We start from the raw sequence: 115,343 nt of genomic DNA, 5'->3' as shown, positions 1-115,343 counted from the left end.
CTACCGACGGGTTCAAGTCGAGATCAGCGAAGTCAGCGAGGACGGCGTAAAGGATGCCGGCCCGGTCCATCCGCTCCAGGCGAGCGTCGAATTCGTATGCCTCGATGATCCGGTAGGCCGATGGGGAAAGCTTGGTAATGACGTCGCGCAGGTTGGCAGCGACGTTCTTGTCATCGCTGAGCATCGTCGAAAATGTGAACGCCGAGGTGTTGTAGAACGACTGTCCTGCAGCCCGCTTTAGCAATGCGTCGGCACCTTCACCGATCTGACCGAATGCCGCGGCCTTTACCCGCACCGCTTCCCGCGTGGGCGCAAGTACAGCATCCATCCGGCGTAACACGAGCAATGGCAATATCACCGAGCCGTACTCGTGCTGTTTGAAGGTGCCTCGCAGTTTGTCTGCCACCTTCCAGACAAACGCGACCTTGTTCTCGAAACCAGTCGGTGACATGCATTCCCTTCGTCGACTACCACCAAACTTAGATCATGATCGGAGCGCGTTCGCGCGACGAGACCCCCAATTGGTTCTACTCACTCGACCCGAGCGGCTAAACCCACCTCGCCTTGAGGTACTCAATCAGCATCCGGACACCTCTGTTTGAGATTGCAGACATCGCCGCGCACCCCGCCACTACAAATCGAACCAAAGCCGTCGCGGTCTTCGGATATCGCCTTTCGAGCTTGGCGTTGGGACCAACACCAGGGAACACGGCCACACCGGCCGAAGTTCGGACGCTCCGACAGGTTCTTCGCCGGTCCTCTCGCTCGATGTCTCCTGGTTGCGTCGAGACGCCGTCGAGTAGCTCTTGCAGTGACGTCGGCCCTTCGAGAGCTGCCAGTACGCAGCACTTGACCTCTTCGACACGTCATCGTCCGCGTCGATGGCGTCGATCACCACGTCGACGAGCGGCCTGTCGACAGCATTGTCGGCAACGGTCACCGGCACTCCCCTGTTCGTTCTGATGGCTAATCAGACCCCACAGTTCCATATGGGACCGACAGTTCGCAGGGACATCCAAAACGCAACGGAGTGTGTCGGTACCCGATGCTTCGATGGCGGCATGTCACAACGCGACGAGGGGTTCCCGCCGCCCACAGCCTGTGTGCAGTGGTGTCAGCACCGCAGCTACGACCTACATGTCCTCGACGACGGCGTTGAGGTGGACCTGGATTGGTGGAACGGCCACCTCGACAGGGCAGGTCATGATCTGCGACTGCGCGGCCGCAACCTCGACGGAGAAATCGTCGAGTACGGCGGTCCCACGGTGCAGCGCAACGATCTTCGGATCGGCACCGATCTGGCTGAGGGCGAACATGATTCGCTCGGACTGCTGTTTCTCTGCGCAGCGTGGCAGGGCAGCCACCGGCACCGAAGAGCGATGCGGCGATTCCCGGACGTCATGAACCCGCACCTCAGCCGTCCCGGCGAGAACCCTGTCGCCAAGACTCTTGCCGTGCTCGACAGCTGCGTACGCAACCGCGCAGTGCCCAACCATCCGAACTCGACCTGGTCGGGATGGCCTGATGCACCCGGCGTCGGAATGTCCCTGATGGCCACGTTCCTGTGGGCAGTGAAAGCGTCGGTCTACGGTGGCCCGGCGCAGCTGATCGACCAATACGGGGTTTCGACGCTTATTCACGAAGGGTGGCTTGAAGACCCGTCGGTCACCGGATTCACTCGTCGCCGCTACGACCGCTACGTCGAACTCATCACCCACTGGGCTACCGACATCGGCACCAGCCCCGAACTCATCGAAATGTGGCTAGTGCAGCGCTGGAGCGCTCGACTCAACGAAGCACGACACGGTCGATACACCGCACCCACGTTGTTCTGAACGGCCGCAACGGGTTCAGGCGAAATCGACTAGTTCGACCAGCTCCAGACCCTCGCATTCCCCAGCAACGAACGAGGTGACGAGGCATATTTCCAGTGGTAGCCGTCAGGGTCCACCCTGCAATGTGTATCGGTAGAACTGGCCGTCTCGCCACTCGAGCAGCACGCCGGTGGAGGTCTCGAAGCCCCGCGGCCAATAGACCTCGTATCCAAGCGGCCACATGTGGTGCTTGGGGTACCACTCCGGCACAGCAGGCGCATCCGGGGCCGGAACGCTACTGCTTAGCGGCAGATTGCTCAGTCGATATTCGCGTCCTTCCACGTGCAGTTGTGGGGAACTCGACTGAACCAGGCTGTGGTCCCGTACTCGACCGCGAAGTAGCCGAACGCTCCAGCGAGAAGAACCGCGATCGCACCTAGCGCGCCGGCCAAGCGGATCGCGGTCTTGTGAGCCACGGCGTCGCATACCTCGTTCGATCTCGTTGTGACATCGGCTATGACGAACGTTGTCGCAGCCGATGGCGCTGCAACGGCCACAGTCTCGATCGCACAAGCAGTTCGCGGGCAGTGGTCCGAGCGAGGGCTGCGGGTTGCCCCGCCACGAATCCTCTTCTATGGTTATCCGTAATTACGGAATAACGGATGGGAAAACTCGATGCGACGCTCGACCTGGATCTCGACAGCTTGTGTAGCTGCGCTGTTGGTGGGCGGATGCGCCACCGACACCGACGCACCTGCAGCGACCACCACCACTACCCCGACGCCAGAGGACTGCGCCGCCGTCACCTCGACCGACCTCGCCACCGAGGACGGGTGGATCGGACTGATCGATCAGGCTCCCGACACCGTCAGCCTCGTCATCGACGACGGTCGCGGCCGAACCGTCGAACATCGGGCCGACGAAGAGCAGGTACTCGCATCCGCGATCAAGGTGGTGCATCTCGCCGCCTACGCGCAGGCCGTCGCGAACGGAACCATCGACCCCAACGAGCAAGTGGCCCTCTCGGATTGGGAGCGGTGGTATGTGCCCGGCACCGACGCCAATGCACATCCGAAGGCCCTGACCCGGTTGGGCATTGCGAACGCCGGCACCAACGCAACCGACCCCAACGCCACGGTTCGTATCGACGACATGGTGTCGGCCATGATCCAGGAGAGCGACAACTCGGTGCCCGACTACCTCCGATACCGACTCGGCGATCAGGCCCTCGTCGACGCCGCAGCCGCAGGAGGTTGGGAGAATTTCGAGGCACCGAGCATGGTGGCCGACATGCTCTCGGTCTTCGATCCCGGACTCGCCGATGCAGATACCTGGGAGATCGCTCAGAAGTGGGCATTCGACCCGCAGTTCCGGGCCCAGGCCGAGGCGTCCGTGCAAGTGCCGACCTACGAGGACCAGGTATCAAGGGTCGAGAGCAGTTTCCGCGCCGGTTCGGCCGAAGAATTGAACGGAATGTATCGCGCCTTCACGGACGGCACTTATGGCAACGCATCCGACACCATTCTGCGCCAACTGGAATGGCAACCCGCAGGTGACAGCGTCCGCGGCGTCGGCTTCAAAGGTGGCAGCCTCCCCGGTGTGCTGACCCAGGGTTTTGAGCTGCGCCGCAATGACGGAACTGTCGCGACCGCAGTGTGGCTCACCGATGGTCTTTCTGCAGACAGATTCGAGCAAGCGTACACAGGAGCCGGCGCGCAACAGCAACTCATCGTCGAGGCGATGCTCTCGCCCGAGGTTCTCGACCGGATAGCCTGCGTGGTGTGAGCGCAGAGTTCGAGTCGAGACTGGCAGAGCTGGAAGCCCGCGTCGCCGAGCTGGAACGACGTGACGCTCCCGAGCAGCTCGATGCCGCCCCGTCGACGGGCGGCATGATCGCCTACCAAGGCGACGTCCATCTGCACGGCACGGTCCGGTGGGACATCGGCTACTCCCCCGACGCCATCGTAGAGCTACCCGTTCCGTCGGCATCAGAAGTGCTTGCTGCTCTGGGACATCCGGTGCGGTTGCAGATCGTGCGGACACTGCTGCGAGGCCCAGCGAACGCGGCGGATCTGCACGCGGCGGTGGGAGTCGGCTCCTCCGGTCAGATCTACCACCACCTCAAGACGCTGAGTTCGGCGAACATCGTCGAGCAGCAGGGTCGCGGCGACTATCGAATCGCCGCGAAACGCGTCGTGCCCGTGCTTGTTTCGATGCTCGCTGCTGCCGATATCGCCGGCGACCTGGGTACCTGACGCCAAACCGGGTCAGGGAACAACCACCACGCCGGCACCGGGGAGAAGGGTGTCGAGATACGGGGAGCCCCACTGACCGCCGTTCGAGTAGTCCCGGGTATGCGTCACCGTCACCACGACGGGACCCGAGCCGGTGTTCGCTACCACCTCGAGTGGCAGGTCTTCCCGTCCGTAGGGTCCCTCGGGCGACGGTGTCGGATCGTCTTGCCAGTGCCGAAGGTCGGCGGCACCCGTTGCGCCTGTCGCCAAATTCCGCCAGGTCAGGTTCAGATACCGGTAGGGATACTGATCGGCGAACGGGGCAATGTTCGCGGCTGAGAACCTAGCGACACCGGGCTCGTCGCCCACGGTGGCTTTCATCGGAATGGTCTGAAAGAAGCCACCAGGGACGGCTCCGGGAGCGATCTGGAACCCCGTCACGATCGGCACTTGCAGATTCGTCACCTGCGGGGCCGCAGCAGCCGTGCCCGCTCCGATACCGAAGACCAAGGGAACAGTGAGTGCTGTCGCTACTGCCGCTCGCCGCAATGACTTTCGCATAGTGCATGCCTTTCGTCGATGTCACACAACGTGATTCCGGATCGGATCACGTTCTACACCAGGCGTCTCAGGTTGAAGCTGAAACATCAACTGGTTCTTGACTGTTTCGTCGATTTCACCCTCGCAGGCGAAATGTCCGATAGTCCAGCCGTATACCGATTCGTGACGCGGTCGTGACACGAAAGACGTTAACAGACCACTTGACCCGTTCGATTAACGTTCCAAGAGGTGATGCACTTCGCAGCCACCGGTGAGGACGAACGAATGAGGCAAGTCCGCAACATCGTGGCCATGTGTGCGCTGGTCGCCGCTACCACCCTGACCGTCGCGGCCTGTGGGTCCGAGGCACCGGCCAGCACCGACGCAGCGCCGGTCACCAGCGCGGCTCCTGCTCCGTCAGCCGCCGACTCCCCCGACATGGGCGGTGGCACCGGAACGGACGGACCAGCGGTCGAGGCACCGGAGGTGGTGACCCCGGCACCGGAGCAGCCCGCCGATGCAGGGCCTGCAGCAGTGCCGCCCGCTCCCAACCGTGACGACGTCAACGTCGATGCGCGCGACTACGAGCAGGCCGGCGGCCAGTACTTCTTCCAGTCCCCCAGTGGGAATGTGTTGTGCGCATTCAATTCGTCCAACGCTCCTGGAACGATCGTGGGCTGCCAGGTGCGCTACTCGGTACCGGGCAACACCGGGCGCGAGTGCGCGAACACGGCAAACAACACCTACGGGGTGAAGATCAACCAAGACGGCACTGTCGAACAAATCTGCACCAACCAGGGAATCTTCGTCGGCGATCCGAACAACGGCGACACTCAGGTGCTTCAGTACGGCCAGGTCATCGGAGTGACCGGCAACTTCTGCCGCTCCACCGAAGCCGGCATCACCTGCTACGACGGCGACAGAGGCTTCATGATCTCTCGCGACGTCAACATCGCATTCTGATGAAGGGGCTTCGAATGTTCCGTAGAACCGCCCTTCTCGCGGCCAGTGCTTCCGTCGCTTTCGCTATGACAGCATGCGGCAACGAGGACGCCCCCGCGGCCGCACCGACCCCAGCTCCCAGCGCCGCGTCGCAGATTGCCGCGCCGCCCCAGGTGACCATTGCAAACCCCCCGGTCGACACCACGGACACCGCGTCCGCACCGGAAGCCACCGATCCAGCGCAGACCGGCGCGAACCCGGTGAACAACACCGACCCCATCACACCCGTCGACCCGGCCCGCTACACCGCGTACGGCAACGAGGTCGGTTGGAAGTCGCCGTCCGGCAAGATCTATTGCAAGATCGGCTCCACCGAATTCGGGTCCGGTTGCCAATCAGGAGATGCTCCGGTCCCGGACGGCGCGAACTGCGTCACTCCGTCCTTCACCATCGACCAACTGAGCAAAGGCTTCTACATGACGCCGGGGAAGGTGACGCCGACCTGCTTCAACCAAGGCGAATTCGGAGTCGAGAACGCGCAGACGTTGGAATACAACACCTCCATCACGTTCAATGGGATGACCTGCTTCTCCCGCGTCGAAGCGATGATCTGCGACGCGGGCGGCGGGCACGGATTCGTGTTGTCGATGCAGCAGGCGACGTCCAACTGATGAGGGGCAACAGGATTCGCACCGTTTCCTTCTTGGCAGCCGCTGTCACGTGTGCCGGGTTGGTCCTGACCGGATGTAGCAATTCGACCGAACCGACGGATGGGATGCCGTCGGTCATCCCCACGGTAGTGGTAGGTGCGCCGACCGAATCGACCGATGCAGCAGCACCCCCGATTGCCCAACCGTCGAGTGACAACGAGCCCGGATCCGGTTCTCCCGCAACACCAACGACCGGCTCCGCATCGATCACTCCCGTCGACGCGGCCCGCTACTCCGCAATCAACAACGAAGTCGGATGGAAATCACCGTCGGGCAACGTCTATTGCAAGCTCGGTTCCACTGCGTTCTCTTCGGGCTGTCAAGCCACGAACGCACCGGTGCCCGACGGTGCCGACTGCGACAAGCCGCCGTTTTCGGCCGACGAAATGAGCAAAGGCTTCTTCCTAGATCCCGGGCAGGTGACACCGATGTGCTTCAACCAAGGCGCTTTCGGGGTCGAGAATGCTCAGCCGCTGGAGTACAACACATCGATTTCGTTCAACGGCTACACCTGCTATTCGCGGGTCGAGGCGATGGTCTGCGACGCCGGCGTCGGCCACGGGTTCGTATTGTCTATGCAGCAGGCGACGTGGAACTGATCAGCGAGCCTCATCCAAACGAGGCTCTATGACGAAGTCGTCGAGATCGGCCCGCCGCGTCATTTCCCAGTAGTCGACGATGCGCCAGGGCAGCGTCGAGACCACGCGTCCGGCGTCGTTGCGGTACCAGTTGTCCATGCCGCCGTGCGACCAGATCATCTTCGCGTGCGCCTCGTCGTGTTTGCGGACATACTCCGTCTCCACGTCGGCCTTGCACTCGATGGCTCCGATCCGCTTGTCCACCATGTCGATCAACACATCGACGATGTAGCGCACCTGGCATTCGGCGATGGTGATGTAACTGCCCCCGTGGCCCAGCACCGTTCCGGGGCCGCAGGTGATGAAGAAGTTCGGGAAGTCCGGGACGGTGATGCCGAGGTACGCGTGCGCATCTTCCGGGCCCCAGATATCGCGGATGGACTCCCCCGACCGTCCGCGCACGTCGATCGGCGTCAGCAGCTTGTGGGTCTCGAATCCCGTCGCGAGGATCACCACATCGACCTCGGTCTCCGAACCATCCCGTGCCACAACCGAGTTGGCAGTGATCGAGGAGACAGCGTCGGCGATGAGCGTGACGTTGTCGCGCTTGAGCGCGGCGTACCAGCCGTTGTCGAGCAACATCCGCTTGCCGAAGGGCGGGTAATCGGGAAGTGACTTCTCGATGAGGTCCGGTCGGCCTTCGAGCTCGGCTTCGATGTAGCGGGTGAAGACCCGTCGATGCGCGTCGTTCGCCGGGTTGATCGAGCGCTGCGGATGCTCCCATTCGGGATCGACCTGCAGCGAACTGTGCACCCGATCGTTGAAGTTCCAGGCGAGTCTGGTCCGGTACCAAAGCCGATACAGCGGAACGACATCCATGAGGTAGTTGGCGTCGTCGCCCATCTCGGTGAAGTACACATCGCTCGACGACACCCACTGCGGCGAGCGCTGAAAGACCGTCGCATGCCCCACCGTCGACGCGATGGCCGGCAGCACCTGCATGGCGCTGGCCCCGGTTCCGACGATGGCGACGCGCTTACCGGTCAGATCCAGATCGGCCGGCCAGTTCGCGGTGTGGAAGATCGGTCCATCGAACGACTCGAGCCCGGGAATGTGGGGCACCTTCGGCCGATTGAGCTGACCGGTCGCGGTGATCACCACGTCGGCGGTCAGCGTGTCGCCGTCGACAGTCGTGACGGTCCAGCCCTGTCGCTGGGCGTCGTACTCGGCGGTCGCAACCTCGGTGTCGAATCGAATACGTTGCCGCAGATCGTGTTCGGACGCGACATCGCTGAGGTACCGCCACACCTCGTCGCGTTTGCCGAAGTGGGTGCTCCAGGCCCGCGGCGCGAAGGAGTAGGAGTACAGGTGGCTGGGGGTGTCGACACCGGCACCGGGGTAGGTGTTCTCGAACCAGCCGCCGCCCACGTCGGAGTTCTTCTCCAGCACTGTGTGACTGATGCCCGCCTCGTGCAGCTTGATGGCCGCGAGCATCCCGGAGACACCGGCACCGATCACGATGACCGACAGATCGTTCGGCGCGGCCACGGGAGTGTCCGCGGCGGTGAACCCCATGTCCTCGGCAACCATGACGCCGAACTCAGGAGGAACCTGCTCACCGACGGCCACGCTGATCATCTCGACGAGGTGCTCTGAGTCGGGCGAGGGCACCGCCATGGGCGCACCCTCGTGGAACGCGCAGATCGCGTCGAGCGCCGCAGATCGGATGCGGTCGGCAACTGCGTCGTCGAATCCGCCCGTGTCGTTGTTGTCCATGCCCCGACTACGCGTGGGGCGATACGGATCGGCGAGCCACATGGGATCTCCGGTCAACTGATAGAGCACCGCCACCAGCGTGGGCAGATTGGCCGCGGTAAGAGCACGTGAGAGCCGGTCCCGATCTACCCGGTCCCGATCAACCCCACCCACGGTCTCCGCTGCCGTTCCTGCGTCTGTGGACACCGGTACCTCCTGCTGCGCGCTGCTCCATCCGACTCCGACAGCTCAACTAACCACGGTTAGGCAATTTCACGCAAGGGATTCGCGATCTCGAAATTCACAGCGATTCGAGTCTTGACAATGTGGCCCACGCCACACGATGCTTCATGGCACTACCTAACAGCGGACAGGCGAAGGGAAACACCCATGGAACTCACCGAGGCGATGCGTACCACCGGCACCTGCAGGCGGTACCTCAGCGATCCCGTTCCCGACGAGGTGTTCAAGGCCGCGTTCGACGTCGCCCGCTTCGGCCCCCAGGGCGGAAACCGTCAGCCCGTGCGATGGATCGTTGTGCGCGACGCCGCCCGTAAGCAGGCCCTCGCCGATCTCTACCTCCCGATGTGGGACGCCTACTTCGCCGGCATCACCGGCGGAACCGTCGCCGTCGGCGCATTGCCCAAGACCGTCCAGGACGCCGACTACTTCGCCCGCCACCTCGCCGAGGTGCCCGCCATCGTTGTGGTCTGCGCCGCGCTGGACGGACTGCACCCCACCGACCACGAACTCGGACGACTCTCCGTCGTCGGCGGCGCATCCATCTACCCCACCGTCCAGAACCTGTGCCTGAGCCTGCGCGATCAGGGCGTCGCGACCGCGGTGACGACGTTGCTGTGCCACGAGGAACCGGCCATTCGCGAACTGCTCGGCATCCCGGACGACTACATCACCGCCGCGCACATCGCCGTCGGCTATCCGGAGAAGTCCTTCCCGCGCAAGCTCACCCGTGATCCGGTGGAGCAGATCGTTGCGGCAGAGACGTTCTCGCAGCCGATGTTCGACTCCGCTGCACTCTCGCCTGCTCTCTGAAACCCCTCCACCTGAAGGAGTCCGCCGTGCCCGGTACTGCCATCCACCACCGCTCCCCCATCGGCCGCGCCACCATCGGCGATCAGCTGCGTCGCCATGCGCGGACTCAGCCGAACAAGGTCGCGTTCATCAGCTACGCGGCGGACGGCACCCGCGAGGTCACCACGTACGGCGAACTCGATTCTCGGGCAAATCAGTTCGCCAACCTTCTGGTCGATCTCGGAGTGACGTCGGGTGACCGCGTCGCATCGATGGCTCGCAACAGCATCGACGTGGTGGTGGCGTACTACGGCACGCTCAAAGCCGGTGCGGCCTTCACGGGCATCAACGTGATGTATCGCGCGGCCGAGGTGAAGCACCAACTCGAACACGCGGAACCGACTGTGGTGGTGGCCGATCCGGCCTATGCCGAGATCATCTCCCCGGTGAAGCCGGACGCCACCACCCTGGTGACGTTCGGACCCGAGTACGCCGCGCTGACGGCGAACACCCCGTCCACCGAGCCGGACGTCGAGATGGACGAGAACGACGTCGCGATGGTCATCTACACCTCCGGAACCGAAGCGGCACCCAAGGGTGTCATGATCCCGCACCGCAACTTCCTCATCTCCACGGCACCCGCGTGGAGCTGGGGCCTGCGCACGGGTCCCGAGGACACCTGGCTGTTCGTCATGCCCTTCCACACCATCGCCGGACTCGGCTCGATGACGACCCTGACGCTGATGGGTGCCACCCTCGTCCTGCCCGCGACGGTCGACCCGGCGCAATCACTACGCATCATCGCTGCCGAGAAGATCTCCGTCATCGCACAGACTCCGACGTTCTACCTGGCCTTGGCCCGTGACGAGCAGTTCGGCCCCGAGGCCGTGATCCAGGTTCGACGCTGCCTCACCTACGGTGGCCAGGTGTCACCGCACACGATCAGCGCCTGGGCCGCCGCGGCCCCCGAGGCCATCTGGGGCACCTACTGGGGCCAGTCGGAACTCTCGCAGCTGGGCTCAGTCGGCTGGTTCTCGACACTCGACGACATTCCGGGCGGCGACGCGTCGTGGATCGGCAAGCCCGTCACCCACCTCGAGATCAAGGTGGTCGACCCCGCGGGCAACGAGAGCGAGATCGGTGAGTTGCTCTGTCGCACTCCATCGGTGATGCTCGGCTACTTCAAGGACCCCGAACGCACCGCCGAGGTGTTCCGAGACGGATGGGTGCACACCGGCGACATGGTGCGCATCGACGCCGACGGCAACCTGTTCTTCTACGATCGGATGAAGGACATGATCAAGTCGGGAGGGATGAACGTGTCGTCGCAGGAAGTGGAACGCACCATCCACACGTATCCGGACGTGCTGCGTGCCGCCGTCGTCGGAGTGCCCGACCCGTACTGGTCCGAGGCCGTGACCGCCTTCGTCATCGCGCGCGACGGAGTGACCGCCGACCCGGCCGCGATCATCGAGTACTGCCGCACCGAGTTGGCGTCGTACAAGGCCCCGAAGTCGGTACACATCGTGGCCGAGCTTCCCGTCGACCCGCAGGGCAAGATCCTCAAGCGTGAACTGCGACTGCTGGCGGCGGTGGAGGAGACCGTATGACGCAGCCCGATTCGACGCACCCGGCGGAGGTCACCGCGCTGCCCCGACAGCAACGCACTCGCCAGCGGCGAGAAGACATCGTCGCCAACGCCGCGAACATCTTTGCGCGTGAGGGCTACTCGAACGTGGGCATGCGCGATATCGCCGACGCGGTCGGCATCAAGGGTGCCAGCCTTTACCACCACTTCCCGTCCAAGGAAGACATCCTCTTCGCGATCTGTCTGACGGTCACGCAGGAGCCGGCGAAGGAGAACCTGCCGCTGCTCGATGCGGCCGGAACCCCCACCGAACGCCTGTCGTCTCTGGTGCGTGCGCACCTGGTGCATCTGAACCGACGACGGGTGGAGTACATCGTCGGCCTGCACGAGCTCGCCTCACTCACCCCCGAGCACCGCACTGTCATCGAGGATTACCGCCGTCAGTACCAACGACGCGTCCGCGACGTGATCACCGCCGGAATGCGCAGTGGTGAATTCACCGTCCCGGATGCGCGTCTGGCATCGTTCGCTCTGACCGACATGCTCAACGGCATCAGCAACTGGTTCCACGACGGCGGCGAACTCAGCATCGAGGACGTCGCCGACAGCTACGTCGACTTGGCCGTTCACCGCATTCTGTGGGCATCACATGGCAATTGACGGTCACTGCGAGCCCGAATTCGCGGCGGTGCGTGACGCGCTTGCCACCAACGTCGAGAGCGGAGCCGAACTCGGCGCGTCTGTGGTGGTCGATATCGACGGCCACACTGCGGTCGACCTCTGGGGTGGCTATCGCGACACAGAGCGCCGTCTGAAGTGGGAGTCGGACACGATCACCAACGTGTGGTCGACGACGAAAATGGTGACGTGCCTGGCGGCGTTGATGCTCATCGACCATGGAGTGCTCGACCCCGATGCGCCGGTGGCAACGTACTGGCCCGAGTTCGCGGCCGCAGGCAAGCAGGACATCGCGGTCCGGAACCTGCTGTCGCACACCTCCGGAGTCTCGGGATGGGACAGGCCGTTCAGCGAAGAGGACCTCTACGACTGGGAACTCTCGACCTCGCGTCTGGCAGCGCAGGCTTCGTGGTGGGATTCGCGCACCACGTCGGGGTATCACGCGGCCGGTCAGGGTCACCTGATCGGTGAACTCGTCCGCCGCGTCACGGGAAAGTCGTTGCGGCAGTTCGTCGCCGACGAGATTGCTGGTCCCCTCGGAGCCGACTTCCAGATCGGTGCCGCCGAACGCGACTGGGTCCGGATCGCCGATGTGGTTCCGCCGCCCCCTCCGTCCGATGTTGCCGTGCCCGACCCGACGATGGTGCGTCGTAAGACCTTTCTCGGACCGTTGGTGCAGGCATCGTCGGCAAACACCCCAGCGTGGCGTGCCGCGGACATGGGTGCACTGAACGGGCACGGCAATGCCCGATCGGTCGCGAGAATCCTGTCGGTCATCTCTCGAGGCGGATCCGTCGACGGCGTAAGGCTGCTGAGCCCGGAGACGATCGACACGATCTTCGAGGAGCAACCCAACGGAGTCGATCTGGCCCTGGGCATTCCGTTGCGCTTCGGCCTGGGTTTTGCTCTGCCACAGCACGAATCAATGCCCTACATCCCCGACGGGAAGATCTGCTTCTGGGGCGGTTGGGGCGGATCGCTGACCGTTCTGCACCCGGAATCGAAGCTGACCATCTCGTACGTCATGAACCGCATGGGGCCGGGAATCATCGGCTCCGACCGCGCCGAGCAGTACGTGCGCGCCGTCTACGAAGCCGTGTCATCCACTACCTCGTGATCAGGTCGCGACTGAACGAGACCCGTCAGGCAGGCATGAAGTCTCGGAGCACGGGAAGTCTCGTCGCCGAACGGTTCGCAAGAGTGGGGACGCAACCCAACAGACCCTTGGTGTACGGATGCATCGCGGTTGCGACGATTTCCGCGGACGCCTTCTGCTCCACCAACTCGCCCCGGTACATCACCAGCATGGTGTCGGAGAACTCGAGGCACAGCTTGATGTCGTGACTGACGATGAGCAGCGCAGTCCCCTGCTCCTGGGTCAGGTTCTGCAGCAGCTCCATCGTTCCGCGAGCAAGAGATGCATCGAGCGCGCTGGTCGGCTCGTCGGCAATCAGCAGTCGCGGAGACCCGCACAACGCCAACGCAGTCATCACCCGTTGACGCATTCCGCCGGACAACTCGTACGGCCGGCTCCGCATCACCCGCTTCGTGTCGGAGAGCCCGACCTTGTTCAGCCAGTACGCGGTCGCATCCGCACGCTCACGCCTCCCCTTGATTCCTGCTCCCGCGAGCACATGCTTGAACTGGCCCCCGATGGTCCACACCGGATCGAGTGCCGTCATGGCGTCCTGAAACACCATCGCAATTCCGTCGGTGCGCCGTGGCACGCTGCGACCGGTCTCCGGCCGGGCCGGGCTACCCTCGAATTCGAGACGCGTCGATTCGACCGTTGCGCCCGCCGATACGTCGAGCAATCCCGCGATCGTCATGGCCAAGGTCGACTTCCCCGAACCCGATTCACCCACCAGAGCAACTCGCTCGCCGGGTGCAATCTCGAACGATGCCTTCCTCACCGCGACCACCGCAGAGTCACCGGTTCCGTATGTCACAGTGAGATCCTCGACACCGAGAACCGGCCGGTCGGTTACCAGCGAGTAGTCATCGGTGTCATGATCGCGACTGGAAAGCGAAAGCGATTCTCGCTCTGCGGTTGTCGTCATAGGAAACTCCTGCCGATACGCCGTCGATTTAAGTACGGTGTCCATGGTCGCGGCACGGTGTTTCCCAGAGCCGCGTCGGCGGTAAACAGCGCATTACGCAGCACATGCGCCGCGCCCATACGTCCCTGAGCAGGTATTTGTTCTTAATTTTCTTCGTTAAGGCCGCAGCGCTGACAACGGGTCGAACGCCGATGTCCGATATGCTCGTAGTCATCATCGGTGATCTCGACGCTGCGGCCACCTCGGATCTCCCATGCGCATCCCCGAAAGGCGATGACAGATGACTCGCCCCTTCTTCGACGACCAATCCGGCTCCGTTGCCGCCCATCTACGCAGACAGGCCGACGAGCAACGCGCCAGATACATTCGCGCGCAATCGAACCGCGGCGAGAAGTCCGTAACCTCCCCCCGCCGTGTGTACGAACTGATCCGCTCGGGAATCCGCCGCGGCACGATGCCGCACGACGAGGTTCTCTCGGAGCAGCATCTCATCGAGACGTTGGGAGCGACGAGAAATGCTGTGCGCAAGGCGCTTCAGATGCTCGCCGACGATGGCGTCGTGCTGCGGGCGCGTCGAGCAGGGACATCGATCGCTCACGACATCGTGGCCGTACGCGAAGGCGAAGTGGGCCCGAGAGCGTGGGCGGGCATGCCGGACGCGGGCCGACTGACGGTGGAGACACTGGAATGCCGGCGCATCACTGCACCTGCGGTCATCCAGGAGTTCATCGGTAGCGACGTGGAGTCGGTGATTCTGCTCGAACAGATCGGCCGGATGAACGCAAAGCCGCTCTACCTTCGCGTCGGCTACTGCATCACGGACTTCGACATCGACGAGTTCACCGAACGCATCGAGAGCAACCACTCGGAGTTCCCACCGATCGCCGTCGCGCATCATCGAATCTTCGGCACCACCTACGGCGGAAGCAGCTCCGTGGTAGAGGCGATCTCCTGCCAGGAACGGGCGGCCGAGCTACTCGAGATGCAGGTAGGATCACCGGTATTGTTGCGCGAGTTGATCACTCGAGATACCGATGGCCGTCCGTCCGAGCTCAGCTTCACACACTTCCGAGCCGATCGAGTCGCCATCATCGGATCCACTGTCACGGCCGGCACCACCACCCTGAACTGACACCAGGGGGTCGTGCGAATACCGACCCCCTGGTGTCGATCAGTCAGAAGTCCAGCAGATTGTCGCGGAACTGTGTGTGCGCATATGCGTCTCGCACCAATCCGCGGCGACGCAGCGCGGGCACCAGACCGTCGGTCACCTCGGTGTAGTACCGACGCCCGAGCCGACCGGTCATGAGGAAGCCGTCGCCGCCGACTGCATCGATGACGTCCTCCATCTGCTCTGCCACGGTATCGGGAGTACCCACCAGCGGCACCGAGGTGATTGACCACGTGGCAGCCAACTGGCGCAACGTCTTCGGAGTTCCATCCTCGTTGAACTTGCTGCTGCCCGAACCCGCGAGAAAGTCGGCGAGCGTCGTGCGGTGTCCGTTGGTCGTCAGATCCGGAGGCGGGGCATCGATGTCCATCGTCGATAGATCGTTGCCAGTCACCGCGGAAATGTGCGCCAACGCAGCGTGCACCCGTCCATCGGTTGCCTCACGAGACCGCGCATCCAGTTCGCGAGCCTCGCTGTCGGTCTCACCCAGCACCGGGGACACGATGTAGAGAATTTTGATCGAATCCGGATCGCGGCCTGCGTCCGAGGCCATCGCCCGAACGTCGTCGCGATAGGCCTTCATCGCCTCGATGCCCTGAGCCTGGCAGATGATCGTGTCGGCATTGCGAGCGGCGAATGCGCGTCCGCGCGGAGATCCCCCGGCCTGGCAGATCACCGGCCTGCCCTGGGGCATCGGCAGCGTGTTGAGCGGACCGCGCGTGCGGTGGAACTTGCCGACGTAATTCGCGTCGTGCACCTTGGTGTGATCGACGTAGGTGTTCGACGCCTTGTCCATCACCAGCGCGTCGGGTTCCCACGACTTCCAGAGCGCATCGACAGCCTCGACGAACTCCTCGGCGCGCTCGTACCGTTCGTCGTGTGGCGGCAGTGCGCCCATGCCGAAGTTCTGTGCGGCGCGGTCCTCGCTCGACGTCACCACGTTCCACCCGACCCGTCCGTGGGACATGTGATCGAGAGTCGACACCACCCGTGCCAGCAGGTACGGCGGGTAGAAACTGGTGGACATCGTGGTTACGATCCCGAGCCTCGATGTTGCCGCGGCCAACATCGGCACCAGTGCGACCGGATCGTGCTTGGGCGCGTACTGCGCCTTCGCCAGATCGAACTCCGTGGTGCCGCCGTAGATGTCGGACACCATGGACGAGTCCTCGAGCATCAGATAGTCGAATCCTGCACGCTCGAGCGCCTGAGCCATCTCGACGTGAAAACGCCCGTCCGCCCAGGAGTCGGAATCGGATCCGGTCCAGTGCGAGCTCCACACCGGTGGACGAAAGCTGGTGAACCAGCCCAGATGCATGCGCGGTGTACTCATCGCACACCTGCCAGGTGCTCACGAAGATTGCCACCGCGGTACCCGGTGCCTGCGACGCCCCGTCGTGCGAGTTCGGGCATCAGCCCGTCGCACACGTCATCGACGTACCGACGGTTGAGCACCCCGCCGCCACCCCCGAAGAACAGGAAGCCGTCCCCGCCTACCTCGTCGATGACGCTTTCCATTTCGTCCGCCACACTGGCCGGCGTGCCGACCAGTCGCAAGGATTCCGTCCGTTCGGTGGCCACGGTCTCGCGAATCGATCTGCCGTTCGCCCATTTCCGCAGGTTGTCCAGAATGCTGGTGCTCCCCTCGGTCTTCAGATCGTCCGGAATCGGCTTGTCCACGTCGAGCACAGAGAAGTCGATGTCTCCGGACAGCATGATCAGCCGGCGTGCGATGGCCGCATCGGTCGCCTCGTAGTAGCGCTCGGCCTTGCGATTCGCATCTTCCTCGGTCTCCCCCAGAATCGGCGTCACCATGTAGAGAACCTTGATGTCGTCGGGGTCGCGTCCGAATTCCGCGGCACGGGCCCGCACCGTGTTTCGGTACTCGCGCATCGCGTCTCGCCCCTTCGGCGCAGCGACAACGAGATCGGCGACTCGTGCCGCGAGATCGATACCGGACTTCGACGCTCCCGCCTGGCACAGCACCGGCTTGCCCTGCGGACTCGGCAAGGTGTTGAGCGGGCCCCGGACCGAGAAGTGCGCTCCGACATGATCGATGGTCCTGACCTTGGTGTGGTCCACGTAGGACTCGAGGCCGGGAGCGATCGGGGATGCGGCATCGGCGTCCCAGGACGCCCAGAGCTGGTTCGCGACGTCGACGAACTCCTCGGCGATCTCGTACCTGGCATCGTGGGTCGGCAGCGTGTCCTTGCCGAAGTTCTGTGCCGCTCGGTCCCCGGTCGAAGTGACGATGTTCCACCCCATCCGTCCGCGACTGAGATGGTCGAGGGTCGAGAGCAGCCGAGTGAGCAGGAACGGTGGGTAGAAACTCGTGGACGCGGTGACGACGATGCCGATTCTGTCGGTCTCGTACGCCAGTCGTGAGGCCAGCGCCATCGGGTCGTGCTTCGGCGCTCGCGGTGTCCACTTGAGTTCGGACTCGAACGTGCCGCCGTAGATATCGGTCAGCGCCGTCGAATCCTCCAGCATCACGAAGTCGATTCCCGCTCGCTCGAGCGCGCGCACGACGTCGACAGCGAAAGTGCCGTCGGCCCAGTCTGTTCCACCGGTTCCGGCGAAGGGTCCGGTCCAGTCGGGTACGAGGTAGTTGGTGAACCAACCGAGAGTGAACGGTTGTGACATCGGTCCTCTTTTCCAAAGTGGTGGTCGTGAATGGTCGGGGTAGGGACGGCGGACTCCTCGGTGACGACCACCTTCGATTCGGGGGTCGACACAGCGACGGTCCGCCACGGTCGAAGTGCGAGCAGGACTGCCAGCGCTGCAACGGGGATGCTGGCGGTGAACGCGAGAGAATAGGACGTCTGAGCGACGACGGCACCGGCGACGAGCGGGCCGAGCATGGTGCCGACATCGAACGTGACCTGGTACACGGCAATGGGACTGCCGCCGCGCCCCGCCAGCACGTCGCCGACGGTCGCGGCGCTCGCCACCATGGCGCACGTGCCGCCCACTCCCCACAGCACCATCGTCAGCACCAGGATCGGCAGAGTCGGAACGAGGGCGAGAACGACGAGCCCGAGCAGGATCAGACCGGATCCGAAGGCCAGCATGGGCCGTCGACCCCAGCTGTCGACGAGTTTGCCCGCAGGTTTGACGACGACGATCTGCACAACGGCACCGACGACGAGAACCAACCCCGAGACGAAGGGGCTGCCGCCGATCACCGTCGCCACGAACAGCGGGATGAGGGTGAACCGCACCCCGTTGCCGACCCAGCCGTTGGCGAAGTTCGACGCGATCGACGCACGGAACCCCCGGTGGCCGAACGCACTTCGCAGCGTCATCATCTCCGGTCGTGTTGTCGTATCGTGCACGACACCGTTCGCGGCGTCCTTCTTGTCACTGGATCGGAATGCGAACCAGACGACGGCGACTCCGACGATCAGCGTCAGTGCGTGGGTGAGGAACGGGGCCCGAAGCGAGACGAGAGCGACGGCACCGCCGATGACCGGGCCCAGTACCCCGCCGATGAGAAAGCCGGACTGGAAGACGGACGCAGTTCTGCCTCCGGTTTCCGGGGTGCTGTAGCGGAAGAGCAACTGCTGACCGGCCACGGTGAACATCGCCGTTCCGACGCCGCCGACGGCTCGAAGCAACAACAGTGACAGAAAGGTCGGAGCGAATGCTGCTGCGAGCGAGGATGTTGCGGCCAGCAGCAGTCCCGCCGTGAGGATCGTGCGTTCGTCGAACCTCATCAGCAGACGGGATGCACCGAACGAGGCCAGCACTCGGGTGAACGCGTAGATGCTCACCACCGACGAGGCCGCGAGATCAGAGACCCCGAAATCTCGGGCGAAGACCGGAATGACCGGAGCCACAACGCCGTAGCCGAGACCGATGCAGACGTTGACGAAGGCCAACGCGTACACCGGGCCCGGTACCACCGAGTCTCTGCGTAGCAACCGCATCAGAAGGACATGAGATTCTCACGAAACATGTCGTGCTCGTATTCGGTACGGACGAGGCCGCGTCGTTGCAGCGCGGGGACGAGGCCCTCGGTGATCTCGCCGACGTAGCGGCGGCCGATGCTCCCGGTGATCAAGAACCCGTCACCACCGACGAAGTCCATCGTCTCGCCCATCTGCTCGGCAACAGAGTCAGGGGTGCCGACGTAGTGCACGTTCTTCATGGACCAGCCGAGTGCCGCCTTGCGTGGCGTATTGCCGTAGGAGAGGAAGTCGCCGAGCGTCGTCCGGTGTCCGTTGGTGGAGAGTTCGGGGAACTCCTCGTCCAACTCGTAGGTCGACAGATCGATTTCGGTCAGTGCCGAAATGTGGCCCAGCGCAGACTCGATGCGTGAATCGACATCGGCGGTCATGCGCTCCACCTTGGCGCGCGCGTCGGATTCGGTATCCGCCAGCACGGGCTGGGTGATGAACATGATCTTGCAGCTGTCCGGATCGCGGCCTTCCTTCTCCATCCGCATTCTGATGTCGTCGCGGAACGCCTTCATCGCGGCCGGATCCTTGGCCGCGCTGAGGATGGTTTCCGCGTTGCGGGCGGCGAATTCGCGACCCCGCGGTGATCCGCCGGCCTGACAGATCACCGGTTCGCCCTGCGGTGACCGCGGTAGATTCAGCGGTCCGCGCGATGCGTGGTACTTGCCGCGAAAGTTCGTGACATGGACCTTCGTGTGATCGACATACGTGCCGGTGTCCCGGTCGAGGACCATCGCGTCCTCCTCCCACGAAGCCCACAGCTGCTTGACGAGATCGACGAACTCGTCGGCGCGCTCGTACCGTTGGTCGTGTTCGGCCAGCTTGTCCATGCCGTAGTTCTGCGCAGCGCGGTCCTCGCTGGAGGTCACGACGTTCCAGCCGACACGCCCGCCGCTGAGGTGATCGAGAGTGGAGAACCGTCGCGCAAGTAGCCACGGCGGGTAGAAGGACGTCGAACACGTTGCGATGATGCCGATGTGCTTCGTCGACGCAGTCAGCATCGGAACCAACGTCACGGGATCGTGTTTGGGCGCATACAGTCCGTACTTCAGGTCCACCCTCGACGTCTGCTCGAAGGCATCCGAGACCATCGACGAATCCTCGAGCATGATGTAGTCGAAGCAGGCTCGCTCGAGTGACCGCGCGAAGTCGACATGCAATTCGCCGTTGGCCCACGTCCTGCCTTCGTCGCCGGCCCAGGTGGTGTTCCACGGCGGGTTGGAGAAGTTGGTGAACCACCCCAGATGAAATTTGGTCATGCCGTGCTCCTTGCTCTCGATGTGGGTAGATCACTTCTGTGCAGCCGAGACAGCTCGGCAGGTTCCTTCGGATGGATTCCGCGCAGGCCCGACGCCACGCTCGCCAGTAGCGCTGCGAATGCCATGGCGGCCACGGCGATGACGAATCCCATTGTCAACGAATCGGATCCGCCGTCCGGCAACATCTCGGTGTCGCCGGAGTACACCAATTCACGCAGCGTCGGCGGCAGTGCAGACACCACGAGGACCAGGGCGAGCGCTGTGCTGAGGGTGACTGCAGTGTTGTCGAGGGACACACGAAGTCCGTTCGCCATCCCCGAACGGTTCGGTGCCACTCCCACGTTGATCGCCGCCGCATTGGCCGTCTTGAAGATCCCGCCACTGAGACCGAGGGCGAACAGCAGGGCGACGATGGGGACGTCCTGGGCCGGCCCCGCGATGTGCAGGGCAAGTACCGACAGCACCGTTGCGGTGCCGAGCGTGGACAGCGTCGTCAACGTCCGCGTCGAGACTCGGGTGGCCAGTGTGCCCGCGATCGGCGACATCACGGTGGTGCCGACGGCGAGTGCGGTGATCTGCAATCCGGCGTCGATGGGACTCGAGCCCACGACACTCTGGAGGTAGAGCGACATGGTCACGGCCACCGCGCCTTCCGCCATCGTCACCAGGAACGATGCGGTGTAGGCACTGCCGCGGAATCTGTCCGCGAGCAGTTTCGGATCCACGATCGGGTCTGTGGCTCGCTTCTCCCACCACCAGAACAGCGGGGCGGCGACCACGACACCGGCGAGCGGTACCACCGAGTGCCACGACCCGAAACCGTCACTGCCACCGCGATTCACCCCGTAGACCAGGCCACCGAGGATGACCATCGAGCCCAGCGCACCGGCGTAGTCCAGGGGTGCCCCTGCCTTCGGCCGCGGTGTCCGGCGCAGGGTGATCCATGCCCAGACCGTCCCGACAACGCCGAGCGGAACGACGATTCCGAACACCCCACGCCACCCGACGGTTTCGGTCAGAACGCCACCGAGCAACGGTCCGACAGAGATGGCGAGCGACATGATCGTGATGTTCCAGCCGATACCGATCGAGAGCTTCTGCGGCTCGAATGCCTCCACGAGCAGCGCAGTGGTGTTGGTGATCACTGCCGCCGCGCCGATGCCCTGCACGACGCGTAAGCCGATCACGATGTCGGGGTCCGTCGCCGACGCGATCACCGCGGCACTGACGGTCAGACAGGCCAAGCCTGCGAGATACACCGGTCGGCGTCCGACGAGATCGGCGAGTTTGCCGAGCACCATGATGAACACTGCGGTGGTGAGCAGGTACGCGAGCATGAACCAATCGGTTTGTGCTGCAGAGGCTCCGAGTCCCGCGCTCATGTCCGGTAGTGCGACGGGGAGCATCGACACCGATACGAACGTGATGCTCATCCCGAGTCCGGTGACCGACAGCACGCGCCAGGGATACGAGTCGGGTCGCACCTGCGTCGACGGGCCGACCCCTGCAGCGACGATCAGAAGTCCATCAGGTTGTCGCGGAACAGTTCGTGCGGATATCCATCACGAATCAGTCCACGCTTACGCAGTTCGGGTGCCAGACCATCGGTGATCTCGCTGATGTACCGCCGGTTCACGCTTCCTGCGATGAGGAACCCGTCACCGCCGACCTCGGCCGCGATATCACCCATCTGCTCCGCCACCGCGTCGGCTGTGCCGATCAGTTGCACGGACTTCCTGATGTCCGAGCTCGCCGCCTCGCGCAGTGTCATCCCGGTGGTGTTGGCACCGATCAGGGCCATCGTTCCCCGGCCCGCATTGGTCTCGACGGTGGGAATCGGCGCGTCCAGATCGAATTTCGAGAAGTCGATACCGCTCGCATAGGACATCGAGGCCAGATTGACGTCGATGTTGTTGCGGAAGCCGTCGAGGATCCGCTCGTTCTTGTCCTGTGCTTCTTGCTGAGTCTCGCCGAGTACCGGGCTGACGATGAACATGATCTTGCAACTGTCCGGGTCCCGCCCCTCCACGATCATGCGGGCACGGACGTCGTCGCGGTACGTCTTCATGGCCTCGACGCTCTCTACCTGAGCCAGAATGGTTTCGGCGTGTTTGGCTGCGAAGCCGCGGCCTGCGGGCGAACCGCCGGCCTGGCAGATCACCGGTCGGCCCTGCGGCGTCGGAGTGGTGTTGAGCGGTCCGCGGGAGGAGTGGTATTTGCCCTTGAAGTCGATGTTGTGGACCTTCGCGAAGTCTGCGAAGACGCCCGCTTCTCGGTCGAGGCGCACCGCATCGGGCTCCCACGAGGACCACAGTTGCTTGACGAGGTCGATCCACTCGTCGGCCATCTCGTACCGATGATCGTGCTCGAACATCTCCTCGTAGCCGAAGTTCTGTGCCGTCCGAACATTGTGCGAGGTCACGAGGTTGACCCCGGCGCGCCCGTTACTGAGGTGGTCGAGCGTGGCTGCGGTGCGGGCAGCCATGTAGGGCGGGTGGAACGACGTGGTCATCGTTGCAATGAGGCCGAGACGCTCGGTGTGCTGACTCAGGATGGGCAGCAACGAGTTCGGGTCCTGCTTGGGCACCGACCGCGCATTGGCCAGCCACCACTCGGACGAACCACCGAACGAGTCCGGGACGAACGAACCGTCCTCGAACATGATGTAGTCGAATCCGGCCCGTTCGAGCGATCGAGTCATGTCGATGTACAGCTCGGGGTGGTTCCATTCGGTGCCGCCCTCCCCCGACCACATCTGGTTCCACGACTGCACCTGCCAGCTCAAGAACCAACCAAGGTGGAACATGTCGGCTTTCTCCTTCCAGATCTACGGTGAGAGGTTCAGAATGCGCGAAGGTTCTCGCGGAAGTGACTGTGCTCGTACGACGTTCGCGTCAATCCTCGACGCTTGAGCGCAGGCACCAACCCGTCGGTGATCTCGGCGACGTAGCGCCGGTTCATCAGAGCTCCCGCAATGAGGAAGCCGTCGCCGCCCACCTCCTGCATGACGCCGTCCATCATGTCGGCAACGTCGTCGGGAGTGCCGACGAATTCCAGGGTGTCGATGGCGCTGTGGCCGGTGATGCGCTCGCGCAGGGTCTGTGTGCCGTCACCCTTGAACTCGGCGAAACTGCTTCGGTGACCGTTGCTTTCGAGATCCGCCGGCAACGGCTCGTCGAGGTCGAACTGGCTCAGATCGATACCGGACAGGTGCGAACGCCCGGCGAGGAGCCCGTCGATGTTGCTCGACGCGGCATCTGCCCGACGCTTCTGCTTGGCCTTGGCCTCGGCCGTCGTCTCACCGAGGATCGGGGAGATCAGGTACATCACCTTGACGTCGTCAGGGTTGCGGCCGGCCTCGACGGCACCCTGGCGGATGTCCTCGCGGTAGCGTCGCATCTTCTCGGTCCCATGGGGATTGGAGATGATGGCGTCGGCATGCTTGGCGGCGAACTCCTTGCCTTTGTCCGAGCCACCTGCCTGCAGAAACACCGGCCGACGCTGCGGGCTGGGGATGGTGTTCAGCGGTCCCCTCGACTTGAAGAACTTACCCTCGAAATCGATTCGGTTGACCTTCTCGTGGTCGGCGTAGATGCCGCCCGCCGAGGTGTCCGCATGCACCGCACCGTCTTCCCAGGAGTCCCACAGCTTGCAGGCGAGCTCGACGAACTCGTCGGCGATGTCGTAGCGGAGATCGTGTTCGGGCATGTCGAATCCGTAGTTCTGCGCGGCGCGAGTGTTGCTGCCGGTGACGATGTTCCAGCCGATTCGTCCCTCGGCGATATGGTCGAGCGTCGACATCAGACGCGCCACGGTATACGGGTGGTAGAAGGTTGTGGTCAGGGTCGGAACGATGCCGAGGTGCTTGGTCGTGTACGACAGGATTCCGGCGAGGACGGCAGGATCGTGTTTCGGTGCCGCGGATGCCGTGGCCAGGTAGTACTCCATCGAACCCTTGTAGGTGTCCGAGACCTGCACCGAGTCCTCCATGATGAGGAAGTCGAAACACGCCCGCTCGAGCGAGTGCGCCAGGTCCACGTACTGATCGGGCATCATCCAGTCGGTCGCACCGGTACCCGACCACGGCTGGTTCCAGGACTGGACGCCGAAGCCGGCTCCGAGGAACCATCCGAGGTGAAATTTGTTGGCAGTCATAGTTTTCTCCAGATACGAAACGAGTGAGAGGTCAGAATTCGAGCAGGTTGTCGCGCAGATGATCGCTGCTGTACTCGGTCCGCATCAGACCTCGGCTCTGTAGAGCGGGCACGAGTCCGTCTGCGATCTCACCGATGTAGCGCCGGTTGTGCGGCTGGCTCCAGATCAAGAACCCGTCCCCGCCGACCTCTGCCATGGCGTCGCCCATCTGCGCGGCAACAGCATCCGGTGTACCGACCAGCTCCATCGATTCGGTTCGGTAGGCCACGCAGGCCTCGCGGAGCGTTCGGCCGTCGGCCCAGTTGCGGAAGTTCTCCAACGTGGACTGGTGTCCGTTGGTGTGCACGTCCTCGGGCATCGGCTTGTCGAGATCGAACGTGGAGAAGTCGATCTCCATGCTTGCCGACCAGCCGATGAGCACCCCCGCAGGATTGGCGCGAACCGCCGCCGCCTTGCGATCCTTTCGCGCGAGCGCATCCTCGTGGGTCTCACCGAGGATGGGAGAGACCACGTACATCACCTTCGCCGAATCGGGATCGCGGCCGTGCAGCGCCATCCGACGCCTGATGTCGGACCGGTACTCCTTCATCGCTGCAACACCTTTGGGGAGCGCCATGATCATGTCCGCATGCTTGGCCGCGAAGTCGCGGCCGGCCGGCGAGCCGCCCGCCTGCGTGATGACCGGTCTTCCCTGCGGTGAGGGCAAAGTGTTGAGCGGCCCGCGGGAGGAGTAGTACTTGCCCTGGAAGTCGATGGTGTGGACCTTGGTGTGGTCGACGTAGGTGGACGTTGCGCGGTCCATCACCACAGCATCGGCATCCCACGAGTCCCAGAGCTTCTCGACCAGTTCCACGTACTCGTCGGCGCGTACGTAGCGCTCGTCGTGCGGAGGTAGCGCGTCCATACCGAAGTTCTGGGCTGCGCGATCTTCGCTGGAGGTCACCACGTTCCACCCGATACGACCCGAGGACAGGTGATCGAGTGAGGAGATCGAGCGTGCGAGAAGATAGGGCGGATAGAAGGACGTCGATGCGGTCAGGGCGATACCGAGATGACTGGTGGCCCGGGTGAGCAAGGGAGCCAACGCCATCGGATCACCTTTCGGTGCCCACCCGCCGGTCTTCAGGGTCGCTTCCGAGCTGCCACCGTAGGTATCGGACACCATCGACGAATCCTCGAGGAGCAGGAAGTCGAAGCATGCGCGCTCGAGGGTCTTGGCGAAGTCGACGTAGAAGTCTCCGTTCAACCAGTCCCCACTGTCGGAACCCTCGAACGCGGTGTTCCAGGACGTCGGTACGAAGCTGCCGAACCAACCGAGATGAAATCTGTTGTCTGTCATGGTCACATTCGTTCCTCGCTGGTCGTTCTTCCTCGGTGTAGGTCAACTACACCGCGCGGATGTTTCGCCCGGCCACGTTCTCGGTAGCCGTCGGATTTCGCCGCGAATCACGGGCGTTTCCGCACGCAGTTCGGTCGGGAAGCCCGATATGACCACCGACCGAACTGCCTGCGGGCGTGCGCTCTACGAACCGAGCGTCAGATTGGAGTAGTCGATCCGGAAGTCGGTGCGCTGTACGAACCCGCCGATGCCGGCCTCGAGAGCCACCGAGGGCCGCACCCTGGCGATGAAAATGTAGGGTGCCTGCTCGGTCATGCGGAGCTCTGCCTGATTCCAGAACACTCCGGCCTCGGGGCTCAGTGCATCACCGGCATCGAGCCCTTGGTCCACCATCGCGAGGAACTCCGGGTCGTTCCACAGCGCGATATTGGAGCCGCCACCCGGCTGCGTGAGCAACTGCAGCGAGTACGGCGGGGTCATCGTGACCGACGCACCGATGCTGAGGCTGGCCTGCACCTTTCCGGCCAAGGTGTCGGCATTGAGCTGCGCTGCAGGCACTTCCGCGATCGTGACGTCGATGCCCGCTTCGGCCGCATAGGACTGGATCTGAATCGCCGTGTCCTGCGCCGCCGGGAGCTGATTGTTGACACTGAGGGTGAACGCAAGACCATCGGTCAAACCGGCGTCCGCCAACAGCGATTTGGCTCGCTCGGGGTCGCTGTCGTACTGGGGAAGATCGCTCCCGTCCCAGTTCGGCGCTTTGTCGTCGAGTACGTGGTTGTACTTGTAGGCCCTGCCGAAGAAGACGTCGGACATGATCTGGTCGTACGGGATCGCGTATGCCATCGCCTGGCGAACGCGCACATCGTCGAACGGCGCCGTCGTGGTGTTCATCGAGAACAACAGGTACTGATTCGACGTTGTCGTCGGGACGGTCACCGCGTCGTTGCTCTCCAGCGTCGCCTGGTCCGACGAGCGCAACGCCAGCGCGACATCTGCGTCGCCGCGCGTGACCATGTTCGCTCTCGTCGCGGGGTCGGCCACGACGCGTCGGACCATGCGCTTCACCTCGGGCTCACCGAGAACGAAGTTGGGGTTCGCCGTCATGACGATCTCCTGGCCGGGAGTGACGGACTCCAACATGTATGCGCCGTAACCGAAGTTGCCGCGCATCATGTCCTCGGCACCCCAGGCCACCGCATACGGGTCCTCGGGAGTGGCGTTCTCGATGAGGTAGTTGCTGTCGTAGATCGACCCGATGTTCTCGGCGAGGTTCGCCAGCAGGGTCAATCCGTAGCCGGCCTTCTGCACCGTGAAACTGACGGTGTAGTTGTCGACCTTCGTGATCTGGGTCGCCGGGTCGGTCAACATCGGCTTGTAGTAGCCGGCCATACCGCCACCCGGGGTGGCGAACTTGCGCTCGAAGGACCACAGCACGTCATCGGCGTCGAGCTCGTTGCCGTGCGCACTCATCACACCCTGACGGAGCGTGAACGTGTAGACGAGCTGATCCGGGCTCACCTCGTAGCTGTCGGCCAGGTACGGCTCGAAATTGTAGTAGTCCTGCACCAGTGCATCCGAGCCGTCCTCCTCGACGTACGGCTTACGAATCAGCTGGGCATGCATGTTGTTGGTGACGTCCTGATTGTCGGTGCCGGCGGTGTAGCCGTAGTCACGCACCACATTCGACGCCTGATCCGGTGTCACCACGACGATTTCGCCGGTGGTCGACGCCGAGGACTCGGTTTCGCTGTCCGAACAGGCACTCAACGCGAGGGCACCGACGAGCAACGGGACCGTCCACCTGAGTCCGATGGAAAGACGATGTGAGGATTTCACGATGGGTTGGTCTCCTTCTTGGGTGCACGAGCGCAGGGGGTATCACCGGTCGAGCCAACGGCTTCGATCGCGGGATGAGGTATGAGAGAGGTTTTCGCGGACCGCACTGTCCGGTGTGAAGATGGCCCGCTGTCAGTGGGAGCGGCGGGTGCCCTTGGTCAGCCTGCGACCGACGATGGCCACGGAGGCGACGGTCAGACACAGCGCGAACGCGGGAGCGCCTGCCGACCAGAGCTTTCCGATGGCGGCGTCGCCTGCACCGCGGGTGATCATCGAACCCCACTCGGGGGTGGGCGGCGGCAGCCCGACACCCAGGAAGCCGAGCGCGGCGGTGAGGATGATCGTCATACCGAACACGACCGACGCGTTCTGCAGCGCCGGAACCGACGAGTTCGGCAGCACGTGTCGGAACACCAGTTGCGTCTCGGACAGTCCTGCCTGACGGGCCGCGTCGAGATACGCGTCGCCGCGCACCCGCAGTACTTCGGTACGGACGAGCCTGGCCTGAATCGGCGCGAGAATGATCGAGAGCGTGAAAATCATGGTGATCGAGGACGTTCCGAAGAACGACACGACAACCAGCGCGACAATCACTGTGGGAACGGCTTCGAGCAGATCGAGGAAACGCGCCGCGCCTCGGGCCAGGAAGCCGCCGAGTCCGCGTCCGGCCTCGTTCATTCCGATGGTGAGTCCAATCAGAATCCCCGCCACGGTTGCGGCAACCGTGACGGCGAGGGCGATCGTCACATCGATGCGGGCACCGGCGATGGTGCGGGAGAACACGTCGAGTCCGTTGGAGTCGGTGCCGAGAAGAAACTCGGAATCCGGTGACAGAGAGGGTGCGCCGACGACCTTGGTCGGATCGAACGGGACGATCCACGGCCCGATCAGGGTGATCAGCAGAATCACGGCCAGCGGAACGAAGAGCACGACGGTGCCGACCGAGACCGACCTTCGAGTCGGCCGCCTCGTACTGCGAGTGCCGGACTCGATCTTTTTCGGTACCAGAGCAACCATCAGGAACCACCTCCTGCTCGGCCCGGCTTGCGGCGAGGGTCGAGCAACATGTTGACGAGATCGACACACAGGAACACGATCAGCGAGATTGCGGCGACGACGAGCAGGAATCCCTGCAGCGCAATCAGATCCGTCGCCGCAACCGCCTCGACGGCGTATCGGCCCATGCCGCCGAGGCCGAACAGGGTCTCGAGGATGACCGCACCGCCGAGAAGAGAACCGAAGACCATCCCGAACAACGCGACGGTCGGCGGCAATGCTCGCCGGTACGCACTTGCATAGATGTATTTGCGGGCCGAGCCGGTGGCGATCTTGAACATCGTCGGTTGCGCGGTGAGGCTCGAATCGAGAGCTGTCAGAAGCTGTTTGAGCAGAATCGGGGTGACCGAGAGCACCAGCACAGCGATCGGGAGCAGCAGGTGCGAGATCATCGAGGACACCACAACAGTGTCTCCACGGAGAATCGCGTCGAGCAGCGGGAACGAGGTGAGCGGCTCGGGTTCGGTCAATCCGGCCCGCACTCGGCCGGTAGGGGCGGGAACCACCTGCAGCGTGGCGTAGAACAGGAAGATTCCGACCACTCCGACGACGAATTCCGGAACGGCTCCCGCTGCTTGGGCGTAGCCGCGAACAGCCCGCGTAGCAATGGATCTGGGCCGGGAGACGACTACTGCCGACAGCAGCAAGGTGATCGCCAGGAGAAAGAAGAACGCAATTCCTGCGAGTTCGAGCGTGCCCGGTAGCCGGTCTGCGATATCGGTTGTCACCGGCCTACCGGTCATGATCGCGTTGCCGAGGTCGAAGTGCAGTAGGTCGCTCAGATACGACATCAACTGAGACCACAGACTGCCGTCGAGACCGAGCTCGGCCTTCGTCGCCAGATAATCGGCTTCGGTGGCTTCGGGACCGACCACTTCGCGGGCCGGGTCACCCGGGATAGCGCGTACCAGGAAGAACGCGGCGACCGCGAAGACCAACAGATGCAGCGGTAGGACGGCCACTCGGCCGAGCCACCACCGTTGACGCCCGAGAAATGTCCTCATCGCGCAGCCGCCACGGCGAGTTGCTCGACTGCTTCGTCACCGCGGTACGCGTCGAGCAACTCCGCCGTGTACGGGTCCTGTGGTCGCTCGACGACATCGTCGGTGCTGCCCTGCTCGACGATGACTCCGTTCCGCATGACCACGAGGTCGCGGGCGATGAACGCCGTAGCGGGAAGTCCGTGCGAGACGAAGACCAGCCCGCACTCCGATTCGATGCAGTACCGACGAAGCATGTTCAGGATCGCGCCTTGCACCGAGACGTCCAACGCGGACACCACCTCGTCGCACAGCAATATCCGGGGCCGAACGACCAACGCCCGGGCTATCGAAAAACGCTGTCGCTGACCTCCTGAGACCTCCGAGGGATATCGGTCCGCCATCGAGGGGTGGATTTCGAGGGACTCCAAAGTCTCGTCCACTCGTGCGTCTGCGGCCTTGGTGTGCAAACCGAGAAGCCGGACGGCAGGTAGTCGTACCGCATCACGCAGTGTTCGGCGTGGATCGAAGGACGATGTCGTGTCCTGCGCGACATACTGCACCTTCGACCGGAATTCACGCCTGCCTGCCTTCGAGGACAGCACCCCGTTCAGTTCGGCTCCGTTGTATCGCACCGAACCCGTCGTGGGCGAGAGCAATCCACACATCATCCGAACCAATGTCGATTTACCGGAGCCGGACTCGCCGACGATTCCGATGGCCGAACTCGACGTCACTTTCATGCTGATGTCGTCCACGGCCGGTGATCCCGAGCCGCGACGATCGAAGCTCTTGCACACATGTTCGGCGTCGATCTCGGCATACGCTGCGCGCAGGTTGCCACTCATCACGATCCTCCAAGCCGATTGTCTTCAGCAGAGCTATTGCTCGATGGGCACAGCATTCTCGGCACGCGTTACTGAAGACGACCTCCGGCGTAACTGAAGTATTACGCCGATCGAATCCGCTGGTCAGAACCCCCGGAACTTTATTAACGCCGCAGTGACGTAGGTCTCGACCAGCCTTCGTGCCGACATCGAGCGGCGTTATCGGAACCGACAAACCGCCCGAGCAGGCGATGTTTGCGGCGTAATAACTCATTTACGCCTGCGCCACGTTCGGTAATGCGATTGCAGCAGGCTTCCTTCATCGGCAACCGCCGCCTTGCCCACCATCACGAGAGGGATTGGTATGAACAACCACGCTCCCGCCGACAGCGTCGGATCGACGTTGCCCACCGATCGATTCGAGACAGGCGTTGTTGCATGATGCATCTCGGATGGTTCTTCACCACCGGATTCGGAGTCTACGGCTGGAACCAACCGTGGTCGGGAAACGTGGCGTCGGACATCGGTCGCCCCGATCTGTTCGTCGATGCGGCAAAGAGCCTGGAGCGCGCCGGATTCGACTACATCATGCTCGAGGATTCCTCGGTGTTGTCCGACGTGTACCGCGGAACATTCGAGAGCTCGGTTCGACGCGGGACCACCGTGCGTTTCGACCCGATGCCACTCGTCCCACTGATGGCCGACGCCACCGAACGAATCGGCATCATCGCCACCGTCGCAACGACGTTCTACCCACCGTTTCTCGCCGCACGATTGATGTCGACCCTCGATCATGTGACCAAGGGCCGCGTCGGGATCAACCTCGTCACCGCGAGCGCCGACGGAGCCGCGCAGAACTACGGATTGCCCAAACAGATCGAGCACGATCTCAGATACGAGATGGCCGACGAATGGGTCGACGTCGTCTCGCAGTTGTGGGATTCGTGGGACGAGGATGCTCTTGTCCTCGACCCGGAGTCCGGAGTGTTCGCCGATCACCAGAAGATCCATCGGATCGACTTCGAGGGTGAGTACTACTCGTCGAGAGGCCCGCTGAACGTTCCGCGCAGTCCCCAGGGGCGCCCGGTGATCTGCCAGGCTGGAGGCTCCCCTGCCGGCCGTGCATTCGGTGCCAAGCATGCGGACACCATCATCGCCAACGTTCGCGGACTCGACGCGATGAAGGAGTACCGAGAGGACATCAGCCGACGGTTGGTCGAGTACGGTCGCAAGCCGGACGACGTGAAAGTGCTGTTCCTGGTGAGTCCCATCATGGCCGACACCGACGACGAGGCCGCCGTGAAGCGCGACCGGATGCGCGAAGTCCAGAAGAACAACATCGACGGCATTCTCTCCGCGATGTCCTACTTCAGCAGCACCGACTTCTCGCAATTCGACATCGACGCACCGGTACCGGATCTGACCCAGTACAACGGGCACCAGAGCACGTTGGCGGACATGGCGAAAACCGGCAAGACCTTGCGCGAGATCGTTGCCAACTATCCGACGACCGAATCCATGGAACTCGTCGGAACGGCCGAAACCGTGGCCGAAAAGATGGTGGAAGCAATGGATTTCATCGGTGGCGACGGCTTCCTCATCGCATCACCGGTTACTCGCAAGGTCATCTCGGAGATCAGTGACGGTCTCGCTCCCGCACTGCGTCGACGCGGAGCAATACGCGACGGCTACTCCCGAACCACGTTCCGCGAGAACCTCGCCGCCTTCTGACGTGGTGGCGTTGTGATCGTCAGGGTGCCTTATCACCGCAGTACAAACCGCTGAAACAGCCGCTGGGAGCGGCGCAATGGTTCCGCAACGATGGAGTCTCCGGACCGTCACGCACATCGTGTTGGCTGGTGTCGTCGCCTCGAAGAAAAGGTTCTCGAATGAAAATCACTGTAGTAGCGGGCAATCCGAAACCCGAGTCGCGCACCCTCGATGCAGCGCGTGTTCTCGCCACCGCGCTGACGGGTGAGCCCGGCAATACCGTCGACGTGATCACCCTCGGGGCCGGGCTGCTCGGCTGGGGCGATGCTGCAGTGGCGGCCGCCGTCGAATCCGTCGCCTCGTCGGATCTCGTCGTCTTCGCCAGTCCGACCTTCAAGGCGGCGTACACCGGAGTACTCAAGCTGTTCCTCGACCAGTTCGCCGGAGGCACCGGCCTGCAGAATGTCGTTGCCGTTCCGCTCATGTTGGGTGCCGGGCCCGCTCATGCGATGGCACCGGACCTGTTTCTCAAGCACGTTCTGGTCGAACTGGGTGCGATCACCCCCGCCCCCGGTCTCTACCTGATCGATTCCACCTACACCACCGATTCTCTTATCGCCGACTACGTCTCACGCTGGGGCGACACCATCGTCGCCGCAGCCCGAACCCGAACGGATGCATCATGACCCTGACCACCACAAGCCTCGACCAGTCCGTACTACGAAACGCGTTCGGGCAGTTTCCCAGTGGTGTCGTCGCCGTCTGCGCAGAAATCGACGGGGTACAGGTCGGTATGGCAGCGAGCAGCTTCGTCGCGGTCTCCATCGATCCGCCTCTCGTCGCCTTCTGCGTACAGGACACCTCGACGACGTGGCCCAAGTTCACAGCAGCACCGCGTATCGGTATCAGCGTGCTGGGTGAGCTCCACGACGTCGCCGCGCGAACCCTCGCGCAGAAGACGGGCAACCGCTTCGAGGGATTGACCACGACGACAACCGACGACGGTGCAGTCTTCATCGACGGCGCGAGCATGTGGCTCGACGCCACCGTGACCGAGCAGATCACTGCCGGTGACCACGACATCGTGCTGATGCGCATCAACGAACTCGAGATCAAGGACGGTATTGCACCGATAGTGTTCCACGGCAGCAAGTTCCGACGTCTCGCTGTGGATCTGTGATGAGTGCCGTCGAGCATGCCCTCGATGCACTTCGAGCCGGAAAGCCGGTGTTCGTCACCGACTCGGCCGATCGCGAGAACGAGGGCGACGTGATCCTCGCGGCCGACCGGGTCACTCCTGCGTGGACGGCGTGGACTGTCCGCAACACCTCGGGCCTGCTGTGCGCTCCGATGAGTGACGCCCGCGCGGACGCCCTGGAGTTACCGCCGATGGTGTCGAACAATCAGGACCCGAAGAAGACCGCCTACACCGTCACTGTCGATGCGGCCGTGGGCATCACCACCGGAATCAGCGCAGCGGATCGAGCCAGGACCCTGCAGGTCTTGGCCGATCCCGGTTCCGTCGCCACCGACATCATCCGTCCCGGCCACGTCCTACCGCTCCGGGCACGCCCCGGTGGCGTCCTCGAGCGGCCGGGTCATACCGAAGCCGCCGTCGACCTGTGTGCGCTCGCCGGGCTTCCCGCGGTAGGTGTGATTGCCGAACTCGTCGCCGACGACGGTTCGATGATGCAATTCCATGAGATCGAACGCCTCGGCTCTCGCATGCATCTGCCGGTACTGACCATCGAGGAACTCATCGCTTATCGCCGGCTGGTCGATCCCGCGCCGGTGGCCGTCCCCGCTCGTGTGGAACGAATCGTGGAGACCGTTCTCACGACACCGCACGGCGAGTTCCGGATGTTCGGCTACCTCGACCTCGAAACCGGCGCCGAGCACGTGGCGCTCGTCTCGGGAGATGTCCGCAACGACGCCATGGTTCGCGTTCACTCGGAGTGTCTGACCGGCGAATCGTTCCTGTCGCAGCGCTGCGAATGCGGCCCACAACTCACCACCGCTCTCGAGCGGATCGCCACCGAAGGAGGCGTACTCGTCTACCTCCGCGGTCACGAAGGTCGCGGAATCGGGTTGCTGAAGAAGCTTGCCGCATACCGACTTCAGGACGAGGGATTCGACACCGTGCAAGCCAACCTCGAACTCGACGAGCCTGCCGATGGTCGCGAATACGGCGGCGCGGCAGCCATTCTGCACGATCTCGGGCTGACGACCGTTCGATTGCTGACGAACAACCCGGACAAGATTCGCGGCCTCGAAGCGCACGGAGTCGATGTCAGTACCCGCTTACCGATCATCGTGGGTGCGGCGCAGGCGAACATTCACTACCTCGAAACCAAGCGCGCTCACATGGGCCACCTGCTCCCCCGCAGTGTTGCCCAGGGTTGGTAGCCCACCCACTCGAACCGAGAACTACACCCGGCGGGCCGGAACGGTGATTCCTCGCGCGTCGAGGATGGGACGCACTCCCTCGGCGAAGTGATACGCCTCCTCCAGATGCGGGTAGCCCGAGAGGATGAACTCGTCGAACCCGGCATCGTGATACTCCCCGATCAGGTTCGCGACCTCCTCGTGTGAACCGACGAGAGCCGTACCCGCGCCGCCACGAACCAGGCCGACACCTGCCCACAGGTTCGGGTAGATCTCGAGCGAGTCCTTGCTGCCGCCGTGCAATGCGGCCATCCGGCGCTGCCCCTCGGACTGCGAGGACGAGTGCAGCGCGTGTGCCTGAGACACTTGCTCTTCGGGAAGCTCGTCGAGGAGCTTTTGCGCGACGGCCCAGGCCTCTTCGGACGTGTCGCGGCTGATGGTGTGCAGGCGAATGCCGTAGGTGAGCTTGCGGCCCTCGGCGTCCGCGAGCGCCTGCACTTTCTCGATCTTGGCGCGAGCATCGGCCGGTGGCTCGCCCCACGTCAGGTACGTCTGCACTCGCTTGGCTGCCACGGCCAGAGCCGGCTCGGAGGAACCGCCAAACCAGAACTCCGGCAATGGGTCCGGCGCTTCGGACACTCGCGCATCGGCGACCTTGAAGAACTCACCCTCGTGGTCCACCGACGGCTCGGTCCAAATGCGTTGCACCAGTTCGAGGAACTCGTCGGTGCGGGCGTAGCGCCGATCGTGGTCGATCCAATCCCCGAAACGACGCTGTTCGACGTCGTCGCCACCGGTGACGATGTTGAACAACACACGCCCTTCCGAGAACCGCTGCAACGTCGCGGCCTGCTGCGCCGCCAACGTGGGCGGTGTGAGGCCGGGGCGGAAGGCGACGAGGAACTTCAGCCGTCGGGTGCTCTGCAACAAGGCGGCCGTCGTCAGCCATGCGTCCTCGCACCATGTTCCCGTCGGGGTCAACACACCCTCGAAGTCGAGTCGGTCCGCGGCCTGAGCGACCTCGGTGAGGTAGCGCAGCGACGGGCGTCGAAACCCGGCGGGTTCGCGGAGGTTGCCGGATGCGTGAGACGCGCCGACGATGGAGCGGCCGTCGCCAGCGGTGGGAAGGAACCAGAAGATACGTGCAGTCACGTGTGAACTCCTACGACGTGGTGGGTGATCAGTTGGTGGAGGCGGTCGCGCCGGCGATGGCGTCGCTGTAACGCGTGTCGACGAAGTCCTCGAACTTGTTGCCGCCGGGGATACTTCCGCTCTCGACGAACGCGTCGAAGAGCGCCTGCTCGGAGTCGATCACACTGCTGTCCAACGCAATTGCGGGTCGCTGGCTTCGTCCCTGCGCCAATTCACCCGCAGCCGGGTCGATGCCGACGGCCGTGGAGTACGCCGCCGCCCACTCGGTCGGATTGGCGTCCGCCCATGCGGACGCCTTGGCCAGACGAACCACGAAGTCCTGCAGCGCAGTGTTTTTCGCGGGATCGTCCAGCGCCTGCTGCGACGCGATACCGAAGCCGTAGCCGTTGGCCACGCCCTCGGCGGTGGTCAGCGTCTTCGAACCGTTCTGCACCTGCGCGATCGCGGTGAACGGATCCCAGATCGCCCAGGCATCGACCTCACCCGAGGTGAATGCCGTCAGCGCATCGGCAGGCTGAAGGAACACCAACTGAACGTCGTCGGTGGTCAAGCCGGCCTTCTGCAACTGCAGCAGCACATGACCGTGCGCGGAACTTCCCTTGCCCACAGCGATCTTCTTACCCCGAAGGTCTGCGAACGACGCCAGAGTCGAATTTGCCGGCACAAGAATCTGATCCCCACTCGCATCGTTGCTGTAGGCGGAGACGACCTTGATTCGCGCGTTGGCTGCCACACCGAACACCGGAGGCGTATTGCCCGTAACCGCGAAGTCGATCTGGCCGGCCGTTGCGGCCTCCACCTGAGGCGGGCCGGAGGTAAAGGTGGAGAACGCGACATCGTAGGGAGCCGAGTCGAGCTCACCCGACGCGCGAAGCAGAGCTTCGGTGCCACCCTTCTGGTCGCCGACGTCCAGTGTCACGGTGGCGAGCTGGTCGTTGGAGACGAGTGCGGGGGCTTCGGTGGTCGCGGTGTCGCTGCCACGGGAGACGCAACCGGTGAGCCCGACGACCGTCAAGGAGAGGGCAGCGAGTATTCCGACGGCGCGCAGCGATCGAGAACGAGCGTGTGACGACATGCGTGAAAGATCCTTCTTATCAGTGAAATTGATGGGCTCGGCGAACTGGAAGATCAGTGGACGCCGAGAGCGCCGAGCAAGTGAGTGCGAATGCGAGAGAATCCGGCTGTTCCCCGGTCACGGGGACGCGGCAGGTCGACGGGGACGGTCTCGGAAACGGCACCCCCGTCGAGCACCACCACCCTGTCCCCCAACGCAATCGCTTCGTCGACGTCGTGGGTGACGAGCAGAATGCCGAAGCCGTGCCGTCCCCACAGATCGAGCAAGAGCGACTGCATCGTGAGCCGCGTGAGTGCGTCGAGCGCGCCGAACGGTTCGTCGAGGAGGAGCAGTTCGGGCTCCCCCACCAATGCCCGCGCCAGCGCGGCGCGCTGAGCTTGCCCACCGGACAGTGTGAGTGGCCATGCGTCTCGCTTGTCGGCGAGACCTACCTCGTCGAGAGTCGCGTCCGCAGCAGTCAGCGCGTCATTGCCCGTGACGCCTGCGGTGTTCAGACCGTAGGACACATTTTGGCGAACCGACCGCCATGGAAACAGACGTGGTTCCTGGAACGCCACCGCGGGATGCCCGGCCACATGCCGCTCACCTGCGTGATCCGTCGACAGTCCTGCCAGGACACGCAGAATGGTCGACTTGCCGGAGCCGGATCGTCCGACCAGCGAGACGATTTCGCCACGTTCGATGGACAGGTCGACGCTTTGCAGCACATGGCTGGAGCCGTAGAACTTGTCGATTCCGCGCAGAGAGGCGACGGACGTCGTCGTCGAAGTCATGAATCAAGCATCCAATCGGTAACGGAGGGCGCGCTTTTCGAGGACTCGCACCATTCCGTCGGTGGCGATACCCATCAGCGCGTAGATGACGAGCCCGAAGATGATGGTGTCCAGCCGCAGGAAGTCCCGGGCATTGTTGATGATGTAGCCAAGCCCGGATTCGGCGTTGATCTGCTCGGCAACGATCAACGACAACCACGCGATGGCCAACGACTGCCGAAGTCCCACCAGCAGTTGGGGGGCGATGCTGGGCAGGATGATCGTGGTGAACCGCTGACGCCACGAGAAACCGAGTACGACGGCCGTGTCGAGGAAATCGCGATCGATCTGGCGGATCGCCGAGAACGTGTTGAGGTACAGCGGAAACGCGACGCCTAACGCAACCAACAGGATCTTCGGAGTCTCGCCGATCCCGAACCACAGGATGAACAGCGGGATGAGGCCGAGGTGCGGAATGGCGCGCAGCATCTGCAGCGGTGGGTCGACGGTTGCCTCGGCGAGCTTGGACAGCCCGACGAGTGCTCCGAGCGCCACCCCGATCACCCCGCCCAGCACGAGCCCCTGAACAACGCGTGTTCCCGAAATGGCCAGGGCATCGGCCAATTCACCGTTGCGCAGCAATTCCAGGCCCGCGTCGAAGATCAGGGACGGTGCGGGCAGCACTCGCTCGGAGAGAACTCCGGCAGCACTGGCGATCTGCCACAGGACGAGGAGGAAGACTGGCGACAGGGCGCGCAGGACGGTCCATCGGTACCGCTGCCACACCGACTGATTCGGTGAAACGGGTGCCGGGCCGACCCCCTTCACGTCGCTGACACGCGTGGCCACGGGTCCCGCGGGTGGGGCGTACGACGTCACGACCATGTTCACGTGCCTTCCACTTGATGACGAGCAGGTTCGACTCACCACCATCTGTCACGATGCCGGTCCGAGACCAGGGTTCGAATCAGCGTGAATACAAGTCGGGCAGAATCGGACACATGACTGTCGAGCCCATCCACACCGAGCGCCTGACCCTTCGTCTGTACGAACCCGACGACGCAGAAAGGATTCTCGCGTACTACAGCGACCCGGAGGTCTGCCGCTACCTGCTCCACGAAGCGTGGACTCACGCCGATGCGGTTGCTGCGGTGGGCAAACGGATGAAGCGAACCGGATTGCACACCCAGGCACTCGCGATGGTCGTCGAACACGAGGGAACTGTGGTGGGCAACGTCGAGGCGTGGTTGATCGACGGGTCACCGGCTCTCGTCGAACTCGGGTGGACGTTCTCCCCCACTGTGGCCGGCCGCGGATACGCCACCGAGGCGGTACGGGCTTTGATCGAGCACGCATTCTCGCTACCCCAGATCCACCGTGTCAGCGCACAGCTGGATGGACGCAACGACGCGTCGGCCCGGTTGGCCGCCCGTGTCGGAATGCGTCAGGAAGCGCACTTCCGCCAGAACTGGTGGTGCAAGGGTGAATGGACCGACACCCTCGTCTACGCGATGTTGCGCGAAGATCGCTGAGTCGATGGTGCGGAGGCATCGTGAGCAGAACCCGTGAGTGACGTCTCGACGCCGGGCCGTCGTTCGTCGTTTCGCCGGTTTCTGACGGCTGCAGTGATCAGCTCGGCCGGCTCGTCGGTGACAGCGGTTGCGATGCCCATCTTGGTGGTGCAGCTTCTGGACGCGACACCCTTCGAGGTCGGCGTGGTGAACGCTGCACAGTTCATCCCTTATGCGGTACTCGGGTTGGTCGCCGGGGTGTACGTCGATCGGTGGCGTCGCAAGCCGATTCTGGTGTGGGCCAGCGTCGGCCGCGCGTTGACGCTCGGCGCTGTGCCGCTGCTGTGGCTCGCAGGCCTACTTCACATCTGGGTACTGATCGTCGTGTTGCTCTTGTACGGATCCTTCTCGGTGTTCGGATTCGCTGCGATGCAGTCGTTGCTGCCTCGGTTGGTGCCACGCAGTCAACTGGTGCAGGCGAACGCTCGACTCGACCAGGCCGACGCGGCAGCAACGACATTGGGACCGACAGTCGGAGGCGGACTCGTAGGCCTGATCGGCGCTCCCCTGGTGATTGCCGTCGATACCATCAGCTATCTCGTCGATGCAGCACTCAATTCGAGTCTCGATGTGGACGAGCCTCGACCTACCGCTCACGCCCGCAACCTGACCCGCGAAGTACGTGACGGTCTGAAATTCACGTACCGCCACCGCACGCTCAACCCGCTCGCTGTCTCGACACACGTGTGGTTCCTCGCCAACGGAGCCGCTTTGACCGTGCTGTCGCTCTTCGCGCTCCGCTCGCTCGGGTTCAGCGCCTACACCTACGGATTGCTGCTGACGACGTTCGGTGCCGCCAGCCTGCTCGGAGCGTCCATTGCCCACACGCTCGGCAAGCGAATCGGCTCGGGTCCAGCAGTCATCCTCGCCCGCACGCTGTATCCCCTCGCCTGGATGCTCGTGGCCTTCGCAACCGATACAACGGTCGGCCATGTTCTGCTTTTCGCAGCCCTCGGCCTGCAAGGCCTCGCGGCGGGCGCGGAGAACGCGAACGAGATGGGGTACTGGCAAGCGCTCACTCCGGATGAGCTACTCGGGCGTGTGAATGCAGCCAGGCGCTCCGTCAACCGCACCATGGCCGCCCTCGGTGCCGTGATCGCGGGCCTGTTGGTCAGCGTGATCGGTGAACGACCGACCCTGATCGGCGTCATCGTCGTATTCACCATCGCCGCAGCCATTGTGGCATTCTCGCCACTGCGACACCCTGAAGCCAAGTTCTGACCAAGCATCCCAGTGCTGTGTCCGCGACGTAGCGCGTTCACTTCGCGACCATCTTTCGTTCGGTTCCTCGACATCGGCCGGTGACCGGAGTGCGACAGTCTCCGGGGAACTTCACTCGAACTCATAGGAGTTTCACGGATGACCTCGCGTCGTATAGCAGCCCTGCTGGGCACACTCGCACTCATTTCTTTCGCATCCGCGTCGATGGGCACCGTTGCCACTGCCGCCCCGGCCCGGACGGCGTCGCCGCTGTGTCAGGTCGCAGCCCTCATCCCGACCGGATCGTCTTCGGGCCTCGGTTACCAATGTGCCGAAGCCGGTGAGCTTCTCGATCTGCCGATCGGCGAAGTGCGTGCGACGCAACCCTCGCTCGGGTACGACGAGGTGTATTACAAGCTCGGTCGATACACACTCGGCAAGGACGAGATCAACAAGAAGTTCGACGACTGGTGCGAGGCCAACGGCCAGGAAGAGGCCGCCTCCGCGTTACCCGATGCACGACTGGACAATCCGTCGTCGTTCACCTGCACCGTCCCCGTCGGCCAGGAAACGCCCGACACCATCGCGCCGATGAAGACTGTCGTCATCGGGCCGGGCGGTGTGCCTTACCTGACCGACGGACACCACACACTGACCTCGTTCTATGAAACAGCCGACGGCGGACCGAATCTGCACCTCCGCCTGCGGGTGGTCGCGAACCTCAGTGACCTGAGCACCGCCGATTTCTGGGCGCGAATGGAAGCCGAGAAGTGGGTGTGGAACTACGACGTCGACGGTAACGAGGTTCCAGTGGAACAACTGCCGTCGGGAGTCGGCCTCGCCAAGTTCCAGAACGACAAGTACCGCAGCCTGATGTACTTCGCCCGCGACATCGGCTTCACACCCGGAACCATCCCGTTCCAGGAATTCTATTGGGGTGCATGGGTTCGCGACTCGGCGGAAGTCGACATCAGCGGCTGGGACAGCAACAACCTGGCGAGCTACCTGAGCACCGTCGAGTCGGTCTCGCGCGCTCAAGTGGCGGCCCCGAAAGACAGTGTGATCGACAGTGGCCGGACCGCAGCGGAACTCGGCGCTCTGGACGCCTGGAACGACGGGAAGGCAGCCGGCAAGGGCGAGTTCGGGAAGCTCTCGGCACCGTACTCGGACGACAAGCCCGGCAAACTGGCCTACGCCTTGCAATACAAGATGGGGCTGCCCCGCTAGTTCCACGTCGCGTCAGTTCCACGTCGCGGTAGATCCAAGTCATGTCGCCGGGCCCGCCTTGTCACAGACCGGCCCGGCGGCGCGACCGCAACCGCAAGGCCACGAAGACGACGACAGCAAACACGACAGTCATGACGACGATCTTCTGCAGGATTTCGGCATACGCGTCGACCACGTGCCAGTTCTCGCCGAGCTGATATCCCGCGGTGACGAAAATGGTGTTCCAGATCAGGCTGCCGATCGTGGTGAGTACGAGGAACTTCACCATTCCCATCCGCTCGATTCCGGCGGGCAGGGAGATGAAGCTGCGAAACAGCGGGACCATGCGGCCCAGCAACACCGCCTTCGAGCCGTGCTTGGCGAACCACGCTTCCGTTCGGTCGAAGTCGCTGGCCTTGATCAGTGGGATCCGTGCCACCAGTGCTCGCGTGCGCTCGCGTCCGATGAGCGCACCGACCGCATAGACGATGACCGCGCCCAAGACCGAGCCGAGCGTGGTCCAGAAGAGAGCGGCACCGAAGGAGAACACTCCCTGACTGGCCGAGAACCCGGCAAGTGGGAGAACGAGTTCGCTCGGGATCGGCGGGAACAGATTGTCGGCACCGACGACAACGGCGGCACCGGGGCCGCCGAGCGCATCCATGACGCCGACCGCCCATCCGGCCGGCCCGTCGAGTTGCTCGGTTTCAGCAGTTGCGGCAATCAGCAAGTCGGACATATTCATTCCCCTGTTCGTTGGTGACGTCTCCGGTCGAGACGGCCACTGAGAACGCTAGAAATCTTTCGACTGGGGGACATCGAGGAAAACCGTCGACCATTCATGGGGACTCCCCGTCGAAACCCTGCGGTTTACCGCAGTATCAGCGGCCACATACCCCGCTACGCTGCTCGAGTGCCCGGAAACGACGTCGTACATTCACCTGACCTGGCGGATCGCATTGCCGTCAGCTCACTTCTTCGGCAATGGTTCGGTGCGCTGGTCGGTGTTCTGCTCGGTAGCCTCACGGCGATCGCGGCCCTGCTGTTCTCGGTTGCGGCAGTACTCGCCCTCACTCTGGCGCGCATCCTCGGCCGCTGGGGAACGCCACTTCGGAGGGCAGTCGATGAGAGCACACTGGCGTTGTCCGAGTTGGAGATTCGTCGAATCACTCGCTTTCATGGCACGGTGCACACGGATGCGGCGACCCCTCGACGTTGCCGCTGGTATCTCGGGATGCGCTGGTCTCTCGGACTACTCGGAATCGGCGTGGTCCTTCTTCTGATGCTCTGTCTCGTCGTGGCCGGCTCGATGATCTCGGCGTGGATCCTGAATGGCAGCTGGGGCCTGATCGAGAACTCCGACCGCGTCGACGGTGGACTCGTAGCGGTCGCGGCCGTACCTGGGATCCTCTTGATCTTCGTCGCGGCCGTCGGCGTGGCCGGGGTGGGATCGCTGGACCGCTGGTTCGTCATCCAGGTACTGGGCCGGCAGTCGGATCGGTTGCTGCATCAGCGGGTTGCCGAACTGACGAGCAGCCGCGATCACGTTGTCGATGCCATCGACGACGAACGCCGCCGCATCGAGCGCGATCTGCACGACGGTGTACAGCAGCAATTGATTGCTCTGGGGATGCTCATCGGCCGGGCCCGCCGGGCCGACGAACCCGACAAGGTGCACGAGCTGCTCGCTCAAGCCCAGGCAACATCGCAGGGGGCGATCAGCGAGCTACGCGAGGTCGCCAACCGGGTGTACCCGATCGCGCTCGACAAGGACGGCCTACGCGCAGCTGTCGAGACGATGGCCGAGCGCGCCAGTGTTCCCGTCCGACTCACCTACGAACTGACGGAGAGACTACGGCCCGCTGTGGAGGCGGTCCTCTATTTCGTCATCTCGGAGGCTGTGACCAACGCAGCCAAACACGCCTTCCCGAAACTGTTGGAGGTCAACGTCACTCACCAGAAGTTCGACCGCGCTCTCGCGACCATCACCGACGACGGTCCCGGCGGGGCCGATCCGTCCGGCACCGGCTTGTCCGGGCTGGCCCGCCGTGTCGCGGCCGTGGACGGCACCCTGACCGTGCACAGCCCGGACGGCGGCCCGACCGTCGTGATGGCGAGCGTCCCATGCGGGTGATCGTTGCCGAGGACTCGACGCTGCTGCGTGAGGGGCTGGTTCGTCTGCTCGCCGAGGAAGGCCACGACGTGATCTCGTCCGTAGGCGACGCCGACGCGCTCCTGGCTGCCGTAGAACGGGACCGTCCGGACATCGTGGTCACCGACGTCCGGATGCCTCCAGATCACAGCGACGAGGGACTGCGAGCAGCACTGACCATTCGCGATCGATGGCCGGACGTGGCGGTTCTCGTACTCTCCCAGTACGTCGAAAACCGTTACGCGGCAAAGCTGATCAGCGGATCCGAAGGCAAGGTCGGATACCTGCTGAAAGATCGCGTCGCGCAGGTCGACGAGTTCTTGGACGCTCTCGACAGGGTGGCCGGCGGCGGGACTGCGTTCGACCCGGAGGTGGTGCGTCAGCTGCTGTCCCGCACCACACGATCGAATCCCCTCGAACGACTCACGCCCCGCGAGCGCGATGTTCTCGAGCTGATGGCGCAAGGTCTCACCAACGCGCGAATAGCAGCCGATCTGTACATCTCGGTGAGCTCGGTCGAGAAACACATCAACGCCGTGTTCGACAAACTGGGATTGGCGAACTCCACCGGCATGAGCCGCCGCGTCATGGCTGTGGTGGCCTACCTGCGCACATGATGTCAGTGCGGGGCATGCGTTACCGAGCAAGTCCTGGTACGTGCGTCCGGTACCCTCTCGCGTCATGAACCTGAAACTGTGTGTGCTGCTGTGGGCGACGGCCGGACAGGAAGACGCACTCACCCGCTACGAGGACACGGTACTGGACCTGATTCCGAAGTACGGCGGCGAAGTGGTGAGCCGGGTCCGCCGCGTCGACCCGGGCGACGGACCACTCGAGGTGCAGGTCATCCATCTACCGGACGATTCGGCCTTGGAAGCCTACTTGGAGGACCCCGAGCGGCTTGCGCTCGCCGACGTCCATTGGCGTGCAGTGGCGAGAACCGAAATCATCCACGTGGAGACGCTCGTCTAGCCGAACCATCGATGCGAAGGGACTACCGATTCGGAGTACTCCGCGTGGATCCACGTCGAATCATGTGTTCTCCCAGTCCGTCCACAGCGTGCGGTACGGGCCGTCACGGGCGATGAGCTGATCATGAGTGCCGTCCTGCACGATCGCACCAGCAGACATGACCAAGACCCGATCGGCGTCCTGCGCAATACGCAGCCGGTGCGCAATGGTGATGATGGTACTTCCGAAGAGAAGCTGCCGGACCGCTGTTTCGAGATGGCGAGCGGTGAGCGGATCGAACTGCGCCGTTGCCTCGTCCAAAACGACCACCTGCGGTTTCGCCAACACCATGCGCGCCAACGAAAGCTGCTGTTCCTCGACAGGAGTCAGCGGCCGTGGTCCTTCCGCAATCGGCCGGTCCAACATGAATGTGTTCATCAGGCTCGCCGCGCCGACTGCTGCCAGAACCTCAGCGAGGTTCTCGTCGCTTGCCGTCGGCGCGGCAATGCGCAGGTTGTCGGCAACACTGCCACTGAATACGAAAGAGTGTTGCGAGAGCATTCCCACCGTTCGACGCACTACCTCGGAGGGCAATTCCGCCAGCGGAACGCCGCCGTACCGAATACCCCCGGATCGAGGGGCATCCAGTCCCGAGATCACCCGTCCCAAGGTAGTTTTCCCAGCGCCTGACGGCCCGACGATGGCAATTCGCTGACCGGCGGGGACCGTCAGCGTGATGCCTTCCAGTACGTCACGGACCGACCCTCGGGATGGATCGCAGGGATACGAAAAGAACACTTCCGACACGATGAGATCGGCAGTGCGGTCGACGGAAGTGCGACCGTCGATATTGTGGCTTTCCAGTACCTTTCCGGAGGCACTGCTGTGAACAAATCCCTGCAAGCCCAAGATGCGAGCGAACGCCGCCCCACCTACCTGTAGTTGATTCTGATGGGCGAGCACGGTATCGATGTGAACAGCCAAATTCTGCGCGTACAAAGCTCCGGACGTCACTGCAGCAAGTGGCGTTGCATCGTGGAGGTAAGCAATCCCGCCGAGTAGCAGCACCGTGGCAATCGGAACATTGCGACCGAAATCGGCGATCACCCAGAAGGTCGACTGCAATCGCAAAACGCCCCGCTCAGCACCGCGGACGTCGCTGCAGGCGTTGACGATCCGCCTGTCCCACCAAGACCCCCAGCCGTGCCGAGCCAAGGTGGGGGCTCCGGCACCGGACTCGGCCAATACCTGCGTCGCGACAGCCTTTGCAGCTTGGTTCGCCAGGAAGGCGGGGCGGGATCTACGCAGGAACCAACGGGTCACGGGAATCAAGATCGGCAGGCACAGCAGAAACGCGAAGAGATATTCCCACCCGAGTAGGACCATCGCACCGAGCGTCATCACCATCATCAGAGAGGTGACGATCACCGCGGGCAACGAATTACGAGTGCCCCGCACCAATGCATCGATATCCCTGGTCACCCGGCTGAGTAGTTCGCCGACGGGAATCGCTTCCACCGTCGCCAACGGTGCCGCGAGGACCGACCTGATGGCGTCCTCCCGGAGTTCTGCCGCGATCGTCTCGGCCAGCGCGCCGGACAGGTACGTGGCCAACCACAGCGTGACAGCCTCGATCGCCAACGCGGCCAGCATCCAGCCTGCGATCGCCCACACTCGATCGGTCCCGTTCCGAACCTGATCCACCACCAGGCCGAGGAGGTAGGGAGACAGCAGTCCAGCCGCCACCGACGCGGCGTACGCCAACAGCGACGCCAGCGCCATGCTCCGATGACGACGCAGAATGAGGGCAGCTGAGCGGCGGACCTCGGTCCGATCCGCAACAGGAATCACCGATGCGGGCACTACGCTTCACCTCGCAGCCGACGGACCAGCCCTCGATATTCCGGCAATTGCAGAAGGTCTCGGTGCGTGCCCACAGCGGCGACGCCGTCTCCTGCACCCCCGAGCACGATGACTCGGTCGGCGTGCACCAGACTCGGGACACTGTGTGTCAGAACTACTGTCGTCCGGCCGGCACGCAGTTCACGGATACCCGACACGACGGCGGACTCGGTAGAGACATCCAACGCAGCCGTGGGATCCACCAGAACAAGCACCTCGGGTGCAGTACTCAGCGCCCTGGCAAGTCGCAAGCGTTGCCGCTCGCCGCCCGAAAACTCCATCGCACCAGCAGTCATGTCACTATCGACGCCATCCGGAAGGGCCACGAGTATGTCGGACGCCATCGCGGCCACCACCGCCGAACGTTGCCGCTCGACGTCCTCGAACCCCTTATCGCCCAGACCGTCACATGGTGGAGTAAGTACTTCACGCAACGTTCCGGAGAACAAATAGTCGTCGGTGCCCACGATCTGAACCGTCTGGTGCCGACCAAGGGTGGCATTGGCGAGTTCGAGGCTGGTGGCGTGCCAGTCGCGCACATCCAACGACGTCACGCCCGTGTATGCGCCTGGGGTGATCGACGCGCCGATTACCGACTCGAGCCGCCTCAACGCTGCAGAGAAGTCCTGCTGACGAACTGCGGGTGTATGACTGATGGGATTGTCGGCCAACCATTCTTCGATTCGCTGTTGCGAAATGACGCCGGCTGCCCTGAGCTGACGAGCCCGCATGATGTAGTTCAGCGGATTGCTCAGAAATACGGTGTACCCGTATGCGGTGACGACGTCGCCCACCGTGATCGTGCCCGACAACGCCAGCCTCGCACCGACGGCGACGGTGACGATCTTATAGATTCCCGACACCACCCCTCGGAATGCCGACGCTTGCGCATCGGCCTTCGAAAGATCGGTTCCGGATCGCTGAAGCGTCTGAGACGACGCAGCATAACGCTGTAGAAAGGTCTGCGCAGCGCCCAAACCTCTGATTACCCTGGCACCACCACCGATGTCTCGGGCAACCTGCGTCAGGTCGTCACTTCGTTTGCGTTGCGTCACCTGACGACGCCGATAGTTCAGCAGCACAACATCGTTCGATATCAGTGCGATGACCGCGCCGACCAGGATCACCAGGCCGAGCTGCCACGACGTGGCCAGCATGGCACCCCCGACCAACAGCACCGCGATCAGCCCGCCGATGCCGCGAGCGAGTGCGGAAACCCCGTTGGCGACGCTGCTGATATCCACCATGCCGAGGTTGACGGCGCTGTATGCCGATGGTGCAACTCCCAGGTTGGACGTCCGCCTCGACAGCACACGCATGAGCGAGACTTCGCACTCGACACGGAGGAGCATGCTGGTGCGTTCTTCGGCAAGTATCGCCACCGCTCCACCAGCGGCGATCGCCAAGAGCACGGCACAACGGTGCACGATGTCCGTGACGGTCGTACTCGACGCAACAATTGCGTCGATCGTGTTGCCGATCCACCATGGAGTTAGCGCGAAGAACAGCATCCAGCAGCAGGCGAAAGAAGTCGCCAGTGTCAGTCGCCGCAGAATATGGACACCATCGAATACGGCAAAAGACGATCCGGGTATCAGGCCCCCGAGATACCGCTTCAGGTGGTGCATGGCTGCGCTGTCGTCGGTTTCCGGTTTTGCCTCGTAGTCTGAACTGCCCGTGACGCACCCGCCGATCTGCTCGAACGGACCAAATACTTCCCAGCATTCAACATACGCCACCAACTCTGCTCAGCCTGCTACAGCTGATCGCGTCGACTCGCAGCCAAGCGTCACGAAATCGACACGTAGAAGGCCTAATTGGTGACAAAACACCCAATTGTCGATAACCGCCCAGTGAGCGCAAACCTCATATTTCACGCCGGTGCGATCGGTCGTGTTTGTCGTTGTTCGCCGAATACACAGCTGCGCCGAGCCGATTCGACTACCAGCGATCGACGTGCAGCACCGTCTCGATCGGATCCCGCGGAGCGACCTTGAACGTCTCACCCGTGTAATACGCCGTTGGAATGAGCGCACCCTGGTGGAATCCCTCGGGGATGCCGAGTAGCTCGGAGATCTCGGCTTCCTTCGCGAGATGGATTGTCGTCCAGGCTGTTCCGAGGCCACGAGCGCGTGCGGCCAAGGCGTAGTTCCACACTGCAGGTAGCAGTGAACCCCACAGTCCCGCTTGGTTTCCTGCCGGAAGCGTCTTACCGGCCTGGATGCACGGAATCAGCAGCACCGGCACCTCACCCATGTGCTCACCGAGCCACCCGGCACTGTCGCCGACGCGCTTCTGCACCGATGCGCGTTCCGGATCGTCGGCGAACAAGGCCGATGCGGAATGCTTCGACGCTTGATATGCGGCGAACAGTTCGCCATAGATCGCACCGATGCGGGCACGAAGATCAGGATCGGTGACGACGATCCACTGCCACCCCTGCTTGTTCGACCCGGACGGTGCCTGCAGAGCGATCTCCAGACATTCCTTGATCAGTTCCATCGGAACCGGCCGCGTCAGATCGAGACGCTTGCGGACGGTACGCGTCGTGGTCAGCAGTTCGTCGGGAGTCAGGTCGACAATCGGGAAGGAAGTCACCTCTCGATCATGCACCATGCGGTCACCTCTGGGCCCGATCGACCAGTTCCTCGTTCGCAGCGTCCCACTGCGCGGCCATGGACCTGCCCCCGTGCCCGTCACCCTCGTCGACGACGAGTGTCGATCCGGGCCACTTCCGGTGCAGACGCCACGCAGTGAGGGCGGGTCCGGATACGTCGAGTCGGCCGTGGATCAGGACGCCCGGGACATCGCGTAGACCGCCGGCACGATCGAGCAGAGGAGGATCGCAGAACCCGTCGTGCGACCAGTAATGCGTGGCCAGCCGCACGAAGGCCAGGCGGAACCGGTCATCCTCCCACCTGGGATCGCGTCGGATACCGCCGGTGCCGATCGAAATGTGGACGTCTTCCCACAATGCCCATTCTCGGGATGCGCTGTCGCGCAGTGCAAGGTCGGATAAATTCAACAGACGGTCGTAGGCGTCGACGATTCGACCGTGCCCGCGGCGATAGCCGACGCCGGCCTGCTCGGCGAACGTGGCGAAACGATCCCACGCCTCGGGGAAGATCGCGCCGACGCCCTCGGTGATCCAGTCGACCTCTTCACGACCGGTCGTAGTGACGGCGCACAAGACAATGCCGAGGACACGCGTCGGATGTGCGAGGGCGTAGGCGACGGCGAGGGTGGATCCCCAGGACGCGCCGTTGACGATCCACGACTCGACGCCCAGATGATCACGCAGGGCTTCGATATCGGCAATCAGGTGCGCAGTGGTGTTGGTAGCCAACGACGTCGAGGGATCCGACGCATGCGGAGTGGACCGTCCGCACCCGCGCTGCTCGAATCCGACTGCACGAACACGGGACAGGTCGAAGTGTCGACGAAACTGACTGGCGTTCAGAGTTCCGCCTGGTCCGCCGTGCAGGTATACCGCCGGGACTCCGTCCGAAGGACCCCATTGCTCCCAATAGATTCGCTGCCCATCCCCTACATCCAACATCCCGTGCAGTGTCGGACGGTCGTGGTCGAGTGTCATGCCGCCATCACATCACTGGATGACCGGCAGCATCGGCCGAATCGCCGCCCATGCGGTTGCGTCGATCCACGAGGGGTTGGATTGCTGCGGCGATCGGAACACCTCGATCATCGACAGTTCCTCGACGCACTGAATGTCCGACGCGAGAATCGGCTCATCGAACAGAGTGATGTTGGTCGAGACCTTCCACTGCGGGCCGGGGACCGGGGTGCCGGTCAACCGACCCGCACCCCAGATCCCGCGTCGCGGATGGCTACTGACCCAGAACAGCACGGGTTGTCCGGGTGCCATCAGGCGCGTTCGATAGTTGTCGGCCACACACCAATGCTCGTGCGCACGTCCGGCTTCGACCATCGGTGCCAGATCGGTCTTGTGCGGATTGCACTTGATTACCCACGCACCGAGCGTCTGGTTCGTTATCGCGCGTGCCGTCACGCTCGCCATCGTAGTGACGAACTAGGCCACCGCGTCGTTGCCCTGCGCAGCCGAGACCACCAGATTGTTCGCGGTGAGCCCGCTTCCGTTCTTCACCGCGTCGATCCACTGATCCGTCGTTGCCACTGATGCGAAGTTCGACTGATAGAGCACCATCAAAGTCTTGTGTAGCTGCTCGGCCGAGACAGTGCCCGCCTCGTTCGAGAGGTTGATCGCGCCGGTAGCGTCCGACAGAATTTCGACGGTCAGATCCAGCGCCTCGGCGTCCGCGCTGGAGGCGAGGTCGCAGTTATTGGTCATGTAGCCGACGATCGTGACGGTGTCGATATCGTTGCTCTGCAACCACTTCGCGACGTCGGTGCCGGCAAAGACGCTGCTGTACTGCTTCTCGACTCGCTCGAAGGACGGCTGCACGACGGCCTGGATGTCGGGATGCAGCTCGTACGTCGCGGTTCCCTTGACGAAAGCGGGCGAACCTTCTGGCATCTCGTGCTGCACGATGGCGACCGGAACGTCCTGCGCTACAGCAGCTTCGATGGAACGAACAATGTTGGCCAACGACTCGTCGCGAGGCGGGTACTGGATCTTCAGCACTCCCTCGAAGTATTCCTGCTGGACATCGATGACGATGAGGGCTCTACACGGTGCAGTCATGGGCGTTCTCCTTCAAGTGGCGTTCTCGGTCGAGACTCATACTTCGGCACCGACCTTGCATTCACGAGTGGCACGGATGCATACTTTCGATTGATTTGCGCCAACATTGGAGATCGGAGCCGGCCATGCGAATAGCGCTCTATGTGTTCGACGGCATCACGATGTTTCACCTCGCCGCGCCGTTGATGGTGTTCGGCGAGGTGACCCGACTCGGACTGGCCGCGGACTGGGAGACGCGAGTGTGGTCCGACGAACCAGGCGCAATCCGCACCGAGGAGGGGTTTCCGATCGGTGAGATCGCGGGTCCTGACACTGTCGACTGGGCCGATATCGTCATCGTGACGTCGTGGCCGGAGTCGTTGCCCCACATAGGCACTGACTTCTCGAAAGCACTCCGCGGAGCACATACCCGAGGCGCAGAGATCGCGGGTCTGTGTCTCGGTTCGTTCGCCGTCGCAGATACCGGATTGCTGGCCGGCCGCCCCGCCGTCACGCACTGGACCAAGATGACGGAACTGCGGGAGCGAAACGCACACGCCGGCGTCGACGAGTCGGTTCTCTACATCGACCACGGAGACGTGATGACCTCCGCGGGAACCGCGTCGTCGATCGATTCCTGCCTCCACATCGTGCGCAAGCACCTCGGTTCGGCTGCGGCGACGCGGGTGGCGCGCAGCCTGGTGGTCGCACCCCATCGCGACGGTGGTCAGGCGCAGTACATAGAACGTCCGGTCATCGAGGCATCGGGAGATACTGCGATCGCCGACGTGCTGAGCTGGGCACTCGAGCGACTCGACGAGCCCTTGCCCATCGAGCGACTGGCCGAACACGCGCGCATGAGCCGACGCAGCTTCATCCGTCAGTTCCAGCTCGAGACGGGGTCCACGCCGGCCCGCTGGGTGTTGGACAAACGACTCGAGGAAGCGCGAAGCCTGCTCGAAACGACCGATCGCAGTATCGAGAACATCGCTGCCCTGTGCGGATTCGGCAGCGCTGTCACCCTCCGTCAGAACTTCCGCTCGGCATTCGCGGTGACACCGACGGCCTATCGACGGCAATTTGCCGTCGGTTGTGCGCCCACAGATGCGGTCGACAGGCAAGGATGAGCGACGTGATCCTGTGGATAGTTGCCGGAGTAGAGCTCGCCGCCATCATTGCACTCGGCGTGGTCTTGATCGTCTCGCGTCGCAAGCTCAAGCACACGCGTCGAGCACTCGACCGCGCGCTCGAATCTCAGCAACGTCGTAAGCGACGCGGCCTGGTGCCCTTCGCGATCAGAACTGCCTTCCACACCACGGACCTACTTATCAACAAGGGCTTCGGCGCAACGGTCCGCAACTCAGTCGAGGATCTCGCCGGCTGGGCGAAGGTGGAACGACCCGATCTGGCACGCATGACCGCCGACGGCGACATCGTGGTGATGTTCTCCGATATCGAGGGGTCGACCGCACGCAACGAGGAACTGGGCGACCGCGGCTGGGTGAAGCTGCTCGAAAAGCACAACAAACTGATCTGCAAGCACGTCGCAGATCATGGAGGACATGTGGTGAAGAGTCAGGGCGACGGCTACATGATCGCCTTCTCCGACCCGGCCGAGGCCGTGCGCTGCGGGGTGGAAGTCCAAGAGGCCCTGCTGAAGAACCCAGATAGGTGGGACCGCATCCGCGTGCGCATGGGCGTGCACGTCGGCAGCTCGGTGCGGCGAGGCGACGACCTGTTCGGACTCAACGTGGCCATGGCGGCACGGGTTGCGGGACAGGCCGAGGGCGGTGAGATTCTGATCAGCGAACCGGTGCGCAACGCCATCAGCACGGCCGCCGATCTGCCCCTAGGGCTGCCCCGTGAAGTCGAATTGAAAGGAATGAGCGGAAGCTTTCAACTGTTTCCGGTCGAGCTCCCGGTGCTACCCAATGCGGAGGTCGCCCTGAACGAATGAATGGTCCATTCACAACGTCTGAGCGCATGAAAGTCACATTGATCCCAAACCGGGGTGGGCGGTCAACCCGAGTGTTGTTGCACCCCAATACGAATGAATGGTCCATTCACAACGTCTGAGCGCGTGAATGGACCATTCATTCCAAGAAGGGGTGAGCCAGAAAGAACTACTGCTTCGCCGACTCCAGAGCCTCGTTGAACGTCTTCGACGGACGCATCACGGCAGCCGTGGCTTCGGGGTCCGGGTAGTAGTAGCCGCCGATGTCGACTGCCTTGCCCTGGACCTCGTTGAGCTCGGCGACGATTTTCTCTTCGTTGTCTGCCAACGTCTTCGCCAGTGCGCCGAAGTGCTTGGCCAGTTCGGCGTCCTCGGTCTGCTCGGCGAGTTCCTGCGCCCAGTACAGCGCGAGGTAGAACTGGCTGCCACGGTTGTCGAGTTCACCGGTCGAACGCGACGGGCCCTTGCTGTTCTCGAGCAGCTTGCCGGTGGCGGAGTCCAGTGCCTTGGCGAGGATGGTCGCCTTGACGTCGCCGGTCTTGGTGCCCAGGTCTTCGAGGCTCACTGCCAGAGCAAGGAATTCGCCGAGTGAATCCCAGCGCAGGTGGTTCTCCTCGATGAGCTGCTTGACGTGCTTGGGAGCCGAGCCACCCGCACCCGTCTCGTACAGTCCGCCGCCGGCCATCAGGGGAACGATTGAGAGCATCTTGGCGCTGGTGCCGAGTTCGAGGATCGGGAACAGGTCGGTGAGGTAGTCACGCAGGATGTTGCCGGTCGCGGAGATGGTGTCGAGTCCGCGGACCAGACGCTCCATCGTGTACCGGATCGCGCGAACCTGCGACATGATCTGGATGTCGAGGCCCTCGGTGTCGTGATCCTTCAGGTACTTGCGCACCTTGCCGATGAGCTCGTTCTCGTGCGGGCGGTACGGGTCGAGCCAGAAGACGACCGGCATTCCGGATTCACGCGCACGCGTCACGGCGAGCTTGACCCAGTCCTGGATCGGGGCGTCCTTGACGATGCACAGACGCCAGATGTCGCCCTCTTCGACGGTCTGCGTCAGCAGCACCTCGCCGGTGGCCTTGTCGGTGATGTTCGCGACGCCCGCCTTCGGTACCTCGAAGGTCTTGTCGTGCGAGCCGTATTCCTCGGCCTTCTGTGCCATCAGGCCGACGTTGGGAACGGTGCCCATCGTCGTCGGATCGAACTGGCCGTTGGTCTTGCAGAAGTTCACCATCTCCTGGTAGATCCGGGAGAACGTCGACTCGGGGTTGACTGCCTTGGTGTCCTTCGGACGTCCGTCCGCTCCCCACATCTTGCCGCCGGCGCGAATCATCGCGGGCATCGACGCATCGACGATCACGTCGCTGGGCGAGTGGAAGTTCGAGATGCCGCGGGCGGAGTCGACCATCGCGAGCTCCGGACGAGTCTCGTGACACTTGTGCAGATCTTCGATGATCTCGTCGCGCTTCGACGCCGGGAGGGTCTCGATCTTGGTGTACAGGTCCGACAAGCCGTTGTTGACGTTGACGCCCAGCTCTTCGAAGAGCTCGTTGTGCTTGGCGAACGCGTCCTTGTAGAACACGCGCACAGCGTGGCCGAACACGATGGGGTGCGAAACCCGCATCATCGTCGCCTTGACGTGCAAGGAGAACATGACGCCGGTGTCGTAGGCGTCCTGCATCTCGTGCTCGTAGAAATCGAGGAGCGCCTTCTTGCTCATGAACATCGAATCGATGACGTCACCGTCGGTGAGCGAGACCGACTCCTTGAGCACGATCGGCTCGCCGTCGGCGGGCAGCAGCTCCATCTTGATCTCGCGGTCGCCGTCGACCACGGTCGACTTCTCACCGTGGTAGAAATCGCCCTCGCGCATGTGCGCGACGTGGGTGCGCGACGCCATCGACCACTCGGTCATGCTGTGCGGGTGCTTGCGCGCGAATTCCTTGACGGCCTTCGGCGCGCGGCGATCCGAGTTTCCTTCACGCAGAACAGGATTGACCGCGCTACCGAGGCACTTGGTGTACCGGTCGCGGATCTCGCGCTCTTCGTCGGTCTTCGGGTTGCCGGGGAAGTCGGGGATCGCGTAGCCCTTGTCCTGCAGCTCCTTGACGGCAGCGAGCAACTGCGGCACCGAAGCGCTGATGTTCGGCAGCTTGATGATGTTGGTCTCGGGCAGCTGCGTCAGCTTGCCCAGCTCGGCGAGGTTGTCGGTCACTCGCTGGTCTTCGTTCAGGTAATCGGGGAACTCGGCGAGGATGCGGTTGGCAACGGAGATGTCACTCGACTCGACGTTGATCTCGGCCGCGCTGGCGAAAGAACGTATAACCGGCAGAAACGCGTGAGTCGCCAACATGGGCGCCTCGTCGGTCAGGGTGTAAATGATGGTCGGCTTCTTCGCTGTCATGTTTCGCCTTTGCCTCAGTTTCAACGTCGTCTTTTGGATGCGTCCAACCTCGACTTTAATCTTCGAATCTGCTGCTGTGCGGGGCAGTGGGGTATCACTCCATCCACGCGCCGAAGTTACTGACCAGTAGCAGTTCCGCAGGTCGGCAGACCCACCTCTCCAGGACCGGATCGACTGGCATGGCGCACCGGTACAAAAAGATGGCCGATTTTTACAATCGAGACACCGCACTGCGGGGGCAACATGGAGCGCACACCCCCACGACCGCCCCCGCAAGCCGAGCGCACGCAAATCCACGAGAAAGAATTCCTCCGACAACAGGCCCGGCAAAAGTACCGCTGCACCGGCCGAAACCAACTTTCCGTAACCCGATTATCCGGGATGCACATTCCCGATAGAACGCCGCACATCTGCCGAAAACACGAGCAGGGTGCGGCTTTTGCATGCCCTTTCCAAGAAAGACAATCCCAACGCTGGACTACCAATCATGTTGCACCACATGATGATCGGTGATCCGTTTTCCCTCACTACCCACTGGAAGTACCGGTGAGGTGATGGAAACGCAACCGATTCCGCGTTTAATGGATGCGACACAAGCGCTGTTTACATTTCTCTCCATGACACGCAATCGAATGATCTTCAACGCATTCCAGATGAATACCGTCTCGCACACCTATCACGGTCTGTGGCGCAATCCGAAAACCACCCAGGTGCACTTCGACACCCTCGATACGTGGGTCGACCTCGCCAAGACGCTCGAACGCGGCAAGTACGACGCCCTGTTCCTGGCGGACGTCGTCGGGATCGATCCCGCGTACGAGGGCAAGTGGAACGCGTACATCGAGGAGGGACTACACATGCCCTGCCACGACCCGGCTGCTCTCTGCGCTGCTCTCATCGGGGCGACCGACAACCTCGGACTGACGTTCACCAGCTCGATCCTCACCGAGCACCCCTTCAGCTTCGCTCGCAAGATGTCGACGATGGATCACCTGAGCAAGGGGCGAATCGGGTGGAACATCGTCACCAGCGCCACCCACTCGGCCGCGCAGAACTTCGGTTTCGACAAGATCGTCGAGCACGACGAGCGATACCGCTGGGCCGACGAGTACATGAAGGTCGTCTACAAGCTGTGGGAAGGATCGTGGGACGACGGCGCGGTGCTCGCCGATCGTGAAGCCGGGGTATACGCCGATGCCGACAAGATCCACCGGATCTACCACCAGGGCGAGCGTTACAAGGTCCTCGGCCCACACATGGCGTCCCCGTCCCCGCAGCGCACACCGGTCATGTATCAAGCCGGATCGTCGAAAGTGGGACGTGAGTTCGCATCTCGTCATGCCGAGGCCACGTTCGTCGTGTATCCGACGATCGAGGGAGCTCGCAAGGGAATCGCCGAGCAGCGCAAGGAAACAGTGGCCGCCGGCCGCAACGCCGGTGACCTCAAGTTCATCCAGGGCTTCTCGTTCGTCGTCGGGTCCACCGAAGAAGAGGCCTGGCGCAAGTCCGCCGAGATCGACGAGGACATCAGCTATCGAGGCCTGGCCGCACATATCGGCCGCGATATGGGCATCGACGTGTCCGGCCTGGACCCGGACATGCCGATCGAGCAGACCTCGATGTCGGGAGTGCAGGGGTACGCCCGCATGTTCGAGGACTCCAACAACGGACAGAAGGCCAAGGTCTCCGATCTCGTCGGGGCCCTGTCCTACGCCAGCCGCATGGTGGGCACCCCCGAGCAGATCGCGGATCAGCTCGAGCAGTGGCAGGACGCGGGCGTGGACGGCGTCAACCAGATCATCCAGTACTTCCCACAGTCGGCGGAGGACTTCGTCGACCACGTCATCCCGGTGCTGCAGGAACGTGGACTCGCGCAGAAGGAATACGGATCCGGCACGTTGCGCGAACGCATGTTCCCGGAGATCGGCCCTCAGCTCCCCGATCGGCACGCCGCGGCCAAGTACCGAGGTGCCTTCGTGCGCGACGCCGAGGTCAGTGGCACGGGCGGAACACACGTCGACTGGGTCACCGCGGGCGTCTGACACGTCGCCGCAGCTCTCACACATCGCTCTCCGCAGGACGGGGGATGGCCGCACTCGGCGGCCATCCCCCGCTCGACCACCCCCAGCACTGAAGAACGGCGGTCACACATGACCCGGATGGCAACACCACCCTCACTCACGCTCGTCGACGTCTCCGACGACACGAGCCTGCTTCGCAAGACATTCGCACTGTTCCCGTCGGGCATCGTCATGTTGTCGGCCGTCATCGACGACGTGCCGGTCGGTCTCGTGGCGTCCTCCTTTCAGGTAGGGATCTCCGCCGACCCGCCCCTCGTGCTGTTCGCTGTGCAGCACACCTCGACCACCTGGCCGAGGCTGCGCAGAGCGCCGCGCCTCGGGGTGTCGGTGCTCAGTGGACTCCACCGATCCTTGATCGGTCAGCTGTCCTCGAAGTCCGGAGATCGATTCGACGGGATCGACTCGTTCACCTCCGAGACCCAAGCGCATTTCATCGGCGGTGCCGCAGCACACCTCGAGTGCAGCATCCACAGCGAGATTCGAGCCGGCGACCACGACGTCGTGCTGATGGAGGTGCACCGCATGGGCAGCGACCCGAGCACCGAACCCCTCGTATGGCACGGATCCACCCTGCGGTCCCTGACCCCACCCGAACCCACTCACTGACCTCGACGCGAACGGACCCCTCATGCTCACCACGAATATGGCTGTCGCACTGTCTCTCACACCGACCGACCAGTCGGATCCACGGTGGCTGACCGACCCACCGGTCACCGAGACCGTTCACATCCGGGCAGATGACCTCGCCACGGCCCAGCTCGCCCGAGCCCGCCTGCGTGCAGCGCACAACGACCGTGAGCACCGGACAGATGCGCCGTCGGTCGTTCTCGACGTCGCGGTTCACATAGCGCACGACGCGAGAACAGCGCGCACTGAACTGGCCGACGCACGAGTCCAGGCCCCCAGGACCGTCTGTTACATCGGCACACCGTCGGGTCTGGCCGGACTCATCGCCGACATCGAGGCAGCACACGTCGCAGACGGGGTGACGATCGTTCCCCTGCTCGACACTCATCGCGCCGAACTCGAATGCTCCCTCCTCGACGAGGTCCTGCCGATGCTGCACACCAGGGCAGCCCACTGCGAATCGACGTACCGCAGAACGGCCTGACGCGCGACGACCGCCACGGTCGAGGTTGTTACGCCGGGGAAATACAGCTGTCGATCAGGCGATCTATCGTCGGTTCCAGTGGACATGCCGACACCACGGGAGGAGGGCCATCGTGCCGTACTGGTCCACGTCCGGGCTGAGCCCCCAGGAGCAGGTGAGCTACTGGGGTGACGTGGTGTGCGAGGCCTTCACACCGTTGGCTCCCCATCGAGGCCGCTCGCAACGAGACCGCAGCTCCGTTCCCGACGGTGTCCCGGGTTGGGTCGACTCTCAGGAACTGGCGGTGGTCAACTGCGCCGAGATCTCCTCGGTCACCCAGGTCCTCAAACACGGTCGACGTGAAGTCACGCGCGCGCCGCTCGACGCAGTGTTCGTCAACCTCCAGCTGGAAGGAACATGCCTCGCGGAGCAGGACGAACGCCGCTCGCTGATCACGCCTGGTTCGATCACCGTTTTCGACACCACCCGCCCGTACCAGATGGAGTACCGCGAGACCGAGAGCAGAGAGATGTGGAAAGTGCTCTCGTTCCGAATCCCGCGGGAGCTGTGGAATCCCGACGCGGTGACGGGCACCAGCATCGACACCACGACGGGTGCGGGTGCACTGGTGGGATCGATGATGTCGGTTCTGTGGAAGGAGAGCTCGACGCTCGACCCCGGCGCGCTCGCGACACTCGATCGATCGTTCGTCGACGTGCTGACCGCGGTGGCCGGATCGACGACGAACACGCGCGAGTCGGAGACACGCGACAACGCCACCCGAATGATGCTGCGCCACTACATTCGCACAGCCCTACCGTCCGGCCGCGTCAGTGCCGACGCCGCAGCGCGCGAGGCGATGATCTCGACCCGCACGATGCACCGCCTACTGAACGCAGCAGGCACCACCTTCTCCGAATGTGTGCGCCACGAACGCATGAACGGCGCGATACGAGACATCCTCACCGCGGATCCCGCGGTCACCCTCGGCGAGATCGCCGCCCGGTGGGGCTTCTACGACAGCTCGCACCTGACGCGTACATTCCGTCGTCAATTCGATTGCACGCCCATGGAGTACCGGACGCGTCACCGCGACGCCGGAACTCGGACCCCTTCCTGACCACCGTCGGAGCATCCGATTTGCCCGAATAGGAACAACGGGCCCCTCCCCGACCGTTGAACGGATCATGACGACCTACAAAACTGTCAATCCTGCCGACGGCACAACTGTCAAGGAATTCGAGACTCTCGACGCGGCCGGCGTCGAGCGCGCACTGGCCGACGCACACGCCGGTTTCCAGACGTGGCGCAAGACCTCACCGAAGCACCGTGCCGAAATTCTGCACAAGGTCGCCGACCTCTACACCGAGCGTTCCGACGAACTGGCCCGAACCATCTCGATCGAAATGGGCAAGCCCCTCACCGAATCCCAAGGCGAGGTGGAGCTGTCGTCGAACATCTACCGCTACTACGCCGACAACGGCCCCACGCTGCTCGAGGACGAGGCGCTCGACGTGCCCGGCGCGGAAGACACTGTGCTGCAGCGCAAGCCGGTGGGAGTCCTCGTCGGCGTCATGCCGTGGAACTTCCCGTACTACCAGGTGGCCCGGTTCGCCGGCCCGAACCTGATGGTGGGCAATACGATTCTGCTCAAGCACGCACCGAATTGCCCGCAGTCGGCTTTGCTGATGGAGGAGATCTTCGAGCAGGCCGGACTCCCCCAGGACGCGTACATCAACATCTTCGCGACCAACGACCAGATCGCCGACATGATCGCCGACCCACGCGTGCAGGGTGTTTCGCTCACCGGTAGCGAGCGGGCCGGCACCTCGGTCGCCGAAACCGCAGGACGCAACCTCAAGAAGGTCGTGCTCGAGCTCGGCGGCTCGGACGTGTTCATCATGCTCGACTCCGACGACATGGACGCCACGGTCGAGTCCGCAACCCGGGCGCGGCTGTCCAACGCAGGCCAGGCCTGCAATGCCGCCAAGCGCATCCTCGTCGCCGAGGAGTACTACGACGACTTCGTCACCAAGCTCACCGCATCGTTCGAGGCCGTTCAGACCGGTGACCCGTTGGACGCGAACACCACCCTCGGCCCGCTGTCGTCGCAGACCGCCGCCGACACGTTGATCGAGCAGATCGACGACGCCGTCGCCAAGGGCGCAACACTGCTCACCGGTGGCAAGAAGATCGACGGGCCGGGTGCATTCGTGCAACCGACGCTGCTCACCGACGTCACCCCGGACATGCGTGCGTACAGCGAAGAGCTGTTCGGACCAGCAGCGGTGATCTACAAGGTCGAAAGCCCGCAGCAGGCAATCGAACTGGCGAACTCCTCGGCATACGGCCTGAGCGGCTCGGTGTGGAGCGCAGACCTGGACAAGGCTCGCGACGTGGCCGAGCAGCTCGAGGTCGGCATGGCCTTCGTCAACGAACACGGCACCACACTGCCCGGCCTGCCGTTCGGCGGCGTCAAGCGCTCCGGCGTCGGCCGCGAACTGGGACCGTGGGGCATGGACGAGTTCGTGAACAAGAAGCTCGTCAGAGTTTCAGCGAAATAGATCCGTTGACATGGCTCCCCGGGCAGTTGTCCGGGGAGCTTTGTCATGCCGCGGTCATACTGTTCCGATGATCGTCGAACATGCTTTGTTGCACGTCGTCCCCAGTCGAACCGACGAATTCGAGGCCGCGTTCGCCGACGCGACGTCGATCATCTCCTCGATGCCGGGGTTCGTGAAGCTGACACTGTCCAAGGGCATCGAGCAGCCGAATACGTATCTGCTGCTGGTGCAGTGGGAACGCCTCGAAGACCACACCGAAGGCTTTCGACAGTCCGACCGGTATCAGGACTGGAAGACCCTGTTGCATCACTTCTACGAGCCGTTTCCCGTCGTCGAGCATTTCGAACCGATATCGAAGGCCTAAGAGATAGGTTCGAGTCTCGTCCCAATCGCCGCTCCGAGGAGATTTTCGTGGCCAACGCTTCGTCGTTCGTATCCAAGCAGGACGACATCGAGATCAGCACCTACACCTGGACCACATCCGTCGATCCGGCTCGCGGCGTCGTACAGATCGCGCACGGACTCGCCGAACACGGCAGCCGCTACGCCCGCTTCGCCGCCGCGCTGAACGACGCCGGATTTCACGTCGTCGCGTCCGATCATCGCGGCCACGGAGAGTCGATCGTCGACACACCGGGCGACTTCGGGGCTGCCGCGTTCGCCGGGTTGTGGGCCGACATCGAGCAACTCGGCGAATCGTTGCTGAACGAGTACCCGGACCTGCCACTGTTCCTGTTCGCTCACTCGATGGGTTCGTTTGCCGCGCAGCATGTTCTGATCGAGCGATCGGATCTGTACGAGGGTGTGGTGTTGTCGGGATCGACCACGCTGGACGTTCTCGCCGCCGGAATGGCCGACGCCCCCGCCGGGGACCTGAGCGTGTTCAACGCCGCCTTCGAGCACCGCACCGGATACGAGTGGCTCTCTCGCGACGAGGCCGAAGTGGACGCCTATGTCGCCGACCCGCTGTGTGGCTTCGACCTCCCCGAGTCGACGGTCCCTGCCTTGTTCGGTGAGGCCGAGAAGCTCGCCGATCCACACAACCTCGAGCAGATCCGTTCCGACCTGCCACTCCTGATCACGTCGGGAACCGACGATCCGCTCGCGGGCGGAGGTCAGTTGATCGAAACCCTTGCTGCCCGATACCGCGAGGCCGGCATGAGCGACGTGACCGTCACTCTGTACCCCGGTGCCCGCCACGAAATTCTCAACGAAACCAACCGCGACGAGGTCACCGCGAACATCGTCGGCTGGCTCACCGACCGCGCCGGATAGACCTACCGCTTTCGCAGCTGCACGGGCTGCCCGTCCTCGGGAAAGGGCAGGGACGTGAAGTTCAGTGGCGCAACGTAATCGGGATCGACCGACCAGTCGAACCGCAGCAGCAGGTGATGCATGATCGTCTTGATCTCCGCGCCGGCGAAGAACATCCCGATGCACTTGTGCACGCCGCCGCCGAACGGCTCCCACGCGTAGCGATGAACCTTGTCCTCACGACGGTCGTCGGCGAATCGGCCGGGGTCGAACTCCTCGGGGTTGGGCCAGTACTGCGCCATGTGGTGCGTGAAGTGCGGGGCGACCGACGCATACGTCCCCGCGGGGACGAACTTGCCCTGCACCTCGGTGTCCTTGATTGCGCGGCGGGCGACCACCGGGGTCGGCGACACCAAACGCAAGCATTCCTTCATGACCAGATCGACACTGGGCAGTTCGTCGAGCTGCGCCAGCGTCGGCGCATCGGTGCCCAGCGACTCGGACTCGGCACGACACTTGTTCTGCCACTCCGGATGCTGGCCGAGGTACTGCATCATCGTCGAGAGCGTGATCGTGGACGTGTCGTGCGCAGCCATGAGCAGGAAGATCATGTGGTCGATCACTTCGTCGTCCGAGAAACGCTCGCCGTTGTCCCCTTCGATGTGGCACAGAACCGAGAAGAGGTCGTCGGTTTCCTGTGCGCGCCTCGCCGGTAGGTAGCGGCGGAAGAAGTCGTCGAGCACAGCCCGGCCGTCCAGCCCCCGCTTCCAGCGGGTACCCGGAACCCGATAGCGCACGATCGAGGTTGCGGCCTGGACACACGCCACGAAACTGGCGTTGAGTTCTGCGATGTCGGCATCGGTACTGTCCTCGGCCCCGCCCATGAAGATGGATGTTGCGACCTCGAGCGTCAGCGCTTTGAGCGCCGGGTAGACCTGAAAGTCGCGTCCGCCCTGCCAGGCGTCCAATCCTGTTGCCGTGACGGGGTTCAACGCGTCGACGGATTTGGTGAGCCGATCGCGAGTGAACGCCTGCTGCATGATTCGGCGGTGCCGGAGATGCACCTCGGAGTCGAGCAACATCAGGCCGCCGTGAAAGAACGGTCCGATCAGCAGAGACCATCCGTCACCGTTGACGAACGCCTTGTCCGCGTTCTGCAGCACCTGCTGGCACGCGTTCGGCCCCAGGACGGTGATCCACTTCTGGCCGGCCATCGTCAACCACGACACCTCGCCGTACTTCTCCCACCGACTACCCAACAGCTTGAGGGGGTCGCGGATGTACTCGAGGGTGTGACCGATTACCGGCAGACCGCCATCGCCGAACACCGGCTCGAGCGTTGAATCAACAGGTGGAGCAGCCAAAGCACGTGCCATTGTCGACCTCCATACATCTGACAGAGCGTCCTGTCAGATGAGATGTAGTCTGCGTCACACGCGCTCCGTCTGTCAAGATCTATCCATGGCCTCCACCACGCGCCGCTACAACGGCATGAGCGCCGACGATCGCCTTGCCGACCGTCGGGCCCGTTTGCTCGATGCCGGGCTCGAGGTATTCGCGGCCGCCGGGGCCAAGGGTGCAACCATGACCGCCATCTGCGCGCACGCCAAGCTGACCGAACGCTATTTCTACGAAAACTTCAGCAGCAGAGACGATCTACTCGAACGAGTGGTGGATTCGATATCCGACGAGATCCGAGCCAAGGCGCTCGACGCGCTGCACTCCCCCGCGCCTACCGTCGAGGAACAGGTGCACAACGCCATCGCCGCGTTCGTCGGCGTGCTCACCGAGGACCCACGTAAGGGCCGCGTCGCAATGATCGAATCGCTGGCCGTCGACTCACTCCGGGCGTACCGACGAAAGTCCATGCGCGCCTTCGCCCATCTGGTTGCCGAACAATCACGCGAACTCTACGGTGAGCAGGCTTTTCCGCACCCGCAGTCGGAGATCAACGGCCTACTGTTCATCGGCGGACTCGCCGAACTCGTGATTGCCTGGCTGAACGACGAAATAGACATCACCCCAGGCGACATCGTCGACGCCGCAACCCGGCAGTTCATCGCGACGGCGCACCGCTGAGGTGCCTTCGGCAGTGGTGTGATCAGGTGCCCGCTGAGGCACTCGAACGCACCACTGCGCCGAAGGCGCACTCCTACCGGTCGAAGTGTGCCTTCGAGATCTGGCCGTGCACGCCGACCGTCTTGTCGACCACCTGCGACACAGTGAAGTTCGCGGCGGCGGAGAGGTACGCATACGCCGTCGCGCGGTCCATGCCGAGATCTGCCTCCAGGAAGTCCAGAGCATTGACCACAGCGCGGCGCATGGCGGCGTTGAGATCCGAACTCTGGCCGCCGACGGCACCGTCCGGATCGGACAGGCCGATCGGGATCCACGAATCCTCGTTCTCGGCAAAGGGATACGAGTACGCGACGGACGGTGCGTCTCCACTGCCTGCTTTGCAGACGGTCAGACGGAAGGTGCCGCGCAGCGACCCCTCCATCGCGGTGAGCGCCACCTCGCCGTCGCCCATCGCCATATGTGGATCACCGACGTAGAACAACGCGCCCTCGGCGAACACGGGGAGATAGAACGTCGATCCGACACCGAGCAGACCGACATCGATGTTGCCGCCGCCGAGCGTCGGGGGAATCGAATTGGCGTTCGGTGACGTCAGACCCGGGTCACTGGCGAACGCAACGCCCATCATGCCCATGAACGGTCGCAGTGGAAAGCGCACGGCCGCATCGCCGTACCGCATCACGCCCTGCCCGTCCTCGACCGCGGTGAACGTGGACACGTTGCCGTACTGCGTCGGGTCACCCGACTTTCTGCCATCGCTTCCGATCGGCGGCATGACCTCGTCCAGGCTGATACCTGCAGGTGCCTCACCGGACGCGGTGACCGCCAGAGATCCCTTGCCGTGCCTGCTCGACACCACGCCGTACGGAACGCGTGGAATCGCCTCGAGCGTCTCGATCTTGAGCACGTCGCCGCGCTGCGCACCCTCGACGAACACCGGGCCCGTCACCACGTGCGGTCCGTCGACGTCGAAGTTGCGGACCGTCCGGTCGTACCCGCCGGCAATGTCGATCGCGTCCTGCAGCACATCGGACTCGGAAACACCTTTGCCGCCGAAGAACTCGACGGGGTCGCGGCCCTGGTCTTCGAGGATCCCCTCATGGCTGAGCGCGTCGATGGTCACCGTTTCACCGGACTTCATCTGCAGCACCGATTCGGACTCGACCGTCGGGACGTAGCCCCACAGGACCTTGTCGACCTCCGAGCTCAGGTAGTGATCGCCGGAGATGTCGCCGGCTCCGGGCTGAAGAATCCCTGCAGCGGTAGGTGCCGGTGCCGACGAACTCGAGGCGGAGGTGCTCGTCGACGGGGTCGAACACGCTGCCGTTCCAGCAATTCCGACGCCCGCGCCCAAGGCGGCGACCGCCTGGATGAATCCGCGACGACCGATCCCCTTGGTGATCGTCTCCGCTGCCTGCTCCGCCATCGACCGCGCCATGATGCCTCCTGAATTGTCCGAATCTCGAACGTAGATCAGGGGTGTTTCTCGGCAGTTACGAACGCGCGTCGCCCCAATTGCTCAGCTGGGGTCGCTGCCCCCGATTGCCGACCACCAGAGCGCGGTGACTGCAGCCAGCAGACTGACTGCGACGAACTGAGCGAATCCTCCCCCGTCGACGATCAGCCACAGCAGGCCGATGAACGGGCCGGCCACCGCGGCGGGGGCGTCGAGCATGATTCGGCGGCGTAGCGATCCGAATCTTTCACTGCGCGTGCGTAGATCGGACTCGTTGAGACGAGGGGCGTCGAGGGGGGTTCCGGGAGGTAACGAGGTGCGACGACGCCCCGACGGCAGCGCAACTATCCCCGGTTCGACGACAAAGGCCCGGCGTCCGAGAATCGACCTGCTCATGCGGGCATCGGCATCGGGGACGATCGCCAGCAGCCCGGTGTGGAAGTAAACCGGGTACCAGGCCCGCCCTTTGTTACCGTGCACCTCCAGGTAACCGCGCGACCGCATGCGGTGCTCAAACCGCACCCGTCGCACAGTGGTGCGTACAGTTCCGGACTCGGCTGACCGGCGGGCGAGCACCGTGCACGCTACCGACCAACCCGTCCAGACAAGGACCACGAGCGCAACGAACACACTCAGTGGAGCTATGACGACAACGGTCGATGCCGCGACAACCAGAGTGGCTGCCGCGACACCGACCGGATAGCCGAGCCCGTTCCTTATTTCAGGAACCCGACCTTCGACATGTCGATGTCGCCGAATCCTGGTGCACCGAAGTTGGCGAGATTGGACTTCGTCGCGTACGTCGACGGACGCTGGAACATCGTCAGGCTGTGGCCCTCGGCCCAGATCGCCTTGTCCGCTTCGTTGTAGTCGGCGATACGTGCATCGTCGTCGAGCTCGGCTGCGGCCTTGTCGAGTAGTCCGTTGATCTCCTCGGACCCGACCTGGCCGTAGTTCTGCAACGTACTGCCGGGCGTCAAACGGAAGATGCCGTCACTGCTGGAGGTGTACGGCGTTCCTTCCCAGGTGAAGTGCGTGACGTCGAAAGCACCGACCAGAATGTACTTCTCGAAGAAGTCGTCCGACGGCACCGCGTCGATGATGAGGTTGGCGCCGACAGCCTTGAGGTTCTGCTGGATGATCTGCGCTTCCTGCGTCGCATTCGGGGTATCGGCAGGAATGATGTCGTGCAGATCGAGCTGTTGGCCGTCCTTGGACCGGAAGTCACCGTTCATCGTCCAGCCCGCAGCGTCGAGCTCGGACTTGGCCTTCTCGGGATCGAAGGTGATATCGCCGTTGTTGGCCTGGTAACCCTTCTGTCCGTCGACGTAGATGTGGCTGTTCAGCACAGTCGGACTGGAGGTGATCTGGCCGAGCTGGGAGGTAGCCAGGTAGTCGCGGTCGATCGCCTTCATCAGAGCCAGCCTTACCGCCTCGTCCGAGGTGATGCGTCCGGGCGCGCCATTGAAATCGAAGTGGCGGTACTGCGGACCCAGGCTCTGCCGCAGGTCGATGTTCGGGATACCCCGGGCGACCTTGAATGCATCAGCGCTGCTGCCTAGTTCGTAGTAATCGATCTCGCCACTCTGCAACGCGCCGATGGAGGCCGTGGTGTCGAGAGGCAGGAACGTGATGGTGTCGAGCACCGCTGGATTTTCGCCCCACCAATCAGGATTGCGCTCCGCAATGATGCGTTTACCGCCGGGCTCGATGTTCCGGATACGGAACGGGCCTGCGGTGGCAGGCATCGTGCTCACGGATCCCGTGTTGAATGCGTCGACGCTGTTCACCGACTCTGCGGGCATCAGCGGGGAGAACAGCGATGGCCAGTCCGCGAACTTCTCGGCAAAGGTCAGAATCACCTGTTGGTCGTTCTCGCCACGCACGACGGATTCGACCTTGTCGTACCCGGCAGTGGATGAAGCCTCGTAAGCCGGGTCCTTTCCGCTGGTCGACGTCCACGTCGCCACGAGGTCTGTGTAGTCCAGCGACCTCCCGCTGCTCCACTTGGCCTTGGGATTGATGTTGTAGGTGATGACCTGCTTGCCGTCGACCTCCGACTCGGTGATGTCGGTGAAGAAGTCCGTGTCCACCGTCAGACTCGCGTCGGCTGCAGCGGTGAACGACCTCGGCATCAGCGCGGCGTAGAACCGCGAGGTATCGACCGTTGTGCCGTCGATTTGGTAGTAGTTGTAATTTGTCGGCACCTGCGAGAGCGGGAAGTTCATGTTCCCGCCCTGTTGCAGATCGCTGATCGGATGCGGATTGATCTGCGCACCGCTGTCGAAGGACGCAGGCGCATCGGGGTTGGGCCCGGTATCGCCGGAGCTGCACCCCGCCACCAGTCCCACAGTCGTCACGGCCACCGCGATCGGGACCAGTGCCCGAAATAGCTTGGCTCTCATCAGTTCACCTTTCTCAGTGTGCCGTATCTTGCGGGTCATATGGCGTCGGCCAGTTTTGCGGCCTCGGCGATTCGGGCTCGTTGGAGCACGGGATCGGGGATGGGGATGGCTTTCAGAAGTGCCCGTGTGTACGGGTCCTGGGGTGCGTCGAAGATCTGCGCCGTCGGGCCCTTCTCCACGAACACTCCGTTGCGCATCACGGCCACTTCGTCGGCGAGGTGACGCACCACCGACAGATCGTGCGAGACGAACAGATACGCCAGACCGAGCTCCTCCTGCAGATCCTGCAGGAGGTTCAGCACGCCCGCCTGGATCGACACGTCGAGCGCAGACACAGGCTCGTCGAGGACCAGGATCGACGGCTTCAACGCCAAAGCCCGTGCAATACCGACACGTTGACGCTGCCCGCCGGAGAACTGGGTGGGATACCGATCCGCGAGTTCGGGACGCATTCCGACGGTGTCCATCAGTTCCCGAACCCGGCGGGTGCGCTCGTCGACCGGGACGCCGTTGATCTTCAACGGCTCGGCGATGATCTCCCCCACCGGCATGCGAGGATCGAGTGAGCCCATCGGGTCCTGGAAGACGATCTGGATGTGTGCGCGCAACTTTCGTTGCTCGGCGCGGCTCAGGCTGTAGGGCTCGACGCCATTGATCTCGATCGAGCCTTGCTGCGGCTTCACGAATTCCATGATCTCGAGCAGGGTCGTCGACTTGCCGCACCCGGATTCACCGACGATGGCCAGAGTGGATCCGGCGTGCACGTCGAAGCTGATGCCTTGTACGGCAGGCACGTCCCCGGCCCGACGCCGCAGCACGGAGCCCTTGAACATCGGGTAGCTCTTGTGCAGATCGGTCACCGACAGCACCGGAGCATCCTTCGGCACGGTCACCACCAACTCCGCCGGTGCCTCCGACCGCGGGGCACCCTCGAACTCGGCCTCCACCGACTCGGCTGTGGCCGCATCGATGCGGATGCACGCCGCGCTGTGATTCGGGGCAACCTGAATCAGCGGCGGTTCACCCTTGTCGCAGGCCTCCGTGTGCAACGGGCATCGAGGCCCGAACGGGCAGCCCGTCGGAAGATTCACCAGCGCGGGCGGCGTGCCCTCGATGGGCACCAGGCGCTCCTGCGCAGGACGGTCCGGGCGAGGAACGGAGCCGAGCAAGCCCACCGTGTAGGGCATCGACGGGTGTGCGTACAGCTCGTCCACCGGAGCAGTTTCGACGGCGCGCCCGGCGTACATCACCATGGCCCGATCGGCAACTCCGGCAACGACTCCCAGGTCGTGCGTGATGAACACGACGCCTGCTCCGGTGACGTCACGGGCCGTGCGCAGCAGGTCGAGGATCTGCGCCTGGATCGTCACGTCGAGAGCAGTGGTGGGCTCGTCGGCGATGATGAGATCGGGATCGTTCGCGATGGCCATCGCGATGACGACGCGTTGGCGCATACCGCCGGAGAACTCGTGCGGATACGACTTCGCCCGCGTTTTCGGATCGGAGATGCCGACCAGATCGATCAACTCCAGGGTGCGCTCCTCGACCTTCGCCTTGCTCAGCGACGGATTGTGTACGGAGATCGCTTCGGCGATCTGGTCGCCGATGCGGTAGATGGGAGTCAGCGCCGTCAGCGGGTCCTGCGAGATCATCGCCACCGAACGCCCACGCTCACGGGACATCTCGCGATCGGACAGTCCGAGTAGCTGACGGCCGTTCAGCTCGATGGACCCGGTGACGCGTGCGCTCTGCGGGAGCAACCCCATGACGGCCAGGGACGAGACCGACTTTCCGGAGCCGGATTCGCCGACGATGGCCATGACCTCGCCCTTGTCGACTTGATAGTCCAGACCACGCACTGCGGTGACGCGGCCTTCTTCGCTCGGGAAGCTGACTTCGAGTCCGCTGACCTTCAACACCGGCACAGTCTCAGCCACGTGCCTGTCCCCTCGTCGAGTTCGGATCGAATGCGTCGCGCAGGCCGTCGCCGACGAAGTTCGTCGCCAGCACGATCAATACCAGTGCGCCACAGCAGAACGCGAACAGCCACGGATACGTCAACGCGGACGACGTACCGTCCGCGATCAGTGTGCCGAGCGAGACGTCGGGCCGCTGGACACCGAAGCCGAAGTAGCTCAGCGACGCCTCACCGATGATGGCGATACCCACGTTGAGCGTGACGTCGACGATGAGGATCGACGCCATCGACGGCAGCACGTGCTTGCCGATCACGCTGCTCGGCGTTGCGCCCATGTACTTTGCGGCACGGATGAATTCGCGCTCGCGCAGAGATCGCGTCATCGCCCGGATGATGCGCGAGGTGATCATCCACGCGAACGCCGCAAGCAGCAGCACCAGGATGAAGAAGCTCTTGTCGCGGAACAGCGGTGAGCAGATCGCGATGACCAGGAAGCTCGGGACGACGAGCAGAACATCGGCGACCCACATCAGCGCGCGGTCGGTCCAACCGCCGAAGTACCCTGCCACCGCGCCGACGACACCGGCGAGCACCGTGGAGATCAACGCGACGAGCATGCCGATGATCAGCGACTTCTGCAGACCACGCAGCGTCTGAGCCAGGACGTCCTGCCCGATCTGGTTGGTGCCGAACCAATGCCGGGTGGTCGGCGGCGAATTGAGCGCGTACGCGTCGAGTTCCTCGTAGGTGAACGGGATGAAATGCGGGAGCACGAACGCGCCGACGAACATCGCCACGAGTACCACGATGCCCACCAGCGCCGGCCGGTTGCGCAGGAACCGGCGCAGCACCAAGCGCCTGCGGGTGATCGGAGCCGTCGAGTCGATCGGGCCGTCCACCGCGGTGATCTCGGGAACCACAGGTGTCGCCATCGCCAGTCCTTTCTTTCGTCCGAGGTGGTGGGTCAGTCCGCGTAGCGAACGCGCGGGTCGAGAGCGGCAGTGAAGATGTCGGTCAACATGCCGGAGACGAGCACCGACAGAGCCGTGAACAGCGAAACCGCGAGCGTGATGTTGATGTCCTGACTGGTGATGCCGTAGATCAGCCAATCCCCCATGCCGTACCAACCGAAGACGCGCTCGGTGAACGTGGCACCGGTGATCACCGCGCCCATTCCGAACGCGAACAGCGTCGCCATCGGAATCAGAGCAGTACGGAAACCGTGCTTGAAGATCGCACGGCCGCGGGTGAGCCCTTTGCCGCGGGCCGTGCGGATGTAGTCCATGTTCAGCTCGTCGAGCATGGAGCTGCGCATGTAGCGGCTGTAGCCGCCGATGGTGAACAACATCAGCACGACGGTCGGCAACAGCAAATGCTGTGCGCGGTCGATGATTTCGTTCATCAGACCGGGGGCGAGCGTTGTCGACGTCTCACCGGTGTATTGGAAGAACTGGCTTCCGGTGCTCTGATTGACCTGCACAGCAAGGTATTTGAGAACCGGTGCCAGAACCAGGATCGGAGTGCTGATGAGGATGAACGTCACGACAGTCGCGACGTGATCGAAGATCTTGTACTGCCGGACGGCACCGTACGCACCGACGAGCGTGCCGAGCACTGCGCCCAGGACGGTGCCGAGCACTACCAACCGCAGCGAGACGAGGATGCGTCGCCACAGTTCGTCGTTGACAGAGCCGGCCGCGATGGTCTGACCGAAGTCGCCATGAAGCACAGCCCACAGCCACTTCAGATAGCGCAGCACGGGGTTGTCGTCCAGATGCAGCGCCGCGCGCTTGGCGTCGAGTACAGCGCTCGAGGGCGGCGGATTGCGACTGAGCAGATTGGACAGCGGATCGAACGTGAGCGAGGCCAGGAGGTAGGTCAGAAACGTCGCGATGAGCAGTAGTACGACGTAGTTCAGCAACCTCCGCGCAAGATAACCGCCCACGCGCAACCACCTTCCATCGAGCACCACGGCCGTGCCCGATGGCACTGCTCTCGGCATTGTTCACACCGCGTGTTACCTGCTTGTTTCGTTAGCGGTGGAAACAGACATTCCACAAGATAGCACCACGAATTCGTCTTTCGTTCACGGTAGCGGAAGTACCTCCGGTACATCGGACAATGCGGAACAGGCGGTGCCAGAACAAGTCTGAACGTCGAGTTTACGAAGGTTCACCTAAATCATCGGTTTCTGGAACGAATTCCCGACATTGCGGACAAGGCCGGAAATAGGTGCTTTCATCTCACATCGGTAGATTCTCGACCATGCCGACTGATTCCACACCCGACGGGTTCGCCTTCGAGCGGTTCGATGTCATCGATGCCGGATCCATCGCCACGACCTTCGCGGCCAAGGATCACCGATCCGGGCTGTACGTCCTGCACTTCACGAACGACGAGGCCTTCGTCGGATACTCCCACTCCGTGGCAGCCCAATTCGCCGCCGACCGCGTCATCTGGGCCGACATCGAGTCGCTCGACTTCACCCCCGGAACCGAGGACCAGCTCGAGCAGTTGACAGCGCTGGTCTCGCAACTGACCGACCTGCGTCAGCGTCCGGCGGAGCCGACCGCGATCGGCGACGCACCGAGCGCGAAAGCCGCATTGCCGAAGGAACGCGCCAAGCGCGCAACGCTGCTGGACGCGGCCGTCGGGCAGAGCCGTCGACGGTTCTGGGAGCTCTCCGACCACATCGCTTACCCCGCCATCCGCAGCATCGTGGCCGACTACATCAACTCCTCGATCCCCGATCCGGCGAACACCGAGAAGTACCTGTGGCAGATCAGCGCCCTGTCCGACGCACAGGACGACACCGGTCCGCGACGTCTACTGACGCTGACGTGCGGCGGATTCGAGACCCTCCGCGTCGACGAGATCATGCACGACGACGACACGATCGAGCTGGACCTGCGCATCAATACCAACGTTCCGCGCGACCGGACCGACGAGCAGCTCGAGATCTCCAACGAGACCGTCAGCGCCGGACGCGGACCGTATCGAGACGAACGCGTGTGGTCGTGGTCGATCGACCTCGGGGCGCTGCTGGAAGAGGACGTGGACGTCGACCTGGGTATCGACGACGACACGTTCGACGACCTTGCCTACGGCCTCAACGCTCGACTGATGCGGTCCGGAAACTCAACGGGCGCAGCGGCACACAACCACGATCTCGCGGCCGACCTACTCGCCGAGGCGTACCGGCAGCTGTTCGAGGCCGAATGAGCGAACGGCTGTGGTACGTCTCGTACGGGTCCAATCTGCTGCGCGAGAGGTTCCATACCTACCTGACCGGATCCGACGAGCACTCGGAGTTCGGCGCGCACCCGCCGGCGCCCACCGCGTCACTACCTGCCGAACAACGGTGGCTGTGGATCGATCATGCGCTGTACTTCGCGGGAGTATCCCGGCGCTGGACCGGAGCATCCGCCTTCGTGTCGACGACGGTCGATCCTACGAATCGTTCTGTAGCGCAAGGCTATCTGATCGAACGAGCCCAGTTCGCTCACCTGGCCGCGGTCGAGAACGTGGTCGCAGCCATCGATGTCGGGGAGATGGAGACGCTCGCCGTCGGACAGTGGTCGCAGCTGGAAGTGGATCGCGAGGGCGAGAGCTTCCGCGGGAAATACGATGCACTGCTGCGGCTTCCGGACATCGACGGAATTCCGGCCTTCACGCTGACCAGCTCGCTCGTGCGGGAGCCCGGCGCACCGTCGAGCAGATATCGCTCGACGATTCGCCGCGGGCTGCTCTCCGCAGCGCTCGATCTGGACGTCGCCGCCTACCTGGAAGCCGCCATCGAACGATCGGCGAAGCTCACTTCAGCGCATCGAGGTTCGTCTTCAGCAGCAGCACGTTGTAGTCCGACCACCGAGATGCAGTGAAGTACAAGTCTTTTCCACTCGACATCGGATGAATGAACGGTGCGTAGATACCGCCGGCCGTCTGGTTGGCATCGAGGATCGTCTTCGGCGCGCTCCACGGCCCCTCTGGATTCTCGGCAGTACGCGCGACCAACGTACGAGAGTTCTCGTCCCCGTACATCATCACGTAACGGCCGAGGTAGTCGCTCCACGCAACGGACATCTCGCTGACCGGGCCCTTGACGATAGCGACGGTATCGCCGATGTTCTTGGACCACTGCTTGGTTGGGTCGGGATCCTGCGTCGAGTACTCGTACGCGTCGAGATTCTCGATGTCGGCCGACGCGACTCGTGAGACGAAGGCATCACCGAATCGTCCGTTGGGGGTGCCGAACTGGTACAGGGTCTTGCCATCGCGGCTCAGTACGTAGGCACTCTGCTGGAATTTCCCTTGGCTCTCGTGGACATTGGTGAAGCCGGGGATCGTGACGCCCTTGTTGACGCGGATCGTCTTGGGATCCGTCGTCCAATTCTGGCCGTTGTCGGTCGATTTGGCCGTCGCGGAGTAGTTCGTGATCCAGCGACCGGGTGCGCCCCAGCTCTGCACAGACATGTAGTTGATGTACTGGGTGCTGCCGATCGCGATGGCCGCCGTGGGGATGGTGGTGTCCTCGACGCTCGGTAGCTTTGCGCTCGAGATGATCTCGGCGGCGTAGCGTGGATTGTTGGCTCGGACAACAGCACCCGAGGTGCTGCTGTTCGGGTCGGCTGGGCCGATCTTGATTCCTTGGGAGAGATCGGTCGACGCCTTGTCCGACCGGAACAGAGCATTGCTGCGCCACTGCGCATTTCCCGAGGAGCAATCACCGAACGTGTCACCGAACGCCATCAGGATCTGGCCGGAGCCGTTGTCCCAACTGATGCCCAGGTCGGTTCCCGACATCGCCAAAGTGTTGTAGGTGTCGTTCACGCTCTGCGGGCCGGTGACCCAGGCGATGCTCTGCGTGTTGCCGGTGATGCGCGGAAGAGGCCCCTGCGGACCCTGGGGGTTCTTGCCCGACATCCCCGCGCTGCCCGAGGACCCGAAGAGCGGCGACGAGCCCGGTCCGCCGAGACCACCACACGGCTCGGCCGAGACGGTAGGCGCGGTCAGAGCGCTGAGCCCGCTCACTGCCAGTGCCAGGACAGCCCCGACAGCAATCTGCCGACTACGTACACGCATGGACGAACCCACCGTTTCCCGTGTGACCCACGATACTCATGTGACTGATGGGACGAGTGTTACGCAAATCTACTCATCGCGCAACAAATGGGGCGTGTCGGTGCTTGACAAATCACCTACTGCGGGAATGACACTCGTGTGATTAGCCGCTGATCATGCGGGCGTGCGTCGTGTCGAGGACCAGCAGCGCTACGCCTTGGACCACAACTGCCGTTCCGTGACCCAACGCCTGGTCGGCAGTGATCCGGCGGCCGAAGCGAGGCTTCCTGACGGCGATGTGCGCACCGGTCGCGATGTAGAGGACGTCGAGACCGGCATTGATCCACAGCAGCCGGCTCAGGCTCGCCGACGTCGGCGGCTTCGAACTCAGTGCGCCGGCACTCGCGATCGCCAGGTCGATCGCACCCCACCCGGCCGTCTGCAGACCGAACGCTCGCCGTGCGGGCGACGAGCCGCGCAACGCCAACACCGTTCCGGCGAGCACACTTCCACCACCCCACACCGTGAGACGACGGCCGAGCCGCTCGGCGACGATGGGAGCTTCGATTGGGGTCATGGTCTCCAGTGTGCCGTGTTCGGCGGCATGGCCGTTTGAAGATGGAGCGTTCGACAGCGTGCGCTGTCACCGGGGCGTGCTGGTCACCAACCGAACGGATTCGAGTCGGACCCGGGCAGCCAACTGTTGCCTGGTACCGACCACCCATTGGCTTTGATCATCTTCTTCGCTGCACGCTGATTGCGGCCGATCAGACGGTCGAGATACAGATGTCCGGCGAGATGGTCGCACTCGTGCTGCAGACACCGAGCCAGGTAGCCCTCGCCCTCGACCGTCACCGCGTTCCCCTCCACATCGACGCCAGTGACGCGGGCCCACTCGGCGCGTCCCGTGGGGTACCGCTCCCCCGGGACCGACAGACACCCTTCGGAGTCCTCCGGGTCGGGCATCGTCTCCGGGATCGGCGACGTCTCGAGCACGGGATTGATCACGTGCCCGCGGTGACGCACTCCGCCGTCGCGCAGGTCGTAGACGAAAGCTGCACGCGGATCACCGACCTGATTGGCAGCGAGGCCCGCCCCGTGTGCGGCGATGTTCGTCTCGAACAGGTCGTCCACGAACGCCGCCAGTTCCGCATCGAACTCGGTGACGGGAGTGGCTCGGGTCGTCAGAAGCGGGTCGCCGGCAATGAGGATGGATCGAATCGCCATGCGACGAGGTTACTGTCGAAGTATGGCTCACTCCCGTCGCTCCCCCACGGCTCACCCCGCGGACAAGGTCTGCGCATCGTGCGGGCGGAGAATCGAGTGGCGCAAGAAGTGGGAGAAGAACTGGGATGACATCAAGTACTGCAGCGACACATGCCGGCGACACAAGGTGAGCACCACCGACAAAGAACTCGAAGACAAGATCCGCACCCTGCTCGACGCCAGATCCCGCGACGCCACGATCTGCCCCTCCGACGTGGCACGAGCACTGTCCGACGACGGATGGCGCGAGCTGATGGAGCCGGTCCGCCGCGCTGCTCGCCGCATGGTCGACGCGGGAGAAGTCGAGATCACCCAGAAGGGGTCCGTGGTCGATCCCTCGACTGCGAAGGGCCCGATCCGTATTCGTTGGAAGCGTTGACCGGCGTCGTAAAAACGTGTCGGTGGGTGGGTATAGCTTTCGTGGTGTGAAGACATGGGGGGATGTGTTCGAGCTCGCGGACCAGGAATTGGTCTCCGAGCTCACTGACGTGACCTCCCTCGAAAAAGCACTCGTTGCAACCAGATTGACACTGCTCGCCGAAATCGACCGACGCGGCTTGGCGATGAAACTCGGGCACTCGTCCGTCACCCGCTGGTACGCCCGATCGGTTCGGATCACCGACGGATCAGCGGCCCGCCAGAACGCACTGGGGTACTGGCTGCACTATCACCACACTGTGCTGGACGCCCTCGCCTGCGGTGAGATTCACGCCGCTCACGCCGCAGCAATCGCCGAGGGCTACGACGTCGTGCTGGTGGCCGACCCCACCCTCGACGAGCAACGACGCGACGCAATCGTCGCCGAACTCCTCGACACCGCGATACGCAATACCGCCGGTCAGGTCACCTCACGTGCGCAAGCACTGGCGCACTCTGCGGCGGACGACGCCCGAGCTCGACACGAGAAGGACCGACGCGAGCAACAACAACGAGAGCAGGAAGAGCGGGAGCAGGAGCATCGAGATCAGGCGGGACGGAGCGATCATTCATCGACTCCAAGCGGCAGGCTGCCCGATCCGGAACCGCCTGCACCCGAGCCTGTTCCGTCGACTCCCGCGCCGGCACCGGTGTCGGAGAACCCGGACCTGAACCGGTTCGATCTTCATCCTCTCGCCAACGGTCGCTATCAATTCGGCGGCAGCGTCGACCGATTGCTGGCCGAGAAAATGTTCACCGCCCTGTCGCCGTTGACTGCACCGCGGCCAGGTCCCGGTGGCGAACGCGACCCACGTAGCCCGTCGAAGCGCCGCGCCGACGCCCTCGATCAGATCCTCGACCGACACCTACGCGGCAGCACCCGCGGGTCGACGGGCGGGTCGCGGGCGTCGGTGCACCTGATCGTCCCACTGCGGGACCTGCTCGCCCACGGCGGCAAAGAGCAACCCGGAAGTACAACAACGGATTCGACGAGAACCGGTGCCGGCCACGACAGGGTCGGTTCAAGCGTTGATGCAGTGCGCCACGAAGAGGGCGACAGCACCGGTCCCACCGACCCGCGTTCCGATGGCGCTGCCCGAGGCCATACCGACGCTCGCGGCGACGCAGCAACCGGTGGTGATACTGCCGGTGGTGATCGTGCCGCGCAGAAGTCTGCGCCCGAGCCGGGCGACGCCGACTGGCCGTTCCACCTCGACTGGACCGGCCCGATCAGTCGCTTCCTTGCAGAACTTCTCACCTGCGACGCCGACCTGACCCCGGTCATCGTCGACGACCACGGCGTTCCGCTCGCGCTCGGGCGCACCACCAGACTCGCCAGCGACGATCAACGCATCGCCCTGACCATCCGCGATACCTGTTGCGTGATGTGCGGCCGCCCTGCGCAGTGGTGCCAGGCCCACCACGTGAAGTTCTGGGAGGACGGCGGCGTAACCGATCTGAACAACCTCGCGCTGGTCTGCGGAGAATGCCACCGACTCGTCCACCACGGCGACTGGCAACTGATCATGGGAGACGACGGACACCCGTACGCCATCCCACCCGAATCCGTCGACCCCCGAAGACAACCCATCCCCAGCTACCACCGACGAAAACGGCGAGCAGCCTGAGAGCAGGTCAACCGCGCAACTCTCGCTTGAGCAGCTTCCCGCTCTGGTTGCGCGGTAACTCGTCGACGAACGTGACGGTCTTGGGCACCTTGAACGGCGCGATGCGACCCTTGACGTGGTCGATCAACGCCTCCGCCGACAACTCCTGCCCGTCTTTCAGCACAACGACAGCCGTCACCGCCTCGATCCACCGGTCGTCGGGGGTCCCGATCACCGCGACCTCGGCCACCGCCGAATGGGTGTAGATCGCATCCTCCACTTCGCGTGACGCGACGAGAATGCCGCCGGTATTGATCACGTCCTTGATCCGGTCGACGACGGTGATGAACCCCTCGGCATCGCGGGTCACCAAATCGCCGGAATGAAACCACCCGTCCGAGAACGCATCTGCCGTCGCCTCCGGCTTGTCCCAGTAGCCGTCGCACAACTGAGGGGATCGGTAGAGGATCTCGCCGGGCTCACCGTCCGGCACATCGTTGCCGTCGGCGTCGACGACGCGGGTCTCGACGAAGAACACCGCGCGGCCGCACGACGCCGGCCTCGCTTCGTGCTCGGCAGGCTGCAATACCGTTGCCAGCGGCCCTATTTCGGACTGCCCAAAACAGTTGTAGAACTCGATGTCCGGATACCGCTCTCGCAGTCGGGTGAGCACTGTGACCGGCATGATCGACGACCCGTACTGCGCCTTCTTCAACGACGAGAGGTCGCGCGTCTCCAGATCGGGGTGATTGGCCAGCGGAACCCAGACCGTCGGGGCCAGGAACAGCGACTTGATCCTCTCTTCTTCGATGCGGCGCAGGATTTCCGGAACGTCGGGCCTACGCATCAAACGCACAGTGGCACCCACAGACAGGTAGGGCAGCATGAACACGTGCATCCCCGCCGAGTGGTACATCGGCATCACGAGCAGCGGATCGTCGTCCTGGGTGAACCCGAGAGCGATGACACACGAGACGTACTCCGCGACGAGTGCGCCGTGAGACATCATCGCGCCCTTGGGCTTCGACGTCGTTCCGGAGGTGTAGAGCAACTGAGCGAGGTCGGTCGACTCTGCGGCGGAGTCGAGGTCAGAACTGTCGCCGTCCGTGCCCAGCACATCGGGAAGAGACACCACGTGCTCGATGCTCAGGTTGGTGCGAACCGAGTCGAGGGTGGCCGTCAACGCCGGGTCCACGAGAACCACGCGGGAGCCCGACTGTTCCAGCAAGTACTGCAATTCCTCGCCCACGAGCGCGTAGTTGATCGGAACGTGCACCAATCCGGCTCGCGCACAAGCAAGGAACGCAACGACGTACGCATCCGAGTTCACGCCGTACGCCGCGACGCGGTCACCTTTCTCCAACCCCATCGCGCGCAGTCGACGAGCGGCGCGGGTGACCGCGGTATCGAGTTCTCTGTAGGTGTGGCTACGTCCCTCGAACGTCACGGCGAGACGGTCGGGGAATTTCGCTGCCGACCGTCGCAGGACGCCGTCGACGGTGTTCACTCGTGTTCCGCTGCTCATCACCCGACGTTATAGGACGTCCAAGCATTTCGTCCTGTGTTTGGCTGCCCTTACGGTTCGCACAGGACAGGTGGGGCATGCGGGAAGGTATGACAGCCAAACAAGCACTCGACAGCCTCGAATCGGCCTCCTTCCTCGACGGAGCCGGCAACGCGATCAACGGAGTTCTCGCGCCCGCACTCGACGACACCGCCGTCGGTTCCGCGCTCCGCGGGCGGTGGGTCGGGCACCCCATCCACCCTGCGTTGGTCAACGTCACCATCGGCAGTTGGACGAGCGCAGTGGTCCTCGACCTGATGAATCACCAGTCCCGGGCGAGCAAACTGCTCATCTCCGTCGGGCTGGCGTCCGCGCCCGCCGCTATCGCCACCGGTTGGGCCGACTGGTCGACGATGAACGTTCGCCAGCGGCGGGTCGGGATGATCCACGCGGCCTCGAACGCGACCGGCGTATTCCTGTTCCTCGGCTCCTACCTACGACGCCGCAAGCACACCGACGGTGTTGCCAAAGCGCTCGCCGCGGCTGGTTTCGCTTCCGCCAGCGTGGGTGGACTCATCGGAGGTCACCTCGCCTACAGCTCGACCAGCAGTGACACGCCATCAGTGGTTCAACACCGCGCCTGACGCCGCGGAGTGCGCATCAGCGGTCCGGCCGTGGCCTGCACACAACTATTAGGAGCAGCATTTCCGTACGCCGTACGGTAGACTGCGTCGGCCCCGGGCGAACCAGCGCCGGGGGCGGCGAAAGGCGACTCCCGCGCAATGACTCCAGCCCAGCCGATGATCTCCACTCCGCCAGCCACACCTGCCCAAGACCTGTCCACCATCATCGTTCGCGGTGCCCGCGAGAACAATCTTCGTGATGTGAGCCTCGACCTGCCCAAACGTTCGCTCGTCGTGTTCGCCGGCGTCTCCGGGTCAGGCAAGTCATCGCTCGTCTTCGACACCATCGCAGCCGAGGCCCAACGACAGATCAACTCCACGTTCACCGCGTTCGCGCAGACGTTCCTCCCGTCCTACGGTCGGCCCGACGCGGATCTGATCGCCAACCTGTCGGCCGTCGTGATCGTCGATCAGAAGCGTCTCTTCGGCGGCCCGCGTTCGACAGTCGGCACGATCACCGACATCGGGGACTGGCTGCGCATGCTCTGGTCCCGAGGCGTCACTCCGTCGATCGGCTACGCCAACGCATTCTCGTTCAACGACCCCGCCGGCATGTGCCCCGAGTGCGAGGGGCTCGGCGAAGCAAAGGTCGTCGACCTCGGCGAACTGGTGGACGAGTCGAAGTCCTTGCGAGAAGGGCCGTTCAAGCATCCGGACTTCGAGGTCGGCAAATGGCCGTACCGGGTGTTCTCCGACTCGAGTCTGTTCGACCTGGACGTCCCGATCGAGCAGTACTCGGCCCGCGAGCGCCACATCTTCTTCGACGCCAAGCCCGGCGAGGTCGAGGTGACGAACCCCGACGCAGTCATGAAGAGCTACGAGGGCATCGTCTCCCGCTTCCGACGCAGCTATCTGGCGAAGGACGCCGATGCGCTCAAGGGAAAGTCCAAGCTGGCGTTCGAGCGCATCGTCACCCGGGGCACCTGCGAGGCCTGCGGCGGCTCCCGCTACAACGAGACCGTCCGAGGTGCCACCCTCGAGGGGCTTTCCCTCCCCGAGGCGTTCGCCATGCAGGTATCCGAACTCGCCGATCGCATCGACGGTTGGAAGATCAAGGGCTTGGGCACCTTCACGAGCGAAATCGTCACGCAGCTCCGCAGACTCGTCGATCTCGGACTGGGCTACCTCAGCCTGGACCGCGCTACGTCGTCGCTCTCCGGTGGTGAATCTCAGCGCATCAAGATGGTCCGGCACCTGGGAGCCACACTCAACGACATGCTCTACGTTTTCGACGAGCCGACCACCGGGTTGCATCCTCGCGACGTGCACCGCCTCGACGACATGCTGCTCGCGCTCCGCGACAAGGGCAACACCGTCCTCGTCGTCGAGCACGACCCCGAGGTGATGGCCATCGCCGACCGCATCGTCGAGATCGGACCCGGTGCTGGAAAGGCCGGCGGCACAGTCGTGTTCGAGGGAACCTACGACGAGCTGCGTGACGCTGACACCCGGACCGGTGCCGCACTACGACGCGAGAACATCGAATTGCGCACTCCGCGTGCCCCTTCCGGCTGGTTGAGCATCACCGGAGCAAGCACCCACAATCTGCGCGACGTCAGCGTCGACGTTCCGCTGGGGGTGCTGACCGCCGTCACCGGGGTCGCCGGTTCCGGAAAGTCTTCGCTCATCCACGGACACCTCCGCGAGGCCGCGCCGGACGCCGTGATCATCGACCAGGCACCCATCCGCGGCTCGCGCCGCTCCTCCCCCGCGACGTACACCGGACTCCTCGACCCGATCCGCGCGTACTTCGCCAAGAAGACCGGCCAGCCGCCATCGCTGTTCTCACCCAACTCCGACGGTGCCTGCCCCGACTGCCAGGGCAGTGGCGTGATCTTCACCGACCTCGGTTTCACCGACCCGGTGACCAGCACGTGCGAGACGTGCCAGGGCAGGCGATTTCGGTCGGGCGCGATCCGGCACACCGTCGACGGCATCAGCATCGCCGACATCTTCGAGATGTCCGTCGAGGACGCGCAGGACTTCTTCGACGTCAAGAAGATCCGCGACATTCTGCGGCGGTGCCGAGACGTCGGGCTCGGCTACCTCTCCCTCGGCCAGAACCTCTCCTCGTTGTCCGGTGGCGAGCGCCAACGCCTCAAGCTCGCCACCGAGCTGGTCGGATCGTCACCGGTGTTGGTACTCGACGAACCGACGACCGGTCTACACCCGTCGGACGTGTCGAATCTGATCGCGTTGCTGTCCGGGATGGTCGACGAGGGCAGATCGGTGATCGTCATCGAACACAACCTGGACGTCGTTGCCGCCGCCGATTGGGTCATCGACCTCGGCCCCGACGGCGGGCACAACGGCGGCCTGATCACGTTCACCGGAACGGTGGACGGGCTGCTCACCTCGGACACCCACACCGGGCGGTACCTGGCGCGCAGCCTGGGACGGTGACCGAAGACCCGATAGTGTTGGCCCTCCAGGGACATCGGACACAGGAGTGGCAGTGCAGCGTCGATCGGCACGAATGATCTCAGCAGGGTTCGCGGTCGTCGCGCTTCTCGCAGCCGGGTGCGGTGGCGCGACAACCGATACCCCGGCCACCACCTCAGCCGCCGCGCCGACCGGGGAATTCCCCAAGTCGATCGCGTCGGGCTCTGACGGTGGGACCGTCACCATCGCCGCGATGCCCCGCACGATCGTCTCGCTCAGCCCGACTGCGACGGAGACCCTGTTCGCCGTCGGCGCGGGTGAGCAGGTTGCGGCCGTCGACGATCAGTCGGACTATCCGGCCGACGCGCCCAAGACCGGCCTGTCGGCATTCACGCCGAGCCTCGAGGCGATCGTTGCGTACGACCCCGATCTGGTGATCACCTCCACCGACTTGGGCATCGTGACATCCACCCTGGCCGAGGCGGGGGTCCCGACGCTGTTGCTGCCGGCCGCGACAAGCCTTGACGACGCGTACTCGCAGATCGAACAAGTGGCCGACGCGACCGGGCACGACGCCGAAGGCGACGCAGTGGTCGCGCAGATGCGTGACCGGATCGATGCGGCCGTCGCCAGCGTGCCGACGCGCGAAGAGCCACTGACGTACTTCCACGAACTCGACGACACGCTGTACACCGTGACCAGCCAGAGCTTCGTCGGGCAGATCTACGGCCTCTTCGGTCTGCAAAGCATCGCCGACGGCTCCGATGCAGGCGACTACCCGCAGCTGTCCGCAGAGACGGTGATCACCGCGGACCCCGACGTTGTCTTTCTCGCCGACGCCCAATGCTGCGGAGTGACAGACCGATCCGTCGCAGCTCGGCCGGGGTGGGGGTCGATGCGCGCCGTCCGGGACGGCAGGATCTTCCCGATGGACGAGGATCTGTCGAGTCGATGGGGTCCTCGAATCGCGGACCAGGTGGAGGCCGTCGCCGCGGTGGTGCAGCAGATTCCGAGGTAAGTCACTCGTACCCGATCCGCACCTCGTCCACGAACTCGTCTGCTGCCCAACCCAATCGAGCCCTGGTCACGTCGGGCAGGGTGACCGTCATCTGTACGAGGTACTGATCGACAATGTGGTGGACGACGACATAGCGGGTCCGGGCGAACAGCGTCCGACCGTCCCAGTCGTATCGACCGGCGATCGAGACAGATGGGAGTCCGCGCAGCGGTGCTCGGTCGCGACTGACCTCGGCCCAACCGGGCAACGCCCGTGAGTCTCCGAACCCGCACTCCAGCAGCGATATCGGATCCACCGATCGCGTGAACTTCCCCACCAGAGCCATTGCATTCGGCACGAACCCGTCGACGGCATTCGCCGGCGAACACAGCACCGCGGTGGCATGCGGGAACAAATGCTCGGGAACCAGGTCCCAGCCCGGCATTGTCGGCAGTTCGAGACCGAACCTGTTGCATTCGCTGCGATGCACGGGCACGAGCTCGACACCCTGCTGCTCGAGGAAACTTTCGATCGAGCCCTCTCGAACCGTCACTGAACAGCATCCCTTCGAGCGGAAGTAGATGCGGCTCGGTCGGCGCGGATACGCTCGATCAGACCGGGCGGACGCAGCAATTCACGCGCATCGTCCTGGCCCAGCTGCGCACGAGCCCAGGGATTGTCGCGACACCATTGCAACAGGGCATACAACGAGTTGGGCTCGACTTTCTTCTCGCACACCATCAGCGTCAGTTCCTGATCCGATTCGCTGTCGGCTGCGCGGTACGCGACTCGGATAGTGGGGTACCAGTGCGGATGTGACAGGGCCGGATTCGGATGCGTCTGCGGTTGCAGCTCGACGATCCCGTCCCACGGCACGACGGTGACGGCTGTGGTGACCTTCCACCCGCGGCGACGATAGATCTCTTCCACAATGCCATCGGGATGCAGCGAGATTCTGGTCCGGTTGACGACGAGCACACTCAACGCGAAGAACAGCAGACATATCGGAGCGCCGAAGTGCGACATGACTACGATCTTCAGCTGGTGCCGCGCAGCACCTACGGGTTCGTCTGCTCCCCACTGGACGTAAGACATGCCGGCCACCAACGCGAATGCAAGTATTCCGCTGCGGTACAACACATTCCCCCGCCCCGGCACTGCCACGCCCCGGCCGACTCCGGCGACGTTCACCGGTCGCACGAAACGTGAAAGCCGGGCAGATCCGATGCCGGACAACAATACTGCGAGCGTGAGCGGCAAGAGCATCAGCAACGTCAGCCACGACATGGAGAGGAGTGTGTCCGCGTCGATTGTTCTCAGCAGCCCGGCAGTCACGATTGTCGCCGCAAGGACGGCAGACAGAACGCCGAGAGCTACGAGCCACCCCAGGTGAACACTGCGCCACGTTCTCACCCACAGTGGATACTTCTGTCCTACCACGCTTTTGCTCAGCACATCCTCACGCTGTGGCGTCCGGCTGTGCCTGTACTCGCTCATTTCCCTGCCGCCTCGAACAGCTTGTCCACTCCGTAGCTGACGAGTCCGCCCAGAGCGATTCCGGCAGCAGCGCCGGCCACCGTGCCCGGCCCCGGAAGAAAAGAACCCGCCAGGCCGCCCACCGCACCGAACGCCCACGTCGCAACTGCTCCAGCGGCTATCGGTGTGGCCTCGACGACGACCGCTTCGGCCGGGTTCATCCCGTCATCGATTTTTCCCGCGATCCCGGGAATCGCGCCCGCAACGACTCCGAAGACCCCGAGCCCACGGCCGATGTTCTTGGCAACATCGTCGACGGAATCGACACCGGGAAATTCCAGCGCCCGCCTCGTCACGGCTGCCATGCCGCCGATCACCGTCGATGCTACGGTCGTCGGCCAGTCCGGCATCCACGAGAACGATCCGTCCGGGTTCTCGACGAACTTTCCCGGCGGGCTGCCCAGCGCAAGAGCGGTCAGCAGCTTCGTGGGCTCGGCCAACTGCTGCGCAGCATCGAGCGCCGCCCGCTCTGCCTGCTTCAGAGCATCTTGGATGTCTTCCGTCAACTGCGCTGCAGCAGAGCGCAGTTCGTCGGCCTCGCGTACTTTCTCTTCACCCAGGCTGTCCGGAATCAGCGCGATCATCCCGTCGGGATCGACCACACCGTCTGCCTGAACGGCGAACCCGCTCGCGGTCGCCGCCGACACCTGCGCCTGCAGGTGCGCCTTCGCGGCGTCGACCATTCCTGCTGCGGTCTCGAATGCCTGACCGAGTGAATCGATCTCACCGCACACCGAGCTCATCCGGGAGCATTCGGTCACCACGCGTTCGGCTGCAGCGCTCGCTGCCTCGCCGGTCCACGTCTCGGCCAGCACATCCTGCTCCTCCAACACCCCGGTGCGCTGGCCGTTGACGCGCTCGACGATCTCGGCCAGTTCGATCATCGTCTTGCGCATCGACTCCGGCTCCCAGCCCGCAACGTGCGGCACGGTCGGCGTCATTTCGGCTGGTCCATCGCAGCGAGGCGGCGGGCGAGTTCGTCGTCGGCTATCTCGTAGTTCTGCGCGACGCCGCGGGCAATGTCTGCGACGCATTCGGCCCGGCCGGCCAGTGCTGCAACAGCTCCCGCCGCCGCTGCGGCGGCCGCCGCACATGCTGCGCCGAAGTCGGTACCCTGCAGCGCATTCTCGGATTCGCGGAACGGGGCGAGGGTATCCAACTCGGCAATCGCCTCCCCCGTTCCCGACAACACATTCGAGAACTGCCGCAGGATCACTGGATCCACATTCACTGTCATGACGCTCCCCCGAGTCGCACCGTATCGACGCCCGGTGAATCGGCGTCATCGGGTTTGACGCCCGTGGGCTCGGATCGGTTCCGTCCGGTCCGATTCCGGAGTCGTGAATGCGGCGGGTACCGTTGGCCCGGCTAACGTCATAGGGGGTGCTCGCCATGAACGGCCGTCGACTGTCGTTCGCTGCCGCGGCCGGACTCGCGGCGGCGATGGGCGTCGGGCGCTTCGTGTTCACGCCGCTGCTACCGATCATGGTCGACGCGGCGGAGCTGACACCGAGCAGCGGTGCCGTCATCGCAACCGCGAACTATGCCGGCTACCTCGTCGGGGCAATCGTGTTGTCCGTGCGCCCGTCGATCAATACGACGACATCGTTCAGGCTGTGGACGGTCGTGCTTGTGGCCAGTGAATTAGCCATGGCTGCAGCGCATTCCGCCACAGCGTTCTCGGCGCTGAGGTTCCTGGCCGGCCTGGCGAGCGCCGCGGTTTTCATCGCGTGCGCGAGCACCGTCACCAAGCACAGAGCCGACGGTGCGTCACCAGGGATCGCGTTCGGGGGCGTCGGCGCAGGTATTGCAGCGTCGGGAATTCTGACCCTGCTCGTCGGACCGCACCTGTCCTGGGAGGCGCTGTGGGTGTGCTCGGCTCTACTGACAGCGGTCCTCATCGCCCCGGCGTGGACGCTTTCGGTGCATCCCGAGCCCACAACGCGTGCTGTACCCGGCGAGATCGACCGCAGGACCCGAACCGTATGGCGGACATTGCTGTTCGCGTACTTCCTCGAGGGTCTCGGCTACATCATCGTCGGTACGTTTCTCGTGGCGACGGTCGGTGGCCACGGCAGCACATCGGTGGGTCCGGCGGTGTGGATCGTCGTCGGATTCGCCGCGGTACCGGCGACGGTGCTGTGGCAGGCGGTCGCCCGCAAAACCAGCATGCGCAACGCCCTGGTGGCAGCGTTCGCTTTGCAATCGATCGCAGCAGTACTCCCCGCCCTGACCGGGAACACCGTCGCCGCAGTGTTCTCGGCTCTGCTGTTCGGCGGAACGTTCATGGGCATCACGATGCTGACGATGAGCACCGCTCAGACACTGCCCATCGGACGTACCGCGGCGACGCTGACCGCGGTCTACGGCGTCGGGCAGGTACTCGGCCCACTGATCGTCGCACCTGCCATCGGCGACTCCTATTCGATTGCCTTCGCTGTCGCGACGGGAGTGCTCGTGCTCGGGACTGCCGGGGCCGTACAGGTGTCCCGACTGACCGCGTGGCGCTGAGGACAGCGCACTCGGCTCAGTGCTGTGGGTCGTAACCCGGAACTTGTGCCAGAGTCTCGAACGTGCGTGCCCGGCCCCATTCCACGTGGGCGAACGCAACAGCGGCAGCCAAGTCCGGGTCCCCCTTGGCGATGGCGTCGACCAGAGAGACATGCTCCCCGTGCCGCAGCGACGGATCCCTTTCGAGGTTGGCCATGTTGAGGCGATTGCTGCGCTCCCGCAACGGTTCCATGATGACCGGGAACAGCCTGTTGGCGGACAATGCCTCGATCCCCGAGTGCACTCCTGAGCTCGCGTGATGAAATTCGAGTAGATCGCCCCGGTCGAGCGCTGCACCTGCACGGGACACGGCATCGACCAACGACGAGGAATCCGAACCCGCCGCCACCGCGGACGCTGCCCGTCGAGCCACGAGTGGCTCGAGCGCAGACCTGATGTCGTACAACTCGTCGACCGAACTTCGGGTCACGGCCGTGACCACGGCAGGACGTCTCGGCGACAGCGTGACCAACCCGGCTGCTTCGAGCAACGGAAGCGCCTCCCGAATCGGCACCCTCGACACCTGGAGCTCAGCTCCCAGGTTGCGCTCGCTCAGCGTTTCACCAGGCGCGAGGCGGCCGTCGAGGATGCGTGTTCTGATCGCTTCGAACACCGAACGCGACAGCGATTCGCGACCTTCAGTGGATGCCATGATGCTTGTATACCAGCGAACTGAAGGTATACCGCGTATCCACAGGTGACATCGGCAGACTTTGCCCGACGAAGACCTAGACAGGAAGCGGCAGGTGAGAGGACCTGGAAACACAAGTGTTACCGCCGAGAAACCTTCCGTAGCGCAGAGCTCAGTAAATTCTCCGCTGTTGGTATACCACTGAACGAGAGGCACTGGGATGAGCGTCCCGACCACGAACGAGAAGCCGTCACCGATCGACCCACCGCCCGAGCAGAGCAGTCTCAGCGAACAGATCGAGGCGTCGTACTCGAAGATCGGCCTCACCACAGCTCACTTCGGCATCGTCGCCATGGTCCTGTTCGGTGTGTTCTTCGACGCCGTCGAACAGAATGCCGTCGGCATCACCGGTCCGCTCCTGCGTGAATCCTGGGGTCTCGGTGGCACCGAGATCGGACTGCTGAACACCGCGACGTTCACCGCCGTCGCACTCGGGCGCATCCTGGCCGGAGCGGTGATGGACCGTTTCGGTCGTCGAACCCTCCTCGGTGCCAACCTTCTCGTCTTCGCGTTCGGCTCGCTACTGTGCGCATTCGCACCCAACTACGAGGTGTTGGTGGGCGCTCGATTCCTGGTCGGTCTCGGACTCGGCGGTGAAATCGCCGTGGCGGTGATCATGCTCTCGGAGTTCTTCTCCGCCAAACATCGTGGTACCGCGGTCGGCATGATCAACGTCGCGGCTGCCGGCCTGGGCAACATGCTCGCTCCACTGTTCGGGGTCATCGTCTTCGCGATCTTCACCGGTGACGACCGCTGGCGTTGGCTGTTCGGTCTGCTCGTACTGCCCGCACTCGCGGTAGTGTTCTATCGCCGCTCGCTTCCGGAAACACCTCGCTTCCTCGCCGCGACGGGCCGTGTGGCCGAGGCCAATACCGTCATCAACCGTCTGGCGCAGGGCAAGCTTCGCGGCCCCCTCGACTCCGAGGTTCAGTACTTGAACATCGATACCTCGGTCGACGATCACGCCGCACCGCGCGCACGGTGGACGGAAATGTTCGGGCGGCGTTACCGCAGAAGCACTCTCGCCCTCGGCATCGCCGTCTGCATGTCCTACGCAGCACAGATCTCGATGCTCACGCTGATCCCCGTCATCCTGACCGAGCGGGGCATGTCGATCTCGAGTGCGCTCTGGTACACCCTCGTGATGCAGTCCGGGTCGCTGATCGGCGCGCTGACCGCTGCGCTCATCGCTCGCAAACTCCCCCGCAAGGTCACGCTGACCGGTGGCGCTGTGCTCGGTATTGTCGCCGGACTCGGATTCGGCTTCTTCGCAACGTCCATCGGCCTCGTACTGTTCTTCGGTGCTCTGTTCAATTTCTCGGTCATCATCCTCAACACGACGATCTGGCTGTTCGCACCCGAGCAATACCCGACTCGCATCCGTGGCCTCGCGACGTCGGTGATCCTGGCGCTGGGCTCTCTCTCCGGCGGACTGTTCCCGCTCATCGCCGGAGCCGTTCTCGACTCGTCCGGCGTCGGCGCGATGTTCGGGATGCTGGCAGGGCTGTTCATCGTATGCGCGATCGCCGTTCAGTTCCCGAAAGAGACCTTCGGACAACCCATGCCGGAAGATGGCTGAACCGTGAAGATTCTCCTGATCAACCCCAACTCGAACACTGCAACGACGCAGCTGCTCGTCGACGTCGCGCGGCGTTGGCTCTACGACACAGAATTCACCGTCATCGGGGTCACCGCGGGTACCGGACCGGCGATGATCACCGGCACCGAACAGTTGCGTGCTGCCGGAGCGGATGTCGTAGCAGCGGCCCTCGACGCGATCGAGCACCATGACCCGGCCGCCGTGATCGTCGGCGCGTTCGGTGATCCCGGTGCGGCCGAACTCCGAACCCTCGTCGACATTCCGGTCGTCGGGATCGGCGAGGCAGGAATCCTGCACGCCGCACGAGGCGGTCGCCGCTTCGCGATCGCCACCACCACAGCCGATCTCGCCGCCCCACTCGATGCACTGACTCGTGCCACCGTGCCCGACGGCGATTTCGCGGGTGTGTTCCTCACTGCGTCATCGCCGTTGGTCCTGGCCGAGGACCTCGCATCGAGCGTTGTCGAACTGGGAACAGCGGTCGATGCAGCAGTGGCCGCCGGAGCGAGCGCCGTCGTCATCGGCGGCGGACCGTTGAGCGATTCGGCTCGGCGGCTGGCGCTGCGCACCGACGTGGACGTCATCGAGCCGGTTCCGAGTGCCGTTGCGATGGTCGTCGACAGAATCTCGAGCGCGGTGCGCAGCTAGATCTCTACCGACGCCCGAAGGCCCTAGACACCAGCCAGCCCTCGACCATTCCGGCGAGGAAGATGCCCGCGATCGGTGCGTACTTGCGCACCGGTTCGGGCATCAGGCTCATCGCGTTCAATTCGCCGCCCATCGGGCTCGCAACAGCAGTCCTCACCGCTGTGGGCGTGTTTGGATCGGCCGTAGCCGAACCACCGAGCAGCGCACCGAGATTGACGGCGAACTGCTGCAGCACCTTGTTCGAGACCGCGACGATCGCGCCCTTGCCGAACGAGACGATCTTTCCGCTGATAACCAGATCGGTGTTCAACGTCAACCGCGAGCGGTCGCCGATCGCCTCGACCGACAGATCCACCTGAGCCTCGGCATCGCCGTTTCCGTGCGAGTCCGCGCCCTTGGCTTCGAGTGAGAGCGTGCGGGTCTCGGCGTCGACGTCGAGGAACCGAATGGTGCCGGCGTACGAGGCGCTGATCGGCCCGACCTTCACTTTGACTCCGCCGAGAAAAGTCTCGCCGTCCTTGCCGGTGATGGCGGCACCCGGCACACAGGTCGCCACCTTCTCGACGTCGTTGATCAGCCGAAAGACGTCATCGGCCGATGCGTCGATCTCGAGGGTATTGGTCAGTATCACTGGGAAACTCCGTTCACACAGCCGACGCAGCGGCGCTGTTCGGCGCACGAGTCGATGGCCTCGACGATGGTCTGGTATCCGGTGCAGCGGCAGTAGTTCGAGGCGACCACCTCGCGGATCTCCTCCTTGGTGGCGTCCGGATGCTCGGCGAGATAGCCCTCGGCCAACATCAGAAATCCAGGCGTGCAGAATCCGCACTGCAGGCCGTGGTGGTCTGCGAATGCCTGCTGCAGGTCACTCAATTCGCCGTCCCGGCCGAGTGATTCGACGGTCCGGATCTCCGAACTCTCGACCTGCGCCGCGAAGGTCAGGCAGGCGCGAGCCGGTTTGCCGTCGATCAGAACGGTGCAGGCACCGCACACGCCGTGCTCGCAACCCACGTGAGTTCCGGTCAGCTGCAGGTCGTGCCGTAGCACGTCGACCAGGGTGCGGCGTGGTTCGCTGATCACTTCGTGCTCGATACCGTTGACGGTCAGTTCGATCAGTTGCTTGTTGCTCATGGCCTTCCCTTCGCCAGTGCCGCCTGTACTGCGACGGGAGTGATCGGTGTGTCGTTCAGTTCCACTCCGGTGGAACGTAATCCGTCGTTGACTGCATTGAGGACCGCGGCCGGTGCGCCGATCGTTCCACCCTCACCTGCCCCTTTGGCTCCGGATTCGGTGAACAGGCAGGGAGTTTCGAGGTGATGGATCTCGATGTCGGGAATCTCGCACGCCGTCGGCACCTTGTAGTCGATGAAGCTGGCGCACAGCGGGTTTCCATTCTCGTCGTACGACACCTGCTCGAACAACGCACCTGCGATACCCTGCGCGATCCCGCCGCGGCACTGGCCCTCGACGATCTTCGGATTGATCGCGACTCCGCAGTCCTCGACACAGACGTACTTCAGGATCTCCACTTGTCCGGTGCCCTCGTGCAATTCGACGACGACGCCGTGGGTGGCGTTGGAGAACGTGCCGTCGTTGAACACGTCGAAACTCGCCGTCGCGGACAACCCCGGCTCGACCCCCTTGGGCAGCAACTGCGCCTTCAGATACGCGACGTCGGCGATGTCCCGGTAGGTGACGTACTTCGAGTGGTCGTCACGCTGACGCACCCGCCCCGAGGCCAGCTCGACGTTGTCGTCGCGAGTCTCCAGCAGGTGCGCGGCGATCTCACACAGCTTGTCTCCCAATTTGGTCGACGCCAGCGCCACCGCACTGCCGCCGATGGTGATCGAGCGAGAGGCGAACGATCCGAAGCCGTAGGTGATCCGGTCGGTGTCGCCCTGCACGATCTTGACCTGATCGACCGTGATTCCCAGTCGGTCGGCCACGATCTGAGCCATGGTGGTCTCGTGGCTCTGGCCGTGGCTCATCGTTCCGGTCGTCACGACAACGGTGCCGGAGGTGTCCATCCTGACCTCCGAGATGTCGAATCCCGGGACCACGTTCATCTTGCGGGCCGCAAAGGCGCTGCTGCCGTAGCCCGTCCGCTCGCTGAAGCACGAGTACCCGATGCCGATGTGTCGGCCGTCGGCGGTAGCGCGCTCCTGAAGGTCGTACCAACCGCCGTCGCGCAGCGTCTGCTCGCACAGGTTCAGCGCCTCGAGGTACGAGCCCGGGTCGTAGGTGATGTTGTTGACGCCGGTGTACGGGAAGGCGGTGATGACGTTGCGACGCCTGATATCCACTGCGTCGAGAGCCAATTCGCGGGCTGCTCGCTCGTACAGTCGCTCCATCACCATGACGTACTGCGGCCGGGACACCCCTCGGTACGGCGCGGTCGGTGCCTTGTTGCTGAACACGGAACGGCCCCGCACCCGATATGCCGGAACCTGATACACCCCCGGCATTTCGGCCGAGGCCATGAGCGGCTCGATGCCCGCGGTGAAGGGGTAACACGAGTACGCACCCATGTCGCACACGACATCGGCGTCGAGGCCGAGAATGTGCCCCTCGGAATCGAACGCGGCCCGCACGTCGTACTGCTGCTCGCGTGCCAGGAACGATGCCGTCAGTGCGTCCTTGCGATCCTCGATCCACTTGACGGGACGACGGAGCTTCAATGCAGCTGCCGCGACGGCGATCTCCTCACGGCCGACGACGCACTTCTGTCCGAACCCGCCGCCCATGTCGGGCACGACGACCCGAACCTGGCGTTCGTCGAGACCGAGGCACTGTGCGGTGACGGTGCGAACCTGGTGCGGGACCTGCGTGCAGATGTAGATGATCAACTGCTCGTCGCGGTCGTCCCAGTACGCGATGCATCCGCGGGTCTCGAGCGGCAGTGCGTTCTGACGCCCCGTTCTGGACTGCACGGACACCACGGTGTGCGCGTCGTGAAAGATCTCGTCGATGCCCTCGGTGGCGAACATCTGCACGTCCACGACGGTGTTGTTCGGAACCGAATCGTGAACCAGGGGCACGCCCTCGGACATGGCCTGATCTGCGGAGGTGACGGCGGCGACGGTCCGGTAGGACACCCGGGCTGCTTCGAGTCCGTCCTCGACGCTGTACGCATCGGCGGCGACGACGATGGCCAGCGGCTCACCGACGTAACGTACGACGTCGTGCGCCAGGACGGGCATGTCGGTGGGCACGAATTCGCTGAGCGGACGGGATAGTTCCGCTCGAATCGGCCGCAGGTCCAAGTCCGCCGCGGTGAAGACGCGGTGTACCCCCTCGACCCCGGTGACATCACCGACATCGAGACCCGTGATGTGGCCGGCCGCCACGGTGCTGCGCACGAACTGGGCGTGCAGCATGCCCGGCATCGCGATGTCGTCGACGAATCTGCCGCGGCCGGTGAGCAATCGAGGGTCCTCGCGGCGTGCGACCGAGGTGCCGACGAACTTGGGTGTGAGAACCTGATCGACGCTCATGTGGGCACCCCCTGCGATACCAGTGCGTCGCTGCAGGCTTCGGCCACCAAGGTGCGCACCAGGGTGCGTCGATACTCGGCGGTGACCATGCCCTCGTCCTCCAATTCCAGTGCCTCGGCTGCGGCGTCCGCACAGTCGCCGAACGTTCCACCGGCGGCCAGAACGGCCTCGCCTGCGGACGATCGGACGGGAGTCGCGCCCACTCCCGCGAGAGCGACGCGTCCACCCACCACGGCCACACCGTCCAGATCGAGGGATACGGCCGCGCCCACGATCGCAAAATCACCCTGTCGCTCGGCATACTCGGTCACCGCAGCGTGTGGTGCCGGGTTCGGGAACACGATCTCGACGATCATCTCGTCGAACGCGAGATCGGTGGAGTAGTACCCGAAGAAGAACGAGTTTGCCTCGACGGTTCGCCGCCCCCGCACGCTCTCTACGACGATGCGGGCGTCGAGCAGGATGGCGAGCAAGCACCATTCCGCGGTGGCGTCCGCATGAGCGATGCTGCCCCCGACGGTGCCGCGTGTACGGATCGGATAGTGCCCCACCCACCGCATGGCCTCGCGAAGAACAGCGAAGTCTGTTCCCACATCGCCGGATTCGACGTCGTGGTGGGTGGTGAGCGCTCCGATGTGCAGGCCGTCGGATTCGCGCTTGATGTAGCTCAGAGTGTTCAACCCACCCACGTCGACCAGATGTCCGGGCCGGGCGAGGCGGAAGTTCATCATGGCGACCAGGGACTGGCCTCCGGCGATGATCTTCGCGTCCTCGCCCAGCTCGGCCAGCAGCCGCACTGCACCCGAGACATCGCGCGCCCGGTGGTAGTCGAACTGTGCGGGCTTCATCAGACCCGAGCCTCGCCTGCGACGACGTCGGCGGGTTCGTCGACGAGGGTGTCGAGTTCGCGCCCCTTGGTCTCCGGTGCGAAGTAGGCCATCCAGATCACCGCGAACAACACGAACGCGGTGACGATGCCGAAGGTCAACGGAAGACCCAGGATCGGCCACATGACCGAACCGAACAGGAGAGGAGCGAATCCAGTGGCCACCCGACTGACCGAGGATGCGTAGCCGAATCCCGAGGCGCGAATGTTGGTGGGGTACAACTCGGAGACGTAGCAGTACAGCACCGGGATGGTCAGCTGGATGACGAATCCGAAGATGCCCAGCCAGATCAGCGCCGCAGACTGGATGTCGAGCATGACAGCGAACATGACCAACGCACTGCCGGCGACAGGACCCGACAACCCGATGACCCACTTGCGGCCGAATATCTCGACGATGAACGCGGACGTGAGCACGCCGACGATGCCGACGCCGGTCATGAGCGTCGTACCGGCGAAGGCTGCAAATTCTCCGTAGCCCTCGGCCCGGAGGATGGACGGCATCCAGCTGAGCGCTGCGTAGTAGAGCAGCATGATCGACACGAACAGCATCCAGGCCGCGGCGGTGATGCGTGGGCTGTAACGCCAGACCGATTTCAGCTGTGTCAGAGCCGCTTTCATGCCACCCGGCCCCTTCGGTGCCGTATCGGCGACGATGACGTAGTCGACGGCCTCGGATCCGGTGCGGGTGACCATGTCGTCGATGACGGCGCGGGCCTCGACCTCACGTCCGACCTTGGCGAGGTAGATCGGCGACTCGGGGATGCCGCGTCGAACCCAGAACAGCAGCAGCGCTGGCAAAACCATGAACAGCAGCATGTAGCGCCAACGAACGTCTCCGTCGATCGGGACGAGAAGCGTGGCGACGACGCCGCAGATGGTGGCACCGATGGGCCACCAGACATCCATCGCGGACAGAATTTTGCCGCGAATGCGGCGTGGTGAGAATTCGCTGACCAACGCGTAGTCCACCGGGATGCAGCCGCCGAGACCGAACCCGGCCAGGAACCGCAGGATGATGAAGATCTCGAAGCTCGGCGCGAAAGCGCCGAGGACCGAGAACAGCGCAAAGATCAACAGCGTCAACGAGAATGCGCGCTTACGCCCGACTCGGTCGGCGATCGTTCCCCACACGACGGCACCGACGGCCATGCCGATCAGGTTGCCGGTGGCGACGAGCCCGCGCTCGGCCTGGGAGAGGTCCCAATAGCTGCCGAGCAGCGGAGTCAAGAATCCGTTCAGCGCCACATCCCAGGCGTCGAACATGTAGCCCAGCCCGCCGATGATGAAGATCTTGCCCTGCACACCCCATTTCCAGGGGAGCTCCTGTACTACCTGATCACCAGTCTTCATCGCAGCCTCCGGCGCGGTGTTGTGGTCCGAGGTCGTCATCGGACGAACGAGTAATGGAATTTCTCGTCGTCGCTGTCGTCGAGCGGAGTACCGCTCCACAGCCAGTCGTACGAGATGTCGGACTCCCCATCGAACGACGCCAGTGTCGCGTCCCGCTTCTGCTGCTCGGGTCCATCGGGTATGTGGTAGAAAGTCTTGTTCTGGAGGCTCGCGTCCTGCACCATCCGCGCGTGTCGGGCCCGGCGAAAGACGTAGCGCGCCAACGCGTCGTCGATTCCGCTCGAGGTCACCTTCGCGAGTTCCTCGGCCAGCACGGCGGCGTCCTCCATGGCCTGCGACGCACCTTGCGCCTGGTACGGCAGCATGGCGTGGCAGGCATCGCCCAGCAGCGCGACGCGGCCGTCGGTCCAACGCGGGTCAGGCCTGCGGTAGTAGAGCGCCTGGCACAGCACGTTCTCGTCGGCCTTCGACAACATTGCGTGGGCGCGGTCGTCCCAGTCCGGGAACGTCCCCATCAGCTCCTCGGGCCCGACGAGCCGCGGCCCGCCGTCGCGAACCTCGTCGGTACACGGGGCCAGCGCAACGACATTGAGGTACTCACCGTTACGGATCATGTAATGCACCAGGTGTCGGTCGGGTCCATACCAGATGGTGCTCTGGTATCGGTCGACGAGCCAGCGGGTGGCCGGGTCCTTGACGATGCGATCACCCGGAATCAAGGCGCGATAGGCCATTTCACCGGAGAAGACGAGAGTATCGGGAAGACCGATCAGATCGCGCACGGTCGAACGAATACCGTCGGCTCCGATGAGCAGGTCCGATTCGTAGCGTCTTCCGGTTCCGGTCACCGCGACGGGCCGCGTCGGATTCGTTCGATCGACCTCGACGACCTTCGCGTCGGTCTCGAACACCACCATCGGGCCCGGGCCGTCGGGGTCGAGGCACTGCGCATGAATGGCCGAATGCAGGTCTGCGCGGTGGTAGTGCCAGTACGGCGCATTGAATGTCTTCTTGCAGTACTCGCCGAGGGCGGTGAGCGCAATGACTTTGCCGTTCTCCCACCGCCTGCGCACCTGGTCCATCGGCTCGGTCTTGATCGCTTCCAGCTTGTCACGCATCCCGAGTGCGATGAGGATCCGGCTGGCGTTGGGAGCGGTCTGAATTCCTGCACCCACCTCGCCCAATTCGGCTGCGGCTTCGAGCACCGTCACCTGGATGCCCCTGTGCCGCAGAGAAAGCGCCGCAGTCAGCCCACCCAAACCGCCGCCCGCGATCACCACTTCGATCGGTGCCATGTCAGCTCTCCACCAATCGACCCTCGGTGACGACATCGATGCCGTCGATCGATACGGTGCAGGCGCGCATTCCGATGTCCAGGTGCGCGTAGGAGTCTCGGCCGAGTACGGGATGCGGGCCGGTGGACCACAGGAAGCTGCCGGCGAACGCTCGGGCGTCCATACCCATGATGTCGTCCTTGCCGTACATCGCCGCAGCGAACCAGTCGCCGGTCTTCATCAGCCCCCAGCCCATGTGAGACAGGTAGCGCGCCCACTTGTCGTTCGAGTCCGCGAAGAACATGTTGAGCAATGCAGCTTCACCGCCGCCGGTCACCTCGTCGATGTGGCCGTTGGTGACCGTCAGCGTCGTCTCGTCCCGGACGTATTCCTTGAACGGCAACAAGATATCGCCCTCGGAGAGCACGATCTTTCCATTCGAGATCTCCGGCCAACACAACACCATGGTGGACGGCCAGTGATCCCAGCGGCCCTTGTCGTCGGCGAAGCCCACCTGGAACTCGGGCTGCGAATTGCTCAGCTGAACGGTCAGATCGGTGCCTGCGTCGTTGGTGATGCGCATGGTCGAGCCGCTGCGGATCAGATCCACCCCTGCCTGGACCCGTTCCTTGTCGCCGTCCTGCGGCATGTTCCGGATCAACACGTCCGGGGCGTCGCAGACGAAGATGATGCGTGTGCCGGCAGCCAGAATTTCCTGCTGAATGGGCGCATGGATGAAGCCCTCACTGGTGAGGTCTACCACCAGGTCTGCACCCTTGAGCATGTCCTGAGCCACCGAACTGTTCATGACCGAGACAAGGCCGGGGCCCGCACCGGTGTGGGTGCTGGGCATCGGTGCGGGGCTGCCGCCCGGGACGGTGGCCGCGAGTACCTGTGCGCCCAGGCTCTGGGCCGCTCCGAAAGCAGCCGAGATGTAGTCACCACGGCTCGACGGTTCCGCGAGAATCACCACCTGTTCTCCGGGCTGAACTTTGCACAGCTCGAGCTGACGGGTGAAGGCGCGCAACAGATCAGCTGATCGCAGATCGAACATCTCGGTTCCTCTCGTGATCGTTCTCGGTCGTTCGTGTCTCGGTGATACCGCCCAGTCGGGCAAGATCTTTCAGATAGGGCACTTCGTCGCGTGCGTCTTGCAGTTCGCGTCTGGAGACCGTCGCCGAGACCGATCCGACGGTCTCGGCCATCTCGACGATGGTGCGGCCCTGCGGCCCGACAATGACGCTGTGTCCGGCGAACCGCGGTCCGTCGCCGGTCTGCCCGGTGAGCCCCGCTGCGGCCACGACAACACCGTTCTCGAGTGCGCGTGATCGTGTGAGCAGCTTCCACACGTGCAGGCGGACGTGACCGAAGGCCGACGGCACGGCGATGATATCGGCTCCTCGCTGCACCAGATCGCGGACGGTCTCGGGAAACCCTGCCTCGTAACAGATCACGACGCCGATGGATCCGAACGGGGTGTCGACCAGCAGACCGCTCTGCGCACCCGGGGTGAACACCGTGTTCTCACGGTCCCACAGAAACCGCTTGTGTCCCAGGGCAAGCAGACCGTCCGGACCCACGACGAGTGAGCTGTCGAAGACGACTCCCTCGGAATCGCGGAACACCATTGCCGTCACCAGAACCGTATCGGTCTCGGCGGCGAGTTCGCCGAGCGCGATCGATGTGCGGCCGGGCACCGACTCGGCCATCGCGTCGATGCTGCCGAGATCGTAACCACTGGCGAACAGTTCGGGCAGCACGATCACCTTGGAGCCACCAGCGGCGAGAACACGAACTTCCGAGCTCACCGCGTCGATATTCTGCTGCCAGGCACCGGTTCGCGAACTGGTTTGCACCACAGCGATATCGAACGTATCGACCACCCGCCGAGTGTCGACGCCGCGCAGATGCGCCGAGGTGGTCATTGCGCCACTCGATTCATGTCGGTTGTGTAGAACGGGCCGGCCAACCTGCCGAGGAATCGGTGTTCGAGCGTGTCGACGTGCAGATCGTCGGTGAGCAAGCCCGGTCTGCTGGTCACCGTCGTGACGGTCCCGAGCACGAGAGTGTCGGAACCGAGTGCGATTTCCTGGAGCGTCCGGCATTCGAGAGAGACCAGGGATTCGAGCACCGACGGAGCCGAGACAGACACCGATGGAACGGCCGTCATGTGCGAGAGCTCGAACTCGTCGACGTCCGCGTCCACTGTCGCGAAACTTGCGGTCACCGCGTTCACAGTCTCCGCCGACGGGATGTTGACGACGAATTCGCCGGTGTCGCGAATGTTGACCAACGTGTCCTTGAATTCGCCTGGAAAGCCGATGCGCTCACCGATGGAGATCATCAGGGTGGCCGGGTTCCGTGAGGCGACGTTGAAGAAGCTGAACGGTGCCAGGTTGCGAACGCCGGTGCTGGACACCGTGGAGATCCAGGCGATCGGGCGTGGCTGCACCGCACAGGACAGGAGTTTGTACACATCCCCCGAGGACATCGAATCGATGTCGTGGCGGGTGCGGTCCGTGAGCTCCAGAGAGTCGCCTACCTGGGAAGTCATCGACACGAGCCTTCTTTCGATTGCGTTGCAACCGGTCGTGCAACCGATTGCGTTGCTCTGACGATAGAGGGGTTTCACGCTCGATGTCGAGCATTGGCCAACAAATCGAGGACCAATTAATGGCACTGTTACACGGGCACCGGCCGCGTAACCTCCGCCTTACTCTCCGCGCAGACCGGCTCGCGCAGAATCGGCTGCACTGCCGGGCCGACGCGGGGGCCCGTACCCCTCCGACGTCCCGTCCACGATGCGAACCTCGTCTTCCCACGGCACTCGATAGGTTCCGGCCGCCAGATCACGGACGAAGGTGTACGGGCAGTCCTGCGCGCCACCGGCCAACGCCGTGTACCCGCGGTGTCCGAGCTGATAGATGTTGTTCTCCACGCCCCACTCCCGCCGAGCAGCGTCGGCGCGAGCCGGTTCGATCGACACCGTCACCACCCGATCGGGGGTGGAGTCGCCGCGCTCGACGATCGTGCCCTCGAAGTCGCACACCATCGCCTCACCCATGGACGGAATACCGTTGCCGTCCTCCCCGGCCAAACAGACCGAGGCCGTGTACGCCAGGTTGTGGAATGCATTGGCCTCGTTGGTGATACGCCAAGACTGCCGAAGCGGGAACTTGTACCCGGCCGTGCGCAGCAGCACATTGGCACCGCGGTAGCTCGCCTCCCGCGCCATCTCGGGGAACATCCCGTCATGACAGATCAACAGCGACAGCACCGAACCCTTCGGTCCCGCGCAGACCGGTAGGCCGATGTCGCCCGGCTCCCAGGGCTCCTTGGGCGTCCAGGGATGAAGTTTGCGAACGTACAGGGCTATCTCACCCTGATCGTCGACGATGATTCCGGAGTTGAACGGTGCTCCGCCGGGGTTGCGTTCCATGATGCTGAAGCACCCCCAGACCTGCGACTCGCGGCACGCCGCACGCAATCGCTCCACCTGCGGACCGTCCATGTCGCACATCACCTCGTCGGACGCCCACGAGGACTTCCGCAGGCCGTGCAACGAATACTCCGGGAACACAACGAGGTCGAGCGCTGCGAACCCGGCCTTCGCCTCACACAGTTGCCTGCACACACGATCGGTCGTCTCGTCCACATCGGCCATGCTGGTGATCAGCGGAACCTGCTGCTGCACCAAGCCGAGAGTGAGAGACGTCGGCGATGGATTGAGACCACCCAAACCTGTCATCAGAAGTCCGTTCCTCGGGGGCAACTTATTGCGCAAGCGATTGCGCACGGTGCTAGCTTAGGTGCCAGCAGTGGTCGGGGCAGGTCCGACGGATGATCGAGGGGAACCGCCAGTGGACAGCACCAGTTCGGGGAGCGTCACGCTCAAAACGGTCGCGGCTGCTGCGGGAGTGCATGTCTCGACCGTCTCCCGAGCGCTGCGCCGCGTCGCGCTCGACCCGGCCGGCGCCAGTGCCGGAGATCTGCGACTGTTCGAGCTGGCCCGCGAGATGGACTACGTGCCCAATCCCAACGCGGCGAGTCTGACCACGAAGAAATCCACCGCCTTCGGCGTCCTGGTGCCACGACTGACGGATGTGGTTCTCTCCGCGATGTACGACGCCATCGAGGAAACGGCCAACCGGGCAGGCTACGAGACGTTCGTCGCGAACACCCACGACGATCCGGTGCAGCAGCGGCGACGAATAGACCTTCTCCTCGGCCGCAACGTCGACGGACTGATCTTCGGAGACGCCCGCCTCGACAGTGAGAACCTCGAGAACCTCGATCGTCGGGGGATCAAATTCGTCCTCATCAGCCGCCGATACCCCGGGATGGCGTCGGTGACGTGCGACGACCATCGCGGCGGCTATCTGGCCGGCGAACACCTCGCCCGACTCGGCCACACTCGCGTGGGCATCGTGTCGGGTCCGGCCTGGGCCAGCACTGGAATCGACCGGCTCGATGGCTGCCGCGCAGCTCTGCACGACGCGGGCATCGACGTCCCGGACGAGTACGTTCGGGAAGAGGGGTTCGATCCCGATGCCGGAAGGCGCGGGGCGAGCGCCCTTCTGGCGCTGCCGACTCCCCCGACGGCCATCTTCGCGACCAACGATTTCAGCGCCATCGGAGTGCTCGGCGTGCTGCGTGAGTCGGGGCTGCAGCCAGGACGCGACGTAGCCGTCGTCGGCTACAACGACATCTCGATCTGCAGCGAGTTGACCGTTCCGCTGACGACGATTCACAGCCCACACCGCGAAATCGGGACGCGCGCAGCAGAAATGCTGCTGGCGGTCACCCATGGACTTCCGGTGTCCTCGATGGCGTTGACACCGACGCTCGTCGTGCGCGACTCGACGGTTCCGGGACGGACTCGCCTCTCACCCGTCGAGAGGCCGCCCGCGGATCAACGCGTCGGTACGTGACCGAGGTGGAGCCGTCGCCGGTCCTCGCTCGGTGACCGCAAGTGCTGCAGCAGCATTGGCCCGCAGCGCCGCGTCGTACAGACCGAGCCCACGGGAGAGTCCCGCCAACAACACCCCGGCGTGAGCATCGCCCGCACCGTTCGAGTCCACCGCCTGCACCTCGAACCCCGGAACCGATTGCGATGTTCGTCCACCGCCCGCGATTCGACAACCGTCCGGACCGGTACGGAGTACCACCGCCGCATCGGGCCGCACCCTCGTCACCAATTCGGCCGCGATGGAGTCGATATCGACCTCATCCGTCATGAGCATGCCCTCGCGTAGATTCACGCTCACGATGTCGGCACGGGCGAGAACGGCGTCCACCACGTCGCGGTTCAGCGTGGCGATCAATGGGGACGGATCGAACAGCACCGTGACGTCCGCGGGAAGCGTCGGTAGCCACGCGGTCAGTGCCGCGGCGTTGCTCTCGTGCGCCAACCCGTAGCCGGTGACGTACACCAAGTCCGCACTCCGTACCCCTGCCGCCTCGAGATCTCCGATGCTCAGTTCCGCCTCGGCCCCCGGGTAGGTCACGAACGTGCGCTCGGTGTTCGCATCGACGAGCGCGATGCAGAATCCCGAGTCCTGATCAGCCGGAACGCTATTGACGACGACGGCCCCGCTGGAAGACAGAGCTTCACGGACGATCGAACCGTAGTGGCCGGACCCGTATCTGCCGGCGAAGATCACCGGCAGGTCGTCACGGATCGCGGCGACCATCACATTGAGCCCACCGCCCGCGGTCTCGTTCAGTGACGTCGCCACGACGTCACCTCCCGGAACCGGCACTTCGGGTACGGCCATCACCACGTCGACGATCACTTGACCGGTGTGGATCAATCGCGGAGTCACCGAGAAACCGTCTCGGTTCGCCGCGCTCCACCGGTGACGAGATAGAGCCCGGCGGCGATCACGAACGACGCCACCCAGCCGAGTCCGTTGTCACCGATCCAGCTGCCGGACAGCGGTCCGGTGTAGATCACGTCGCCGTCCACCGTGATCGCCGTGAACAGGAAGCCCACCACGATTCCCGCCGCCCAGCTCGCGAAGGCGTACCAGTTGACTCCGCCGGTGTACCAGTAGCGACTGGTGTTGCCCACGTTCATGATCGATGCCGCGTCGTACGTCTTTCGTTTGATCATGTCGGACATGAACACTCCGAGCCACGCGGTGAGCGGAACCGCGAGAACCGAGATGAACGTGATGAACGGGCCGTAGAAACCGTCGGAGATCAGCATGAAGTAGATGGCGCCGACGAACGTGACGAACACGTCGACTCCGACCGCATAGACCCGCTTGATCCGAAAACCGAGGGTCAACGTCGTGAGACTGGCCGAATACACCGAAAGATGGTTGGACAACAGCAATCCGCCGAATGCGGTGATCAGATACGGAACCGCCATCCAAGCAGGCAGAATTTCTCGGATTGCCGCAACCGGATCCGATGCGGACGCAAGGCTGTTGTCGCCTGCCGACAACAGCGCGCCGAGTCCGATCAGCAGAACGAGAGGAATTCCGGCTCCGGCCGCGCTGGAGAGCACCAACGAGCCGGCTCCCACACTCTTTCGCTGATATCGCGACATGTCGGCTCCGGCATTCGCCCAGCCGATACCTGTTCCGGCAGCGATGGTTCCGACCCCGATGACCATCGCGCTGATGGATCCGGCTGGAGTACTGGTCACTGCAGTCCAGTCGACGGTGGCGATCAGGAAGATCGCGACGAAGATGTTCAGCGCACCGAAGATCCACGTCGACCAGCGTTGAATGACGAGGATCGCCGCATGCCCCAGACCGCTGACCACGAGTGTCAGCACGATGAAGACGACGATGGAGACGATCGTGACGACGGCATGATCCTTCGCGACGCCGGATCCACCGAAGATCAGTGTGAAGATCGACAGCAGCACAAATGCCGCGGTCGTGGTGTTGACGGTTTCCCAGCCGAGTCGCGACATCAGTGAGACCAGAGTGGGTCCGATGTTTCCGCGCACCCCGAAGGTTGCCCGCGACAACGTGAGACTGGGTGCCCCGCCACGTTTGCCGGCAATCGACACGATTCCGACGATGGCGAACGAACCCGCCGCGCCCACCAGCGCGACAATCAATGCTTGCCAGATGTTCAGACCGGTGAAGACCACCAGGGTTGCCCCGAGCGGTAGACCGAGAATGGAGATGTTCGCGGCGAACCACACCCAGAACAACTGCAGCGGGTTACCGTTGCGCTCGTCGTCCGGAACGGGCTCGATCCCCCGAGTTTCCAGCGACAATACGTCGACTGTCGTGTCCGATGCAGACGTGGAAGCGGATGAGGTCATGGTTGTGCTCCAAGGGTGAGTCGAACTGTGTCAGTTCGTGTTACGGAGAGCGAGCAGTCGATCGACGATGGGCTCCAGATCGAGCGTGTTCACGTCGGTTACCGTTCGTATCGCTTCGCCGGGCCACGCTGCCAGGCCACCGACGGCACCGCGGACAGCACCTGCTATCGCTGCGATGGTGTCGGTGTCGCCGCCGATGGTGGCGGCTGCCAGTACGACGTCCCACGGGTCGTCGTACGCAACGGCCAAAGCGAAGGCCGCTACCACTGATTCCTGTGACGCGACGGACGTGCCGATGACGTCTGCCACTGTGTCCGTGATGTGCACGTCGGCGGAGTTACCGACCAGCTCGACTGCCCAACGAATACGGGCTGCGATGTTTCCGCCGGCGACCCAATATCCACGGGTGGCCCCCTCGGTGGCGGCGGCGACACCGATGTCGACCGCCTCATGCAAATCCGCACCTGCGATCCCGGCGCTGATGGCACCGGCAACCGCTGCGGCGGAGGCTATTCCGAGAGAGGTGTTGTGGGTGACGAAGCTGCAACTGTAGATAGCGTCGACGAATGGCACGATACCGCCGTCCAACGATGCCGCAATTGCCGCGGGTGTGATTCGCATGGCAGCACCGTTGGTGCTGCCGAACTTGCCCGCCTCGTTCGGGTCCGAGCCGTCGAGTATTCGTTCCACGGCTCGCTTGGTGGACGGTCCCAGCAGATCCAGCGATCCGCGCGCGGACATCTCGGACTCCCATGCGATCAAGGCGCGGGCGAAAGCCGAGGGATCGACCACACCGTTACCGTCGACGATCAACTGCGCCAGCATGATCGCTTGCTCGGTATCGTCGGTGATCGAGCCTGCCGACATACCGTGCGCGATGAGCTGACGGGGACCGGCGTCGACGAATCCGCGCAACTGTCCGTAATCCTCGACGATGTCCTCCCGGCGCATCGATTGCGTCGGCATTCCCAGGGCATCGCCCAGCGCCAGTCCGTAGAAGGCCCCGAGGGCGCGATCACGCGAAGTAGACATGTACACAATCCTTGCCGGTGAGGCGATGAGATGGATCAGGAGTTGAAGGTGAGATGGAGCCGAAAGCGATCGGGTGCAAGGAGACTGACGACTTTTTCGACGAATCGACCCGATGCGTCCCGACTGACCCGGATGCTGTGCAGGTAGGGAGTGCCTACCGGCACTTCGAGAACTGCCGCGTCGGCCGAGTCCACCGGAACCACCGACACCCACTGCTCGCCACTGGCCGCCACGAGCCCCGCGGACCTCAAGGTTGCCGTCAGTGAGTCCCCCGCCAATCCGTTCTCTGGCAGGTCCGCGAGCGTTCCCAGTGCCGGAATACGGCTGCGCTCCAACGACACCGGACGCCCATCGACCACGTGTCGCACTCGATCGACGGCAACGAAGTTCAGAGTTGGAGTTCCGGCCTCGGCAGCCAGTTCCGGGTCCACGATGCGCTCGATGCGGAGAGTGCGAGTGTGCATCTCGACACCGGCAGACGACAGCGCCCGAGCCCAACCGTCTGCGGTCTCGATCTGATGGCCGTCGAAGGTGACGAGCGATCCTATGCCGCTGCGTTTTTCGATCAGCTTCTGATCTTCCAATGCACTGAGCGCAGAACGAATGGTTCCGCGGCTGACCGAGAACTCGCGGGCAAGTTCGTTCTCTCCTGGCAGGAACGAGCCGGAGGGGATGTCGCCGGACTCGATGGTGTTCTTGAGCGAGGCGAGCACCTGGTGACGCTTGTGCCGCGCACGCTCCGATGTGCGCTGGGTCATAGCGGGCTCGGTCATGTCAGTACCGTACATCGCAAAAGTGAACCTGTACAGAGCCTGTTCATTTTTGCCGAACTCTCCAGCGGACGACATGTCGGGACATCCCCAGTCTTCGATGGGTGCTGGCCGGAATATCGCCACGTGACGGAGATCGCGTCGGGCCTCTACCTGGTCTTTCCTCTTGCGGTACCGATCGTGCTGCACTTCTATGTTTGATACGCCCTCGGCACAGGGAAGGCGTCGAACTGGCGCACGTGAGGCACATCGATCCGAACGCGCCACTACATCCGAGGAGAATTTCACATGCCCACCACAGTGGCCGATCAGCTCGTTCGAGGACTCGTCGACGCCGGCGTACAACGCATCTACGGCATCGTCGGCGACAGTCTCAATCCTGTGGTCGACGCAGTGCGTCGCACCGGCGGATCGGCCAAGGGCGGCATCGACTGGATTCATGTACGCCACGAGGAGGCCGCTGCGTTCGCTGCTTCCGCCGACGCGCAAACCACCGGCGCGCTGGCCGTGTGTGCGGGTTCGTGCGGCCCGGGCAACTTGCATCTGATCAACGGCCTGTTCGACGCACACCGTTCCGGCGCACCGGTTCTGGCGATCGCGTCGCACATTCCCAGCAGTGAGATCGGCTCGGGCTACTTCCAGGAGACACACCCCGATCGACTCTTCGGCGAATGCTCGCTCTACAACGAGTTCATCTCCACCGCGGAGCAGGCACCTCGGGTGTTCCGTGCGGCGATCAATGCCGCCATCACCGGGGGCGGGGTGTCTGTTCTGACGCTCCCGGGCGATATCGCTGAGCTGTCGGCCGCCGGAACGATGGACCCCATCGCCATTCCCTCGGCACCGATCGTCACACCGCCCGCGGCGGACATCCAGACACTGGCCGACGCCATCAACAACGCCGAGAAAGTTGCCATCTTCGCCGGTTACGGCGTCAAGGGTGCCCATGACGAGGTGGTCGCATTCGCCGACACCATCGGCGCTCCCGTCGGACATTCGTTGCGCGGCAAGGAGTTCATCCAGTACGACAACCCATACGACGTCGGCATGACGGGGCTGCTCGGGTACGGAGCTGCGCATGCCGGGATCCACGACGCCGATCTGCTCATCCTGCTCGGCACCGACTTTCCGTATCAGCAGTTCCTTCCCGAGGACGTCACGACCGCGCAGATCGACATCGATCCCACCAAGCTGGGACGTCGAACCTCGGTGCAGTACCCGATCCACGGTGATGTTCGGGCAACCTTGAATGCGTTGCAGCCATTGGTCACTCGCAAGACCGACCGCCGCTACGTGGAGAAGTGGGTCGACAAGCACAACGACCTGATGGGGAAGACCGTCGGCGCGTACACCCGCAACGCCGAGAAGCTCGTTCCGATCCACCCCGAGTACGCCGCATCGGTTCTCGACGACCTTGCTGCCGACGACGCAGTGTTCACCACCGACACCGGCATGTGCAACGTGTGGACCGCGCGCTACATCAACCCAACCGGCAGAAGAGCTTTCGTCGCGTCGATGCTGCACGGATCCATGGCCAACGCGTTGCCACACGCCATCGGAGCGCAGTTCGCCAACCCGGGCCGCCAGGTTGTCTCGATCTCCGGCGACGGCGGCTTCTCGATGCTGCTCTCCGAACTCCTCACAGTCGCGATGTACAAGCTGCCCGTCAAGATCGTGCTGTTCGACAATTCGACGCTCGGCATGGTCAAGGCCGAGATGCTCGTCGACGGCCTACCCGACTTCGGCGTCGACGTGCCCCAGGTCGACTACACGGGCATCGCCGCCGCAGCGGGTCTTCACGCGCAACGCGTCGAGAAGCCCGAGGACATCCGCGGCGCGCTCGAAGCTGCTTTTGCGGTCGACGGCCCGGCACTGGTCCAGTTGATCACCGATCCGCTCGCGCTGTCCGTTCCGCCGACCATCACCGGGGAGCAGATCAAGGGGTTTGCACTCGCGATGAGCAAGGTCGTCCTCAACGGCGGCGTCGGCGAGGCGGTTCGAATGGCGAAGTCGAATCTGCGCAACGTGCCCCGGCCGTAGTCGCACCTCTCGACATCGGCGCGACGGGTTACCCGCGAGGTCTCGCTCGTAGCGCCGAGTTCTGTCGCAGGTGCCTCGATCCACCGGTCGACGTCCGGCCGACACCGAGCGTCGATCGCCAGGTTTGCGGCTATTCTCGACGGACCGCCCAAACCGGACATCACGATCCGGGAATCGACCGTTCGGAAGGCACCACCATGGCCATCGACTACACCCGCAAGCCCTCGACCGGGCAATCCTCGGCGTCGCAGGCCGGTGCTCCCGTCAGTCTGAGCAAAGTGACGCTGTCCAAGGCGTCGCCGACGATCAGCCTCACCAAGTCCGGCGAGAAGCAGGGTTCGATGCGGGTCAACCTGAACTGGTCCACCGGCGCACCCGCTGCACAGCCGAAGAAGAAGGGCTTCCTGGCCAAGCTGGCTGCCGCGTCGTACGGTTCGGGCGGAGTCGATCTCGACCTCGGGTGCCTCTACGAATTGCGCGACGGCTCCAAAGGCGTCGTACAGGCGCTCGGCAACAGCTTCGGTTCGCTGCAGGATGCGCCGTTCATCGCTCTCGACGGCGACGACCGTTCCGGTTCGGTCAGCGGCGGCGAGAACATGCACATCAATCTCGCCCACCCCGAGAAGTTCGCCCGCATCCTGATCTTCGCGATGATCTACGACGGCGCACCGAACTGGGCGGCCGTCGACGGAGTGGTGACGCTGTACCCCACCAGCGGACCGCAGGTGGAGGTACGACTCGACTCGGCCGAGAACTCTGCGCGGATCTGCTCGATCGCATTGTTGGAGAACACGTCTGCCGGAATCACGGTCACCCGTGAGGTCGAGTACATCCAGGGTAGCCAGGCCGACCTGGACAAGAAGTACGGTTGGGGACTGCGCTGGGCGGCGGGGCGCAAGTAGTCAGAGAGGTTGCGGCGGAGTCATTTCCAGCCGGACGCCGATCAGTCGAACCTCTCGATTGTGGTCGAGGCGATCGACGAGGGCCACTGCAGCCGAGGTCAGAATCTCCGGATCGAAGGTCGGCGCTCCGGCGATCGGCGCGCTGACGGTATGCGTCTCGAACGGTGCGTAGCGTATCTTCAGTGCCGCTCGCACGGCCGGCCGGTTCTCGGCTTCGATGTCTGCCAACACTTTCGACGTCAGAGCCGCGACCTCTTGCCGAATCACGGCCCAATCGGCGACGTTGGTCTGGAACGTGACTTCGCGACTGTGTGATCGCGCTACCCACGGCTCGGACGTGACCGGCGCGAGATCGATACCCCGCCCCTTCGTACCGAGCCAGGGGCCGATCTTCGGTCCGAACGCCGCAGCCAGGTCCGCATCGTCGGCATCGGCCAATTCACGAACGGTCGAGATGCCCAGTGCGGTCAGCCTCTTCGAGATCTTCTTGCCGATCCCCCACAGCGCGTCGGTACCACGCTCACCCATCACCTCGAACCAATTGCTCTGTGTCAGGCGGTAGATGCCCTGCGGTTTGTCGAAGTCGGTGGCGATCTTGGCTCGTAACTTGTTGTCTCCGATGCCGACCGAGCAATGCAACCCTGTCGCGTCGAACACCGCGTCGTGCACTGTCTTGGCGAAGCGCTCCGGGTCATCGGTCTCGACACCGAGAAATGCTTCGTCCCAGCCGATCACCTCGACTACGACACCCAACGTCCGCAGCGTGTCCATCACCATCGCCGACGCCTCGTCGTATGCCGGTTTGTCGACCGGGAGAAAGACCGCGTCGGGGATCTTCTTCGCGGCAATGCGCAGCGGCATCCCGGAACCGACACCCTTGGCCCTCGCCTCGTACGACGCCGTCGAGACCACACCGCGCTCGGTGGGATCTCCCCTACCGCCGACCACCACGGCTTTGCCTACCAGATCGGGGTTGCGCAGCACTTCGACGGCAGCGATGAACTGGTCGAGGTCGACGTGCAGTACCCATCGGCGACGCCCTGGGTCGGTTGGGGTGCTCCCGGTCATGGTGCCCAGTGTGCCCGTGGTGTCTCATGGCGCAATGACCAAATCGATATCTCGCACCATCGGCCGGGTCGTACTCGGGGCGTTCCTCGTCTTCGCCGGCCTGAGCCACCTGTTCTGGGCACGCAGTACGTTCGCAGCCCAGGTGCCCGGGTGGGTGCCACTGAGCACCGACTTCGTTGTGCTGGCTTCGGGGGTCGTCGAGATCGTGCTCGGGCTGGCACTGCTGTTCTGGACTGCTCGCGCACCGCTCGTCGGCTGGGTGGTCGCGGCCTTCTTCGTCGCGGTGTTCCCCGGCAACATTTCACAGTTCGTCACGCACACCGACGCGTTCGGCCTCGACTCCGACACGGCACGAGGAATCCGATTGCTGTTCCAGCCACTGTTGATCCTGTGGGCGCTGTGGTGCACCGGGGCATGGGCGCAGTATCGACTGTCACGACACGGGCGCAGCCGGAGTCAGTAGGCGGACCGCTGCCCGGCCGGAACAATGCCGTGGTGCAACTGCGCCACGTCGGGGTGTGCTCGTGTGCGGGACTTCCATGCGTTCTCGCCGTAGGTGCTGTAGATGGGGTTGTCGGGGTCGTTCTCGACTCCCCGTGAATGCTGCGCCAATTCGGCAGGCAGTTCGATGACCGGTACGACGGCATCGAGCGCCGGGCTCAGGAAATGCGGCACCGACACTCGGTCGGTGCCGGGGCCGGGTGCGACCACCCGGTGCCGCGTGGCCCGGAGGTAACCACCGGTCGCCACTTCCAACAATTCGCCGATGTTGACGATGAATGCCCCGGCCAACGGCGGCACATCGATCCACGTATCGGGAGTCGTCTCCACCTGCAGTCCGGACGAATCCGGTTCGACGAGGAGCAGCGTCAGCACTCCGGAATCCTTGTGTGCGCCGACGCCCTGCGAGTGGTCAGGCGTGCCCGGGTAGCGCACGACCTTCATCAGGGTCGCGGGTGCGGTGGCGAAAGCCTCGTCGAACACATTCTCGGGGGCTCCGAGGGATTGCGCCCAATGCCGTAGAAGACGAAGTCCGAGACCGGACACCGTGCGTTCCCAGTCCTCGAACGTCTCTCTGAATCCGGGGGGCTGTGACGGCCACAGATTAGGACCCTGAAGGTTCCAGTACCCCTCGGCCCCATCGAGTGCCGGCCGTTCGGGCCCGATGTCGATCTGCTCCCGCCAATCCACTCGGCCGTTGGTCAGCTCTCCGCCCACCCGCGAATAGCCGCGGAAATGAGGGCTCTTCAGCTGACTGATCTCGTCTTTGACATCGTCCGACACAGCAAAGAACTCCCGTGCCAGACGCAGCACGTCGTGCATTCGCTCGGTCTCGATCCCGTGCCCGACAAGGTAGAAGAAGCCCGACCGATGGGCGGCCTCGCGTAGTGCCCGCTCGAACGCGGAGGGGTCCTTTTCGGCCGAAGCAAGATCGAGAACAGGAAGCATGCTCGCGATTGTCCTCCCCACCTGACGCGTCGGCCAGCACTGTTGAGGTTCCGTGAATATCCATGCGCGAATGCCACACTGGACGCCATGAGCCATGGAGCACTCGACATCACAGTCGTCGGTCACGGCGCAGCCACCTATCCGCCCGAGCAGTGCACGCTGTCGCTGACCGTCCGTGCCGACGGACGAACGGCGGAGTCGGCGTCCGAGCCGGCCCAACAACTCGTCCGCGAGCTGACGCGTCTTGTCGAGCCGCTCTACAGCAGCGACGGCGGCCCCATCGATCGATGGTCCGTCGATCAGGTGCGGCACTCGCGGAACCGGCCGTTCAACCACGACGGCGAGCAGCTGCCGTACGTCTACCAGGCGGAGGCGTCGGTGGAAGTACAGTTCAGCCAGCTCGACCTCGTCGATGCCTTCGTCTACGCAGCCTCTGCGCTCGAGGGTGTGTCGATCGATCACTTCGATTGGGACCTGACCGAATCGAGCCGGATCTCGCACACGCTGGCAGTACGCGAACTCGCCGTTCAGGACGCGGTGGCCAAGGCCGAGGCTTACGCGTCGAGCCTGGGGAGAGCGAGCGTGCACGCCGTCGCGATAGCCGATCCAGGTCTGCTGCCGGGGACCGCCGAGCACGGCGGCCCCGACGCCTCGCCTCGCATGTTCGCCGCGAAGTCGGCCCCGGCCGGGTTCGCGCTCAAACCCGAGAACATCACGATCGTTGCGAGCGTGCACGCCCGATTCACCGCTACCTGACTCCGCGCGCATACGCTCGAACCATGAATCGAGACGATGCCCGACGCCTCTGGCCGCGGCCACCGCTGTTGCCTCGTCCGATCCTGATGGGTCAGCGCTGGGAACGGCTGGTCTTCTTGCATTGGCAAGTCCCGAGTTCGGCCGTCGCCCCGCTGCTTCCCGAAGGATGTGAACCGGACGAGTTCGACGGTTCGACCTGGGTCGGCCTGATCGGCTTTCACATGGTCGGTGCCGGACTCGGATATCGGCACCCGGTTCCGTACTTCGGTACGTTCGGGGAGATCAACGTCCGGCTCTACTCCGTCGACGCAGAGGGTCGACGCGGCGTCGTGTTCAGATCGCTGGAGGCTTCCCGACTAGCAGTCGTGTTGGGCACCAACGTCGCCCGCATTCCGTATCGCTGGGCATCGATCGACATCGACGACGACACCACCACGATCGGCTACCGCAGCAAGCGGCTCGCTCCCCCGCATCGTGGTGCCACGACCGATTTCGGAATCGTCCGAGGAACACGCGATATGTCCGAGAACTCACTGGCCGTGTTCCTCACCGCGCGCTGGGGGTTGCACACCTCGCTGGCCGGCCGGCTGCTGTACGTACCGAACGTGCACCGACACTGGAACCTGGTCGATGCCGAACTGACCCACTGCTCCGACGAACTCGTTGCTGCGGCAGGCCTGCCCGGCGTCAGCACACGACCGCCGGACTCGGTGCTGTATTCACCGGGAGTCGAAACCCAGTTCGGAAAGCCCTACGCGGTTCGCGGCCGATAGAAGATCACGTGTCCCGAGGACAGCTCGACTACCCAATCGCCGTGGGCCTCGTCGCCTTCTTCGGAGCTCGAGCTCGACGTGACGCTCTCCCGCAAGACGAGATAGCCGGAATCGAGCGGAAGGTCGAACAACAGCTTTGTGCCGTCCGAGAATTCGACAGCCGGCTCGTCACCCGTCGACAACCGAACCACAGTGGCTCCGATGGACGGGAGACCTTCGACGGTCGGCCCCTCCGTACTGGGGTGCTCCGGGGCCGGCCACGACTCGACGGCTCCATCCGGTCCGCACAGGACGGTGGACCCGTCTGCGGCGCAATACTCCCAGGATTCGACTTCGTCGCGGGGACGAGCCACCACTGTGTGCCCGCCGGCGAACGCCATTCGCAGCACGCCCGATCGGTCGTAGTCGACGTCCGAGCACAGGAGACCGTGCAAGGCCGCGAAGGCCCGTAAACCTTCGAACTGATTGTCTTCGTCGACCGTGAGGTCATCGATCACCACTTCGCTGAAGGAAACGGTGGCTCCATCGTCGAATTCGATGGTCAGATCGAAATCGAGCAGAATTCTGCTGACACGGTGCTGATCGACGGCGAGTTTCATCGACTTCGACTGTGCCACAGAACCGAGTCCCGGTACACAACCGAGCACGGCAGACCCGAGGAGTCGGGCTGGAGAGTCGTCGATGTCGCGATCGGTGCGCACGGGTTCGGTTGTGGGGGTGGTGGTTTCGAAATGCGTAATGCCCCCGACCGTGAGGTCGGGGGCATTACGGAATGTTGTGTTCGGCGGTGTCCTACTCTCCCACACCCTGTCGAGTGCAGTACCATCGGCGCTGGAGGGCTTAGCTTCCGGGTTCGGAATGGGACCGGGCGTT

The 115,343-nt window shown here is 63.7% G+C and carries 109 protein-coding genes, 1 rRNA gene and 1 pseudogene (1 of these 111 running past the window's edge); 48 read left to right on the top strand and 63 right to left on the bottom strand.

What is annotated here, in order from left to right; translation table 11 throughout:
* A protein-coding gene (locus CH294_RS18120; RefSeq protein ID WP_094738726.1) for a class I SAM-dependent DNA methyltransferase crosses the window boundary here: on the bottom strand, positions 1-451 show its beginning. 1,493 nt of this gene lie to the left of the window's left edge; only the first 451 of its 1,944 coding nucleotides appear in the window; its start codon is at positions 449-451; its stop codon lies beyond the left edge, outside the window.
* Between the two features lie 610 nt (positions 452-1,061).
* Here CH294_RS18120 and CH294_RS18110 point away from each other — a divergent pair.
* On the top strand, positions 1,062-1,835 hold the full coding sequence (locus CH294_RS18110) for a hypothetical protein (RefSeq protein ID WP_094738724.1): 774 nt from the start codon (positions 1,062-1,064) through the stop codon (positions 1,833-1,835).
* A gap of 296 nt (positions 1,836-2,131) precedes the next feature.
* On the opposite strand, the gene CH294_RS27535 is transcribed toward CH294_RS18110, so the two are convergent.
* The gene (locus CH294_RS27535) at positions 2,132-2,290 is read right to left on the bottom strand and encodes a hypothetical protein (protein WP_170944775.1); all 159 of its coding nucleotides are present in this window, start codon (positions 2,288-2,290) and stop codon (positions 2,132-2,134) included.
* 199 nt (positions 2,291-2,489) lie between these two features.
* Here CH294_RS27535 and CH294_RS18100 point away from each other — a divergent pair, with 199 nt between their 5' ends.
* Together CH294_RS18100 and CH294_RS18095 are read left to right on the top strand one after the other, a co-directional pair.
* Positions 2,490-3,599 carry a serine hydrolase gene (locus CH294_RS18100; RefSeq protein ID WP_094738722.1) on the top strand — a complete coding sequence of 370 codons (1,110 nt, stop codon included), beginning with the start codon at positions 2,490-2,492 and terminating at the stop codon, positions 3,597-3,599.
* On the top strand, positions 3,596-4,069 hold the full coding sequence (locus tag CH294_RS18095) for a helix-turn-helix domain-containing protein (protein WP_094738721.1): 474 nt from the start codon (positions 3,596-3,598) through the stop codon (positions 4,067-4,069). The genes CH294_RS18100 and CH294_RS18095 overlap by 4 nt, the downstream gene beginning before the upstream one ends.
* Before the next feature lie 12 nt (positions 4,070-4,081).
* Here the strand turns inward: CH294_RS18095 and CH294_RS18090 are convergent, their stop codons facing one another.
* On the bottom strand, positions 4,082-4,609 hold the full coding sequence (locus tag CH294_RS18090; protein WP_094738720.1) for a hypothetical protein: 528 nt from the start codon (positions 4,607-4,609) through the stop codon (positions 4,082-4,084).
* Positions 4,610-4,873: 264 nt separating this feature from the next.
* Here CH294_RS18090 and CH294_RS18085 point away from each other — a divergent pair, with 264 nt between their 5' ends.
* The 3 genes from CH294_RS18085 to CH294_RS27270 all read left to right on the top strand — a co-directional run bounded on the left by CH294_RS18085 (position 4,874) and on the right by CH294_RS27270 (position 6,839).
* Entirely contained in the window at positions 4,874-5,551 is a 678-nt protein-coding gene (locus CH294_RS18085) for a hypothetical protein (RefSeq protein ID WP_094738787.1), read from the top strand.
* 14 nt (positions 5,552-5,565) lie between these two features.
* Complete coding sequence (locus CH294_RS18080; RefSeq protein WP_141216522.1) at positions 5,566-6,201, top strand: hypothetical protein; 636 nt, start codon at positions 5,566-5,568, stop codon at positions 6,199-6,201.
* A 377-nt stretch (positions 6,202-6,578) separates the two neighbouring features.
* Positions 6,579-6,839: a hypothetical protein gene (locus CH294_RS27270; protein WP_141216521.1), complete on the top strand. Its 261-nt coding sequence runs from the start codon at positions 6,579-6,581 to the stop codon at positions 6,837-6,839.
* Here the strand turns inward: CH294_RS27270 and CH294_RS18070 are convergent, their stop codons facing one another.
* Positions 6,840-8,780, bottom strand: coding sequence for an NAD(P)/FAD-dependent oxidoreductase (locus tag CH294_RS18070; RefSeq protein WP_170944774.1), 1,941 nt, complete (start codon positions 8,778-8,780; stop codon positions 6,840-6,842).
* 183 nt (positions 8,781-8,963) lie between these two features.
* On the opposite strand from CH294_RS18070, the gene CH294_RS18065 reads away from it, so the two are divergent.
* From CH294_RS18065 to CH294_RS18050, 4 genes are read left to right on the top strand one after another with little or no spacing between them, the layout of a single operon-like run.
* Positions 8,964-9,626, top strand: a complete 663-nt coding sequence (locus CH294_RS18065) for a nitroreductase family protein (protein WP_032383742.1) — start codon at positions 8,964-8,966, stop codon at positions 9,624-9,626.
* A gap of 26 nt (positions 9,627-9,652) precedes the next feature.
* Positions 9,653-11,215: a class I adenylate-forming enzyme family protein gene (locus tag CH294_RS18060; RefSeq protein WP_094738717.1), complete on the top strand. Its 1,563-nt coding sequence runs from the start codon at positions 9,653-9,655 to the stop codon at positions 11,213-11,215.
* Positions 11,212-11,853 (top strand): TetR/AcrR family transcriptional regulator, encoded by a 642-nt coding sequence (locus CH294_RS18055; RefSeq protein WP_094738716.1) that lies wholly within the window; start codon positions 11,212-11,214, stop codon positions 11,851-11,853. The genes CH294_RS18060 and CH294_RS18055 overlap by 4 nt, the downstream gene beginning before the upstream one ends.
* Positions 11,843-12,988 (top strand): serine hydrolase domain-containing protein, encoded by a 1,146-nt coding sequence (locus tag CH294_RS18050; protein ID WP_094738715.1) that lies wholly within the window; start codon positions 11,843-11,845, stop codon positions 12,986-12,988. The genes CH294_RS18055 and CH294_RS18050 overlap by 11 nt, the downstream gene beginning before the upstream one ends.
* A 25-nt stretch (positions 12,989-13,013) precedes the next feature.
* Here CH294_RS18050 and CH294_RS18045 read toward each other — a convergent pair whose 3' ends face one another.
* A complete protein-coding gene (locus tag CH294_RS18045) occupies positions 13,014-13,931 on the bottom strand; it encodes an ABC transporter ATP-binding protein (protein ID WP_094738714.1) in 918 nt (305 codons plus the stop codon).
* A 280-nt stretch (positions 13,932-14,211) separates the two neighbouring features.
* Here CH294_RS18045 and CH294_RS18035 point away from each other — a divergent pair, with 280 nt between their 5' ends.
* Positions 14,212-15,063 (top strand): GntR family transcriptional regulator, encoded by an 852-nt coding sequence (locus CH294_RS18035; protein ID WP_094704345.1) that lies wholly within the window; start codon positions 14,212-14,214, stop codon positions 15,061-15,063.
* A 43-nt stretch (positions 15,064-15,106) separates the two neighbouring features.
* Here the strand turns inward: CH294_RS18035 and CH294_RS18030 are convergent, their stop codons facing one another.
* The 12 genes from CH294_RS18030 to CH294_RS17975 all read right to left on the bottom strand — a co-directional run bounded on the left by CH294_RS18030 (position 15,107) and on the right by CH294_RS17975 (position 30,537).
* Entirely contained in the window at positions 15,107-16,435 is a 1,329-nt protein-coding gene (locus CH294_RS18030) for an NtaA/DmoA family FMN-dependent monooxygenase (RefSeq protein ID WP_094738713.1), read from the bottom strand.
* A complete protein-coding gene (locus CH294_RS18025) occupies positions 16,432-17,595 on the bottom strand; it encodes an NtaA/DmoA family FMN-dependent monooxygenase (RefSeq protein ID WP_249305380.1) in 1,164 nt (387 codons plus the stop codon). Before CH294_RS18025 ends, CH294_RS18030 begins: the two co-directional genes overlap by 4 nt.
* Positions 17,592-19,031: an MFS transporter gene (locus CH294_RS27870; protein WP_094738711.1), complete on the bottom strand. Its 1,440-nt coding sequence runs from the start codon at positions 19,029-19,031 to the stop codon at positions 17,592-17,594. The genes CH294_RS18025 and CH294_RS27870 overlap by 4 nt, the downstream gene beginning before the upstream one ends.
* A complete protein-coding gene (locus CH294_RS18015) occupies positions 19,031-20,320 on the bottom strand; it encodes an NtaA/DmoA family FMN-dependent monooxygenase (RefSeq protein WP_037171260.1) in 1,290 nt (429 codons plus the stop codon). The genes CH294_RS27870 and CH294_RS18015 overlap by 1 nt, the downstream gene beginning before the upstream one ends.
* The gene (locus CH294_RS18010) at positions 20,317-21,777 is read right to left on the bottom strand and encodes an MFS transporter (RefSeq protein ID WP_141216520.1); all 1,461 of its coding nucleotides are present in this window, start codon (positions 21,775-21,777) and stop codon (positions 20,317-20,319) included. The genes CH294_RS18015 and CH294_RS18010 overlap by 4 nt, the downstream gene beginning before the upstream one ends.
* Before the next feature lie 59 nt (positions 21,778-21,836).
* Positions 21,837-23,126, bottom strand: coding sequence for an NtaA/DmoA family FMN-dependent monooxygenase (locus CH294_RS18005; protein ID WP_094738709.1), 1,290 nt, complete (start codon positions 23,124-23,126; stop codon positions 21,837-21,839).
* Between the two features lie 35 nt (positions 23,127-23,161).
* Positions 23,162-24,475: an NtaA/DmoA family FMN-dependent monooxygenase gene (locus CH294_RS18000; protein WP_094738708.1), complete on the bottom strand. Its 1,314-nt coding sequence runs from the start codon at positions 24,473-24,475 to the stop codon at positions 23,162-23,164.
* Positions 24,476-24,506: 31 nt separating this feature from the next.
* The gene (locus CH294_RS17995) at positions 24,507-25,814 is read right to left on the bottom strand and encodes an NtaA/DmoA family FMN-dependent monooxygenase (protein WP_037148450.1); all 1,308 of its coding nucleotides are present in this window, start codon (positions 25,812-25,814) and stop codon (positions 24,507-24,509) included.
* 183 nt (positions 25,815-25,997) lie between these two features.
* On the bottom strand, positions 25,998-27,653 hold the full coding sequence (locus CH294_RS17990) for an ABC transporter substrate-binding protein (RefSeq protein ID WP_141216519.1): 1,656 nt from the start codon (positions 27,651-27,653) through the stop codon (positions 25,998-26,000).
* A 132-nt stretch (positions 27,654-27,785) separates the two neighbouring features.
* A complete protein-coding gene (locus CH294_RS17985; RefSeq protein ID WP_094738706.1) occupies positions 27,786-28,670 on the bottom strand; it encodes an ABC transporter permease in 885 nt (294 codons plus the stop codon).
* Positions 28,670-29,713, bottom strand: a complete 1,044-nt coding sequence (locus tag CH294_RS17980) for an ABC transporter permease (protein WP_094738705.1) — start codon at positions 29,711-29,713, stop codon at positions 28,670-28,672. Before CH294_RS17980 ends, CH294_RS17985 begins: the two co-directional genes overlap by 1 nt.
* Positions 29,710-30,537 (bottom strand): ATP-binding cassette domain-containing protein, encoded by an 828-nt coding sequence (locus CH294_RS17975; RefSeq protein ID WP_094738704.1) that lies wholly within the window; start codon positions 30,535-30,537, stop codon positions 29,710-29,712. Before CH294_RS17975 ends, CH294_RS17980 begins: the two co-directional genes overlap by 4 nt.
* Before the next feature lie 417 nt (positions 30,538-30,954).
* On the opposite strand from CH294_RS17975, the gene CH294_RS17970 reads away from it, so the two are divergent.
* From CH294_RS17970 to ribA, 4 genes are all read left to right on the top strand, one after another.
* Positions 30,955-32,247 carry an NtaA/DmoA family FMN-dependent monooxygenase gene (locus tag CH294_RS17970; protein ID WP_094738703.1) on the top strand — a complete coding sequence of 431 codons (1,293 nt, stop codon included), beginning with the start codon at positions 30,955-30,957 and terminating at the stop codon, positions 32,245-32,247.
* Between the two features lie 158 nt (positions 32,248-32,405).
* Complete coding sequence (locus CH294_RS17965; protein WP_094738702.1) at positions 32,406-32,912, top strand: NAD(P)H-dependent oxidoreductase; 507 nt, start codon at positions 32,406-32,408, stop codon at positions 32,910-32,912.
* Positions 32,909-33,406, top strand: coding sequence for a flavin reductase family protein (locus CH294_RS17960; RefSeq protein ID WP_037148462.1), 498 nt, complete (start codon positions 32,909-32,911; stop codon positions 33,404-33,406). Before CH294_RS17965 ends, CH294_RS17960 begins: the two co-directional genes overlap by 4 nt.
* On the top strand, positions 33,406-34,632 hold the full coding sequence (gene ribA / locus CH294_RS17955; protein ID WP_037171248.1) for a GTP cyclohydrolase II: 1,227 nt from the start codon (positions 33,406-33,408) through the stop codon (positions 34,630-34,632). The genes CH294_RS17960 and ribA overlap by 1 nt, the downstream gene beginning before the upstream one ends.
* Before the next feature lie 21 nt (positions 34,633-34,653).
* On the opposite strand, the gene CH294_RS17950 is transcribed toward ribA, so the two are convergent.
* From CH294_RS17950 to CH294_RS17935, 4 genes are read right to left on the bottom strand one after another with little or no spacing between them, the layout of a single operon-like run.
* Positions 34,654-35,763 (bottom strand): LLM class flavin-dependent oxidoreductase, encoded by a 1,110-nt coding sequence (locus tag CH294_RS17950; RefSeq protein ID WP_032402581.1) that lies wholly within the window; start codon positions 35,761-35,763, stop codon positions 34,654-34,656.
* Positions 35,764-35,791: 28 nt separating this feature from the next.
* A complete protein-coding gene (locus CH294_RS17945) occupies positions 35,792-36,838 on the bottom strand; it encodes an ABC transporter substrate-binding protein (RefSeq protein WP_094738701.1) in 1,047 nt (348 codons plus the stop codon).
* A 53-nt stretch (positions 36,839-36,891) separates the two neighbouring features.
* Positions 36,892-37,611, bottom strand: coding sequence for an ABC transporter ATP-binding protein (locus CH294_RS17940; protein ID WP_094738700.1), 720 nt, complete (start codon positions 37,609-37,611; stop codon positions 36,892-36,894).
* Between the two features lie 3 nt (positions 37,612-37,614).
* Positions 37,615-38,481: an ABC transporter permease gene (locus CH294_RS17935; protein WP_249305366.1), complete on the bottom strand. Its 867-nt coding sequence runs from the start codon at positions 38,479-38,481 to the stop codon at positions 37,615-37,617.
* Positions 38,482-38,591: 110 nt separating this feature from the next.
* On the opposite strand from CH294_RS17935, the gene CH294_RS17930 reads away from it, so the two are divergent.
* The 3 genes from CH294_RS17930 to CH294_RS17920 all read left to right on the top strand — a co-directional run bounded on the left by CH294_RS17930 (position 38,592) and on the right by CH294_RS17920 (position 41,588).
* On the top strand, positions 38,592-39,122 hold the full coding sequence (locus CH294_RS17930) for a GNAT family N-acetyltransferase (RefSeq protein WP_094738784.1): 531 nt from the start codon (positions 38,592-38,594) through the stop codon (positions 39,120-39,122).
* A gap of 33 nt (positions 39,123-39,155) precedes the next feature.
* Positions 39,156-40,382 (top strand): MFS transporter, encoded by a 1,227-nt coding sequence (locus CH294_RS17925; RefSeq protein ID WP_094738699.1) that lies wholly within the window; start codon positions 39,156-39,158, stop codon positions 40,380-40,382.
* A gap of 138 nt (positions 40,383-40,520) precedes the next feature.
* Positions 40,521-41,588 (top strand): ParB/Srx family N-terminal domain-containing protein, encoded by a 1,068-nt coding sequence (locus CH294_RS17920; protein WP_094738698.1) that lies wholly within the window; start codon positions 40,521-40,523, stop codon positions 41,586-41,588.
* A 61-nt stretch (positions 41,589-41,649) separates the two neighbouring features.
* Here CH294_RS17920 and CH294_RS17915 read toward each other — a convergent pair whose 3' ends face one another.
* Complete coding sequence (locus CH294_RS17915; RefSeq protein WP_094738697.1) at positions 41,650-42,306, bottom strand: DedA family protein; 657 nt, start codon at positions 42,304-42,306, stop codon at positions 41,650-41,652.
* Between the two features lie 174 nt (positions 42,307-42,480).
* On the opposite strand from CH294_RS17915, the gene CH294_RS17910 reads away from it, so the two are divergent.
* From CH294_RS17910 to CH294_RS17900, 3 genes are all read left to right on the top strand, one after another.
* Positions 42,481-43,701 carry a histidine kinase gene (locus tag CH294_RS17910; protein WP_094738783.1) on the top strand — a complete coding sequence of 407 codons (1,221 nt, stop codon included), beginning with the start codon at positions 42,481-42,483 and terminating at the stop codon, positions 43,699-43,701.
* On the top strand, positions 43,692-44,336 hold the full coding sequence (locus tag CH294_RS17905; protein WP_094738696.1) for a response regulator transcription factor: 645 nt from the start codon (positions 43,692-43,694) through the stop codon (positions 44,334-44,336). Before CH294_RS17910 ends, CH294_RS17905 begins: the two co-directional genes overlap by 10 nt.
* 64 nt (positions 44,337-44,400) lie before the next feature.
* Positions 44,401-44,691, top strand: a complete 291-nt coding sequence (locus tag CH294_RS17900; RefSeq protein ID WP_094738695.1) for a hypothetical protein — start codon at positions 44,401-44,403, stop codon at positions 44,689-44,691.
* A gap of 60 nt (positions 44,692-44,751) precedes the next feature.
* Here CH294_RS17900 and CH294_RS17895 read toward each other — a convergent pair whose 3' ends face one another.
* The 6 genes from CH294_RS17895 to CH294_RS17870 form a co-directional block, all read right to left on the bottom strand.
* The gene (locus tag CH294_RS17895) at positions 44,752-46,533 is read right to left on the bottom strand and encodes an ABC transporter ATP-binding protein (RefSeq protein WP_094738694.1); all 1,782 of its coding nucleotides are present in this window, start codon (positions 46,531-46,533) and stop codon (positions 44,752-44,754) included.
* Positions 46,533-48,200: an ABC transporter ATP-binding protein gene (locus CH294_RS17890; RefSeq protein WP_141216518.1), complete on the bottom strand. Its 1,668-nt coding sequence runs from the start codon at positions 48,198-48,200 to the stop codon at positions 46,533-46,535. Before CH294_RS17890 ends, CH294_RS17895 begins: the two co-directional genes overlap by 1 nt.
* A 313-nt stretch (positions 48,201-48,513) precedes the next feature.
* Entirely contained in the window at positions 48,514-49,170 is a 657-nt protein-coding gene (locus CH294_RS17885) for a nitroreductase family protein (RefSeq protein ID WP_094738782.1), read from the bottom strand.
* A gap of 22 nt (positions 49,171-49,192) precedes the next feature.
* Positions 49,193-50,167 (bottom strand): alpha/beta fold hydrolase, encoded by a 975-nt coding sequence (locus CH294_RS17880; protein WP_094738692.1) that lies wholly within the window; start codon positions 50,165-50,167, stop codon positions 49,193-49,195.
* A 12-nt stretch (positions 50,168-50,179) separates the two neighbouring features.
* A complete protein-coding gene (locus CH294_RS17875; RefSeq protein ID WP_249305364.1) occupies positions 50,180-50,602 on the bottom strand; it encodes an EVE domain-containing protein in 423 nt (140 codons plus the stop codon).
* Between the two features lie 21 nt (positions 50,603-50,623).
* Positions 50,624-51,256, bottom strand: coding sequence for an isochorismatase family protein (locus CH294_RS17870; protein ID WP_094738690.1), 633 nt, complete (start codon positions 51,254-51,256; stop codon positions 50,624-50,626).
* A gap of 125 nt (positions 51,257-51,381) precedes the next feature.
* On the opposite strand from CH294_RS17870, the gene CH294_RS17865 reads away from it, so the two are divergent.
* Entirely contained in the window at positions 51,382-52,362 is a 981-nt protein-coding gene (locus CH294_RS17865; RefSeq protein WP_094738689.1) for a helix-turn-helix domain-containing protein, read from the top strand.
* Positions 52,359-53,192 (top strand): adenylate/guanylate cyclase domain-containing protein, encoded by an 834-nt coding sequence (locus CH294_RS17860; RefSeq protein ID WP_170944773.1) that lies wholly within the window; start codon positions 52,359-52,361, stop codon positions 53,190-53,192. Before CH294_RS17865 ends, CH294_RS17860 begins: the two co-directional genes overlap by 4 nt.
* Before the next feature lie 166 nt (positions 53,193-53,358).
* Here CH294_RS17860 and CH294_RS17855 read toward each other — a convergent pair whose 3' ends face one another.
* Positions 53,359-55,596: an NADP-dependent isocitrate dehydrogenase gene (locus tag CH294_RS17855; RefSeq protein ID WP_094738688.1), complete on the bottom strand. Its 2,238-nt coding sequence runs from the start codon at positions 55,594-55,596 to the stop codon at positions 53,359-53,361.
* Positions 55,597-56,213: 617 nt separating this feature from the next.
* Between CH294_RS17855 and CH294_RS17850 the strand changes: the two genes are divergently transcribed.
* From CH294_RS17850 to CH294_RS17820, 7 genes are all read left to right on the top strand, one after another.
* Positions 56,214-57,638 carry an NtaA/DmoA family FMN-dependent monooxygenase gene (locus tag CH294_RS17850; protein WP_052047713.1) on the top strand — a complete coding sequence of 475 codons (1,425 nt, stop codon included), beginning with the start codon at positions 56,214-56,216 and terminating at the stop codon, positions 57,636-57,638.
* A gap of 117 nt (positions 57,639-57,755) precedes the next feature.
* Complete coding sequence (locus CH294_RS17845; protein WP_212709810.1) at positions 57,756-58,283, top strand: flavin reductase family protein; 528 nt, start codon at positions 57,756-57,758, stop codon at positions 58,281-58,283.
* Positions 58,284-58,305: 22 nt separating this feature from the next.
* Positions 58,306-58,788 carry a hypothetical protein gene (locus CH294_RS17840; RefSeq protein WP_094738686.1) on the top strand — a complete coding sequence of 161 codons (483 nt, stop codon included), beginning with the start codon at positions 58,306-58,308 and terminating at the stop codon, positions 58,786-58,788.
* A gap of 112 nt (positions 58,789-58,900) precedes the next feature.
* Entirely contained in the window at positions 58,901-59,887 is a 987-nt protein-coding gene (locus CH294_RS17835) for a helix-turn-helix domain-containing protein (protein WP_249305362.1), read from the top strand.
* 67 nt (positions 59,888-59,954) lie between these two features.
* The gene (locus tag CH294_RS17830; protein ID WP_094738685.1) at positions 59,955-61,331 is read left to right on the top strand and encodes an NAD-dependent succinate-semialdehyde dehydrogenase; all 1,377 of its coding nucleotides are present in this window, start codon (positions 59,955-59,957) and stop codon (positions 61,329-61,331) included.
* A 67-nt stretch (positions 61,332-61,398) separates the two neighbouring features.
* The gene (locus CH294_RS17825) at positions 61,399-61,695 is read left to right on the top strand and encodes an antibiotic biosynthesis monooxygenase (protein ID WP_094738684.1); all 297 of its coding nucleotides are present in this window, start codon (positions 61,399-61,401) and stop codon (positions 61,693-61,695) included.
* A gap of 47 nt (positions 61,696-61,742) precedes the next feature.
* Positions 61,743-62,606, top strand: coding sequence for an alpha/beta hydrolase (locus CH294_RS17820; protein ID WP_052058134.1), 864 nt, complete (start codon positions 61,743-61,745; stop codon positions 62,604-62,606).
* Positions 62,607-62,608: 2 nt separating this feature from the next.
* On the opposite strand, the gene CH294_RS17815 is transcribed toward CH294_RS17820, so the two are convergent.
* The gene (locus CH294_RS17815; RefSeq protein ID WP_094704313.1) at positions 62,609-63,961 is read right to left on the bottom strand and encodes a cytochrome P450; all 1,353 of its coding nucleotides are present in this window, start codon (positions 63,959-63,961) and stop codon (positions 62,609-62,611) included.
* Between the two features lie 85 nt (positions 63,962-64,046).
* Here CH294_RS17815 and CH294_RS17810 point away from each other — a divergent pair, with 85 nt between their 5' ends.
* Positions 64,047-64,664: a helix-turn-helix domain-containing protein gene (locus CH294_RS17810; protein ID WP_170944772.1), complete on the top strand. Its 618-nt coding sequence runs from the start codon at positions 64,047-64,049 to the stop codon at positions 64,662-64,664.
* Between the two features lie 73 nt (positions 64,665-64,737).
* On the opposite strand, the gene CH294_RS17805 is transcribed toward CH294_RS17810, so the two are convergent.
* From CH294_RS17805 to CH294_RS17780, 6 genes are all read right to left on the bottom strand, one after another.
* Positions 64,738-66,102 carry an acetamidase/formamidase family protein gene (locus CH294_RS17805; protein WP_094738683.1) on the bottom strand — a complete coding sequence of 455 codons (1,365 nt, stop codon included), beginning with the start codon at positions 66,100-66,102 and terminating at the stop codon, positions 64,738-64,740.
* 81 nt (positions 66,103-66,183) lie between these two features.
* On the bottom strand, positions 66,184-66,642 hold the full coding sequence (locus CH294_RS17800) for a hypothetical protein (RefSeq protein WP_141216517.1): 459 nt from the start codon (positions 66,640-66,642) through the stop codon (positions 66,184-66,186).
* 194 nt (positions 66,643-66,836) lie between these two features.
* Positions 66,837-68,525 carry an ABC transporter family substrate-binding protein gene (locus CH294_RS17795; RefSeq protein ID WP_170944771.1) on the bottom strand — a complete coding sequence of 563 codons (1,689 nt, stop codon included), beginning with the start codon at positions 68,523-68,525 and terminating at the stop codon, positions 66,837-66,839.
* A 35-nt stretch (positions 68,526-68,560) separates the two neighbouring features.
* Positions 68,561-70,462: an ABC transporter ATP-binding protein gene (locus CH294_RS17790; RefSeq protein WP_094738680.1), complete on the bottom strand. Its 1,902-nt coding sequence runs from the start codon at positions 70,460-70,462 to the stop codon at positions 68,561-68,563.
* Entirely contained in the window at positions 70,455-71,375 is a 921-nt protein-coding gene (locus CH294_RS17785) for an ABC transporter permease (protein ID WP_094738679.1), read from the bottom strand. Before CH294_RS17785 ends, CH294_RS17790 begins: the two co-directional genes overlap by 8 nt.
* A gap of 32 nt (positions 71,376-71,407) precedes the next feature.
* Positions 71,408-72,388 (bottom strand): ABC transporter permease, encoded by a 981-nt coding sequence (locus tag CH294_RS17780; protein ID WP_032394960.1) that lies wholly within the window; start codon positions 72,386-72,388, stop codon positions 71,408-71,410.
* Positions 72,389-72,708: 320 nt separating this feature from the next.
* On the opposite strand from CH294_RS17780, the gene CH294_RS27865 reads away from it, so the two are divergent.
* Positions 72,709-73,665: a hypothetical protein gene (locus CH294_RS27865; RefSeq protein ID WP_249305361.1), complete on the top strand. Its 957-nt coding sequence runs from the start codon at positions 72,709-72,711 to the stop codon at positions 73,663-73,665.
* A complete protein-coding gene (locus CH294_RS17770) occupies positions 73,662-74,324 on the top strand; it encodes a hypothetical protein (RefSeq protein ID WP_094738678.1) in 663 nt (220 codons plus the stop codon). Before CH294_RS27865 ends, CH294_RS17770 begins: the two co-directional genes overlap by 4 nt.
* Here CH294_RS17770 and CH294_RS17765 read toward each other — a convergent pair.
* From CH294_RS17765 to CH294_RS17755, 3 genes are all read right to left on the bottom strand, one after another.
* On the bottom strand, positions 74,257-75,525 hold the full coding sequence (locus CH294_RS17765; RefSeq protein WP_032404083.1) for a DUF4185 domain-containing protein: 1,269 nt from the start codon (positions 75,523-75,525) through the stop codon (positions 74,257-74,259). The two genes, CH294_RS17770 and CH294_RS17765, sit on opposite strands and share 68 nt — an antisense overlap.
* A 142-nt stretch (positions 75,526-75,667) precedes the next feature.
* Entirely contained in the window at positions 75,668-76,081 is a 414-nt protein-coding gene (locus CH294_RS17760) for a hypothetical protein (RefSeq protein WP_094738677.1), read from the bottom strand.
* Between the two features lie 83 nt (positions 76,082-76,164).
* The gene (locus CH294_RS17755; protein WP_094738676.1) at positions 76,165-76,731 is read right to left on the bottom strand and encodes a peptide deformylase; all 567 of its coding nucleotides are present in this window, start codon (positions 76,729-76,731) and stop codon (positions 76,165-76,167) included.
* Between CH294_RS17755 and CH294_RS28080 the strand changes: the two are divergent.
* The 3 genes and pseudogenes from CH294_RS28080 to CH294_RS27855 all read left to right on the top strand — a co-directional run.
* Positions 76,613-76,882: pseudogene (locus tag CH294_RS28080) on the top strand (DUF2256 domain-containing protein); the annotation flags it as partial. The gene CH294_RS17755 and the pseudogene CH294_RS28080 overlap by 119 nt on opposite strands.
* Positions 76,883-76,897: 15 nt before the next feature.
* On the top strand, positions 76,898-77,149 hold the full coding sequence (locus tag CH294_RS27860) for a DUF3253 domain-containing protein (protein WP_230592547.1): 252 nt from the start codon (positions 76,898-76,900) through the stop codon (positions 77,147-77,149).
* A 46-nt stretch (positions 77,150-77,195) separates the two neighbouring features.
* Positions 77,196-78,815, top strand: a complete 1,620-nt coding sequence (locus CH294_RS27855; RefSeq protein WP_249305360.1) for an HNH endonuclease signature motif containing protein — start codon at positions 77,196-77,198, stop codon at positions 78,813-78,815.
* Between the two features lie 7 nt (positions 78,816-78,822).
* On the opposite strand, the gene CH294_RS17735 is transcribed toward CH294_RS27855, so the two are convergent.
* Positions 78,823-80,319, bottom strand: a complete 1,497-nt coding sequence (locus CH294_RS17735) for an acyl-CoA synthetase (RefSeq protein ID WP_094738675.1) — start codon at positions 80,317-80,319, stop codon at positions 78,823-78,825.
* Positions 80,320-80,408: 89 nt separating this feature from the next.
* Between CH294_RS17735 and CH294_RS17730 the strand changes: the two genes are divergently transcribed.
* The 3 genes from CH294_RS17730 (at position 80,409) to CH294_RS17720 (ending at position 84,381) form a co-directional block, all read left to right on the top strand.
* Positions 80,409-80,942 carry a DUF2231 domain-containing protein gene (locus CH294_RS17730; protein ID WP_094738674.1) on the top strand — a complete coding sequence of 178 codons (534 nt, stop codon included), beginning with the start codon at positions 80,409-80,411 and terminating at the stop codon, positions 80,940-80,942.
* 138 nt (positions 80,943-81,080) lie between these two features.
* A complete protein-coding gene (locus CH294_RS17725; RefSeq protein ID WP_249305358.1) occupies positions 81,081-83,384 on the top strand; it encodes an excinuclease ABC subunit UvrA in 2,304 nt (767 codons plus the stop codon).
* A gap of 73 nt (positions 83,385-83,457) precedes the next feature.
* Positions 83,458-84,381 carry an ABC transporter substrate-binding protein gene (locus CH294_RS17720; protein ID WP_094738779.1) on the top strand — a complete coding sequence of 308 codons (924 nt, stop codon included), beginning with the start codon at positions 83,458-83,460 and terminating at the stop codon, positions 84,379-84,381.
* A gap of 1 nt (position 84,382) precedes the next feature.
* Here CH294_RS17720 and CH294_RS17715 read toward each other — a convergent pair whose 3' ends face one another.
* From CH294_RS17715 to CH294_RS17700, 4 genes are read right to left on the bottom strand one after another with little or no spacing between them, the layout of a single operon-like run.
* Positions 84,383-84,913 carry an LpqN/LpqT family lipoprotein gene (locus CH294_RS17715; RefSeq protein WP_170944770.1) on the bottom strand — a complete coding sequence of 177 codons (531 nt, stop codon included), beginning with the start codon at positions 84,911-84,913 and terminating at the stop codon, positions 84,383-84,385.
* Positions 84,910-85,857, bottom strand: a complete 948-nt coding sequence (locus tag CH294_RS17710; protein ID WP_094738671.1) for a hypothetical protein — start codon at positions 85,855-85,857, stop codon at positions 84,910-84,912. Before CH294_RS17710 ends, CH294_RS17715 begins: the two co-directional genes overlap by 4 nt.
* The gene (locus CH294_RS17705; RefSeq protein WP_094738670.1) at positions 85,854-86,837 is read right to left on the bottom strand and encodes a hypothetical protein; all 984 of its coding nucleotides are present in this window, start codon (positions 86,835-86,837) and stop codon (positions 85,854-85,856) included. The genes CH294_RS17710 and CH294_RS17705 overlap by 4 nt, the downstream gene beginning before the upstream one ends.
* Positions 86,834-87,133 (bottom strand): type VII secretion target, encoded by a 300-nt coding sequence (locus CH294_RS17700; protein ID WP_037171208.1) that lies wholly within the window; start codon positions 87,131-87,133, stop codon positions 86,834-86,836. The genes CH294_RS17705 and CH294_RS17700 overlap by 4 nt, the downstream gene beginning before the upstream one ends.
* Before the next feature lie 155 nt (positions 87,134-87,288).
* Here CH294_RS17700 and CH294_RS17695 point away from each other — a divergent pair, with 155 nt between their 5' ends.
* Complete coding sequence (locus CH294_RS17695; protein WP_094738778.1) at positions 87,289-88,407, top strand: YbfB/YjiJ family MFS transporter; 1,119 nt, start codon at positions 87,289-87,291, stop codon at positions 88,405-88,407.
* A 16-nt stretch (positions 88,408-88,423) separates the two neighbouring features.
* Here the strand turns inward: CH294_RS17695 and CH294_RS17690 are convergent, their stop codons facing one another.
* A complete protein-coding gene (locus CH294_RS17690) occupies positions 88,424-89,098 on the bottom strand; it encodes a GntR family transcriptional regulator (protein WP_094738669.1) in 675 nt (224 codons plus the stop codon).
* A 199-nt stretch (positions 89,099-89,297) separates the two neighbouring features.
* Between CH294_RS17690 and CH294_RS17685 the strand changes: the two genes are divergently transcribed.
* Complete coding sequence (locus tag CH294_RS17685) at positions 89,298-90,716, top strand: MFS transporter (RefSeq protein WP_094738668.1); 1,419 nt, start codon at positions 89,298-89,300, stop codon at positions 90,714-90,716.
* A gap of 3 nt (positions 90,717-90,719) precedes the next feature.
* Complete coding sequence (locus CH294_RS17680; protein WP_037148516.1) at positions 90,720-91,385, top strand: aspartate/glutamate racemase family protein; 666 nt, start codon at positions 90,720-90,722, stop codon at positions 91,383-91,385.
* A gap of 4 nt (positions 91,386-91,389) precedes the next feature.
* Here CH294_RS17680 and CH294_RS17675 read toward each other — a convergent pair whose 3' ends face one another.
* The 10 genes from CH294_RS17675 to CH294_RS17630 all read right to left on the bottom strand — a co-directional run bounded on the left by CH294_RS17675 (position 91,390) and on the right by CH294_RS17630 (position 102,140).
* The gene (locus CH294_RS17675) at positions 91,390-92,016 is read right to left on the bottom strand and encodes an SRPBCC family protein (RefSeq protein WP_032402924.1); all 627 of its coding nucleotides are present in this window, start codon (positions 92,014-92,016) and stop codon (positions 91,390-91,392) included.
* Positions 92,013-92,516 carry a (2Fe-2S)-binding protein gene (locus CH294_RS17670; RefSeq protein ID WP_094619576.1) on the bottom strand — a complete coding sequence of 168 codons (504 nt, stop codon included), beginning with the start codon at positions 92,514-92,516 and terminating at the stop codon, positions 92,013-92,015. The genes CH294_RS17675 and CH294_RS17670 overlap by 4 nt, the downstream gene beginning before the upstream one ends.
* Positions 92,513-94,879: a xanthine dehydrogenase family protein molybdopterin-binding subunit gene (locus CH294_RS17665; RefSeq protein ID WP_094738667.1), complete on the bottom strand. Its 2,367-nt coding sequence runs from the start codon at positions 94,877-94,879 to the stop codon at positions 92,513-92,515. The genes CH294_RS17670 and CH294_RS17665 overlap by 4 nt, the downstream gene beginning before the upstream one ends.
* Entirely contained in the window at positions 94,876-95,727 is an 852-nt protein-coding gene (locus CH294_RS17660) for an FAD binding domain-containing protein (protein WP_094738666.1), read from the bottom strand. Before CH294_RS17660 ends, CH294_RS17665 begins: the two co-directional genes overlap by 4 nt.
* Entirely contained in the window at positions 95,727-97,157 is a 1,431-nt protein-coding gene (locus CH294_RS17655) for an MFS transporter (RefSeq protein ID WP_230592455.1), read from the bottom strand. The genes CH294_RS17660 and CH294_RS17655 overlap by 1 nt, the downstream gene beginning before the upstream one ends.
* Entirely contained in the window at positions 97,154-98,413 is a 1,260-nt protein-coding gene (locus CH294_RS17650) for an FAD-dependent monooxygenase (protein WP_037148522.1), read from the bottom strand. Before CH294_RS17650 ends, CH294_RS17655 begins: the two co-directional genes overlap by 4 nt.
* A gap of 1 nt (position 98,414) precedes the next feature.
* Complete coding sequence (locus CH294_RS17645; protein ID WP_032402929.1) at positions 98,415-99,446, bottom strand: hypothetical protein; 1,032 nt, start codon at positions 99,444-99,446, stop codon at positions 98,415-98,417.
* Positions 99,424-100,317, bottom strand: a complete 894-nt coding sequence (locus tag CH294_RS17640) for a carbon-nitrogen hydrolase family protein (RefSeq protein ID WP_052077594.1) — start codon at positions 100,315-100,317, stop codon at positions 99,424-99,426. The genes CH294_RS17645 and CH294_RS17640 overlap by 23 nt, the downstream gene beginning before the upstream one ends.
* Entirely contained in the window at positions 100,314-100,946 is a 633-nt protein-coding gene (locus CH294_RS17635) for a flavin reductase family protein (RefSeq protein ID WP_052058148.1), read from the bottom strand. Before CH294_RS17635 ends, CH294_RS17640 begins: the two co-directional genes overlap by 4 nt.
* A 159-nt stretch (positions 100,947-101,105) precedes the next feature.
* Positions 101,106-102,140, bottom strand: a complete 1,035-nt coding sequence (locus tag CH294_RS17630) for a formamidase (RefSeq protein WP_094738665.1) — start codon at positions 102,138-102,140, stop codon at positions 101,106-101,108.
* Positions 102,141-102,252: 112 nt separating this feature from the next.
* On the opposite strand from CH294_RS17630, the gene CH294_RS17625 reads away from it, so the two are divergent.
* Positions 102,253-103,323, top strand: coding sequence for a LacI family DNA-binding transcriptional regulator (locus CH294_RS17625; protein ID WP_094738664.1), 1,071 nt, complete (start codon positions 102,253-102,255; stop codon positions 103,321-103,323).
* Here CH294_RS17625 and CH294_RS17620 read toward each other — a convergent pair.
* From CH294_RS17620 to CH294_RS17605, 4 genes are read right to left on the bottom strand one after another with little or no spacing between them, the layout of a single operon-like run.
* Positions 103,279-104,217: a PfkB family carbohydrate kinase gene (locus CH294_RS17620; protein WP_037148526.1), complete on the bottom strand. Its 939-nt coding sequence runs from the start codon at positions 104,215-104,217 to the stop codon at positions 103,279-103,281. The two genes, CH294_RS17625 and CH294_RS17620, sit on opposite strands and share 45 nt — an antisense overlap.
* Positions 104,214-105,680: a cytosine permease gene (locus CH294_RS17615; RefSeq protein WP_032402932.1), complete on the bottom strand. Its 1,467-nt coding sequence runs from the start codon at positions 105,678-105,680 to the stop codon at positions 104,214-104,216. Before CH294_RS17615 ends, CH294_RS17620 begins: the two co-directional genes overlap by 4 nt.
* 30 nt (positions 105,681-105,710) lie before the next feature.
* A complete protein-coding gene (locus CH294_RS17610; RefSeq protein WP_094738663.1) occupies positions 105,711-106,712 on the bottom strand; it encodes an ADP-ribosylglycohydrolase family protein in 1,002 nt (333 codons plus the stop codon).
* Between the two features lie 35 nt (positions 106,713-106,747).
* The gene (locus CH294_RS17605; protein WP_165430224.1) at positions 106,748-107,485 is read right to left on the bottom strand and encodes a GntR family transcriptional regulator; all 738 of its coding nucleotides are present in this window, start codon (positions 107,483-107,485) and stop codon (positions 106,748-106,750) included.
* Positions 107,486-107,770: 285 nt separating this feature from the next.
* On the opposite strand from CH294_RS17605, the gene CH294_RS17600 reads away from it, so the two are divergent.
* Both CH294_RS17600 and CH294_RS17595 read left to right on the top strand, forming a co-directional pair.
* The gene (locus tag CH294_RS17600; RefSeq protein ID WP_094738661.1) at positions 107,771-109,522 is read left to right on the top strand and encodes a pyruvate dehydrogenase; all 1,752 of its coding nucleotides are present in this window, start codon (positions 107,771-107,773) and stop codon (positions 109,520-109,522) included.
* 197 nt (positions 109,523-109,719) lie between these two features.
* Positions 109,720-110,424 carry a tellurium resistance protein gene (locus CH294_RS17595; protein ID WP_094738660.1) on the top strand — a complete coding sequence of 235 codons (705 nt, stop codon included), beginning with the start codon at positions 109,720-109,722 and terminating at the stop codon, positions 110,422-110,424.
* Here CH294_RS17595 and CH294_RS17590 read toward each other — a convergent pair whose 3' ends face one another.
* Entirely contained in the window at positions 110,425-111,492 is a 1,068-nt protein-coding gene (locus CH294_RS17590) for a DNA polymerase IV (RefSeq protein WP_094609815.1), read from the bottom strand.
* Positions 111,493-111,526: 34 nt separating this feature from the next.
* On the opposite strand from CH294_RS17590, the gene CH294_RS17585 reads away from it, so the two are divergent.
* A complete protein-coding gene (locus tag CH294_RS17585; RefSeq protein ID WP_032402959.1) occupies positions 111,527-111,955 on the top strand; it encodes a DoxX family membrane protein in 429 nt (142 codons plus the stop codon).
* On the opposite strand, the gene CH294_RS17580 is transcribed toward CH294_RS17585, so the two are convergent.
* Positions 111,949-112,941, bottom strand: coding sequence for a 2-oxoglutarate and iron-dependent oxygenase domain-containing protein (locus CH294_RS17580; RefSeq protein ID WP_094738659.1), 993 nt, complete (start codon positions 112,939-112,941; stop codon positions 111,949-111,951). The genes CH294_RS17585 and CH294_RS17580 overlap by 7 nt on opposite strands.
* Positions 112,942-113,028: 87 nt before the next feature.
* On the opposite strand from CH294_RS17580, the gene CH294_RS17575 reads away from it, so the two are divergent.
* Entirely contained in the window at positions 113,029-113,697 is a 669-nt protein-coding gene (locus CH294_RS17575) for an SIMPL domain-containing protein (RefSeq protein ID WP_094738658.1), read from the top strand.
* A 23-nt stretch (positions 113,698-113,720) separates the two neighbouring features.
* On the top strand, positions 113,721-114,470 hold the full coding sequence (locus CH294_RS17570; RefSeq protein WP_249305356.1) for a DUF2071 domain-containing protein: 750 nt from the start codon (positions 113,721-113,723) through the stop codon (positions 114,468-114,470).
* Here CH294_RS17570 and CH294_RS17565 read toward each other — a convergent pair.
* A complete protein-coding gene (locus CH294_RS17565) occupies positions 114,449-115,069 on the bottom strand; it encodes a DUF6188 family protein (RefSeq protein ID WP_212709809.1) in 621 nt (206 codons plus the stop codon). The two genes, CH294_RS17570 and CH294_RS17565, sit on opposite strands and share 22 nt — an antisense overlap.
* A gap of 180 nt (positions 115,070-115,249) precedes the next feature.
* Positions 115,250-115,343: ribosomal RNA gene (gene rrf / locus CH294_RS17560) — 5S ribosomal RNA — on the bottom strand; the annotation flags it as partial.

It is taken from the genome of Rhodococcus sp. 14-2483-1-1 (assembly GCF_002259335.1).
GTDB lineage: Bacteria > Actinomycetota > Actinomycetes > Mycobacteriales > Mycobacteriaceae > Rhodococcoides.
This window is presented reverse-complemented; position numbering and strand designations above follow the sequence as displayed.

What these genes read in the sequence shown, in the direction of transcription:
- CH294_RS18110 (WP_094738724.1), top strand. Translation starts at nt 1,062, where the DNA reads ATGTCACAACGCGACGAGGGGTTCCCGCCGCCCACAGCCTGTGTGCAG.
- CH294_RS18100 (WP_094738722.1), top strand. Translation starts at nt 2,490, where the DNA reads ATGCGACGCTCGACCTGGATCTCGACAGCTTGTGTAGCTGCGCTGTTG.
- CH294_RS18090 (WP_094738720.1), bottom strand. Translation starts at nt 4,609, where the DNA reads ATGCGAAAGTCATTGCGGCGAGCGGCAGTAGCGACAGCACTCACTGTT.
- CH294_RS18085 (WP_094738787.1), top strand. Translation starts at nt 4,874, where the DNA reads ATGAGGCAAGTCCGCAACATCGTGGCCATGTGTGCGCTGGTCGCCGCT.
- CH294_RS18080 (WP_141216522.1), top strand. Translation starts at nt 5,566, where the DNA reads ATGTTCCGTAGAACCGCCCTTCTCGCGGCCAGTGCTTCCGTCGCTTTC.
- CH294_RS18065 (WP_032383742.1), top strand. Translation starts at nt 8,964, where the DNA reads ATGGAACTCACCGAGGCGATGCGTACCACCGGCACCTGCAGGCGGTAC.
- CH294_RS18055 (WP_094738716.1), top strand. Translation starts at nt 11,212, where the DNA reads ATGACGCAGCCCGATTCGACGCACCCGGCGGAGGTCACCGCGCTGCCC.
- CH294_RS18050 (WP_094738715.1), top strand. Translation starts at nt 11,843, where the DNA reads ATGGCAATTGACGGTCACTGCGAGCCCGAATTCGCGGCGGTGCGTGAC.
- CH294_RS18045 (WP_094738714.1), bottom strand. Translation starts at nt 13,931, where the DNA reads ATGACGACAACCGCAGAGCGAGAATCGCTTTCGCTTTCCAGTCGCGAT.
- CH294_RS18035 (WP_094704345.1), top strand. Translation starts at nt 14,212, where the DNA reads ATGACTCGCCCCTTCTTCGACGACCAATCCGGCTCCGTTGCCGCCCAT.
- CH294_RS18030 (WP_094738713.1), bottom strand. Translation starts at nt 16,435, where the DNA reads ATGAGTACACCGCGCATGCATCTGGGCTGGTTCACCAGCTTTCGTCCA.
- CH294_RS27870 (WP_094738711.1), bottom strand. Translation starts at nt 19,031, where the DNA reads ATGCGGTTGCTACGCAGAGACTCGGTGGTACCGGGCCCGGTGTACGCG.
- CH294_RS18015 (WP_037171260.1), bottom strand. Translation starts at nt 20,320, where the DNA reads ATGACCAAATTTCATCTGGGGTGGTTCACCAACTTCTCCAACCCGCCG.
- CH294_RS18005 (WP_094738709.1), bottom strand. Translation starts at nt 23,126, where the DNA reads ATGTTCCACCTTGGTTGGTTCTTGAGCTGGCAGGTGCAGTCGTGGAAC.
- CH294_RS18000 (WP_094738708.1), bottom strand. Translation starts at nt 24,475, where the DNA reads ATGACTGCCAACAAATTTCACCTCGGATGGTTCCTCGGAGCCGGCTTC.
- CH294_RS17995 (WP_037148450.1), bottom strand. Translation starts at nt 25,814, where the DNA reads ATGACAGACAACAGATTTCATCTCGGTTGGTTCGGCAGCTTCGTACCG.
- CH294_RS17985 (WP_094738706.1), bottom strand. Translation starts at nt 28,670, where the DNA reads ATGGTTGCTCTGGTACCGAAAAAGATCGAGTCCGGCACTCGCAGTACG.
- CH294_RS17980 (WP_094738705.1), bottom strand. Translation starts at nt 29,713, where the DNA reads ATGAGGACATTTCTCGGGCGTCAACGGTGGTGGCTCGGCCGAGTGGCC.
- CH294_RS17975 (WP_094738704.1), bottom strand. Translation starts at nt 30,537, where the DNA reads ATGAGTGGCAACCTGCGCGCAGCGTATGCCGAGATCGACGCCGAACAT.
- CH294_RS17970 (WP_094738703.1), top strand. Translation starts at nt 30,955, where the DNA reads ATGATGCATCTCGGATGGTTCTTCACCACCGGATTCGGAGTCTACGGC.
- CH294_RS17965 (WP_094738702.1), top strand. Translation starts at nt 32,406, where the DNA reads ATGAAAATCACTGTAGTAGCGGGCAATCCGAAACCCGAGTCGCGCACC.
- CH294_RS17960 (WP_037148462.1), top strand. Translation starts at nt 32,909, where the DNA reads ATGACCCTGACCACCACAAGCCTCGACCAGTCCGTACTACGAAACGCG.
- ribA (WP_037171248.1), top strand. Translation starts at nt 33,406, where the DNA reads ATGAGTGCCGTCGAGCATGCCCTCGATGCACTTCGAGCCGGAAAGCCG.
- CH294_RS17945 (WP_094738701.1), bottom strand. Translation starts at nt 36,838, where the DNA reads ATGTCGTCACACGCTCGTTCTCGATCGCTGCGCGCCGTCGGAATACTC.
- CH294_RS17940 (WP_094738700.1), bottom strand. Translation starts at nt 37,611, where the DNA reads ATGACTTCGACGACGACGTCCGTCGCCTCTCTGCGCGGAATCGACAAG.
- CH294_RS17930 (WP_094738784.1), top strand. Translation starts at nt 38,592, where the DNA reads ATGACTGTCGAGCCCATCCACACCGAGCGCCTGACCCTTCGTCTGTAC.
- CH294_RS17920 (WP_094738698.1), top strand. Translation starts at nt 40,521, where the DNA reads ATGACCTCGCGTCGTATAGCAGCCCTGCTGGGCACACTCGCACTCATT.
- CH294_RS17915 (WP_094738697.1), bottom strand. Translation starts at nt 42,306, where the DNA reads ATGTCCGACTTGCTGATTGCCGCAACTGCTGAAACCGAGCAACTCGAC.
- CH294_RS17905 (WP_094738696.1), top strand. Translation starts at nt 43,692, where the DNA reads ATGCGGGTGATCGTTGCCGAGGACTCGACGCTGCTGCGTGAGGGGCTG.
- CH294_RS17900 (WP_094738695.1), top strand. Translation starts at nt 44,401, where the DNA reads ATGAACCTGAAACTGTGTGTGCTGCTGTGGGCGACGGCCGGACAGGAA.
- CH294_RS17890 (WP_141216518.1), bottom strand. Translation starts at nt 48,200, where the DNA reads ATGCACCACCTGAAGCGGTATCTCGGGGGCCTGATACCCGGATCGTCT.
- CH294_RS17880 (WP_094738692.1), bottom strand. Translation starts at nt 50,167, where the DNA reads ATGACACTCGACCACGACCGTCCGACACTGCACGGGATGTTGGATGTA.
- CH294_RS17870 (WP_094738690.1), bottom strand. Translation starts at nt 51,256, where the DNA reads ATGACTGCACCGTGTAGAGCCCTCATCGTCATCGATGTCCAGCAGGAA.
- CH294_RS17865 (WP_094738689.1), top strand. Translation starts at nt 51,382, where the DNA reads ATGCGAATAGCGCTCTATGTGTTCGACGGCATCACGATGTTTCACCTC.
- CH294_RS17860 (WP_170944773.1), top strand. Translation starts at nt 52,359, where the DNA reads ATGAGCGACGTGATCCTGTGGATAGTTGCCGGAGTAGAGCTCGCCGCC.
- CH294_RS17855 (WP_094738688.1), bottom strand. Translation starts at nt 55,596, where the DNA reads ATGACAGCGAAGAAGCCGACCATCATTTACACCCTGACCGACGAGGCG.
- CH294_RS17850 (WP_052047713.1), top strand. Translation starts at nt 56,214, where the DNA reads ATGACACGCAATCGAATGATCTTCAACGCATTCCAGATGAATACCGTC.
- CH294_RS17845 (WP_212709810.1), top strand. Translation starts at nt 57,756, where the DNA reads ATGGCAACACCACCCTCACTCACGCTCGTCGACGTCTCCGACGACACG.
- CH294_RS17840 (WP_094738686.1), top strand. Translation starts at nt 58,306, where the DNA reads ATGCTCACCACGAATATGGCTGTCGCACTGTCTCTCACACCGACCGAC.
- CH294_RS17830 (WP_094738685.1), top strand. Translation starts at nt 59,955, where the DNA reads ATGACGACCTACAAAACTGTCAATCCTGCCGACGGCACAACTGTCAAG.
- CH294_RS17825 (WP_094738684.1), top strand. Translation starts at nt 61,399, where the DNA reads ATGATCGTCGAACATGCTTTGTTGCACGTCGTCCCCAGTCGAACCGAC.
- CH294_RS17815 (WP_094704313.1), bottom strand. Translation starts at nt 63,961, where the DNA reads ATGGCACGTGCTTTGGCTGCTCCACCTGTTGATTCAACGCTCGAGCCG.
- CH294_RS17810 (WP_170944772.1), top strand. Translation starts at nt 64,047, where the DNA reads ATGGCCTCCACCACGCGCCGCTACAACGGCATGAGCGCCGACGATCGC.
- CH294_RS17805 (WP_094738683.1), bottom strand. Translation starts at nt 66,102, where the DNA reads ATGGCGCGGTCGATGGCGGAGCAGGCAGCGGAGACGATCACCAAGGGG.
- CH294_RS17795 (WP_170944771.1), bottom strand. Translation starts at nt 68,525, where the DNA reads ATGAGAGCCAAGCTATTTCGGGCACTGGTCCCGATCGCGGTGGCCGTG.
- CH294_RS17785 (WP_094738679.1), bottom strand. Translation starts at nt 71,375, where the DNA reads ATGGCGACACCTGTGGTTCCCGAGATCACCGCGGTGGACGGCCCGATC.
- CH294_RS27865 (WP_249305361.1), top strand. Translation starts at nt 72,709, where the DNA reads ATGCCGACTGATTCCACACCCGACGGGTTCGCCTTCGAGCGGTTCGAT.
- CH294_RS17770 (WP_094738678.1), top strand. Translation starts at nt 73,662, where the DNA reads ATGAGCGAACGGCTGTGGTACGTCTCGTACGGGTCCAATCTGCTGCGC.
- CH294_RS17765 (WP_032404083.1), bottom strand. Translation starts at nt 75,525, where the DNA reads ATGCGTGTACGTAGTCGGCAGATTGCTGTCGGGGCTGTCCTGGCACTG.
- CH294_RS17760 (WP_094738677.1), bottom strand. Translation starts at nt 76,081, where the DNA reads ATGACCCCAATCGAAGCTCCCATCGTCGCCGAGCGGCTCGGCCGTCGT.
- CH294_RS17755 (WP_094738676.1), bottom strand. Translation starts at nt 76,731, where the DNA reads ATGGCGATTCGATCCATCCTCATTGCCGGCGACCCGCTTCTGACGACC.
- CH294_RS17735 (WP_094738675.1), bottom strand. Translation starts at nt 80,319, where the DNA reads ATGAGCAGCGGAACACGAGTGAACACCGTCGACGGCGTCCTGCGACGG.
- CH294_RS17730 (WP_094738674.1), top strand. Translation starts at nt 80,409, where the DNA reads ATGACAGCCAAACAAGCACTCGACAGCCTCGAATCGGCCTCCTTCCTC.
- CH294_RS17725 (WP_249305358.1), top strand. Translation starts at nt 81,081, where the DNA reads ATGACTCCAGCCCAGCCGATGATCTCCACTCCGCCAGCCACACCTGCC.
- CH294_RS17720 (WP_094738779.1), top strand. Translation starts at nt 83,458, where the DNA reads ATGATCTCAGCAGGGTTCGCGGTCGTCGCGCTTCTCGCAGCCGGGTGC.
- CH294_RS17710 (WP_094738671.1), bottom strand. Translation starts at nt 85,857, where the DNA reads ATGAGCGAGTACAGGCACAGCCGGACGCCACAGCGTGAGGATGTGCTG.
- CH294_RS17705 (WP_094738670.1), bottom strand. Translation starts at nt 86,837, where the DNA reads ATGACGCCGACCGTGCCGCACGTTGCGGGCTGGGAGCCGGAGTCGATG.
- CH294_RS17700 (WP_037171208.1), bottom strand. Translation starts at nt 87,133, where the DNA reads ATGACAGTGAATGTGGATCCAGTGATCCTGCGGCAGTTCTCGAATGTG.
- CH294_RS17695 (WP_094738778.1), top strand. Translation starts at nt 87,289, where the DNA reads ATGAACGGCCGTCGACTGTCGTTCGCTGCCGCGGCCGGACTCGCGGCG.
- CH294_RS17690 (WP_094738669.1), bottom strand. Translation starts at nt 89,098, where the DNA reads ATGGCATCCACTGAAGGTCGCGAATCGCTGTCGCGTTCGGTGTTCGAA.
- CH294_RS17685 (WP_094738668.1), top strand. Translation starts at nt 89,298, where the DNA reads ATGAGCGTCCCGACCACGAACGAGAAGCCGTCACCGATCGACCCACCG.
- CH294_RS17670 (WP_094619576.1), bottom strand. Translation starts at nt 92,516, where the DNA reads ATGAGCAACAAGCAACTGATCGAACTGACCGTCAACGGTATCGAGCAC.
- CH294_RS17665 (WP_094738667.1), bottom strand. Translation starts at nt 94,879, where the DNA reads ATGAGCGTCGATCAGGTTCTCACACCCAAGTTCGTCGGCACCTCGGTC.
- CH294_RS17660 (WP_094738666.1), bottom strand. Translation starts at nt 95,727, where the DNA reads ATGAAGCCCGCACAGTTCGACTACCACCGGGCGCGCGATGTCTCGGGT.
- CH294_RS17655 (WP_230592455.1), bottom strand. Translation starts at nt 97,157, where the DNA reads ATGACGACCTCGGACCACAACACCGCGCCGGAGGCTGCGATGAAGACT.
- CH294_RS17650 (WP_037148522.1), bottom strand. Translation starts at nt 98,413, where the DNA reads ATGGCACCGATCGAAGTGGTGATCGCGGGCGGCGGTTTGGGTGGGCTG.
- CH294_RS17645 (WP_032402929.1), bottom strand. Translation starts at nt 99,446, where the DNA reads ATGTTCGATCTGCGATCAGCTGATCTGTTGCGCGCCTTCACCCGTCAG.
- CH294_RS17640 (WP_052077594.1), bottom strand. Translation starts at nt 100,317, where the DNA reads ATGACCACCTCGGCGCATCTGCGCGGCGTCGACACTCGGCGGGTGGTC.
- CH294_RS17635 (WP_052058148.1), bottom strand. Translation starts at nt 100,946, where the DNA reads ATGACTTCCCAGGTAGGCGACTCTCTGGAGCTCACGGACCGCACCCGC.
- CH294_RS17630 (WP_094738665.1), bottom strand. Translation starts at nt 102,140, where the DNA reads ATGACAGGTTTGGGTGGTCTCAATCCATCGCCGACGTCTCTCACTCTC.
- CH294_RS17615 (WP_032402932.1), bottom strand. Translation starts at nt 105,680, where the DNA reads ATGACCTCATCCGCTTCCACGTCTGCATCGGACACGACAGTCGACGTA.
- CH294_RS17610 (WP_094738663.1), bottom strand. Translation starts at nt 106,712, where the DNA reads ATGTCTACTTCGCGTGATCGCGCCCTCGGGGCCTTCTACGGACTGGCG.
- CH294_RS17605 (WP_165430224.1), bottom strand. Translation starts at nt 107,485, where the DNA reads ATGACCGAGCCCGCTATGACCCAGCGCACATCGGAGCGTGCGCGGCAC.
- CH294_RS17600 (WP_094738661.1), top strand. Translation starts at nt 107,771, where the DNA reads ATGCCCACCACAGTGGCCGATCAGCTCGTTCGAGGACTCGTCGACGCC.
- CH294_RS17595 (WP_094738660.1), top strand. Translation starts at nt 109,720, where the DNA reads ATGGCCATCGACTACACCCGCAAGCCCTCGACCGGGCAATCCTCGGCG.
- CH294_RS17590 (WP_094609815.1), bottom strand. Translation starts at nt 111,492, where the DNA reads ATGACCGGGAGCACCCCAACCGACCCAGGGCGTCGCCGATGGGTACTG.
- CH294_RS17585 (WP_032402959.1), top strand. Translation starts at nt 111,527, where the DNA reads ATGACCAAATCGATATCTCGCACCATCGGCCGGGTCGTACTCGGGGCG.
- CH294_RS17580 (WP_094738659.1), bottom strand. Translation starts at nt 112,941, where the DNA reads ATGCTTCCTGTTCTCGATCTTGCTTCGGCCGAAAAGGACCCCTCCGCG.
- CH294_RS17575 (WP_094738658.1), top strand. Translation starts at nt 113,029, where the DNA reads ATGAGCCATGGAGCACTCGACATCACAGTCGTCGGTCACGGCGCAGCC.
- CH294_RS17570 (WP_249305356.1), top strand. Translation starts at nt 113,721, where the DNA reads ATGAATCGAGACGATGCCCGACGCCTCTGGCCGCGGCCACCGCTGTTG.
- CH294_RS17565 (WP_212709809.1), bottom strand. Translation starts at nt 115,069, where the DNA reads ATGAAACTCGCCGTCGATCAGCACCGTGTCAGCAGAATTCTGCTCGAT.